Annotated in this window: 62 protein-coding genes; 35 read left to right on the forward strand and 27 right to left on the reverse strand. The window is 37.9% G+C overall.

The genetic code is table 11. The annotated features are described in order from the left end of the window. Positions 1 to 99: 99 nt before the first annotated feature. From KIM67_RS16180 to rsgA, 4 genes are all read left to right on the forward strand, one after another. Positions 100 to 480, forward strand: a complete 381-nt coding sequence (locus tag KIM67_RS16180; RefSeq protein ID WP_213832598.1) for a DUF1851 domain-containing protein — start codon at positions 100 to 102, stop codon at positions 478 to 480. 78 nt (positions 481 to 558) lie between these two features. After that, entirely contained in the window at positions 559 to 978 is a 420-nt protein-coding gene (locus KIM67_RS16185) for a hypothetical protein (protein WP_213832599.1), read from the forward strand. Positions 979 to 1146: 168 nt separating this feature from the next. Then, positions 1147 to 2067 (forward strand): NAD(P)-dependent alcohol dehydrogenase, encoded by a 921-nt coding sequence (locus KIM67_RS16190; protein WP_213832600.1) that lies wholly within the window; start codon positions 1147 to 1149, stop codon positions 2065 to 2067. A gap of 343 nt (positions 2068 to 2410) precedes the next feature. Beyond that, positions 2411 to 3466, forward strand: coding sequence for a ribosome small subunit-dependent GTPase A (gene rsgA, locus KIM67_RS16195; protein WP_213832601.1), 1056 nt, complete (start codon positions 2411 to 2413; stop codon positions 3464 to 3466). A gap of 84 nt (positions 3467 to 3550) precedes the next feature. On the opposite strand, the gene KIM67_RS16200 is transcribed toward rsgA, so the two are convergent. Next, positions 3551 to 4393, reverse strand: a complete 843-nt coding sequence (locus tag KIM67_RS16200) for a pseudouridine synthase (protein WP_213832602.1) — start codon at positions 4391 to 4393, stop codon at positions 3551 to 3553. Between the two features lie 121 nt (positions 4394 to 4514). On the opposite strand from KIM67_RS16200, the gene KIM67_RS16205 reads away from it, so the two are divergent. The 4 genes from KIM67_RS16205 to KIM67_RS16220 all read left to right on the forward strand — a co-directional run bounded on the left by KIM67_RS16205 (position 4515) and on the right by KIM67_RS16220 (position 14959). Then, entirely contained in the window at positions 4515 to 7325 is a 2811-nt protein-coding gene (locus tag KIM67_RS16205; RefSeq protein ID WP_213832603.1) for a S9 family peptidase, read from the forward strand. A gap of 262 nt (positions 7326 to 7587) precedes the next feature. Continuing rightward, positions 7588 to 10842, forward strand: a complete 3255-nt coding sequence (locus tag KIM67_RS16210; protein ID WP_250149294.1) for an AsmA-like C-terminal region-containing protein — start codon at positions 7588 to 7590, stop codon at positions 10840 to 10842. A 166-nt stretch (positions 10843 to 11008) separates the two neighbouring features. Further along, a complete protein-coding gene (locus tag KIM67_RS16215; RefSeq protein ID WP_213832604.1) occupies positions 11009 to 13729 on the forward strand; it encodes a DEAD/DEAH box helicase family protein in 2721 nt (906 codons plus the stop codon). Positions 13730 to 13987: 258 nt separating this feature from the next. Further along, positions 13988 to 14959: an acyl-CoA thioester hydrolase/BAAT C-terminal domain-containing protein gene (locus KIM67_RS16220; protein WP_250149295.1), complete on the forward strand. Its 972-nt coding sequence runs from the start codon at positions 13988 to 13990 to the stop codon at positions 14957 to 14959. Between the two features lie 173 nt (positions 14960 to 15132). Here KIM67_RS16220 and KIM67_RS16225 read toward each other — a convergent pair whose 3' ends face one another. The 4 genes from KIM67_RS16225 to KIM67_RS16240 all read right to left on the reverse strand — a co-directional run bounded on the left by KIM67_RS16225 (position 15133) and on the right by KIM67_RS16240 (position 19170). Then, a complete protein-coding gene (locus tag KIM67_RS16225) occupies positions 15133 to 16086 on the reverse strand; it encodes a carbon-nitrogen hydrolase family protein (RefSeq protein ID WP_213832605.1) in 954 nt (317 codons plus the stop codon). Beyond that, positions 16086 to 16991, reverse strand: a complete 906-nt coding sequence (locus tag KIM67_RS16230) for a geranylgeranylglycerol-phosphate geranylgeranyltransferase (protein ID WP_213832606.1) — start codon at positions 16989 to 16991, stop codon at positions 16086 to 16088. The genes KIM67_RS16225 and KIM67_RS16230 overlap by 1 nt, the downstream gene beginning before the upstream one ends. Positions 16992 to 17000: 9 nt before the next feature. Further along, positions 17001 to 17939: a mevalonate kinase gene (locus KIM67_RS16235; protein ID WP_163417633.1), complete on the reverse strand. Its 939-nt coding sequence runs from the start codon at positions 17937 to 17939 to the stop codon at positions 17001 to 17003. Positions 17940 to 18084: 145 nt separating this feature from the next. Continuing rightward, positions 18085 to 19170 (reverse strand): diphosphomevalonate/mevalonate 3,5-bisphosphate decarboxylase family protein, encoded by a 1086-nt coding sequence (locus tag KIM67_RS16240; RefSeq protein WP_213832607.1) that lies wholly within the window; start codon positions 19168 to 19170, stop codon positions 18085 to 18087. 90 nt (positions 19171 to 19260) lie between these two features. Between KIM67_RS16240 and KIM67_RS16245 the strand changes: the two genes are divergently transcribed. Then, complete coding sequence (locus tag KIM67_RS16245) at positions 19261 to 19734, forward strand: TspO/MBR family protein (RefSeq protein WP_213832608.1); 474 nt, start codon at positions 19261 to 19263, stop codon at positions 19732 to 19734. 10 nt (positions 19735 to 19744) lie between these two features. Here KIM67_RS16245 and KIM67_RS16250 read toward each other — a convergent pair whose 3' ends face one another. Continuing rightward, entirely contained in the window at positions 19745 to 20284 is a 540-nt protein-coding gene (locus KIM67_RS16250) for a DUF1697 domain-containing protein (RefSeq protein ID WP_213832609.1), read from the reverse strand. 71 nt (positions 20285 to 20355) lie between these two features. On the opposite strand from KIM67_RS16250, the gene glpK reads away from it, so the two are divergent. Beyond that, positions 20356 to 21852, forward strand: a complete 1497-nt coding sequence (gene glpK, locus KIM67_RS16255; protein ID WP_213832610.1) for a glycerol kinase GlpK — start codon at positions 20356 to 20358, stop codon at positions 21850 to 21852. Positions 21853 to 21908: 56 nt separating this feature from the next. Continuing rightward, positions 21909 to 22637, forward strand: a complete 729-nt coding sequence (locus KIM67_RS16260; RefSeq protein ID WP_213832611.1) for an MIP/aquaporin family protein — start codon at positions 21909 to 21911, stop codon at positions 22635 to 22637. On the opposite strand, the gene KIM67_RS16265 is transcribed toward KIM67_RS16260, so the two are convergent. The 5 genes from KIM67_RS16265 to KIM67_RS16285 form a co-directional block, all read right to left on the reverse strand. Continuing rightward, a complete protein-coding gene (locus KIM67_RS16265) occupies positions 22638 to 23909 on the reverse strand; it encodes an NAD(P)/FAD-dependent oxidoreductase (protein ID WP_213832612.1) in 1272 nt (423 codons plus the stop codon). After that, positions 23909 to 24604 (reverse strand): glycerophosphodiester phosphodiesterase family protein, encoded by a 696-nt coding sequence (locus KIM67_RS16270; RefSeq protein ID WP_250149296.1) that lies wholly within the window; start codon positions 24602 to 24604, stop codon positions 23909 to 23911. The genes KIM67_RS16265 and KIM67_RS16270 overlap by 1 nt, the downstream gene beginning before the upstream one ends. Before the next feature lie 229 nt (positions 24605 to 24833). Then, the gene (locus KIM67_RS16275) at positions 24834 to 26705 is read right to left on the reverse strand and encodes an alpha-amylase family glycosyl hydrolase (protein WP_213832613.1); all 1872 of its coding nucleotides are present in this window, start codon (positions 26703 to 26705) and stop codon (positions 24834 to 24836) included. Continuing rightward, positions 26702 to 29008, reverse strand: coding sequence for a glycoside hydrolase family 65 protein (locus KIM67_RS16280; RefSeq protein WP_213832614.1), 2307 nt, complete (start codon positions 29006 to 29008; stop codon positions 26702 to 26704). Before KIM67_RS16280 ends, KIM67_RS16275 begins: the two co-directional genes overlap by 4 nt. A gap of 58 nt (positions 29009 to 29066) precedes the next feature. Beyond that, positions 29067 to 30086 (reverse strand): LacI family DNA-binding transcriptional regulator, encoded by a 1020-nt coding sequence (locus tag KIM67_RS16285; RefSeq protein ID WP_213832615.1) that lies wholly within the window; start codon positions 30084 to 30086, stop codon positions 29067 to 29069. A 373-nt stretch (positions 30087 to 30459) separates the two neighbouring features. Here KIM67_RS16285 and KIM67_RS16290 point away from each other — a divergent pair, with 373 nt between their 5' ends. From KIM67_RS16290 to KIM67_RS16310, 5 genes are all read left to right on the forward strand, one after another. Further along, entirely contained in the window at positions 30460 to 33528 is a 3069-nt protein-coding gene (locus tag KIM67_RS16290) for a SusC/RagA family TonB-linked outer membrane protein (RefSeq protein ID WP_213832616.1), read from the forward strand. 15 nt (positions 33529 to 33543) lie between these two features. Beyond that, the gene (locus KIM67_RS16295) at positions 33544 to 35082 is read left to right on the forward strand and encodes a RagB/SusD family nutrient uptake outer membrane protein (protein WP_213832617.1); all 1539 of its coding nucleotides are present in this window, start codon (positions 33544 to 33546) and stop codon (positions 35080 to 35082) included. A gap of 217 nt (positions 35083 to 35299) precedes the next feature. Next, positions 35300 to 38635, forward strand: coding sequence for a VCBS repeat-containing protein (locus KIM67_RS16300; RefSeq protein WP_213832618.1), 3336 nt, complete (start codon positions 35300 to 35302; stop codon positions 38633 to 38635). A gap of 63 nt (positions 38636 to 38698) precedes the next feature. After that, complete coding sequence (locus tag KIM67_RS16305; protein ID WP_213832619.1) at positions 38699 to 39631, forward strand: YeiH family protein; 933 nt, start codon at positions 38699 to 38701, stop codon at positions 39629 to 39631. Between the two features lie 53 nt (positions 39632 to 39684). After that, positions 39685 to 40686, forward strand: a complete 1002-nt coding sequence (locus KIM67_RS16310) for a LacI family DNA-binding transcriptional regulator (RefSeq protein WP_213832620.1) — start codon at positions 39685 to 39687, stop codon at positions 40684 to 40686. A gap of 5 nt (positions 40687 to 40691) precedes the next feature. Here the strand turns inward: KIM67_RS16310 and KIM67_RS16315 are convergent, their stop codons facing one another. After that, the gene (locus KIM67_RS16315) at positions 40692 to 41234 is read right to left on the reverse strand and encodes an NADPH-dependent FMN reductase (protein WP_213832621.1); all 543 of its coding nucleotides are present in this window, start codon (positions 41232 to 41234) and stop codon (positions 40692 to 40694) included. A 124-nt stretch (positions 41235 to 41358) separates the two neighbouring features. On the opposite strand from KIM67_RS16315, the gene KIM67_RS16320 reads away from it, so the two are divergent. From KIM67_RS16320 to KIM67_RS16370, 11 genes are all read left to right on the forward strand, one after another. Next, positions 41359 to 42249: an aldo/keto reductase family oxidoreductase gene (locus KIM67_RS16320; protein WP_213832622.1), complete on the forward strand. Its 891-nt coding sequence runs from the start codon at positions 41359 to 41361 to the stop codon at positions 42247 to 42249. A gap of 21 nt (positions 42250 to 42270) precedes the next feature. Continuing rightward, positions 42271 to 43428, forward strand: a complete 1158-nt coding sequence (locus KIM67_RS16325; protein WP_213832623.1) for an LLM class flavin-dependent oxidoreductase — start codon at positions 42271 to 42273, stop codon at positions 43426 to 43428. Positions 43429 to 43578: 150 nt separating this feature from the next. Beyond that, positions 43579 to 45123: an SLC5 family protein gene (locus KIM67_RS16330; protein WP_213832624.1), complete on the forward strand. Its 1545-nt coding sequence runs from the start codon at positions 43579 to 43581 to the stop codon at positions 45121 to 45123. 6 nt (positions 45124 to 45129) lie between these two features. Beyond that, positions 45130 to 46353: a sulfite oxidase gene (locus KIM67_RS16335; protein ID WP_213832625.1), complete on the forward strand. Its 1224-nt coding sequence runs from the start codon at positions 45130 to 45132 to the stop codon at positions 46351 to 46353. Further along, complete coding sequence (locus tag KIM67_RS16340; protein ID WP_371815790.1) at positions 46354 to 46821, forward strand: monoheme cytochrome C; 468 nt, start codon at positions 46354 to 46356, stop codon at positions 46819 to 46821. It abuts the gene before it with no gap. A gap of 130 nt (positions 46822 to 46951) precedes the next feature. Beyond that, a complete protein-coding gene (locus tag KIM67_RS16345; RefSeq protein WP_213832626.1) occupies positions 46952 to 48604 on the forward strand; it encodes a sodium/sugar symporter in 1653 nt (550 codons plus the stop codon). A gap of 210 nt (positions 48605 to 48814) precedes the next feature. Beyond that, positions 48815 to 52045: a VCBS repeat-containing protein gene (locus tag KIM67_RS16350; RefSeq protein ID WP_250149298.1), complete on the forward strand. Its 3231-nt coding sequence runs from the start codon at positions 48815 to 48817 to the stop codon at positions 52043 to 52045. After that, complete coding sequence (locus tag KIM67_RS16355; RefSeq protein ID WP_213832628.1) at positions 52038 to 55286, forward strand: VCBS repeat-containing protein; 3249 nt, start codon at positions 52038 to 52040, stop codon at positions 55284 to 55286. The genes KIM67_RS16350 and KIM67_RS16355 overlap by 8 nt, the downstream gene beginning before the upstream one ends. Before the next feature lie 13 nt (positions 55287 to 55299). Then, positions 55300 to 56628, forward strand: coding sequence for a vanadium-dependent haloperoxidase (locus KIM67_RS16360; protein WP_213832656.1), 1329 nt, complete (start codon positions 55300 to 55302; stop codon positions 56626 to 56628). A 33-nt stretch (positions 56629 to 56661) separates the two neighbouring features. Next, positions 56662 to 57564 carry a GyrI-like domain-containing protein gene (locus tag KIM67_RS16365; RefSeq protein ID WP_213832629.1) on the forward strand — a complete coding sequence of 301 codons (903 nt, stop codon included), beginning with the start codon at positions 56662 to 56664 and terminating at the stop codon, positions 57562 to 57564. Next, positions 57557 to 58417 carry a hypothetical protein gene (locus KIM67_RS16370; protein WP_213832630.1) on the forward strand — a complete coding sequence of 287 codons (861 nt, stop codon included), beginning with the start codon at positions 57557 to 57559 and terminating at the stop codon, positions 58415 to 58417. Before KIM67_RS16365 ends, KIM67_RS16370 begins: the two co-directional genes overlap by 8 nt. On the opposite strand, the gene KIM67_RS16375 is transcribed toward KIM67_RS16370, so the two are convergent. Continuing rightward, on the reverse strand, positions 58414 to 62130 hold the full coding sequence (locus KIM67_RS16375; RefSeq protein ID WP_213832631.1) for a metallophosphoesterase: 3717 nt from the start codon (positions 62128 to 62130) through the stop codon (positions 58414 to 58416). The genes KIM67_RS16370 and KIM67_RS16375 overlap by 4 nt on opposite strands. Positions 62131 to 62184: 54 nt before the next feature. Here KIM67_RS16375 and KIM67_RS16380 point away from each other — a divergent pair, with 54 nt between their 5' ends. Continuing rightward, positions 62185 to 63369 (forward strand): Pycsar system effector family protein, encoded by a 1185-nt coding sequence (locus KIM67_RS16380; RefSeq protein ID WP_213832632.1) that lies wholly within the window; start codon positions 62185 to 62187, stop codon positions 63367 to 63369. 16 nt (positions 63370 to 63385) lie between these two features. Here KIM67_RS16380 and KIM67_RS16385 read toward each other — a convergent pair whose 3' ends face one another. Continuing rightward, complete coding sequence (locus KIM67_RS16385) at positions 63386 to 65758, reverse strand: GAF domain-containing protein (protein ID WP_213832633.1); 2373 nt, start codon at positions 65756 to 65758, stop codon at positions 63386 to 63388. Between the two features lie 114 nt (positions 65759 to 65872). Between KIM67_RS16385 and KIM67_RS16390 the strand changes: the two genes are divergently transcribed. Continuing rightward, positions 65873 to 66769 (forward strand): metallophosphoesterase, encoded by an 897-nt coding sequence (locus KIM67_RS16390; protein WP_213832634.1) that lies wholly within the window; start codon positions 65873 to 65875, stop codon positions 66767 to 66769. Between the two features lie 69 nt (positions 66770 to 66838). On the opposite strand, the gene KIM67_RS16395 is transcribed toward KIM67_RS16390, so the two are convergent. Continuing rightward, positions 66839 to 67507, reverse strand: coding sequence for an outer membrane protein (locus tag KIM67_RS16395; protein ID WP_213832635.1), 669 nt, complete (start codon positions 67505 to 67507; stop codon positions 66839 to 66841). 179 nt (positions 67508 to 67686) lie between these two features. On the opposite strand from KIM67_RS16395, the gene KIM67_RS16400 reads away from it, so the two are divergent. Further along, positions 67687 to 68328, forward strand: coding sequence for a hypothetical protein (locus tag KIM67_RS16400; RefSeq protein WP_213832636.1), 642 nt, complete (start codon positions 67687 to 67689; stop codon positions 68326 to 68328). 150 nt (positions 68329 to 68478) lie between these two features. On the opposite strand, the gene KIM67_RS16405 is transcribed toward KIM67_RS16400, so the two are convergent. Both KIM67_RS16405 and KIM67_RS16410 read right to left on the reverse strand, forming a co-directional pair. Then, positions 68479 to 70665 carry an acylase gene (locus tag KIM67_RS16405; protein WP_213832637.1) on the reverse strand — a complete coding sequence of 729 codons (2187 nt, stop codon included), beginning with the start codon at positions 70663 to 70665 and terminating at the stop codon, positions 68479 to 68481. A gap of 10 nt (positions 70666 to 70675) precedes the next feature. Further along, a complete protein-coding gene (locus KIM67_RS16410; RefSeq protein WP_213832638.1) occupies positions 70676 to 70885 on the reverse strand; it encodes an alkylphosphonate utilization protein in 210 nt (69 codons plus the stop codon). 137 nt (positions 70886 to 71022) lie between these two features. On the opposite strand from KIM67_RS16410, the gene KIM67_RS16415 reads away from it, so the two are divergent. Further along, the gene (locus tag KIM67_RS16415; RefSeq protein WP_213832639.1) at positions 71023 to 72762 is read left to right on the forward strand and encodes an ABC transporter ATP-binding protein; all 1740 of its coding nucleotides are present in this window, start codon (positions 71023 to 71025) and stop codon (positions 72760 to 72762) included. Between the two features lie 134 nt (positions 72763 to 72896). Here KIM67_RS16415 and KIM67_RS16420 read toward each other — a convergent pair whose 3' ends face one another. The 8 genes from KIM67_RS16420 to trmB form a co-directional block, all read right to left on the reverse strand. Then, positions 72897 to 73229 carry a 2Fe-2S iron-sulfur cluster-binding protein gene (locus KIM67_RS16420; protein WP_213832640.1) on the reverse strand — a complete coding sequence of 111 codons (333 nt, stop codon included), beginning with the start codon at positions 73227 to 73229 and terminating at the stop codon, positions 72897 to 72899. Positions 73230 to 73305: 76 nt separating this feature from the next. Next, positions 73306 to 73653, reverse strand: a complete 348-nt coding sequence (locus KIM67_RS16425; protein ID WP_213832641.1) for a four helix bundle protein — start codon at positions 73651 to 73653, stop codon at positions 73306 to 73308. Positions 73654 to 73738: 85 nt separating this feature from the next. After that, positions 73739 to 74800 carry an NAD(P)/FAD-dependent oxidoreductase gene (locus KIM67_RS16430; RefSeq protein WP_213832642.1) on the reverse strand — a complete coding sequence of 354 codons (1062 nt, stop codon included), beginning with the start codon at positions 74798 to 74800 and terminating at the stop codon, positions 73739 to 73741. A 68-nt stretch (positions 74801 to 74868) separates the two neighbouring features. Continuing rightward, the gene (locus KIM67_RS16435; RefSeq protein ID WP_213832643.1) at positions 74869 to 75108 is read right to left on the reverse strand and encodes a NifU family protein; all 240 of its coding nucleotides are present in this window, start codon (positions 75106 to 75108) and stop codon (positions 74869 to 74871) included. Further along, positions 75105 to 76250 carry an Mrp/NBP35 family ATP-binding protein gene (locus tag KIM67_RS16440; RefSeq protein ID WP_213832644.1) on the reverse strand — a complete coding sequence of 382 codons (1146 nt, stop codon included), beginning with the start codon at positions 76248 to 76250 and terminating at the stop codon, positions 75105 to 75107. The genes KIM67_RS16435 and KIM67_RS16440 overlap by 4 nt, the downstream gene beginning before the upstream one ends. Before the next feature lie 171 nt (positions 76251 to 76421). Further along, on the reverse strand, positions 76422 to 76757 hold the full coding sequence (locus KIM67_RS16445; RefSeq protein WP_213832645.1) for an MGMT family protein: 336 nt from the start codon (positions 76755 to 76757) through the stop codon (positions 76422 to 76424). Positions 76758 to 76760: 3 nt separating this feature from the next. Continuing rightward, a complete protein-coding gene (locus KIM67_RS16450) occupies positions 76761 to 77390 on the reverse strand; it encodes a LysE family transporter (RefSeq protein ID WP_213832646.1) in 630 nt (209 codons plus the stop codon). 3 nt (positions 77391 to 77393) lie between these two features. Beyond that, complete coding sequence (gene trmB, locus KIM67_RS16455; protein WP_213832647.1) at positions 77394 to 78062, reverse strand: tRNA (guanosine(46)-N7)-methyltransferase TrmB; 669 nt, start codon at positions 78060 to 78062, stop codon at positions 77394 to 77396. An 87-nt stretch (positions 78063 to 78149) separates the two neighbouring features. Between trmB and KIM67_RS16460 the strand changes: the two genes are divergently transcribed. Then, positions 78150 to 79262, forward strand: coding sequence for a glycosyltransferase (locus tag KIM67_RS16460; protein WP_213832648.1), 1113 nt, complete (start codon positions 78150 to 78152; stop codon positions 79260 to 79262). Here the strand turns inward: KIM67_RS16460 and KIM67_RS16465 are convergent. Then, on the reverse strand, positions 79187 to 80242 hold the full coding sequence (locus KIM67_RS16465; protein ID WP_213832649.1) for a cell wall metabolism sensor histidine kinase WalK: 1056 nt from the start codon (positions 80240 to 80242) through the stop codon (positions 79187 to 79189). The genes KIM67_RS16460 and KIM67_RS16465 overlap by 76 nt on opposite strands. Next, a complete protein-coding gene (locus tag KIM67_RS16470) occupies positions 80242 to 80928 on the reverse strand; it encodes a response regulator transcription factor (protein ID WP_163417587.1) in 687 nt (228 codons plus the stop codon). Before KIM67_RS16470 ends, KIM67_RS16465 begins: the two co-directional genes overlap by 1 nt. 179 nt (positions 80929 to 81107) lie before the next feature. On the opposite strand from KIM67_RS16470, the gene KIM67_RS16475 reads away from it, so the two are divergent. The 3 genes from KIM67_RS16475 to KIM67_RS16485 all read left to right on the forward strand — a co-directional run bounded on the left by KIM67_RS16475 (position 81108) and on the right by KIM67_RS16485 (position 86662). Next, positions 81108 to 83987, forward strand: a complete 2880-nt coding sequence (locus tag KIM67_RS16475; protein ID WP_250149299.1) for a TonB-dependent receptor — start codon at positions 81108 to 81110, stop codon at positions 83985 to 83987. A 14-nt stretch (positions 83988 to 84001) separates the two neighbouring features. Continuing rightward, on the forward strand, positions 84002 to 85933 hold the full coding sequence (locus KIM67_RS16480) for a hypothetical protein (protein ID WP_213832650.1): 1932 nt from the start codon (positions 84002 to 84004) through the stop codon (positions 85931 to 85933). 105 nt (positions 85934 to 86038) lie between these two features. Then, entirely contained in the window at positions 86039 to 86662 is a 624-nt protein-coding gene (locus KIM67_RS16485; protein ID WP_213832651.1) for a hypothetical protein, read from the forward strand. Positions 86663 to 87098 lie beyond the last annotated feature (436 nt).

Below are 87098 nucleotides of genomic sequence, written 5' to 3' on the forward strand. Positions count from 1 at the left end.
TTTTTTCATGTGACAGTTAAAATTTAAAGTTAGAAAATTCTAATTTTAAGCTGTCCTATTTTAAGGGAAGCTTACATTTTTAGGGAAGGCTACACTTCTTTGTGGACTTGGTTAGGACGAGAAGTGGAAAATTACGTTCCTTTCGCAATTAGTGGCTTTGGCGAATTGTTTTATTATCGAAAACTAACTGAAATAGATGAAGATATTTGTATGATAGATATTCAATATCGAAAAATAGAAACAATCGTTTGGAACCTTGAATCTTTTTTTGAAGATTTTCTAACAAATGAAGAAGACAGGGAAGAATGGTTAAAGGAATCATTATTTGAAAAGGCAATAGCAGAACTTGGTAATTTAAAAGAAAACGAAGTATTTACGTTCACACCTGTTTTGGCAATGGGTGGAAATATGGAAACGAAGTACTTAAAAAAGGGAAATGCACAAATCTATCAAGATATTGTATTTCAAATGACAATGTAAAAAGTAAACAGCCAGGTATAAACGGCATTGAAACGGTCGTTTATACCAACCGTTGTAGAACATAAAATAAATCACATCATGAAAAAAACATCATTCATATTAATATGCTGTTTTGCCTTTATCATTGTAGCAGCACAATCGAAATCAGAAAATTTTCAATCCGATCCTAAACTTGTACTTGGAGAAGTTTTTAGAGCTGCTAATAAACAAGATTATTCAAATCTTAATACGCTATGTCCCCCGAATAAAACAAATGATGGAGACACCCAAAGATATATCTGTGATATTGCTTCTTCTTCGGAACAGACGATAAATGAATTTATAAGTTATTTTAAAAATGCACGAGTTTCAGGAGAGGTTACATACTTTTTATCTTCAGACGGAACTGAAATGGCAAAAGTCCCGTTCTGGTTTAACCACCCTAGTGGTGAAAGTCGAAGCAACGAAACCATGAATATGGTTAAAGTAGAAGGCAAATGGTACTTATCAAGTTTTTAATTTAAATACGTTCTGTACTTGGATTAAAAAACTCCTTAAATCCACCTTCTGTTACAAAAGAATCATTAATTAGTCATAATTGAAATAGCCCAACAAAATCAAGAACCATTTGGAAAATCAAGGGAGACTTATGATATTGAAAACCAAATAACCAATCGACCATCATAAATGAAAGCTGTTCTCTACCAAAAATATGGTCCTCCCAGTGTTCTTAAAGTAACAGCGATTGAGAAACCTATACCAAAAGACCATGAAATTCTTGTCAAGATTCACGCTGCCACAGTTACTTCCGGGGATGTAAGGCTCCGCAGTTCAGATTTCCCTACTTTATTTTGGCTACCAGCAAGGTTGATTTTTGGACTTTTTAAACCCAAAAAGAAGATTCTTGGCCATGAATTGTCCGGAGTAGTTGAAGAAAAAGGAAAAGACGTGACCCGTTTTAACATTGGTGATGAAGTCTTCGGCACGACTACAATGCTTGGTACCGGTTCTTATGCTGAATATATTTGCTTGCCCGAGCAATGGAAACATGGCGTTGTCGATGTAAAACCTACTAACCTCAGTTTTAATAAAGCTGCTGCTTTGCCCATTGGAGGCATGACCGCGCTGTTTTTATTGGAAAAAGCAAAAATCTCCAAAGGTAAGAGCGTATTGGTCTATGGTGCTTCTGGAAGTGTAGGCAGCTATGCCGTTCAAATCGCAAAAAGCTTTAGCTCCTCCGTTACCGGAGTGTGTAGTACTTCAAACATTGATATGGTGAAATCCCTTGGAGCTGACAAAACGGTTGATTATACACAAGAAGATTATGCTTTACTTGAAGAAACGTTTGATATTGTTTTTGATGCAGTTGGAAAGACCAGCAAATCAAAAGCCAAGAAGGTTTTAAAGAACAACGGTGTCTTTGTTTCCATTAAAATGCTGACAAAGGAAAAGAGCGAAGACCTCTTAAAATTAAAGGAGTTGGCAGAGGAAGGAAAAATAAAGCCCTTTATTGACAAAAGTTATCCACTTGAGGACATTGTAAGTGCCCATACCTATGTTGACAGAGGTCGTAAAAAAGGGAATGTTGTCATTGAAATAAAAGTGTAATACAAATTACTTTGAGAAAGATGGCCCGCAATCAAAAATTTATTGAGTACTTTGTAGTTACTTAAACACTTTTAAAAGTTTATGTCCATAACAGCCGTAATTTCATATTCGGATATTGTAAAATAGATAGTCATGTTCTTCAGTGGCTATCATCTTAACTTCGGATAAGCATCCGAAGCATTACTACTTATTTACATTTTCAAATAAAACATCAAATTGATTGTGTCTACTCTATTATTTGGGTTAGATAACATCTAAGAAGTGAACTTCAAAATGTTCCGAATAAACCCTTTGCTCACAATGTAAAGGAGAATTAGACACAATTTTTTAAAACATACAGAATATGAAACTAGAAGATTTTGGATACAACAAAGAAATCGAAAAACTAAGAGTTGATACTAACCTCAAAGATTTTGAAGTTGGGAGAATTATTGTACAACATAAAGAAAAGTACATTGTTAAAACAGAACGGGGCGACTTTGATGCAGAGATTACTGGCAACTTAAGATATTCGGCCAATGGCCCTGAAGATTTTCCTGCTGTGGGGGATTGGGTCGCTTTAGTAATTTATGATGCTTACATTTCAATAATCCATAAGATAATACCTAGGGTTTCTGTCATATCCAGACAGGCTATTGGTAAGCATGGTGATATACAAGTCATTGCTGCCAATGTTGACTTCGCGTTTATCGTTCAAGCTATTGATAGGGACTTCAGCATAAATCGCATTGAACGATATTTGACGATATGCAATTCATCTGAAATCAAGCCTATTATCATTCTCAACAAAATTGATTTGATAGCTGATATTGAATTACAACAGCTAGTTACCACCGTTCAAAAACGGATAAAACACATCCCCCTGGTTTGTTTGAGCAATACCTCCAAAAAAGGATTGAAAAAATTAGAGGCGTATTTATTCAAAGGCAAGACATACTGTTTTTTAGGTTCATCGGGAGTTGGCAAATCCTCTTTGATCAATAATTTAATTGGTAACAATGTAATGGCAACCAGAGAAATAAATGAGCGTATACATAGAGGAAAACATACCACCACACATAGAGAGTTACTCGTTACCGAAAAAGGGATTTTTATTGATAATCCCGGTATGCGGGAAATAGGTATTACAAGTTCCACAGATGGAATAACCGATTCCTACAATGAAATTTTCAGCTTGGCCAAACAGTGTAAGTTTTCGAATTGTAAACATATCGATGAAATTGGATGTGCAGTTTTAAAGGCCCTTAATTCCGATAAACTTAATTTATCATCTTATCAGAATTATTTAAAAATGGAAAAAGAGAAGGAACACTTTGAATTAACCGTTTCTGAAAAACGAAAAAAAGATAAAAAATTTGGAAAAATGATTAAAAACATCAAGAAACGGAACAAGTACTAATGTACGTTATCCCACAAAGAAACAGCGGTTCAGAAATAAACTTGGACCGCTTTTTTTGAATATCATAAAACTTTTGATAAAGTATTACTTGATTATCTTCAAATTAATGACCTCCTGCTCCGTTAAATGGCGCCAATGGCCTCTTGGCAGGTCCTTTTTGGTCAACCCAGCAAAAATAACCCGGTCAAGTTTGGTAACATGGTAATCCAAATGTTCAAAAATTCGTCGAACAATACGGTTACGCCCGCTATGGATTTCAATGCCCACTTCTTTTTTTGGCGCTCCCTGTATATAACTAACATCATCGACCTGTACCTTACCATCCTCTAATTCTAAGCCCTCTTCTATTTTTCGCAAATCGGCCAAAGTAAGATTTTTGTCCAAGTGCACATGGTAGATTTTCCGAACGCCATGTGTTGGGTGCGTTAGTTTTTTGGTAAGATCACCGTCGTTGGTGAACAATAAAAGTCCGGTGGTGTTCCTGTCCAACCGCCCTACGGGCAAAAGCCTGGATTTTGAAGCACTGGAAACAAGTTCCATCACCGTACGCCTGCCCTTTTCATCATTGGTGGTGGTAATGAAGTTTTTGGGTTTGTTCAGTAGTATGTATTCTTTCTTTTCTGGGTTTAGTTTTCTACCATCAAACCGAACATCATCCGTTAACTGAACTTTATAACCCATTTCTGTAATTACTTTCCCGTTTACGGATACGTTGCCCGCTGCAATATAAGTATCCGCCTCCCTACGGGAACATATTCCCGCATTGGCTACATACCTATTCAAACGCATTTCGTTGGGATTGCTATTTTTAGGAGGGGCAGCTTTTTTTCTGGTAGGATTGTAATTTTTGGAATACTGCTTCCGCTTGTCTCCGCTCGTTGTTCTATTCGAAGACTTCCCTTTTCGGTTATAGTCTGATTTCGCCATCAGTCATTAAATTTTTGCAAAGGTACATATTGCAAATCATCGGACAACGCTTTCCTTAAAATACCTGAATCGTATTTCTCAAGTAACCATTACCTTTGATATGCGCCTATAGTTAATCAAAATGAAAAAAATCATCCCTCTGCTGTTGCTTAGTACCCTTTCGCTAGTCGAATCTTTTGCCCAAAAAAAGGTATTGGACCATTCTGATATCAATCTTTGGAATACCGTGGAAGATGAGGCCATTTCACCAGATGGCTCCTATTCACTATACGATTTGGAAAAGGGTGAAAAAGATAATTTTTTGAAGATACAGGATTCCAAAGGCGATTTTCTTTTGGAATATGACCGTGGCAAAGAGGGTCATTTTACCTATGATTCACAATATGCACTCTTTACAATAAAACCATGGAAAGACAGCGTGGTTGCCCTAAAAAAAAGAAAGGTAAAAAAAGACAGGCTGCCGAAGGATTCATTGGGAATTTTTAACCTAAAGACGAAAAACCTTGTAAAAATAGGAAACATAAAAACGTACAAGCTGCCGGAAAAATGGTCAGGGTTTCTGGCCTATCAACTCGAAGACATCAAAAAAGAGAATACGAAAAAAGAGGAGGAAAAAGATTCCGTATCACCTATCGAAAAGAAAAAAGACAAACCCAAAAAGGTGAGCAAAAAGAATGGGTATCATTTGGTGCTTAGGAACCTTTCGACCAATACACAGGATACCATAAAGTTTGTGACCGATTATACTTTTGCCAAAACCGGTAAATGGTTTGCCTACACAACAACAGGCGAAACAAAAGATGCGAATGCCGGGGTCTTTGTCATTAATATGGAAACAATGCAGACCACTATGCTCCACGAAGCAAAAAAAGGAAAATATTTTCAGCTCAACTTCAGCGAATCTGGCAAGAATCTCGGTTTTATTGCAGACACGGATACCACAAAAATCCAGCTGCGCCCAAACGAACTTTTTCTTTGGCAAGAAGGCAAGGCTACTGCCGAAAAAATTGTGGACAATACCAGCGCGCCTGCTAATTATGTAGTTTCCAAACACGGAAAAATACATTTCTCCAGAGACGATTCCAAGTTGTTTTTTGGTCTTGCAAAGCCCCCTATTAAAAAGGACACTTCCTTATTAAAAGAGGAAATTGTCAATGTTGAGGTTTGGACGTATGACGAGCCCAAATTATATACTGTTCAAGAACTACAACTTAAGAATGATACGATACAATCATTTAAAACAGCCGTACTCCTTAAGGACAAACGGCTTGTTATATTAGCAGATAGCACCTACATGGATACCCAACTGGGAGATAATGGCAATGCCCCTTATGCTTTGGTACGTAACGCTACACCTTATGAACTGCCAAGTCAATGGACGGCGAGACGTTATTACGACTACAAGGTTATAAATACCGCAACAGGAGAGACACAATCGGAAGTAAAAAAAATGCCCCGTATGCGGCTTAGCCCCAAAGCAAAGTACGGTTATGGATATAGTAGGATAGACAGTACATGGTTCACCTATAATTTACAATCGGGCAACTATAGGCCCCTCACCAAGGATGCTGTGTTCTACAATGAAGAAAACGATTACCCCAATTACCCCAATTCCTATGGCGTTGCAGGTTGGACCAAGAATGATACGGCGTTATTGATCTATGACCGCTATGATATTTGGAAAATTAATCCAGAGACTGGCAGTCGGACTAAATTGACCAAGGGTAGGAAAGCCAAAACGGTATATCGTTATCTGCATTTGGATGAGGAAGAGCCCGCCATCGATTTTGACCAAAAACTCTTACTGGGCACCTTTAATGAGGTGTCCAAAGATGGGGGTTATGCTGAATACAATCCCAAGTCGAACACTGTAAAACAACTTGTTTCCGGACCGTACAGTTACGCAACACCAACAAAAGCAGCTCTTACCGATAAGCTGATTTTCACCAGACAGTCCTTTAAAGAATTTCCCGATCTACGTTTTACCGATCTTAACTTCAAAAAAGACATCAAGCTCAGTAATGCCAACCCGCAACAGAAAGAGTACAACTGGGGCACTATAGCGTTGGTAAACTGGATTTCATTGGATGGTAAAAAACTTACAGGCTTGCTTGTGAAGCCCGAAAATTTTGACCCCAACAAGAAATATCCCCTGTTGGTGAACTTCTATGAAAAAAGCTCGGATAGACTTCATAGGCATCGTCATCCCAGGGCTGAACGGTCTTCACTTAATTATAGTTTTTACACCAGTCGGGGTTACGTCATCTTTAACCCAGATGTGCATTACCGTATTGGTTATCCGGGGGAAAGCGCTTATAATTGTGTGATTCCCGGTATTACTTCCTTAGTTGAAAAAGGTTATATTGATTCGGACAACATTGGAGTACAAGGGCATAGCTGGGGTGGTTATCAGATTGCCCATTTGGTGACAAAGACAGATATTTTCAAAGCCGCAGAGGCAGGGGCTCCCGTACCCAATATGATCAGTGCCTATGGCGGAATACGTTGGTGGACGGGTCTGAGCCGTCAATTCCAATACGAGCATACCCAAAGTAGAATTGGAGGTACGCCATGGGAGTTCCCTACCCGATATATGGAAAACTCCCCTATTTTCAACATTGATAAAATAAATACTCCTTTATTGATCATGCACAACGATGCCGATGGTCATGTACCTTGGTACCAAGGCATTGAATTATTTGTAAGCCTACGTAGATTGGGCAAGCCATCATGGTTTTTAAATTATAACGAAGAACCGCACTGGCCCTTAAAGCTTCAAAATCGTAAAGATTTCAATATTCGATTGGCGCAGTTCTTTGACCATTTTTTGAAAGGAGAATCCAAACCAGCATGGATGCATCGTGGTGTTCCCCCTATGGAGAAAGGCATCAGGCAAGGATATGAACTTTTGGATGGGACCGACGAAGATTGATCTTCAAATTGGACTGTTGATTATTATTTTCGATTCACCGTTACCTACATTGGGCATGGAATAATACCCTATGGGTATCAAATTTTTTGTTATTGTCAGTTCGAGCCTTTCGACCGTGCTCAAGATGAAGTAAGTTCGAGAACATTGGCCCTTAAATTCAGGCTTTTACTTGAATCCATCAATTGATATGGTACAATCATTAGTTTAAATCAAATTTATATGTATAAATCCCCGAAATTTATTCGTTAAATAGTGAACAATCATGAAACGATTTTTTCGTTTGATGAGAACCATAAGAACCTTTACGTACGGCATGAAGTTTCCATTTTTAAAAAAACGAAAGTTCTGGTGGCGGTTTATTGCTGTTGCCATTCTATTACCCATATTGCTTCTGGGTGTTTTATTGCTCTACATTCACTATGCCCAAAACGATATCCTCCAAGATAAAATAGCGGATCTAAATCAACAACATAAGGGTCTAATTACCATGGACGATTCCAAATTATCACTGTTTGGGAACTTCCCATATATTTCCCTGAAGCTTTACGATTTAAAAATATATGAGACAAAAGCGGATAATGCGCCCACGGCTATCAATGTACACAATCTTTATGTTGGTCTTAACCTGTGGGACATCGTTAAGGGAAACTATGAAATACAATCGCTGTTTCTAAAGGAAGGAAAAATTGATATTGTTCTTCATGAAAACGGAACCAATAATCTTCAAAATGCTCTAAAAACTACCAGTGAAACAGAAGAAGGCGAGCCAATAAATCTACATCTCAAAAATATTAAGTTACAAAATTTCAACATCCTCAAGTTGAATGAAGCTACAAATACCGACATCGAAACTGTTATTTACTCGGGCAATGGTGGATTCAAGTTGGGCAAAGATTTTATTGCCGGCCATATCGATACCGAATTCCAATTAAACATATTCCAGGATAGCGAAAAAACCTATATCCATCATAAGCATTTTGAGTTACACACCGATGTGACTTTTAATGAAAAAACAGGAGTGCTTAAGATAAAGCCATCTGGTATTATCATGGAACACGGCAACTTTGACCTCCAAGGAACCCTCGACACCAAAAACAATATGGAAATCGACCTTACTGTCAAAGGGAACAAGCCCAATTTCGATATGTTCATTGCTTTTGCTCCTGAAGGCCTTATACCTGTTTTGGAACGCTACGAAAATGAAGGGGAAATTTATTTTAACGGTATAGTTAAAGGGCCACTTAGTGACGGAAAGATGCCGTTCATTGAAGCCACATTCGGAGCAAGTGAAGCTTTTTTGGAAAACATAGAAGAACGAAAGCGTATCAACGAAATGGGATTCAAGGGATATTTCACCAATGGTGAAGATCGTAGCATGAAAACGATGGAATTTTCCCTTACAGACATGAACGCCAAGTTGGAGTCCGGTAATTTTTCAGGCACTTTAGTTGTAAAAAACTTTGAAGAACCCGAAGTGGATATGCAGGTGAACGCCGATTTCAATTTAGCGTTTATGACCAAGTTTCTGAACATTACCGATATTGAAAATGTCTCAGGAAATGTGTTTCTAAAAATGCGATTTCACGACATTATCGATCTAGATCAACCGGAAAAAGCCATCAGCGACCTCAACCAGGCCTACTTTAGCGAATTAAAGGTGACAGATCTCCAGATTTCTTCGGCAAATTTACCTGCGCCACTAAAAAAGTTGGACATGCATCTTATCATGAACGGGAAAGATGCGGTACTTGATCAATTTGATATGCAGGTCGGGAATTCAGATTTGTCCATGACAGGAAACCTATCGGACCTACCTGCTATCGTCCACCATAAAGAGACCCCTGTGGAAGTACATCTTGATATTAAATCAGATGTTCTAGATATTGCCGAATTGACAGGATTTTCAGAGATAGATAAAAAAGGTATCAATGAAAAAATAGAAGATCTAAGTGCAGGATTTTCTTTTAAAGCTTCGGCCCAAGACTTTACGGAATCCCAATTTTTGCCTAGAGGAGAATTTTTTATTGATAGTCTAAACGCACGACTCAAATACTATCCCCATACATTGCATGACTTTCATGCAGATTTTCATATAGATGATAAAGACCTTAAGGTTGTGGATTTTACGGGTTACGTAGATGATTCCGACTTCCATTTAAACGGAATGGCACATGACTATGGATTTTGGCTAAAGGAGACACTCAATGGGGATGTAAAATTGGATGTTACATTAACTTCTGACTTACTTAGACTGGAAGATATTTTTTCGTACAAAGGCGAAAACTACGTACCCAAAGAATATAGGCACGAAACATTCGAAAAATTGACATTGCACGTGAATTCCAGCATGCACTACATAGATTCCATGTTGCATTCCATTGATGTGGACCTTGATAAACTAGATACCAAAATGCAACTACATCCTATGCGATTCCACGACTTTAAAGGTCGAATCCACTATGAGAATGAGCAGCTAGTAATCGAAAAGTTCCATGGGGAAATTGGCAGAACAGTTTTTGACGTGAACTTGAACTATTATCTGGGGGAAGAACAAAACGCCAAAAAGCGAGAAAACTATCTTGCCCTAAATGCAAACTACATTGATTACGATCAACTTTTCAACTTTGACACACAACCTCCCGCTCCTCATAAAACTACCAATACAAAAACTGCTGATGTCAAAGAGCATGCGGAAGCTTTCAATATTTACGAACTCCCTTTTACAGACATGCAGTTTGACATCAATATTGATCATTTTATACGCAATCGTATTGATCTAAAGAATATAAATGCAAGTATACGCACCACACAAAATCATTTTGTCTATGTAGATACGCTTAGCATGGATGCAGCAGGAGGCAGTCTTAACCTATCTGGGTATTTTAATGGTAGTGACCCAGACCATATCTATCTGAATCCCAATCTCACCCTTAACAATGTTGATCTGGACAAAATCCTGTTCAAGTTTGAAAATTTTGGTCAGGACCATTTGGTCTCAGAGAACTTGCATGGAAAGGTTTCTTCTCAAATCAACGGAAAAATTAGGATGTATCCTGATCTTGTTCCAGATTTGGACCAATCGGAAATACAGATGGATGTTCAAGTACTCAGTGGTCGTTTAGTGAACTACAAACCCATGTCCATGCTATCGGATTATATGGGCGATAAAAACCTTAAAAATATTCGTTTTGATACCCTTCAAAACCATTTGGACGTAAACCAAGGGCGCATCAACATACCGAACATGACCATCGAATCGACCTTGGGACACCTAGAAATATCGGGAACTCAAGATTTGGAAAACAATATAGCCTATAACATTAAAATACCTTGGAAGACCGTTAAACAAGCTGCCGTCTACAAGCTGTTCGGAAATAAGAAGAAAAAAGATTCCATTGCCGCGAACGACAAAATCATAGAGGTCGACCCAAACAGGAAAGTCAAATACCTCAACCTAAAGTTACACGGAAACATAGATGACTATAAAATCTCGTTGGGTAAGGGCAACGATAAATAAGCTGTTATTTAGTACTGATGATTTTGTCAATTGATATGACGGATTCATCAATTTGAGGTCAGGTTTGTAATCCTAAAAAGCTAACTTCACTTATCTTGGGGTATGATTCATTAAAACAAATTCATGTCCCTTTTATTGGGCGTAAGTTGAAACAATACATTGCAGATTGACAGAATATCCGAAAGACACAAAATTCAAATATAGTTGGAGAAAGTACCAACAACGAGTGCTTGACGAATTGCAAGACCACCTATCTGACCAACATCTACATGTAATTGCACCACCAGGTTCAGGTAAAACAGTATTGGGGCTTGAAGTTGCAATTCGACTTAATAGACCAACTTTAATTCTTGCACCCACAATCGCAATCCGCAATCAATGGATACGAAGATTTTGTGAACTTTTTCTTCAAACCAACTTGACACCTAATTGGATTTCGAGAGATATTCGCAATCCAGAGTTTATGACAGTTGTAACATATCAAGGGCTTCATGCAGCCTGTAATAATTGGAGAGTTGAAGAAGAAGAAATTGGTGAAGAAGAAACCGAAGAAAATGGAAACGGTAAATCCACCAACTCAGAACTTGATACTATTGTAAGTGGACTAAAATCTCAAAACATCAAAACTATTGTTGTAGACGAAGCTCACCATTTAAAAAGTGAATGGTGGCAAACGCTTATAAAAGTCAAAGAAAAATTAGCACCAGTAATTGTTGGCTTAACAGCTACCCCTCCCTATGATGTAACCGCGACAGAATGGCAACGCTACGTTGATTTAAATGGACCTGTTGATACTGAAATTTCAGTTCCCGAATTAGTGATCGAGGGGGATTTATGCCCTCATCAAGATTATGTTCATTTTACCTTACCAACAGAGAAAGAAAATCAAAAAATTATTGAATTCAGACAGAACATTGAAAAGCTTTTTCAGGAAATAAAAAAAGATGAAACCATCATCAAGGCAATTGAGCAACATCCCATTTGGCAAAATCCAACGGAGCAATTAGATTGGATCTATAATAATCTCTCCTATTATTCAGCTTGCTTAATATTTCTTAATGCCAACGAAAAAGAAATTCCTGAAATACATCTTGAAGTCATTGGCGACAAGAAGTTTAAAATTCCCAAACTTGATTATAAATGGATCGAAACGCTTTTAGATTTCTATCTCTATAAAGAAAAGGAATATTTCAAAGTTTTCGAAGAACATCAAAAAACACTGGAAAACCGATTAAGAAGATATGGAGCAATTGAAAGGCGGCAAATTAATTTTTCGCACAATAATAGAATAACAGGGTTTTTGACTTCTAGTATCAGTAAACTAAACGGCATCAAAAATATCGTTGATTTTGAATACAAACAATTAAGAAAAGATCTACGATTAGTAATTCTTTCAGACTTTATTCGCAAAGAATTTTTCATCAATGCGCCTGAAAACAATCTTGAACTGAACAAAATTGGCATCATTCCGATCTTTGAAAAATTAAGGCGGGAAAACAAGGACAATATAAGAATTGCTGTCCTCACAGGTTCTATCATTATTATTCCACTTAGAGCTTATGAGGCATTTGAGACAAAAGCAGCGAAATACGGAATTACCCAAATCAATTCAAGCCCTGTTCCTTTTGATAGTAATTATATTATAATTAGCCAAACAAAGCAACTCAAACACAACATTGTTCACATAGTAACCCAAATATTTCAGCTTGGAGAAATTGAAGTATTAATTGGAACGAAATCTCTATTGGGCGAAGGTTGGGACGCACCTGCAATCAACTCATTGATCTTGGCAAGTTTTGTAGGTTCATTTGTGCTTTCCAACCAAATGCGTGGCAGAGCTATAAGAACACAAAACGGGAATGACAATAAAACAGGAAACATTTGGCATTTGGTCTGTATTGATCCAACCTCGCCAGCGGGCGGAGACGATTTTGATCTATTAAAAAGGCGATTTAGAAGTTTTGTGGGCATTTCATTCAAAGAAGAGCCCGGAATAGAAAATGGAATTGGACGCCTAAACTTGTCAGTAAACATTTATCAAAAAGAAGAAGCGGAGAAAAAGAACGTTGAAATGTTCTCCTATGCAGGCGACAGAGAAAGTTTAAAACAAAGATGGAAAAAGGCACTTGAAACAGGCGTTACACTTGTTGAAGAGATTAGAATTCCATTTCCAGAGGAAAAGGATTACAAAGCTGTTAAGTCAATGTACTTGAATAAAACAATTGGCAACCTCCTTGCGACTTTAGGTTCGGGTTTAGTTGCTTTTGGTTTAGAAAATTTACAAGGGCTTGGCAAGGTAGCAAGAAACATAAAGTCTATGCAAGATCTGTATGTATTCCTTGCCGTTTTTGGAGCAGTTGGAATGGCAATTTTTGGCAGACTTACATTTAAGACATTAAGATTGTATTTTAAATACCGGGATATTTCAAAAGACATTCAACAAATTGGTGACGCACTCTTAAACTCCTTAATTAAAGTAGGAGTCATAAAGACAGACTATTCAAAATTAAAGGTAGAAACCTCAGTGGACAAGTGGGGAGCTATTTTCTGTCATTTAGAAGGCGGAACAACTTTCGACAAATCAACTTTTATAAATGCACTAAAAGAAGTAATTGTCCCTATTGACAATCCTAGATATGTAATCATCAGAAAGAACAAGTTTATATTGTTCATAAAACAAAAAGACTATCATTCTGTTCCTGAAATACTCGGACGAAATAAGAATTTAGCGGAATATTTTAAAAACCAATGGGAACGACTTGTTGGTTCTTGCGACCTGATTTTTACACGAACAATTGAAGGTAGAAAAATACTTTTAAAGTCAAGAGTAAAATCATTGGCAGCACAGTTTGATACAGAAGTGGAACATGTAAATAAGTGGAAGTAAAAAAACCTACGCCCGACTGCGGTTATACGTATTACGGGCAAAAGCGCTGACATCCATAATCAAAGAACCTTATTGACTTGGCTGCTCGAAGTATTTCCAGTTCTGGAAACCCTCAGAAATAGATTCTATCAATTTATATGACGAATTCATTAATTTGAGGTCAGGTTTGTAATTCTAAAAAGCTAACTTCACTTATCTCAAGGTATGATTCATTAAAACAAGTTCGTATCGCTTTTAGTTAGCAACAACCTAAAGAAAATGAAAATATACAGAAAATATTTTATCGCATTTGGAGTAATTATACTGTTACTTGTTGGATATTTTATTGCCAATAATATACTTTTTAATGGAGTAAGGTCAAGAGTGGTAAATGAGAATGGTTTTCAAGCAAATTATTTCGTTAAAGATGTTACCAAAAACAAAGCGTCAGTAGTTTTAATAGGTGGTGGTCAATGGGGTGATTACTGGGCAAAAGAATTTGCAAATAAAGAAATGGTCGGATTATCATTACCCTATACAAGAAAAGAGGGTTTGCCAAAATTACCAGAAGAAATTAATTTAGAATACTTTGAAAATGCCATTAAGTGGTTGGGAAATCAGAAAGAAGTTGACTCAAATAAAATAGTAATAATGGGAGCATCAAGAAATGCAGAGTTAGCATTAATAATTGCTTCAACATTTCCAGAGATTGTAAGCGGAGTTGTTGCCTATGCCCCAAGTTCTGTTTCTTGGTCAAATACAGTGCTACCATACAATTCAAATGAATTGAAACCAAGTTGGAAATATAAAGGAATTGATATTCCGTATATACCCATGAATAAAATTTCTGGAAACAACTCAGACAAAATTAAAATGATTGAATACTGGAAAAAAGGTTTAACGAAGACAGATTTGGTAAATAAAGCATTAATTAAAGTAGAAAAAATTAATGGCCCTATTCTGCTTTTTTCTGGAAATGATGATGCGGTTTGGCCATCATCAATAATGGCCGACATGATAGAAGAAAGATTAAAAGAGAATAATTTTGAGCATTCTTTTCAAAATATAAAATATGAAAATGCCGGACATTTAATTTCAAGCAATCCGGAGGAAAATTCAAATTTTAGGACTGGAACTATTAATATTGATGGAAAGAACTATGAGTACGAATACGGTGGAACTAATGAAGGAGATTATAAAGCCAAACAAGATGCCAAAATAAAGTTAATTGAATTTTTTGAAAAAATGTAAATTTAGCAAAATGTAGTTGCTAGCAACGTATATAGCATATTACCAAAATTTGGGAAACATTAAACTCTAACCTATTAAGAAAACTCAGTTACAACTGAACAAAATAAATAAGTGCTACTAAAAAAGTACTACAACATCTTAGAATCTCAAAATAATAGTATAGGGAAAAGTAGTTACTCATCTCCAAATTCAACCGTAGATTGTCGCTCCCTGTTTACCATTAACTTGGTAACATCGGGTCGGGAATAATGGCCTACGGGGTCAAAATTCTGTCGTTCCTCATAGATCCTATTAAAATCCAAAGTTTCATAAATCAGTCCTTCTTTATCTATAACAGGCTCTACCAGCCATTCCCCATCGGGGGCGGCAATTGCAGAACCTCCGTTTGCCAAAACTTTGGGAGCTTTCTCTAAGATTTTCTCTAAATGCGGGGTTGTTTTTGGAAAATCGGATGTCGCCATCAGTGATGATACCGAGATTACAAAGCTTCTGGATTCCCGAGCTATGAATCGGGTAATGTCCTTAGTATTGTGCAAACCACCCGGCCATACCGCTACATGTAAATTTTCTCCTTGTCCATATAAAGCTGCTCGTGGAAGTGGCATCCAGTTCTCCCAACAGTTCAATCCCCCAACGGTAAACTGTTTTAAAGGATGTACTTTGAGCCCGTTACCATCCCCCTGCGCCCAGGTCAAACGCTCATCATAGGTAGGTTGTAATTTGCGATGCACCGATTGTATCTCTCCATTTTGATCGATATAGACCAACGAGCAATATAGGCTATGCCCACCCCTATCCTTGGCACGTTCCATCATTCCCAGATACACTGCAATATTTTTCTCCTTGGCGATTCTACAAATGGCATCCAACTCACCAGCTTCAATCTGGATTGAATTTCTGACGTAATGTGCATGCAGCTCTTTATTCACTTTTAAGTCCCACGCAGCGCCTTCGGTATGTGCCAACCAAAAAGGGTATCCAGGTAAAAAAGCTTCGCCAAAAATAATGAGTTCCGCTCCGTTTTTTGCAGCTTCTTCAATTGAGTTTTCTATTTTTTCAAGCGTAGCCAGTTTGTCCAACCAAACTGGGGCAATCTGGGCCATTGCCACTTTTAAAAGATTTTCCATTATAAAATTCGATTTAAGACCAAATCAACATCGATCAACAAAATACTGAAAACACCCGCCACAATAATAAATTTTAGAATATTATGCAGCCAAACGTAGTGCTTTTTACCGCTGGCTTTCCATAACAGAATGATAAAAAGACCCAAAAGAAGAATACAGGCAAAAAAGAACAGGTACATATAGCCAACATCAAAAGTATTGATCAGTAAAAGCGAAGGAATAAGCGTCATCACAATCAACGATCCAATAATTAGCTTAGAAATCCTCACTCCATATATGATTGGAATGGTTTTATAGTTTTGTGCCATATCGCCAGCCATATTTTCCAAATCTTTGATCATTTCCCGAGCCAAAATCAATAGGAAGAGAAAAAGGGCATGTACAAAAATTACGGTCTGAAAATTTGCATAGTAGACGAAAACGACAAAAAAGGGAGCTATGGCCAATGAGGCCGAAACCAAATTGCCAATAAATGGAATACGCTTTAATTTATGCGAATACAACCAGATTCCAAAAATATAGGCCGAGAAGAAAAATACCGCTCTAAATGATATATAACTGGCAGCCACAGCAGCCAAAAAATTGAGGATGAAATAGGTTGTCAATTTAAATCGTTGGCTTACCAACCTGTCCAGCATACTCTTTGTTGGCTTATTGATCAAATCTTTCTCGGCATCGTAGAAGTTATTGATGATATAACCGCCCGCTATTGCCAATGCCGATGCTGTCACGATCAAAAAAAGATTAATGTCGAAAACAACCTCTCGCAAAGGCAAATCTGGAGATAAAATATAAATGGAAGCTAAATATTGTGCCAGGGTAATCATTAGAATGTTATATCCCCGAACCACGGAAAACAAACTCAATAGCTTAAACAGCAGGAGTTTATTTTTTCTAGTAAGCATGTGATACGATTAGAAGTTGTACACCACTTCTAGGTTATGACCTTGCAATGTTTTTTTGGCTTTTTCCAAATCTTGTGTAAAGCCAAGAATGTAACCACCACCACCTGAACCGCAAAGCTTCAAATAATAATCATTGGTCTCAATACCTTTTTGCCAAAGTTGGTGGAACTTAGCTGGAATCATAGGCTTGAAATTGTCAAAAACTACGTTGGAAAGCTCTTTCAAGTTACCAAAAAGGGATTTTACATTTCCATTTAAAAAATCCTCTACACAGGCATCCGTGTGCTTTATGAATTGGTTTTTAAGCATGCTACGAAATCCTTCCTGCTTCATTTTTTCCATGAAAATCTGAACCATTGGCGCGGTTTCACCAGTAATGCCACTGTCCAATAAGAAAACTGCGCCTTTGCCCTCCTTGTTTTGGGATGGAATGCTTGCAGATTCTATATTGTCCTTAGAATTTATAAGGATTGGTAAGCTCAAGTAACTGTTCAGCGGGTCTAGACCAGAAGACTTACCGTGGAAAAAGGATTCCATTTTCCCAAAAATCGCTTTAAGTCGCAAGAGTTTTTCTCGGGTCAGGTTTTCGAGAACGGTTATTTTATCGGTTGCATATTTATCGTAAATAGCCGCAACTAACGCCCCACTACTGCCAATGCCGTAACCTTGGGGAATGGAACTGTCAAAATACATTCCATGGTCAACATCTGCCTGAAGTGTTTCCAAATCAAAAGAGACCAAGTCTTTCTCTTCTTGTTCCAATTTTCTTAGATATCCGACATACTCTTTTAAACTCTCATTTGACTTTTTTGCAGAAGCCGAAGTGTTATCATCGGTCTTTAAGGCTCCCTTAAAAAAATTGTAGGGAATAGAGAGTCCTTTGGAGTCTTTAATAATTCCGTACTCTCCAAAGAGTAAAATTTTAGAGTAAAATAACGGCCCTTTCATGTTATATTTATTCGTGAAATTCCATTTTGTTTAACATATTTCAAAATAAAGATAAACAAAATTGATGTTCAAAATTCAAAACTTTCAATTAATTACGTTTATTTGAACGCCAATACTTTCTTTTCAGTGTATTAGACGTACTAAATCAACGTAACTTTCTTGCACCATCGCCAATTCGGTCGCAAATATAATGTCCCTTCTCGCAATGCACAACTAATTCATCCTGAATAAATTGAATAACTTTTTCTTTCACCGATTCAGGATATAATAGATGTACATTGGCGCCTGCATCCAACGTAAAACATAACGGTACTTTTGTTGAAGCCCTATAACTCCATATTTTATTGATGATTTCCAAGGTATCTGGTTTCATAAGGATAAAATAAGGCATGCTTGTCATCATCATTGCATGTAGGGTCAGTGCTTCGCTTTCAACAATTCTTATGAAGTTATCCAAGTCCCCATTTTCAAAAATAGTTTTCAGTTTATCCAAATTTTCATGGGCTTGGGCAAAACGTCTTTCGGCATACGGATGGTCGTGCATTAAATTATGCCCAACAGAACTACTTACTTGTTTTTGTCCTTTGTGCACCAATAAGATGGTATCATGAAAATTCTTAAAAACAGTGGCTATTTTAAAGGGATACCGTACTCCGTACAAATCGGAACTTTCCTCGATAGCGGCATATTTGCCCCATTGAATTAAATCCCCTTCGATACTTCTGCCCGCACTTCCCGAGCCCAAACGTGCCAAAAAAGAGGCTTTCTTTTTAAAAAAATCCTCGCTCATACTACCATTCAACTTTTTTTCAATGTCCATAAGGCATAGGGACAAGGCGGCCATTCCACTTGCAGAAGAAGCTATTCCGCTACTATGGGGAAAGGAATTTGATGTTTCAATTATGAAGTGATACGATTTTAAGAAAGGAAGATACTTTTCTATGCGTTCAAAAAAAGTCTGAATCTTCGGCTTAAAATCTTCTTTGGGTTTTCCTTCAAAAATTAAATCAAACGAAAATTGCGGACTATCACCTTCCTTTTTGGTATATGAAACCGAGGTCGTCGTTGCACAGGCATCGAGCGTAAAGCTAATGGATGGATTAGCAGGGATCTGATTGGCCTTTTTTCCCCAATATTTGACCAAAGCAATATTACTGGGCGCTTTCCATGTAACTTTTCCCTCTGAAGGTAAATCGTTATAACTTTTGGACAGAAAGTCTTTTTCGGTCATTGAAAAATATTTGGGCAAATATAAGGTGCAAGCTACGATACGAGAAATAGGTACAAATAAATTCTTATTTTAGAGGGAATTGCACTTACCATGAAAAAAAAGATTATCAACATTTCAATTTCGGTTATCATTTGTCTGCTTATTGGTTTTTTATCCAGTTTTGCAACGCAAAGTTCGGTTAATGATTGGTACTTAACCTTGAGCAAACCCAGTTTCAATCCGCCTAATTGGCTATTTGCTCCTGTTTGGACCCTACTCTATATTATGATGGGGGTTTCGGCAGGAATCGTTTGGTCCAAAGGGTTCCATCATATTTGGGTAAAAACGGCCCTGTACCATTTTGGCTTTCAATTGCTCTTTAATGCCTTGTGGAGTATTGTTTTTTTTGGACTGCAAAGTCCATTTTGGGCACTCTTGGTCATTCTTACGCTTTTAACACTAATCATCTTGACCATGAAATGGTTTAGCGTGGTAAGTAAAACAGCCGCAATTCTGCTGGCCCCTTATCTGCTATGGGTTGGTTTTGCAACACTCTTAAATTATAAAATCTGGGAGTTGAATTGATTATATGTCATCAACTCTTTTCCACCATTACAATCAATTTTTGCATTGTTTTTAAATTACGGGTCGTAGCTTCAACTTTAAGTTTCCGTTCAATCAAGTTGTTGTTCAATTTTGCATTGCCATACCCTTTTTTACAACAGAGATAGACGCATGTGTCAGTAATATGAAAGTCTTCATGCACGAATTGCTCAACTTTGAATTTCTCTTTCAAAACTTGTTCGGGAGGTTGTTTAAGTAAGACAAAATATATGCTGTTCTCTACTAATTCGTTGGCAAATGGATTAGAATCCAAAATTTGCTTTAACGCTTCTCCAGTGGTTACCAAAGTTGGTACACTAAATCCAAAATCGGCCAAAATAACTTTGTGAATGGTTTTTTCAAGTTGCTTAACGCTGGTCTTTTCACTTTCAAAAACAACATTTCCGCTCTGTATATACGTTGTTACTTTATGAAGACCGTGATTTTCTAGCGATTGTTTTAAATCGGCCATTCTAATTTTCTTTTGGCCGCTTACATTAATTCCCCTAAGAAGTGCTACATAGGTTTTCATCAGCTACAATTTTTCTTGAATAAAATTACTCCGATTTATTTTAGTAAATTCAAACGCATTAAATTAACACAATGAATCAGTATATCCTTGCCTTAGATCAAGGCACCACAAGTTCCCGAGCCGTAGTTTTCGATAAAAAAGGAACTATAATATCCGTTTCCCAAAAAGAGTTCACCCAAATTTTCCCCAAGCCAGGATGGGTAGAACACGATGCAGATGAAATTTGGGCCACACAAGCAGGGATGGCAGCCGAAGCCGTAAGCAAAAAAGGATTGAAAGGAGAACAAATTGCTGCGATAGGGATTACCAATCAACGTGAAACTGTTGTGGTATGGGACAGAAATACAGGCAAACCCATATACAATGCCATAGTTTGGCAAGACAAAAGAACTGCAAATTATTGTGACGAACTTAAAAGTCAAGGGAAATCTGAAATGATACGGGAAAAGACCGGTCTGGTCATTGATTCTTACTTCTCGGGCACCAAAGTAAAGTGGATCCTTGACAATGTTCAAGGTGCTCGCGAAAAAGCTGAAGCCGGTGATTTGGTACTCGGCACCATAGATACCTGGTTAATCTGGAAGATGACCGAGGGGAAAATGCACATTACCGATGTTACCAATGCATCCAGGTCCTTGCTCTTCAACATAAATACCATGGAATGGGACAATGAACTTTTGGAACTTTTTACCATCCCCAAAAGTATGCTCCCCGAAGTAAGGCAATCCAGCGAGGTATACGGAAATACAAGTCCAAATTTTTTCGCTGCTAAAATTCCAATAGCTGGTATTGCCGGTGACCAACAAGCAGCATTGTTCGGCCAAATGTGCACCAAGCAGGGAATGGTGAAAAATACGTATGGCACAGGTTGTTTTATGCTTATGAATATTGGTGAAAAGCCCATTGTTTCTAAAAACAACCTTTTGACCACGGTAGCCTGGAAAATAAATGGAAAAACGCATTATGCACTGGAAGGAAGTATTTTTATTGCCGGAGCGGTCGTGCAATGGCTTCGTGATAGTCTAAAAATTATAAAAACCTCTTCTGATGTTGAGCAACTTGCAGGTTCTGTGGATAGCTCAGAAGGTGTTTATTTTGTGCCAGCCTTTGCTGGATTGGGTGCCCCGCATTGGAATCAACATGCCCAAGGAACCATTTTTGGACTAACCCGTGGAAGTACCGATGCACATATTGCCAGAGCCGCTTTAGAATCCATTGCCTACCAGACCATGGATATTTTGAAAGCCATGGAAGCAGATTCTGGAATTTCGATAAAAGAGCTTAGGGTCGATGGCGGTGCCACTGTAAACGATTTGTTGATGCAATTCCAGGCAGATGTTTTGAACACCGTAACTATTCGACCAAAAATAGTAGAGACTACAGTGATGGGGGCGGCTTATTTGGCCGGACTTGCTGTTGGGTATTGGGAAAGCCAGGAAGAAATTCAGGATATTTGGCAAACCGATGTCCATTTTAAACCATCCAATGAAAGAGCGTATATAGATGCTGGAATTAAAGGATGGTACAGGGCCATTGAAGCTTTGGAACACTGGACAAAAAATCAGTAAACTATTGGCAGTTGACAAACAAAACTATTTACCCATAAAACTTTAACAAACCAACCATGACTCCCTTTATTGCTGAAATTATGGGAACGTTCCTCCTCATTCTTTTGGGATGCGGTGTAAACGCAAACGTATCATTAAAAAAAACCTATGGAAGCGACTCAGGTTGGATAGTGATTACAACAGGATGGGCTTTTGCCGTATACACGGGAGTAGTCGTCGCAGGACCTTACAGCGGCGCACATCTCAATCCTGCCGTTACTATTGGTCTAGCAATAGCAGGAGAGTTCTCTATTTATGATGTTCCTAATTATATTTTGGCTCAATTTATAGGGGCTATGCTTGGCGCCTTCTTTGTGTGGCTAATGAACAAGGATCATTTTGATGCCACTGAAGATGGAAATAGTAAAAGAGGTGTTTTCTGTAATGCGCCTGCCATTCCCAATGTTTTTTTAAACATGTTGACCGAGATTCTAGGTACTTTTGTTCTGGTCTTTGCCGTACTCTATTTTACCGATGCTGTTTCCATGAAGGACAATACCATAATTGGTTTGGGTTCTCTTGGGGCATTGCCCGTTGCTATTATTGTATGGGGAATAGGTTTATGTTTGGGTGGAACGACCGGTTATGCCATTAACCCTGCCAGGGATTTAGGACCGAGAATCATTCATGCATTGGTTCCAATTAAAAACAAGGGTTCCAATGGTTGGGGTTATTCTTGGATTCCCGTAGTAGGACCAATTCTGGGAGCTGCCCTTGCCGCAGGTATCGCTATGGTTCTTCAATGATTATTCGGAAGAGATTGCTTGTGCAGCTATGTAAGCGCCCGTCCAAGCGTTCTGAAAATTGAAGCCACCCGTTATTGCATCCACATTTATTATTTCTCCAGCAAAGTAAAGGTTTGGGTGTATTTTGCTTTCAAAAGTCTTGAAATTAATTTCTTTTAAATCTACGCCTCCAGCGGTTACAAACTCCTCTTTAAAAGTACTTTTCCCTTCGACTCTAAACGAACATTGCGTAAGCTGTTGTGCTAAATTTTGGAGTTTTTCTTTTGTAACATCCGTCCATTTTAAGTCTTTTTCGATACCGGCAGCCTTTACCAAACTTGACCACAACCTTCTGGGCAAATCCACTACCTGTGTTCTCAAGATAGTTTTCTTTGTTTCTACCTTTTTTACTTCTTTAAGGAGCATCTCCATAGACTCTGTTGAATACTCGGGAGTCCAATTAACATTTATCCTAAAATTATATTTATAATCATGCAATATGTTTGCCCCCCATGCCGAAAGCTTCAAAATAGCAGGACCACTCAACCCCCAATGTGTTATCAATACGGGGCCTTCGGATTGTAGAACCGGTTCTTCTCTTGAAACACTCTTTAGTTTGACATCTACTTTGGATGAAAAAATCTTCTTTGGTAAAACTTCAGCAGTGGCAAATGCACTTACTCCTTGAATTCCCTTTATCCGTTCATCATTTATATTGAAGGTAAACAGCGAGGGAACTGGTGAAACCACCTTATGCCCTATCGACTCTAAGATAGTCCACATTTTGGGGTTGCTTCCAGTTGACAGGACCAGTTTTGTACAGTTGTAGTGCTTGTTCATGGTGGTTACCTGCCAACCGTCACCGTTTTCATTTTTCTTGAAGTGTTTAACGGCACTATTTTTTAAAACCTGTATTCTCAGACGTTTCGTTTCCGAAAGAAGGCAATCAATAATGGATTGTGAGGAATTGCTTTGTGGAAAAACCCGTCCGTCGGACTCTACTTTTAAGGGCACTCCTCTTTCCTCAAAAAATGTCATGACGTTTATGGGAGCATAGGTATGAAATGGACCCAAAAGTTCTTTTCTGCCCCTGGGATAGTTGTTTACCAATTCATGTGCAGAGAATTCACCATGGGTTACATTGCAACGACCGCCACCTGAGACCTTGACTTTTGAAAGTACATTCTTTCCTCTTTCAAAGATGGCAATTTTAAGCTTTGGTGACTGCTCTGCAATATGGATGGCCGTGTAAAATCCTGCTGCGCCACCACCAACGATTATGACATCGAACATTAATGTACCCGTTCTGGAAAATTGGTGATAATGCCATCTACTCCAAACGCTTTCATTCTTTGAATATCGTCAGGTTCATTGACCGTCCATGTGTAGATTTTAAACCCCTCATCCTTAATTTTTCCCGCATTCTCTTCGGTCAATGTTGTGTAATCAGGGTTTATAGCGACAGCATTTAATTCTTTGGCTACTGAAATTGCATCCATTGGGTCTTCTTCGGTCAATACGGCAATCTTTATGTTTGCATTGATTTTTCGCATTTCCCTCAACTCGTCCCAATTAAAGCTGGAGATAACGAAATTGTCCAAAATCCACCCTTTTCCTTCAATATAGTTTTCTATTATAAAATTTACCCTTTCAGAAGTATTGGCTCCTTTAAGTTCTATGTTCAGTGCTACTTTATTATCAATTAGTTTTAGAACATCTTGAAGCATCGGAATTTTATGGTTTCCGTCAAGGGTAAGTTTTTTTAAATCATAGATGTTGTATTCTTCGATGTTGCCACCACTGTTGGAAAGGCGTTCCACGCGTTCATCATGAAAGACCACTATTTCCCCGCTCGATATCTTGAACACATCGATTTCTATCATATCCACACCCAAATCCAAGGCTTTCTGGACCGAAGCCAACGTATTTTCGGTCTCATGTCCCATAGCGCCCCTGTGTCCGATGACCAATGGTTTTTTTTCTATCATACTACAACTATTGAGTAAAAAAGCAGCTACTAAAGCTAATGGTATGTTTTTCTTCATCATGATTATTTTACACCATTAAAAATACAACTTGAAAGTGAATTGGAACAGTAAAACAATTAATTGCAAGTCCTTATAAGGTAAGGTAATGAAAATGGCTCAGCAAAGTCTCCCTCACACCAATATTATCTAGATTCAGACCGACAAAAACCCAGATTGGAACAAGTAACTTTTATTGGGCAACACATAAAATAACCGATTCCAAAGGTTGAAGCTCAATGGCTACGACTCCGACCCCATCTTTTACATTGAGTTTTGTGTTCTTCTTTCCGTAGAGTTTTTCCACCAAACTGTGCTCACCATCCGCCAAATTCCACTTAGAAATTACGTCTTGTGGCAACCTTAAATCAAAGGCGTAGTTGTTATCAGAATCAAAATTTGAGACAACGATCAATTTTTCATTTTCGGACCACCTAACATAGGAGAGCACCCTATGGTCATAATTTTCGGTATTGTCCTTATTGAAAAAATGAATCTCCTGATAGTTCCCCATCAGTGCTTCACTGGTAATGGTAAAGTTTAAAAGGCGTTTGTAAAAATCTCGAAGGGTTTTCTCTTCTTCTGAAAGCTGCCCGCCATCAAACTTCTTATTGTTTATCCATCTTTGGTGGTGCGGAACTCCAATATAATCAAATATGGAAGTACGTGTAGGTTTGCCAAAACCTGCATCTTCTGCTCCTGGCTCTCCCACTTCTTGTCCAAAATAAATCATGGTTGGCGAGGTACTCAGGGTTGCGGAAACCACCATTGCCGGTTTTGCTATTTCTGCCCTGCCCACAAAATCTGGACTTGCAATACGTTGTTCGTCGTGGTTTTCCAGAAAGTGTAGCATATGGTGTTCAATATCGGCCATGCCCTTTTGCACAACGGGGATATGGTCGGTCCAGCCATAGCCTTTCATAATATGCTTGATGCTATCGTACAACTCTACCTTATCGTACAAATAATCCATCTTCCCTTTGTGGATGTAATCCCTGTAAAGTTGGGGATTATAGACTTCAGCCAAAAGGAAAGCATCAGGATTCTTGGTTTTGATATTGGAATTCAAATAACTCCAAAACTCTACGGGCACCATTTCGGCCATATCAAAACGAAAGCCATCCACGCCAAGGTCAAGCCAGTACAGTGTGATATCCTTGAACTTATCCCATGAATCAGGAATTGTTTTATCCTTCCAGAACTCCAAATGTGCTTTATAATTTTTGTTGCCAAAGTCCTCTGACAGCCCATCAAAATCCTTAGTGCCATCTGGTCTTACCCCATAATTTACTTTGACTGTCTCATACCAATCGTTAAAATGGGGTTGTGCCAGTCGTGATCCGTTACCAGTCCATTTAGCAGGTCGCTCCTTGAACGCTCCATCAGAAAACTTATTTTGGCTTCCTCCAAGTGGAAGGTATCCATCTTGCCATTGGGGCACGGTAAACGATGAATCGGGGATGTAATAAAAATTGTTATTGACATCATACTCCAAAGTGGTATCGTCATTGGCGCCAAAATCTGAAACTCCTTCAGGATTGGTCAGACCTTCATAGTTTCTGGCGACATGGTTGGGAACAATATCAATAAGTACTTTCAATCCTATTTTGTGTGTTCGATCCACCAATGCTTTGAACTCTTCCAATCTTTCTGAAGGGTCAATTGCCAAATCAGGGTTTACATTATAGTAGTCTTTAACAGCATAAGGAGAACCCGCACGTCCTTTTACCACATCGGGGTCGTCGTTGGAGATACCGTAATCCGTGTAATCATTTATTACAGCATGATGGGGAACGCCCGTATACCAAATATGTGTTACGCCAAGGTCTTTGATTTCCTTTAGTGCTTCTTCGGTAAAATCGGCAAACTTCCCTACTCCATTTTCTTCAATGGTACCCCAAGGATTGTTAGTGGTATTGGTATTACCAAAAAGTCGTGTAAAAACCTGATAAACTACAGCCTTTTTCTTCATTTTTTTCTCAACTGTTTTCTTTTCTGTTTTCTGTTCACACGAATGAATCGACACTAAGACCATAAGTATGGGTAAGTAGAGGTATCGCTTCATGCTTCAACTACTTTTCCCGGAATTAATGTCAATGGTGTATTGTTCACTTGAATTGCAAGTTCTTTTTCTCCGGTGATGTTAAAGCTAGTACCTTGTTTTGAAACCGATATTGTAATAATTTGATTTCTGAAATTAATCTTGAAAGCATATGAATTCCATTGCTCCGGAATTTGAGGTGTAAAATGAAGCTGGTCTTTAATTATCCGCATTCCCCCAAAGCCTTCTACAATGCTCATCCATGTACCGGCCATGGATGTAATGTGCAATCCTTCCTCTACTTCCTTATTGTAATCATCCAGGTCCAATCTTGATGTCCTTAAATAAAAGGTATAGGCCTGTTCCATTCTTCCCAAGGTTGCTGCCTGAATGCTATGTACACAGGGAGACAATGAGGATTCGTGAACAGTGTAAGGTTCATAAAAATCAAAATGTTTTTCTAACTCGTTTTTATTGAAATGGTCTTCAAAGAAATAGAAGCCTTGTAAAACATCGGCCTGTTTTATATAGGGGGAACGCAATATTCTGTCCCAACTCCACTTTTGGTTAATGGGTCTTTGTGATCTATCCAAATATTTGACCTTCACCAATTCTTTGTCCAAAAATCCGTCTTGTTGTAAAAACACCTCATGTTTCCCTGAATAAGGAAAATAAACATTGTTGGCCACTTTGCTCCAAGCTTTGGTTTCGGATGTCGTTAAACTGGTTTTGTCCCATACTCTTCCATAATCCTTTGGATATTTGGATTCAACCACCTCAAGTTGCTCCAAAGCATACTCTATGCACCATTTAGCCAAATAGTTGGTGTACCAGTTATTGTTGACATTGTTTTCGTATTCATTAGGGCCAGTAACTCCCAACATTACATACTGCTGCTTATCTTCAGAAAAATTAAAGCGTTGGTGCCAGAACCTTGCAATTCCTATTAAGACCTCCAATCCCATTTTTGGAATATAGCTATAGTCTCCTGTAAATCTATGGTAGTTGAAAATTGCAAACGATATTGCTCCATTTCTATGGATTTCTTCAAAAGTAATCTCCCATTCGTTATGACATTCTTCACCGTTCATTGTTACCATGGGATATAGTGCAGCCCCATTGGTAAAACCAAGTTTTTGTGCGTTCTCTATAGCTTTTTCCAAATGGTTGTAACGGTATTCCAATAAACTCCAAGCTACTTCTTGGTTCTTTGTGGCCATATAAAATGGAACGCAATAAGCTTCTGTATCCCAATACGTACTGCCCCCATATTTCTCGCCGGTAAATCCTTTTGGACCTATATTCAATCGCGAATCCCTTCCTAAGTAGGTCTGGTTCAATTGAAAAATGTTAAAACGTATGCCCTGTTGTGCTTTTACATCGCCTTCAATTTCAATATCGCTCATCTCCCAAATCTTTGCCCAAGCTTCTTTTTGTTTTTGAAGGAGTTCATCAAACCCGATTGTGGTCACTTTGTCCAAAACTTTGTTTGCAACATTGACAAGTTCCGATGCATCGTGATTCCGAGAAACTGTGTACCCACCGAATTTTACCAATGTAATTTTTTCTCCTTTTGAAACATTTTGCTCAAACCCAAGCCCAACAAAAGAATCTGTTTTCCTGTCTAATTTGGACTCCGATATTGTGGTGCCATTATACACTACATGCGCTTCCATAAAAGTACATGTAGAAAAATTGGTTTTCATGGTATGGGCTTCAATATAAGCCCTGTTTTCCTTATAATCGACGTTGGTCGTGTTCCAAAACTTATCGTCCCAATTGCTATCTTCATTTGTAATACCACTGTCCAAATAAGGCGTAAAAGTTACTTTAGCATCAGCATTCAGCAATTCTATTTCCATCTTTATAGCACCTACTTCATCAATATCTAAACTCAAAAAACGTGAAACGGTTATGGAAACCTCAATATCATTGGATAAGGTTGCCCTAAAATTTCGACGATACCACCCTTCTTTCATGTTCAGTTCCCTTTTAAAACCGGAAACTTCTTTACAAGTATTCAAATCCAGCGAAACATCATCAATTTGAACATTAATACCAATCCAGTTTGGTGCATTCAACACTTTTGCAAAGTACTCTGGATAGCCGTTTTTCCACCAACCCACTCTGGTTTTATCAGGATAGTAGACCCCTGCAATGTAGCTCCCCTGAAAGGTATCTCCGGAATACTGTTCTTCAAAATTGGCCCGCTGCCCCATAGCACCGTTGCCAAGGCTGAACAAACTTTCTGAAGATTTTACTTGTTCTTTGTCAAAACCTTCTTCTATTATGGACCAAGGGTCCGCTTTTATATAATCTTGATTCATTACTGTAAACTAAAATGTAGGTGGTTAAATATGTGCCTTGAAATAAGGCATCACAAAATTAATTAATTGTGGAATCCCTGACCACTAATGTTGGCTCTAAAATTTTGGTTTGAAATGTTTCTTCTTCAACTTCGCTTTCAATTTTATCGATCAACATTTGGGCAGATGTTTCTCCCATTTTTTCGCCATGCTGTGCTACGGCGGTTAAGCTGGGGTTTGCATATTTGGACAAGAGTCCATCTGTAAAACCTATAAATGAAACATCGTTAGGAATATGAAGTCCTTTTTTCTGAATTAGCTTCATACTATAAACGGTGAAAATCTCATTAACGCACAATACAGCGTCCATGCTGTTGGAATCAAAGAAATCAATAATGCTTTTTTCATCTATTTCCATTGATGAAAGTTTAAGGATCAGGGATTCGTCGACAGGAAGGTTGTTTTCCATAAGCGCTTTTCTGTAGCCTTCGGTACGGGCCTTACTTACGCTTAAGTAATCACCCGTAGTGATTAAGGCTATTTTTTTTCGCCCTTGTTCTATAAGCTTTTTAGTTGCCATGTAGGCCCCTAATTGATCATCTATGATTACTTTATCACAATCAATTTCGTTGGTAATTCGGTCAAACAATACAACGGGTATGCCTTGTTCCGTAACTTCTTTTAAATGGTTGAAATCTCCTTTTTGTTGTGTCTCGGAAGATAGGGACATGATAAAGCCATCGATACTTCCATTCGCCAACATCTCCATATTTATGACTTCTTTGTCGAAAGATTCCTCAGAAAGACAAACGATGACATTGTAACCTTTTGCATTCGCATATTTTTCAATACCTCTGATTACAGTAGTAAAAAAATGGTGGACGATGTCCGGTATCACCACCCCTATATTTTTAGTCCTTTTGTTCTTGAGGCTTATGGCAATATTATTTGGCTTGTAATTGTAGAGTTTAGCGAAAGCCTGAATTTTTTCTTTCGTATCCCTGCTTATCTCCTCACTGTTCTTTAAGGCCTTTGATACGGTAGAAATAGAAACTTCAAGCTCTTTTGCAATATCTTTTAATGTAATCTTAGTTTTCAATAGTAAAGAGATTTGTTTTTGTTAGTTACGGTTTTCAAATTACTCAATAAAGCAGCGTAACTTAATCAATTGATTTTTTTTAACAAAAACTAATGTGAATACCTACAAAAATTCCTTAAGATGTGTTAACATAATGTAAAAAATAAAAATAGTATATTAGCGTAAACGATAGGAATTTAATTATTTTATCGACTTTACATTATGATTTACATAAATTAACTCTTTTAGTTTTGTGAACCTTTCATTTTTTCAAAGTTATTAACACGAAACCGTTTTCGTAACAGGTGACACACTCCTTAAATTTAGATTAACATTTTTTTTATATATGTTTAACACTTGAATTAAAATTAACTAAACTTAAAATTAATTATTTATGAAGATTACGCTACTTAAAAGTTTTCTGTTATTGGGAGCATTTATTTGCTTTGGAATAGCGAAAGCTCAGACAGTATCAGGTACTGTTTCGGACGCAAGTGGTCCTTTGCCGGGAGCCAGTGTTGTAGTTAAAGGAACAACCAACGGTACTCAAACTGATTTTGACGGTAACTATACTTTAAATGATGTTGCTGGTGACGCGGTTATCGTTTTCAGTTATATTGGCTTTTCCTCCCAGGAGGTTTCTGTAAGTGGACAAACAACTATAAATGTTGTTTTACAAGAAGATGCAAGCGAATTGGACGAAGTTGTTGTTGTTGGTTATGGTACTCAAACAAGGAGAACAGCAGTTGGTGCTATTGAGAGTGTCAAATCTGAAGAGTTCAACAAAGGTGTAATAGTAAATCCACAGCAATTAATTCAAGGTAAATCTGCGGGTGTTCAAATTTCAGCATCAAACGGAGAACCTGGAGCAGCTGTAAATGTTCGTATTAGGGGTACTGCTTCTGTACGTTCCAATAACAACCCTTTATATGTAGTTGATGGTGTTCCGCTAAGCGGTTCTGCAACAAATGCAAGAGTTGGAGGCGGTAACGCAGATGGAACCGGAGGTGGTAACACAGACCTTGGAACTAGTTCAGCTATTGACCCATTAAGTTTTTTGAATCCTAATGATATTGCAAGTATTGATATACTTAAAGATGCTGCTGCCACTGCTATCTATGGATCAAGAGGTGCTAACGGTGTCGTTTTGATTACTACAAAAAGTGGTAAGTCCGGAAAAAGTGTTTTGGAGTTCTCTTCGACTTTATCAGTTGGATGGGTACCAAACCAATTAGAACTTTTGAATAGAGATCAGTTCTTAGATGCTCAAAACCGTTTGGCAAATATTTTGGTTCCAGGCAGTACTTTTCCTGATGCAGGTTTTAATACAAATACTCAAGATGTGATATATAAGACATCTTTTACACAAAATCATAATCTTTCTTACGGTGGAGGCAATGAAAATGGTAATTACAGAATTTCCATGGGATACCAAGATCAACAAGGTGAAGTAGAAGATAGTGAATTTGACAGATTAACCTTACGTATCAATGCTTCTCAACGTTTCTTCGACAATAAGTTAAGACTGACAACACAAGCTACAATTTCTAATATTGAAAACCAACGGGCGCCAATTTCTGATGGTCCGAATGCACGAGGAGATTTGTTATCCGCAGCTTGGAATTTTGCCCCTGACCAAGCTTTAACAGGATCAGGTAGTGGTGATTTTGTTGGTGGTTTTTATCAACCTTCTGCGGAAAGAAGAAACCCTTTGGCGCTATTAGAATTGACAAGAACAGCTTCCAGCACTCTAAGAGCGCTTATAAATGTTGGAGCCAAATATAATTTCACCGACAATTTAAGCTTTAATACTAATGTCGGTTTGGACAAGTCTGTTTCTTCATCTTATCAAGTGCAATCTCGAAATTTTGTGTCCGACCAAACACTAAATGTTGGTAGAGGCTTTTTTAACGAACAGGATTTGATTAATACCACTTGGGAATCGTACTTTAACTTCAATAAGGCTTTTGGTGATAATGTACTTGACATGACGCTAGGACATTCTTATCAAGAATTTGTTACAGAAACTATTTTTATCAGATCAGCCGGTTTTAGAACAGATAATTTATTTCAAATGGTTAATAATATAGCCTCTTCCACTGCCCAGACTGTGGATAGTACCCAAGATATAGATGAATTACAGTCTTTCTTCTTTCGTACCAATTATTCAATTAAAGGGAAATATAATTTTTCAGGTACAGTAAGAGTTGACGGGTCTTCTCGTTTTGGTGGAAATAACAAGTATGGAACGTTTGGCTCTGTAGGTGCTGCTTGGACACTTTCAGAAGAAGATTGGTTTCCAGAGTTTTTTGATACTTTTAAACTTAGAACAGCATGGGGTGTTGTAGGTAACCAAGAAGGTCTTGGTACAAACCAATTTATTAGAAGAGACCGTTTTACCATACAGAATATTAACAATGAAGGTGTTGAAGAAGCCCGTGGACTAGGTAATGTAGCTTTTAATAATGCTGACTTGAAGTGGGAAGAAAACACACAGTTTACAGTAGGTATTGACTACGGTTTCTTGGACAACAGAATTACTGGTTCATTAGAGTATTACAACTATGTGACAGATGGATTTTTGCTACAACAAGTAAGTCCTCAACCCGCTTTAAATCCTTTTTTCTTCTCAAATGTTGATGGAGAAATTAAAAACTCAGGAGTTGATTTCACAATCAATGTAATTCCAATTGAGACGGAAGATTTTACATGGGATTTCAATTTGAATTTTAACTATAACGAAAATATCTTACAGAACTATGATGGAGTTGCAATTGATGCAGGTCCTATCAATGGACCTGGTCTAACAGGCGCATTCTCCCAGAGACTTGCCAATGACCAACCTCTGTTTAGTTTTTTCGTACAGGATTGGGTAGGGCTTTCTCAAGATACCGGAGTTCCTGAGACTACAGGTATAAATCAGTTTCGTTTATCAAACGGCGAGATTTCTTCTGTAGGCGAACAAGTGTTCATTGGTGAAAGTGGTTTACCAGATGTAACTTTAGGTATTACCCAAAATTTTAAATACAAGAATTGGGATATGAGCTTATTCTTTAATGGTCTCTTTGGGCAGTCTATCTATAATAATAACAGAAATGCTTATTTAACGATAGGTAATTTGGCACAAGGTCGTAATGCTACAGTTGAAGCAGCTTCATTCATTGGAACAGAAAATCCCTTGAATATTCAAGAAGTATCCAGTAGATTTATTGAAGATGGTTCTTTCTTAAGACTACAAAATGTAAGCGTAGGCCATAATGTTCAATTGCCAGAAAACAGTATTTTTAGCAGTCTTAGACTTTTTGCAAATGCGCAAAATCTCTTTGTAATAACAGACTATAGCGGGCAAGACCCTGAAGTTTCCATACCAAGGGTATTAAATAACGTTCCTTCCGCAGGTATTGACTTGACAGCATTTCCTAGACCAACAACAATTTCTATAGGCTTTAATGCAAGTTTCTAAATAAAAAAATTGACAATGAGAAAAAAAGAAATCTTTAAGAAAAAAATCTTCCAATGCTTGGGAGTGGCTGCTACCTTAGTTTTGGCGCAGTCTTGTACGGATTTAGAACCTAATTTTGGTGACTCAACTAGAATTGAGAGTACATCTGGTGAATTTTCTGGTGTATCCGATCCAGATGGTGCTTTGACTAATTTATACACGGGTATTGAAAACTTGAATGCTCAGCAAAATGAATATGCCCTTATGGAAGTTTCAGCAGAGAATATAGCTGTTTTGACTAGAGGTGCTGACTGGGGCGATAACGGCGTGTGGCGCTTGTTACACAACCATAATTGGTCCGCAGGACATTTAGATGTTCTAAATTCATGGAATAGAAGGAATCAGGAAGTTTTTAACGCAACACAACTTATTGATCCAGCTTCTACCAAGACGCCTAGTGTTTTAGCTCAAGCTCAAGTAATTCGTGCCATGAACATGTTCATGGTAGTAAGTTTTTACGGTGTTGCTCCTTTTAGAGAAGTTAATGACGGTGCAGATGTTTTTCCAGCAGTACTTAGTGCACAAGAGGCATATGATTTCATACTAAATGATATCAATGCAGCAATAGACAGTGGTAACTTGAGTAATCGAGGACCTAGTGTGGATGATGCCGATAGATTTACTATTGGAGAAGCAGTTGCCAGATTCGTTAGGGCAAAAATAAATCTCAATGCAGAACGTATTTTGGGTACAGCTCCTAACGGTGCTTATCAGGCTGTGATTGACGATATTGACGCTATTGAAGATCTAGGCTACAGTTTAGATGAAAGCGATAATTACTATGACATTTGGAGTCCCGCAGAAAACAGTGAGGTTCTTCTTCATTTGAATACAGGAACTGGCGAGCGTGTTTGGAATCAATTACATCCAAATCAAGGTGGCTGGAACGGGTTTGTTACACTTACTGAAACATTTAGACTTTTTGGAACAGATGATGAAAGCCAAGATTCTCGATTGGGTGTTCCTGGACCTGAAGTCAATGGTGTAAGTGTAGGATATCTACGTGGACAACAAAAGGATGGTACAGGTGCTGATTTAACAGATAGACAAGATAATCCATTAGTATTTGAAGATGAATTATTGACAAGTTTGGAAATAAACAATGAACGAAATGGTATCCGTATTGTAAAATATCCACAACGTGGAGAGGATGGAAGACCTGCTCCTATCAACAATTTTGTTTTTATCCGTTTTTCTGAAGCTGTTCTTATGCGTGCAGAAGCTTCTCTAAGAAACGGTGGTGGCGGTAACCCTACTGCTGATATTAATTTAATTCGTGAAAGAGCAGGGGCCACAACTATCGGAGATGCTACATTACAGGATGTATATGATGAATACAGAAGAGAAATGAATGCAGAATCCAATATAACGGGTCAACGAGAAAGACAAATACGTTTTGGCACTTTTGCAGATACATGGGAATTAAAAGAAAATCAAGATGAATTTAGAAAGTTATTTCCAATTCCACAAAATGCTTTAGCCAATCCAAATTTAGTCCAAAACGAAGGTTACTAAAATCAATACAGTTTAAGTTTATCAATAAAAGAGGGCAACTAGTTGCCCTCTTTTTTATTACAAGGTTCAACAGCGTTAATATCAAGTCATCATTATGAAAATTGACTCAAAATAGTTAGTTTTCAGAATATAATAGATGATACCTTTTGGTAAAATCAAAAACATACTTTTAAAAATTATAATAGTTTTTATATATTCAAACTTATCTCAGCATCAGATGTCAAAAAGACTTCTTTTTTACTTCACAAGTATTTTAATTTTTCTGTTTATTTCTTGTTCAGAAAAGAAGACAGAAGAAAAAGATAAATCTTCCCAACTACTTTTCACGGCCTTAGATAGCACACAAACTGGTATATCCTTTATAAATCAAATAGAAAATGAGGAAGATTTTAATATTTTCCTGTACCGAAACTTCTATAATGGCGGTGGGGTTGCTATTGGAGACATCAATAAAGACGGATTGCCCGACATCTACCTTACCGCTAACCGCAAAAAAAACAAACTGTTTCTAAACAAAGGAAATTTCACTTTTGAAGACATTACTGAGTCTGCTGGTGTTTCCGGAACCAAAGCATGGTCAACCGGGGTAGTTTTGGTGGATATCAATGCCGATGGCCTTTTGGATATTTACGTCTGCAATGCTGGTAATATTAAAGGAGATGACCAGAAAAATGAACTCTTCATCAACAATGGAGATTTAACGTTTACCGAAAAAGCGGAACAATACAACTTAGCAGATAGTGGGTTCACTACGCATGCAGCATTCTTCGATTATGATAAAGATGGAGACCTTGATGTATACATGCTGAACAACAGCTTCATCCCAGTAGCTAGTTTAGGGTATGAAAATAAAAGAGACTTAAGAGCCGAAGACTGGAATGTCATAGATGAAATAAAAGGTGGTGGAGATAAACTGTTTCGAAATGATAATGGTGTTTTTAAAGATGTAAGCGAGGAGGCCAACATATACGGGAGCCTTGTGGGGTTTGGTCTAGGAGTCACTATAGGGGATATTAACAATGATCTTTTCCCTGATATCTATGTGTCCAATGATTTTTTTGAACATGACTATCTCTACATTAACAATCAAGATGGAACTTTTACCGAAAGTATTAAGGATTGGGCCAACCATTTAAGCTTATTTTCCATGGGAGCGGATATGGCAGATATCAATAACGATGGAAAGTCGGATATTTTTGTTACGGATATGTTGCCCGAAGGCGATGAAAGATTGAAAAACACGACTACTTTTGAGACCTACGACACACACCAACGAAAACTGCAGAATGATTATTATTATCAATACATGCAGAATACGCTGCAACTGAATCAAGGAAATTCGTTTTCAGAGATTGCCAATTATAGTGGAGTTTCCGGAACGGACTGGAGCTGGGGAGCGCTTCTCTTCGATATGGATAATGACGGTTATCGAGATATTTATGTGTGCAACGGTATTTACCATGACTTGACCAATCAAGACTTTATAGATTTTTTTGAAGATGTAGCTAGGCAACAAACTGCTATTTCTGGGAGTAAAGACCAAAAAGATGCGGTAATCAATGCTATGCCCTCCACCCCTATCTCAAATTATGCTTTTAAAAACAATGGAGATTTAACTTTTTCAAATTCATCTGAAAGTTGGGGATTAAATACCCCTAGTTTTTCCAACGGGGCAGCCTATGGGGATTTAGACAACGATGGTGACTTGGATATCATTGTAAACAACGTAAACCAAGAACTTTTTGTATACCGAAATAACTCCGAAAAGAGCTCGAACAATTATATCAATATAAATCTGGTAGGGAAGGCTCCGAATACCTTTGGGGTAGGCAGCGTTGTAGAAGTTTTTACAGGGAGCGAAATAATACGGCAAGAATTGATTCCGAGCAGAGGTTTTCAATCCTCGGTAGATTATAAAATGGTTATAGGCCTCGGAAAAAAATCAACGATTGATTCGTTACGGGTGATATGGCCCAATGATGAAACCCAAACACTCACATCCGTTACCATCAACACAACATTAATACTCAAACAAGTTGATGCTGTTGAAATTTTCAAAAAGATTGAAGAAATCAAAACACCATTTTTGACCGAAATAGAATCTTCGATACCTAGGCATATTGAGGACAGGCATGTAGATTTTGATTATGAAGGGCTTATATCAAAAATGCTTTCCAAAGAAGGACCAACAATTGCTGTAGCGGATATTGACAATGATGGCAATGAAGATATTTTTATTGGTGGTGCCAAAGGCGAAGCCGCAAAAATATATCTGCACAAAGGGAATGGCACACTAAAGCCAGCATATGTCCAAGATGTTTTTAGGGCCGATAGGCTTTTTGAAGATACTGCTTCTGCTTTTGTAGATGTAGATGGAGATGGAGATATGGATTTAGTGGTTGGATCAGGCGGAAACATTCCTGGGGATGCAAGCAATTACCAGAATCGCATCTATATTAATGATGGAAAAGGAAACTTTTCCAAAAGCCCTAATAAAATAGCAAGTCTCAATACCAATGTTTCGGTAATTGCTCCCTATGATTTTGATGCTGATGGTGACCAAGACCTTTTTATTGGAAGCAGAAGTATCCCTGGCACATATGGTGTTACACCACAGCACCTATTTCTGCAGAATGATGGGAAAGGAAACTTTTCGGACATAACTGAAAGTAAAGCATTCCACCTTAAAAAAGCAGGAATGGTCACAGACGCCAAATGGGCAGATGTAGATGGGGATTCGAAAAAAGATTTGGTGGTAATGACCGATTGGGGAAGTCCTAAGATTTTCAAGAACAACGGAAGAAGACTTAGTCCGAAAACAAGTTCATTAGACAACTTACTCGGTTGGTGGAATACGGTTTATCCTAAAGATTTGGACAATGATGGCGATATAGATCTGGTATTGGGAAACCAAGGAAGCAATGCCGCGTACAATGCCACAAAAGAAGCTCCGGCCAAAATGTTTATCAACGATTTTGATGATAATGGAACAATAGAACAAATCGTTACAAGAAGTATTGATAATAAAGATTTTCCCGTATCCCTAAAAAGAGAACTGACCTCACAACTCGTATCGTTAAAAAAACAGAATTTGAAGTTTTCGGACTACGCAACTAAAAGTATTGATCAATTGATAGATACCAGCATTTTAAAAAACACTATTGTCAAAGAGGTTAATACTACCGAGAGCGTTATTGCGATAAACGATGGAACTGGTAATTTTGACATAAAGAAGCTGCCAAGAGAGACACAATTTTCGTGCATTTGTAGTGTTAACTGCAAGGATATTAACGGAGATGGCAAACTCGATATCATTTTAGCGGGCAATAATTACAATTTTAAGCCACAGTATGGTAGACTGGACGCAAGTTATGGTAGTGTCTTAATTGCAAGTGAAAATGGCGAGTACGATTGGTTACCTCATGATGAATCTGGTTTTTATGTGAGAGGTGAAGTAAAACATCTTCAAACCTTTAAAGATAAAAATGGTGTAGCGTTTTTATTTGTTGCCATCAATAGTCAGAAACCAAAAATATTTAGATACAACAAGTAGCTATTCACAATTTATTGGATGTAAACGTTTACATTTTTATTTGTAGATTTACAGCCATTCAGAATGCTTTCAAAAACAGCGACATATATATTGGGTATAGTGGTACTTATTGGTACCCTTTTAGGATATATATCTCCTGCAATAGCCCTTGGTGCAGGAATGGTTTGCGGAATCTTCAAGATTGCCGAACAGGATTTAGTTCAAAACAGTAAGAATTTCCAAAAAACCTTGTTACAGCTTTCGGTGGTTGGACTTGGTTTCGGAATTCACATGCAACAAGCCATAGAAGTTGGCTCAAATAGCTTTTTCATTACACTCATTACTATTGTTTGCACTTTTATCATTGCTTTTGCTATTGGCAAAATTCTTAAATCAGAAAGAATTACCACAATATTGGTTGCTTCTGGAACAGCCATTTGTGGTGGCAGTGCTATTGCAGCGGTCAGTCCAAGTTTAAAAGCCGATTCATCCCAAACCTCAATTTCACTTGCCATTGTTTTTTTGCTCAACGCTGTTGCACTATTTATCTTCCCATATATTGGTCATTACTTTGAACTAAATCAAATTCAATTTGGTACTTGGAGCGCCATCGCTATTCACGACACAAGTTCTGTGGTCGGCGCAGCGGAAGTTTACGGAAATGTTGCATTAAATGTAGCTACCACTACTAAACTGGTCAGAACACTTTGGATCATTCCATTAGTACTGATCATTTCGTTCGGTTCTAACTCAAAAGAAAAATTTACATTCCCATGGTTCATTTTTGGGTTTATCGGGGCAATGTTGATCAATTCTTACGTACCATCCGCTGAGGTTTTTAGTGAACATATTGTATGGGGTGCACGAAAGGCATTGATATTCACACTTTTCTTGATCGGTTTACAAATTAACATTTCACAACTAAAAAAGCTTGGCTTCAACATTCTAATAGTTGGTATTTTTACATGGATTGTTTTGGGCGTTGTCTCTTTACTATATGTCTTAAATTACGTTTAACATTTTAGAAATTCCTTTTGTGAAATCACAAATAGGGTTTAATAAAGGCTTACATGGCGGGAATAAAGGAAATTGCTAAACGAACTGGATTATCCTTAGCTACGGTATCAAGGGTATTCAACAACAGTGCGCTAGTTTCTCCAACAACAAGGCAAAAAGTACTAAAAGCAGCAAAAGACCTAGATTACCAGCCCAATATTACAGCGGCAGCTTTGCGCAGTGGAAAAAGCAAAATCATTGGGGTAATCGTCCCAGAAGTGAACAATTATTTTTTTAGTGGTATCATAAATGGAATAGAAGGAATTGTAAGCGAATCCGATTATAATATCATCATTGCACAATCCCATGAATCGCAAAAGAAAGAAAACGAAGCCCTAAACTCGTTTCTAAAACTAAATGTGGAGGGCATATTACTGTCCATTTCCAAACAAACAACTGACTTTTCTTCAATTAAAAAAATATTGAAGAGCAAAACACCCATAGTTTTCTTCGACAGGATACCAAATTTAGATAGTGTAAACTCTGTAACGCTCAACGATTATATGGGAGCCTTTATGGCAACAGAGCATTTACTAGAGAGAAATTGCAAAAACCTTGTTCATATTGCAGGTGACCCTAATGTTTCTATCTTTAATGATCGACACAAAGGATTTTCCAACGCTATTTTAAAAAGCGAACAAATTGGTGTTACCGCTACTTCGATTGAACTTACTACAGATGTAAAGAAGGATATGAAAATCTTAAAAACCCTGTTCAAATCAAATCCAAATGTGGACGGTATTTTTGCCTACGGGGACGAAGTAGGCCTTCATGTTTTAAACCTGCTCAAAGATTTAAAAGTAAATGTTCCAGAAAAAATAAAACTTATTGGATTTGGGAATGCAAATTTCAGCAACCTCACACAGCCCAAAATAAGTACTGTTGATCAAGAATGTTCTCAAATGGGAGAATTGGCAGCCGAGTTACTGCTCCAAAACCTCAACAATAAAAATGCAAAACCCCAAACCAAAGTACTATCACCCAAGTTAATTAAAAGAGCGTCTACTCAAGTATAGAATCCCTAAAACTTCAGCAGTTGAACAATTTGGTTCTGAATGGTTTTATCGGCATCCTCATGCATGGAATTGTTTTCTGAATTCAACAACTTAAAAATAGAAGAAATCGGATTTTTATTTGGATGGACATGAATTCCCAAGTGGTTCAACACATCTGCTAAATGATCCATCCCCCTCAAATTACCTGCTCTTCCCGAAGCTATTCCAGTAATACAGGCTTTTTTATTATCAAAGCTTGGTTTAATTTCACGAACAGACATCGCATCCAAGAGTAGTTTTACAATTCCGGGATAACTCCCGTTGTATTCTGGAACGAAAAACCAAAATTTAGAAGATGGTATAAAATAGGTGTCCTGTATCTCCTGAATCATTTTAGGTTGATCGGAATCTTTATACATGTTTTCATAAATGACATTACCTGTAAGTGGTGCTAAATCCAAAAATATCACTTCTTCTTTGGTTGCCGAACAAAGCTTCTCGTATGCATGCTTAGCAAAGTGCAAAGTTTTGTTATTTTTTCTATTGGATCCTGAGATTACTGTAATCATTCAAGCTAAAAATCAAATTAAACATAATATTTGATGGCGAAAATATGGAATTTTATAATGTAAACGTTTACATTTATCAGTAATTTATTTAAATTTGACCCTTAACACGACTCATTTAGCATACATGAAACTGACAAAAGACAGTATTTCCCCATATATTATCGGTACCATGAGATTGGGTACGTGGGGGAGCAATCTTAATACCACCGAATATGAACGTTTTATCGAAGGATGCCTTGATCTAGACTTAATAGATTTTGACCATGCAGATATTTATGGACACTACACCACCGAGGACGATTTCGGAAATGTGCTCAAGTCCAGAAAGGATTTAAGAAAGAAAATGCGCATTACTACTAAATGTGGTATAAAATTAATCTCAGAAAACAGACCTGAACATAAAATCAAATCATACGATTTAAGTGCAGATCATATAATTACTTCGGTCGAAAAATCGTTGGCAAGCCTTCAAACGGATTATATAGATGTGCTCTTGCTGCACAGACCAGATTACTTGTTTGATCCTCATGAGATTGCCGCTGCTTTTTCAAAACTTAAAAAAGAAGGAAAGGTTTTAGATTTTGGGGTGTCCAATTTCTCACCTTCGCAATTCGATTTATTGCACTCCCTTACTCCTTTGGTCACAAATCAAGTTGAAATATCATTATTGCACAGAAACGCTTTTGAAGATGGCACGTTGGATCAATGTCAAAAGTTAAATGTAATTCCGACCGCATGGTCCCCGCTCGGTGGAGGACTGTTGTTCAAAGAAGGAGCGGATGAAAAAATCCAAGCTATTCAAAAAACGTTGAGCACACTTGCGGAAAAGTATAGTGCAACTAGTGACCAAATCCTTTACGCATGGTTGCGGAAACATCCGTCAGGAATCATTCCCGTTCTGGGAACCTCAAAGATTGAGCGTATTCAAATAGCAAAACAAGCCCTGGACATCACATTGACCCACGAAGAATGGTATATGCTATGGGAGGCAGCACTAGGTAGAGAGATTGATTAGATAAAATATAAAGAAACTACAATGGATAATTTAAAAATAGAAATAAGATCTCCTCATTTAGAAGGAGCTGAAGTATCATGGTTTGCTCCAATTTGTAACGGAGACGATAGGTATTTGGGTGAACGAAGCATGAATCACAAAAGTACCTTTGAGAACACTTCCCAAATAGTACTTACTGCGGATAAAAATGGGTTTCGAAATATTTTATGTCCTTCATCATATCAAGTTGGACAAGATACACTCCCTTTTGTTTCCGCAGTTGCTCCAATGACGGAACAAATCAATTTATTGGCTGCAATTCGCTGCGGAGAAATTCACCCTCCGATGTTAGCAAGAACGTTGGCCACCATAGATCATATTTTAAAAGGCAGATTCACCATTAATATCATTTCCTCTCCCCTACCTGGCGAAGAAATGTCATCGGAAGACCGGTACCAAAGATCAAGAGAGGTAATTGAAATTTTAAAACAAATTTGGACGCAAGATGATATCGATTATAAAGGCAAGTTCTATAATTTGAAGCTTTCGTCCTCTCCTGGCAAACCTTATCAAAATGGTGGTCCATTACTCTATTTTGGAGGTTATTCACCTGCTGCAGTAGATTTATGTGCCGAACACTGCGATGTATATCTTATGTGGCCCGAGACTGAAGGAAACCTTCGTAAACTTATGGAAAACATGAGCGCAAAAGCAGCAAGTTATGGACGTAAAATCGACTTTGGGCTAAGGGTACATGTAGTGGTACGAGAAACCGAAGAAGAAGCACGAGCATATGCTGATAGTATTGTTTCCAAATTGGAAGTAGAACAAGGAAAGGAAATACGGGAAAGAGCCTTGGATGCAAAATCTTATGGAGTAAGCAGACAAGCGGAAATGAGAGAAATAGCCGAAGACGATGGCTATATAGAACCGCATATGTGGACAGGAATCGGCAGGGGACGTTCAGGATGTGGAGCAGCACTCGTTGGAAATCCAGACCAAATCGTAGAGAAACTAAACAGGTATATGGACATGGGAATCAGGGCATTTATATTTTCTGGTTATCCCCATAAGGAAGAGTGCGAACGTTTTGCAAAACTGGTTTTACCACGTCTAAAAACATTCTCAATGCCGAAAGTACAAGGAAAGGTAACTTCAGAAGAACCTATGAGTCCTTTAGGAGCTGGAATACGCATTTAAAGGTCCATAAAAAACTGATTTTGCAAACAAAATGGTATATTACATAATCAAGAATAATTTCATAACCAACCACCTCAAACTAGGCCAATCATATTTGATTGTAAATTGGAATGCTGTGCTATGGAATTAACTCACTTAATTACATAGTCTATGATTGATTTACTAATTGTCAGTGCCTACTTCATTATTGTATTTGTAACTGCTATTACAGGAAGAACTTCTAAAGAAGCAACTACAGAGGAATACTTTTTAAGTGGGCGAAACCTTCGTTGGCCTTCAATAGCCTTTTCGACTATTGCAACCAATGTGCAAGGGTATCAATTTCTTGGCTTTATGGGTTCTGCATATCTCTATGGATTGGCACAAGCAAACTTTGAGATCAACGCAATCCAAGGACTGCTTTTAGCAGCATTCATATTTGTTCCCATGTATTTGCGGGAACAGATTATCACCATAACGCAATTCATAAAAACAAGATTGGGCAGTACCGTTGCATTGCTATACTCAGCCTCTAACATTTTACTATTTTCTACTATTACGCTTGGAGCAGCATTGTTCTGGGGAGCTTATTCTGTGGATTTGGTATTTGGGGATTTCCTATCATTCATACATCAAGATAGATTGATCAGGATAGCCATATTAATTGTTTTCTTAGGGCTTTTCTCAGCAACTTACACTTATTTTGGAGGACTTGCAGCAGTAGTTCGCACAGATGTTATCCAATTTGCCATCTTATTGACCGGCGGCACAGTGGTACTATTTATAGCTATTCACCATCTTGGAGGTTGGTCACAACTGTATGAGAAAACCGGAGACTTGATGCATTTGCATTTACCATCAGATCATGATACGCTCCCATGGACACATGTTTTTGGAGCATTTTTATTAAACATCAACTATTGGTGTGCCAACCAATCTGTTGTGCAACGTTCTTTGGCTGCTAAAAGCCTAAAAGATGTGCAAATAGGGCTTATGGTAGGTGGGCTTATGAAATACTTCATGGCCGCTATTATTATCTTACCAGGTATAGCTTTAGTAGGCATTCTGGGAGAAAATGGTCTTCCAGAACCTGATGCAGCTTTCCCCTATTTAGTGAATACGTACCTGCCAGTTGGCATTAAAGGACTTATTTTATGCGCTTTATTCGCTTCATTAATGAGTACTGTCGATTCCACTTTCAACTCTCTGGCAACGTTATGGTCCATAGATATTTATAAAGTTTATGTGAATAAAAAAGCAACGGACAGACAAGTTGTTCGTTCAGGAAAAAAAGCAATATTAATATCCTTTATTTCCGGGTCAATCATAGGTGTGGTTTTACTTTACCTTAAATTCCAAGATCCCGGAGCTGCATTTACACATACGCTCAACCAACTAAGATATTTCATAAATTGTGGTATTGTCGTTTTAATCTGTGCTGCGGCGTTTCTTGCTTTTCCAAAACACAAGGTTGCGCTGTTTGGGTTTGCGGCAACAATTCCATTACAATTTTTCTTTTTGGAATTTTTCCCAGAAATGAATTACTTCGTAAGGGCCATGTGGGTTATCTTAATTGGGTTTACGGTTGTTTGGATAGGTTCTAGAACAGGCTTTGTACGAGATAAATTAAGAGCGGAACCTGCTTCACCAATACTAGGAAAAGCTGGTATCGGAATGCTATTGTCATTAATTGCCCTGCATATTATTTTTCATTAAAAAAGAATGAAACGACGTAGTTTTATTACAAAAGGAACCCTAAGTGCTTTTGGTGGAATATTGGGCGCAGAAATTGTCTTTGGCCATAAAATACCTTTAGGGTACAGACCGCTTGCACTACAAGACCCAGATCCTTTTAAACTTTTTGACAAAGATGTTGGCATGACGGTCCTTAACAATAAACCCTGGAATATTGAAGCCAAGGCACATCTTTTGGACGACAAAGTAACACCCAATAAATTTATGTTCATTAGAAACAATGGACTCATTCCAGAAAACATTGATGTTAAAAATTGGTCGCTGACTTTTGACGGTGAGTCTGTTCAAAAAAGTAAAACCTATTCCCTATCAGAATTAAAATCAAAATTTAAACACTATACCTATCAACTTACTTTGGAATGCGGAGGGAATGGCAGAAGTGAGTTTAATCCGCCAGCAAAAGGCAATCAATGGACTGTTGGAGCGGTATCATGTGCTAACTGGACGGGTATACGATTAAAGGATGTATTGGAAGACATAGGCATAAAAAGTGATGCCGTCTATATTGGGTACCACGCTGCAGATAGACATCTCAGTTTGAATCCAGAAAAAGAACCAATTTCAAGAGGTGTTCCCATTGCTAAAGCATTACAGGACGAAACCTTACTGGCTTTTAAAATGAACGGTGAAGATATCCCCCTTGCCCACGGCCACCCCTTAAGATTGATCGCGGGAGGTTGGCCCGCATCTACATCTGGTAAATGGATAAATAGAATTAGCATTAGAAATAAAGTACACGATGGCGCTAAAATGAACGGTACGTCATACCGAGTTCCATGTGAATCCGTTGCGCCAGGAGAGAAAGTTGCGGATGAGGATATGTGTATCATAGAGTCTATGCCAATAAAATCTTTGATCACCTATCCTAAATCTGGAGCCATGATTAAAAAGGGAGCTCCTTTAGATATAAGAGGCCATGCATGGGCCGGGGAACTGGAAGTTTCCAAAATGGAATATTCCATAGATTTTGGAGCGACATGGGATGATTGCACCTTAGAAAAACCAACAAATCGTCTGGCTTGGCAACATTTTTCAGTAAAAATCAGCAATTTTCCAAAAAAAGGATACTATGAAGTTTGGGCAAGAGCTACGGATTCAAAAGGTGCAGGCCAACCGATGCTTTTACCGGGATGGAATCCAAAAGGGTATTTGAACAACGCATGCCATCGAATCGCAATCAAGGTTATCTAGATGATGTCTTCCAAAAACGAATTCAAAAATCAAGTTAAAGGGTTATACCGAAAGATTTTAATAGCTTTTGGTATGATTGGTATTGCCGTATTTGGTTTTCTTTATATTGCCTTAAATCCATCGGTTCTTTCGAAAAAACCTGAAGAAACCGTGGTTGACGTTCCGGAAATAACTAGCGAAATTGAAAATGGAATTCATGTTGCCACTGGTTTTGTGGATGGTGACGGACTTACAGAGGTGATTCAAAATTGCACCAACTGCCATTCCGCTAAGCTCGTGACCCAAAACCGAATGTCCAAAGAAGGGTGGATAGCCACAATACGGTGGATGCAAGAAACACAAAACCTTTGGGATTTAGGTGACCAAGAAGAAAATATCGTAAATTACCTTGCTACTAATTATGCTCCTCAGAAAAAGGGGCGCCGCGAAGCATTGACCAACATTGAGTGGTATGTTTTGAAACAATAATCAAGACTTTTCATAAACTAACATTTTTGCCCCAGAATATGTTATTTTAGGAACATTCTTGCTGCAAAATCAAGTAATCCATATTATATTCGTTTATTGTCAAACAATCTATAAATTACAAACCGGCCATATGACTACTACATTCAGCACTTGGGATTATTTAATTTTTATCTGCTACGCAGTACTTATCTTGGGAGTAGGGCTTTGGGTCTCCAGAGATAAAAAAGGACATCAAAAAAATGCCGAGGATTATTTTTTGGCCAGCAAATCTTTACCATGGTGGGCCATTGGTGCTTCCTTGATCGCTGCAAATATTTCCGCAGAACAATTTATTGGAATGTCCGGTTCTGGTTTTGCTGTTGGACTTGCCATTGCATCCTATGAATGGATGGCCGCACTAACGCTTATTATTGTTGGAAAATACTTTCTTCCAATTTTTATAGAAAAAGGACTTTATACCATTCCAGAATTTGTTGAAAAAAGATATTCCACCAATCTAAAAACAATATTGGCCGTCTTTTGGATTGCGCTTTATGTTTTCGTCAATCTAGCTTCCGTCCTTTATTTAGGAGCATTGGCCCTAGAAACAATCCTTGATGTACCTATGATCTATGGTGTAATAGGTCTTTCCCTTTTTGCAGCTGCGTATTCTTTGTACGGTGGTCTTTCAGCAGTGGCATGGACCGATGTGATTCAAGTGGTCTTTTTGATTTTAGGTGGACTGGTCACTACGTATTTGGCCTTAAATACAGTATCAGGTGGAGAAGGGATAATGGCAGGTCTAAGCAGGGTTTACGATGCCGTTCCCGAAAAATTTGCCATGATTTTAGATGAATCCAACCCTGAGTATAAAAACCTGCCCGGTATTGGAGTACTTGTCGGTGGATTATGGGTCGCAAATCTCTACTATTGGGGATTTAACCAATATATCATTCAACGTACACTTGCCGCTAAATCTTTAAAAGAATCTCAAAAGGGTATCCTTTTGGCCGCTTTCTTAAAGCTGATAATCCCATTAATTGTCGTAGTTCCAGGTATTGCTGCCTATGTCATGGTCAATGACCCTGAGATTTTAGCAAGTTTAGGAGATGCTGGACTTAAAAACCTTCCATCCTTAGATCAAGCGGACAAAGCGTATCCTTGGTTGTTGCAATTTTTACCAGTAGGTTTGAAAGGAGTCGCTTTCGCTGCCTTGGCAGCTGCCATTGTTTCTTCATTGGCTTCGATGCTTAATTCTACTTCTACCATATTTACTATGGATATTTATCGGCAGTATATAAACAAAAATGCGAGTGATAAGAAAACAGTGAACGTTGGTAGGATTTCTGCAGCCGTTGCATTGGTTATTGCAGCTATTATGGCTCCACTTTTAGGAGGTATAGATCAAGCCTTTCAATTTATTCAAGAATATACCGGAATCGTAAGCCCTGGAATACTTGCAGTCTTCATGTTAGGACTATTCTGGAAAAAGACCACGAACAGGGGAGCAATCATAGGCGCTCTAGTATCTATTCCAATAGCCATGTATTTTAAAGTAGCACCAAATGGATGGTCTACAAGCTCATTGTTCATTGACGTTCCTTTTATAGATCAAATGGGTTATACTGCGCTATTGACAGCATTGGTAATCATTATTGCAAGCCTTATGCAAAACAAAGGGGAAGACGATAAAAAAGGCATCAATTTAGGAGGCCGCATGTTTAAGACCACACCATTGTTCAATATTGGAGCATTCGCAGTATTGATAATTCTTACGGTGCTATATGCAATGTTCTGGAATTAGTAGTTTCGGTTGTTTCACCACACTGTAAAATTTACTTTTTGTTCAATGGAATCGATGCTCGTAAATAGCATGAATATTAACGCTTAAGAATTTTTCAACCTAAATGGATTGGTTATCTTGACGAATTCTTTTATTGTTCGTATGACTAGGGTTTTATTGGCTTTTTGGGTTCTAAGCATTTTCATTTCTTGTAATAAGAAAGAGGAAAAAATGTTTAGAAAGCTACCTTCTTCGCATACTGGTATAACTTTTAAAAATGAGCTCAAGGACACTCCAGAGCTAAACATTCTCACCTATCTCTACTATTACAACGGTGCAGGTGTTGCAGCGGGAGATTTCAATAACGATGGTTTAATCGACCTCTATTTTACTGGAAACCAAACTGGGGATAAGCTATATTTAAACAAGGGAGACTTTAAATTTGATGATATTACAGAAGCTGCCAATATTCAGAACAAGGATGGATGGACAACTGGAGTTACCCATGTAGACATCAATAATGACGGACTATTGGACATCTATATCTGCAAGGTTGGCCAATACAAGAGTATTAAAGGCAAAAACTTGCTCTATGTGAATCAGGGAATGAACGAACAGGGAATACCCAGCTTCAGAGAAGAAGCATCAAAATACAACCTGGATTTTTCCGGGTTTTCTACCCAAGCCGTTTTTTTCGATTACGATACCGATGGTGATCTAGATATGTTTTTACTAAATCATTCTGTAAATCCAAATCGCTCTTATGGAAAAGGAACAAAAAGAAAGCAGATTGCCCACTTATCAGGTGATGTACTGTACAGAAATGATAATGGTAACTTTACAGACGTTTCAAAAGATGCAGGAATTTTTCAAGGTGGCATTGGGTATGGTCTTGGTATAGGAATCAGTGACCTAAACAACGATGGCTATCCAGATATCTACATTGGAAATGACTTTTTTGAAAATGATTATCTCTATATCAATCAAAAAGATGGAACATTTAAAGAGATAATTTCAGAAGACGATAAAAAGGTCGGACATACTTCGCATTTCTCTATGGGCAACGATATTGCTGATGTGAACAACGATGGCCTAACCGATATTATATCGTTGGATATGTTACCTGAAAATCTGGAAACCTATAAAACCTCTGGTCTGGAATATCCTTTTCCCATATACCAGCAATATCTAAAAAACGGATTCGCGCCACAATACATGCAAAATGCATTTCTTTTAAATTTGGGAGACAACAATTTTAGCGAAATAGCAAATCTTTCCGGTATTTCTGCCACAGAGTGGTCATGGGGAGCTCTTTTTGCAGATTTTGATAATGATGGTCATAAAGACCTGTTCGTTTCTAACGGAATAAAGGGGGCAACCAATGATATGGACTTCATCAGTTTTATTGCCAATGATAAAATCCAGAAGAAAATTGAAGAAGGAATGTCCGAAAAAGAAATGGCTTTCATCAACGAACTTCCAGAAAAAAAAGTCCCTAATTATTTCTTCAGCAACAATGGTGACCTTACGTTTAAAGACGTAACCGATGCTTGGTTTAAAAAAGAAGCTTCCTTTAGCAATGGTTGTGTTTACGCAGACTTGGATAACGATGGAGATTTGGATTTAGTAATAAACAATGTCAATGATGAGGCTTCAATCTTGGAGAACACATTCAACGAAACATCGAAGCAAAATGCTTTACAGCTAGTTTTTAAAGGAAATACGAACAATACATTTGGTATTGGAGCTAAGGTTATTGCCTACACCAAGAACAGAACTATTACCCAGGAGAACTTTGTGAGCAGGGGATATCTATCCGCAGTTCCCAATACCATTCAAATGGGGATTGGCAAGGATTCTATTTTAGACTCGCTCACTGTCATCTGGCCAGGTGGAAAACACCAAACTTTAAAGGCTGTTGCAGCTGGCAACTTAAAACTGGAAGAGAAAAACGCAGCTGGCAACTTTTATCTGGAAAATGATTATGGAAGACGTTCTATACTTGTTCAAAAGGATAGTATACTCCCTTTTGTGCATAAAGAGCAGAATACATTTGAGTTCGACAGAGATCCCTTAGTACCATTTGCCAATACGAACGAGGGGCCTTCAATTTCGATTGCCGATATAAACAATGATGGGCTACAAGATATTTTTATATCAGGGGCAAAAGCACAAGCTTCCAAATTATATGTTCAACAGATTGATGGTTCTTTTAACAGCGAACAGGAAACCGTTTTTGCTGTCGATGCCTTTAACGAAGATATCTCCCATGCCTTTTTTGATGCCAATGGCGATGAGTTTCAAGATTTGATAGTAGTGAGTGCGGGCAACGAGTTCAAATCCTCCAATAGGATTGAGCCAAGGCTTTACCTCAACAATAAGGGTGTTTTTGAAAAACAGCCCGATGCATTCCCTGATATAGAGCTGAATGCTTCAAAAGTAATCGCAGTCGATTTTGATAACGACGGTGATATGGACCTCACGATTACTTCGGACCAAGTGCCACAGGAGTTTGGAATGACTTCGGCACAATATTTATTCGAAAATGATGGGAAGGGCAATTTTAAAAATGTAACCGCAACTGTTGCGAAAAGCTTTGAATCCGTAGGCAACATCAAAGATGTTGTTTGGATAGATTTGGACGGTAATGGATTCAAAGACCTTATTGCAGTAGGCAATTGGATGCCACTTTCCATTTTCATGAATGATGGAAAAAACCTAAATCCTGCCTTAAATAATGGGCTGGAAAAGACCAATGGGTTTTGGAACTGTATTCTTGCAGAAGATTTTGACAATGACGGTGATATAGACCTCATAGCTGGTAATTGGGGCCAGAACAGTAAATTTAAAGCCTCATTGGAATACCCTATTACGCTGTATAGCCATGATTTTGATTCGAATGGCTCCGTTGAACCATTGGTCACCTATTTTCACAATGAAAAAGAAACTCCTTTTGCCTCTAAAGACGAGTTGGTAAAACAAATGCCTTTTTTAAATAAAAAGTTTCTGTCCTATAAAGACTTTGCAAAGGCATCCATGAACGAGCTCTTTGGTTCAAAAAATCTGGAGAAGACTATACAGAAAAAGGTTTATGAGCTTTCCAGCTGTTATTTTGAAAATTTGGGAAATAACACGTTCAGAAAAATTGAACTCCCTAAAATGGCACAGATTTCCACTATAAACGATATGATGATAGCTGATTTTGATGAAGATGGAAAAAAGGAAATTCTTACCGTTGGGAACAACTATGAAATTAGTACACAACTCGGTAGGATGGATGCATCGCATGGCATATTTTTACGCTTTGGGGAAAAAGGATTGTATTGGGCCAAAGATTTAAAAATCAATATTCCTGGACCATCCAGAAGTATTGAAAAAATAACTATTGATACAAAGGAATTTTATCTTGTAGGCATTAATAATTCCGCTCCTTTGTTTTTAGAAAGTAATCAAAATGAATAACTATACCGCTTCGGTCATTATTTTATTGCTGGTCTTAAGTTGTGGAAAAAAAGAAGGTGAACTTTTTTCAAATCCATCCGCTGAGGATTCCGGTATTTCTTTTACAAATACCCTATCAGAATCCGATGACCTAAACATTTTGGATTATCTCTATTTTTACAATGGAGGCGGCGTAGCCATAGGCGATATCAATAACGATGGTTTGCCCGATATTTTCTTTTCCGGAAATCAGGTAAAAAATGCCCTGTACCTTAATAAGGGCAATTTAAAATTTGAAGATATTTCTGAAAAAGCAGGCATTCAAGGGAACAGCACGTGGAACACGGGCGCTATAATGGGCGACGTTAACGGGGACGGTTTTTTGGATATTTACGTATGTGCCGTAGTCGGAATCAATGGATTTGAAGGTGCCAACGAACTTTATATTAACAATGGAGATAACACCTTTATAGAGCAGGCATCAGTATATGGTTTGGATTTTGACACCTACAGTTCTTCTGCGGCTTTTTTAGATTATGACCTTGATGGGGATTTGGATCTTTATATATTGAACCACGCTGTACACACCCAAGAATCTTTTGGCAAGGTTGATTTGCGATATACCAGAAATTACGAAACCGGGGATAGATTGCTTAGAAACGATAATGGAAAATTTACCGATGTAAGTGAAGAAGCTGGAATTTACGGTGGAATAAATGGCTATGGTCTGGGAATAGCCGTTTCTGATTTTAATGTAGATGGATACCCTGATCTTTATATAGGTAATGATTTTCATGAAGATGATTATTATTATTTAAATAACGGTGATGGAACTTTTACCGAAAGTCTTCGCAAGCATTTTGGGCATACCAGTAGATTTTCTATGGGGAGCGATGTTGCTGACATTAACCACGATGGACTACCAGATTTTATTTCGTTGGATATGCTGCCAGAAGACGAAATACCCCTTAAATCCTCTGAAGGCGATGATAACATCCAAGTGCAACGTTTGCGAACGGAACGATATGGTTATCACTATCAGTTTACAAGAAACATGCTTTATGTAAATCAGCCAAGTGGCAACTATTTAGAGACCGCTCTTTTAAGCGGAGTTGCTGCTACGGATTGGAGCTGGAGCGCTCTTTTTGGCGATTATGATCAAGATGGGGAACAAGATCTATTCGTTTCCAATGGTATTCCCAAGCGACCGAACGACTTGGACTATATCCGTTTTATCTCGAACGAACAGATTCAGAAGAAACTGGACAATACAAAACTGGTAGATCAGAAAGCATTGAACTTGATGCCTTCGGGAGCAATTAATAACGTTGTTTTTAAAGGAAAATCAAATCTTCAATTCGAGAATAAATCCAATAGCTGGATCACAAAAGATACTTTGATATCTGGAGCTACGGCATACGGGGATTTGGACAATGATGGAGATTTGGATTTGGTCACCAACAACATCAACAGACCTGCCACAATTTATTTGAACAAAACCAATACCACCTCAAATTATTTGAAAATCCGACTGAAATATAAAGGGAAGAATCCATTTGCAATAGGAACGAAAGTCTATTCATATCATGAAGGGAAACTACAGTATAAAGAACTCTATACAAGTCGTGGGTTTCAATCCAGCTCAGAACCAATGGTTCATTTTGGATATGGAACCGTACGGAAGGTAGATTCGCTAAGAATTGTTTGGCCAGACAAATCCTATCAAACTTTAAAAGATATTGAAGTTAATCAAACCTTAGCGATAAAACCGAATGGCACCGAGCCATTTAACTATGAAAGCATAAAACCAAAAACAAAACCGATTTTCAAAAAAGTTAAAGATAATTCAGGATTGAATTTCACTCACAAAGAGGACAACCATATCGATTTCAATAGGGAAAAGCTCATTCCATATCGTGTATCCGACAGAGGACCGGCCACAGCAATCGGAGACTTAAATGGCGACGGAAAAGAAGATGTATTCTTTGGAGGTTCAAAATTCTTTTCTTCAAAAATTTATCTACAACGAGATACATTATTTACCGAAGAAAAATTTCCGGAACTACAAAAAGATTCTGTAAAAGAGGATGTAGTTGCGTTGATAAAAGACCTCACTGGAAATGGAAAAAACGATGTTTTTCTGGGTTCTGGTGGAGCTGATTTCTATGGAAAAACCAAAGCGTTATTAAATAGCTATTTTATTCAAAAAGATACTTTATTTACAGAGGGTACTATTTCTGACTTTTTTGAAAATACTTCTGTAATCAAGGTAAACGATTATGATAAAGATGGTGATTTAGATTTATTTGTGGGGAGTAATGTCGTAACCTCCAGATTCGGGGAAATCCCAAATTCATACTTGCTGGAAAATGATAAAGGTAGGTTTTCAGTAATGGAGAACATACCGTTTCAAAATACAGGGATGGTTACCGATGCTACTTGGTCAGATTTTGATAATGATGGATTGGACGACCTCATCTTGATAGGGGAATGGATGGCACCTAGATTCTTTAAAAATTTAGGAGATACTTTTAAAGAAGTGGATGTACTGGAAAATGAGCTAAATGGTCTATGGCAGACCATTCAACCTTTTGACATAGATGGGGATGGGGACACGGATTACCTATTGGGTAATTGGGGCACAAACTCAAAGTTCAATGCCTCTAAAAAAGCTCCTATGAGGCTTTATTTTTCAGATTTTGACAGTAATGGCAGTACCGAAACTATTGTAGCTACAGAAAAAGACGGGAAATATTATCCACTGTTAGGATTGGATGAGCTATCTGCGCAATTGGTTTCTTTGAGAAAAAAATTCAATACCTATAAGAGCTTTGCAGGAAAAACCATGGAAGAGCTTTTTGATAAAACTACGTTAGCTAAAGCTGAAGTTTTAAAAGTACATGAGCTACATTCCGGATACTTGAAAAATAATGGTGACACATACACCTTTGTGCCTTTTAAAGCAGAACTACAGGTTTCGCCAATACTAACTTTTCTGACCTATGATTTTAATGGGGATTCTAAAAATGAAGTGCTGGCCGCAGGGAACTATTTTGGTGTAACTCCATTCCATGGAAAGTTCGATTCTTTTCCAGGAGCATTGATAAGTAATGAAAATGACATAATTTTAGGTGATGAGCTTGGTTTAGAGCTTACCCAAAAATCTATCAGAAACCTTGCTGTTTTTAGCTTAAAAAACAGAACATATCTATTAGTAACGGTGAACAATGATAAGACACATGTCTACGAACTGTTGAAATAAAACAATTACAATGATGAAAAAGCGAATAGGCTTAGTATTTATATTTTCCATTTTTCTTTTTTCCTGTACAAAGAAGAACGAACCGATTACCATTGCCCCAGATGACTTTCATAATGCTGTGGACAAGGTAATCGAGGTAATGATCCACGATATTTTTTCTCCTCCTGTTGCGAGTAGGATTTTTGCTTATCCAAACATTGCTGCATATGAAATTTTAGCTTTGCAGGACAATGAATATGTATCATTGGCAAATCAAGTTAGGGACTTCACGGCCATTCCTCTCCCTAGTGAAGCTGAAACTGTAAATCATGAATTGGCTGCTTTAATTGCGCATATGGAATTGAGCAAGCGACTTATTTTTTCTGAAGATAGGATTGAAGCATATAGAGATAGCCTTTATACGATTTGGGAAGACAAAAATACCAATGAATTCAACGCATCCAAAAAATATGGTCTTACGGTTGCCGAACATGTAGCTGAATGGATGAATAAGGATAACTACAACCAGACCCGAACCATGCCCAAGTTTACGGTAGATACGGATAATCCTTCTAGATGGCAACCTACTCCTCCAGCATATATGGCCGGGATAGAACCACACTGGAATAAAATCAGACCTTTTGTAATCGATTCCGCAAGTCAATTTAAGCCAACCCCTCCTCCTGCTTTCTCCATGGAAGAGGGTTCTGATTTCTACAAGGAATTAAAAGAAGTCTATGACATTAGCAACGAAATAACCGCTTCGGGAGATGCTTCGGAAGAGGTCGAGATTGCCCAATTTTGGGATTGCAACCCTTATGTTTCAGTTACCCGCGGGCATTTAATGTTTGCAACAAAAAAGATTACGCCCGGAGCACATTGGATAGGTATCACCAAAATAGCCAGTAGAAATTCAAATGCCGATATAAACAAAACAGTTTATGCTTACACAAAAGCATCCATTGCCATGGCAGATGCCTTTATTAGTTGTTGGGACGAAAAATATAGAAGTAACCTCATACGACCAGAAACCTTGATCAATGAGCATATCGATGAAAATTGGGAACCTATTCTTCAAACCCCTCCGTTTCCTGAGTACACAAGTGGTCACAGTGTTGTTTCTGGAGCTGCTGCAGTAGCTTTGACCCACATTTTCGGGGACAATTTTGCCTTTGATGATGATACCGAGGTTCCTTACGGCCTACCCATTCGTTCGTTCACATCCTTTAAACAAGCTGCTAATGAAGCCGCTATTAGTAGGATGTACGGAGGTATTCACTATAGGGCAGCGGTTGATGTTGGCGTAGACCAAGGAAGACGTTTAGGCAAATTTGTAGTGGACAATCTTAACATGGTTCAATAAATCTTAAATTAAAAAAAGTAAAATTAACTACTGATGAAAAGGAAGACTTCTTTGGTACTTTTCGCTGTACTTTCAGCTGCCCTAGTTTGGTATCTATTCATTAAGCCAGCCGATTATTTGGTTTCCTTCACTGTAAATACTTTTCCCGGTACCGTAAATCAAACTATTAAAGATTGGGAAAAAAACATGGTCGTAGATGCTCCACTCAAAGAACTTGGCATTCGCAATATTGAACAACAATTAAAGTTTGGAGATAGCATTGTTACTTATGATTGGAACATTATTCCCCTTACAGATTCTACCTCAAAAGTCAAAGTACACATTAAGGACTTAGACCATAGTTTGATGAATAAAATCATGATTCCCTTTACATCGACCGTCATAGAAAAACGATCCAAAAAAAATTTATTGAACTTTAATCAATATTTGAACGAGCATCTTAAAAAATTTAGAGTGAAAATTGTTGGAGAGGACGAATTAAAGTCAACGTACTGCGCTTACTTATATGTAAAAGGCTTGCAGTCCGAAAAAGCATTTGGAATGATGCGCGATTTTCCTTTTTTAAGTGGTTTTGTAAAAGAAAACGGTCTTAAAGTAAATGGCAATCCGTTTGTTGAAATCACCAAATGGGATATGGCGAGCGACAGTATTGAATATAATTTTTGTTTTCCAATTCTAAAACAGGATTCTTTGCCCATGAACAAAGAAATAAAGTATAAGAACTTTGAATCGAAAAAAGCTTTAAAAGCTATTTATAATGGAAATTATATTACTTCGGACAGGGCTTGGTACAAACTTTTGGATTATGCTGAAATGAATGCTATAAACTTGGAGAAAACCCCAATAGAAGTTTTTCAAAATAATCCCAATATGGGAGGCAATGAATTGGAATGGATTGCCGAAGTATACATGCCGTTAAAACAATCCAATGAATAGAATCAAATATTTCCTCATTCTTATTTTCATTCAAGGATGCGCACAAAAACCCTATTATGGAGACCTAACATTTTTAGGGAAATTACCTTCAAAACTGAGTGAAATATCAGGAATCGTTTCTTTAGATGGTACGACTATATGGGCAATTGAGGACAATGGCAATAAAGATGATATCTATAAGGTGAATCTTGAAGGCAAGATCATCAAAAAATTCGATGTAAAAGATGCTGAAAACAAGGACTGGGAAGATTTGGCAAAAGACAACTTGGGCAACTTATATATTGGTGATTTTGGAAACAATGCCAACGACAGAAAAAATCTTTGTATTTATAAGTTACCTAGTCCAGAAAACGAAACAGGAAATAAAATTGAAGCTAAAAAAATAAAATTCCATTATCCGGAACAAGACGAATTTCCGCCTAAGAAATCAGAACTGGTATATGATTGCGAGGCATTTTTTTATAGGGATGGTTTTTTATATCTCATAACAAAAAACAGAACAAAGCCCTATAACGGGAAAGCCTTAATTTATAAAATTCCGGCTGCAAAAGGTACATATACAGCAGAATTAGTGGGTGAATTTACCGCATGTATAGATTCGCAGTTTTGTTCTATAACGGCAGCGGACATTTCGCCGAATGGTAAAAAAATTGTTCTCTTAGGTTCTGGTTTTATATGGCTTTTTACGGATTTCGCTTCTGATGATTTCACAAAAGGAGTCTTAACGACCATAGATGTAAAACACAGAACCCAACAAGAATCTATTTGTTTTCTGGATAACAACCTGTTAGTTATCGCGGACGAGCAGTCCAAGACCAAAGGACGCAATCTGTATTCCTATAAAATAGATTAAAATCCAAAACCTACCCCAAAAGCAAATCGCAATCCATCTGAGCTGTTGAACAGTCCCAAGTTAGCAGATAGAATATCGGCTCCGTTCACAAAAAACCCACCACCGTAGGAATTATGCCATTGTCCAGAAGCATCACCGGGAAACCAAACCCTTCCATAATCAAAACCTCCAAAAACACCTGGGGTCACGGGTAAAAGTCCCGTTCGTTGTCTCCTGAAACTATAGCGTAAATCCGTATTTTGGAAATATGCGGTTTTCCCAACAAACCGTTGAAAGCGGAAGCCCCTTAAACCATTATTGGCCCCTATACTAGCTCCTTGATAAAACTCAAAGTCATCTCCAATATTAAAGTGCGCCTTTACTTTGGAGGCAAGCACCAATCTTCCACTGGAAGACAATTTATGGTCAATCGATAAACTAGGTATTATAAATCCAAATGCCCTATCCGAGTCGCTCAAATTGGTCTTGTATCCGCCATGCAATGAAAAACTCATCCCAAGTGTCGGATAAGCTTCGTTATCCGTGTTGGAATAGTTGTACTCAGCATCAACACCAAAGAAATCCTGTTGTGTATCCCTTCCGGTATCCGTAAAAAATCCTTCAATAAAACGATTATCCGTTTCTTCAACATCGTAGTTTTCATAAGAAACGCCCAAGCGCACTTTTGAACCCAAATAGCCTCTCCAGACCAAAGATGGAGCAAAGGCTATGGTCCTGATCTTTACCCGGTTAAAATCCAGTTCCAATGGTTCATCATCATCATTGTTTTCAGTTTCATTACCAAATCCAAAAAAGTTGATGCTAAAGTTTGGACTGGTAAATTTTGCATTCAGTTCTAGATTTATGTTTTCAAAGATATTTGCAAACTCACCATTGTACCCTAAATCAAACCCATTCGTAGCAAAATAATAAGCCGCATTGAATGTATGTTGCTGTGTGAACGGATTTTGCTTGAATCCATTAAAAGTATACGTATCCGTAAGTCCGATTCTAAATCCATCATCTGGATTAAATCCCAGCGATGGCAATAATTGATTATTACTAGCCTTTACCTTGAGAAACGCATAGGTGTTGGTATCGTAGTCGTTGAGTTTATGAATTTTACCGCTATACGCTTCATCGTAAGTGTTCTTTTTAGCTTTAAAATCATAAATATGGACTTTCTTGCTATCATCAGATATCTTATAGATATCATTGTTATGACCCCCAACGATTCTCACCTTAATCTTTGAGGCATTTGTCTTGGCATCAAAAACATCATCATCATCCAAGCCATACAGCCAAATCTCTTTGGTAAATTCTGGGCGATATATTTTTTCAAAAAACAAATCTTGCCGTTTTCCATCTTTTATTCGATAAGCTTTCACCTGTAAGTTTCCATCCTTTAAGGAATTAATTTCAAAATAATCATCTTTGTCCGTTCCCGTGATAACACTGTATTTGTTGATAACCTTAAAATATTCCAGGGCAGTTTCCACAAGGTTCTCTTTTCTTGCCAGCAAGATTTTTTTGAAATTGGATACCGTCTCATCGTTCACCTCTTTTGGAAAAAAAGAAAAGGCCTTCTCAACCACTTCTTGATCTACATTGTTTTGGATATATTTTGCTTGCTCTACCCATAAATCAATATCGGTTTGGGAAAGAAGTGCCATATCCAAAGCAAAAGTTCTTGGAGAAGAATTAAAGCCTTTTACGTTTCTTATTTCTTCATTAAAACCTTCAAATATTCTAAGTGAAGGTACAGTACGGGAGGCAAAGGCCATCAAAGCTCCATCTCCCCAAATTGAAAAAGCTTGATCCCTATCTCTAGGTATGGGTTTAAAAACCAAATTATCACCTTCATCCTCAAATCCTGCCCAGCGCCATTGGTCAACATGACGGTCCCAGTCGCCAATCATCATATCGAACAAACGCGCTTTTACATATTCTTTCTCATCTATTCTATATTTTTCATCCTTCCTTAGTTTATCCATTAAATCATAGGTGCTCTCAACCTTTTTTGTGTATCCAAAGCTTGCTAAATCGTCATGCCCTTCAGATACATGTTCTTCAATCATATAAAGCTCACCTCCAAAATCGTCATTATACCCTCCCAAGGTTTTTTGTTTTGGAACATAGTACAGTTTTGGATTGGTATGGTAAAGACCCACGGCATCTGATAGTGGCGCAATCGTAAAAGGTGCATAAGGGTGTGCCCCTGTATAAAAATCCATTAAAAGTTTTTCAGTATACGACCCTTCAAAATCACCAATGATATACTGCTCTTGAAAGGCAATCGACTGTAAGTACCGTTCTGCACTTTTTCGCATTGCACGCATTACAAACTGCCTTCCATCCTTATGCTGCAACCTAATAGAGTTTGATTGGTTCCCCCCTCCTTTTCGCACCACCGTTAATCCACCAAATAACGTGTCCAAAAGAACGGTTGGCGCTTCTACTTTAGTTGCATAATATTTTCTGTAACGCTCTCCCCAGACCCATTTATAAAAACCTCCTCTATCAATTTCTTCTTCGGTATAGATTGATGCTTTCATAGTGGCAGGAAAGTCATCGCTATATTCTTTTTCCTGTGGTTTCTCATTTGGAGGTAAAACTTCGGTATGGTATAACAGTTCTTCATTCCCATCGTTTCCAACCCCAAAAAAATCTACATTCGACGAGCCATCTTTGTATACCTTTAGCGTTGCGTAACCCATATGCCCTGTAGAGAACTTACTGCCATTCAAAAGTTTGGTAGCACCCTTTTTTGCACCAGAACCACTAACTATTTGTGGCACTCCATTTTCAACTATATATTGCAGCGTATGCTCATGCCCAGAAGCAAAAATTACATTATCCGAATATTGCGCCAGGGTCACAATCCTATTTTTTAACTGATCATAGATTTTATTGGATTGGTCTTCTATAGTTGCTCCTGAAGTTCTACGTAAAACATTCGCTATTGAACCGAAAACAGGAAAAGGAAACTTGCCCCCACTCGGGTTCATATGCTGTTTAAAAGAATAATATCCACCGTGGGAACCATAGGTAAACATGGGATGGTGCAACGCAAGAATCACTGTTTTATCCCGATTTTTCTTTATGATCCCTTCCAATTCTTCCAAAAATCTTCCACGGTCTTTTATGTTGCAATCATCATTAATGGTAGGATGTTTGTTCCAATTTACCAGATACCATTCCGTATCGATTGCAACAACAACAATATTATCACCTATCTCAATCTTCTCAATTGGACAACCGTTTTCGGGGAAGAAGACTTCTTTACTATCCAACGCTTTTTCAATATACTTTTCTTGTCGCTTTAGACCTTTCAATCCATCATTATACCAATCATGGTTTCCTGGAATAAAAACTACTTTACCTTTATAATCGGATACAGATTTAAGCTGGGCATCAAGATGGTTTTTAGCTTCTATATATGCAATGGTCGAATCCTTTTTATCTGGCAGGCCAGCAGGGTATATATTGTCTCCTAAAAAAATTGTAGTGCTATTTTTTACCGTCTTATCCAATTTTGCCTTTAAAATTTTCAAGGCAGGGTTTAATTCGCCCATTGGAGACGTACCGGCATCCCCTATCAAATAAAATGTATGTTCTACTTCCTTATCAGTTTTAACTTTCTGACTAGTAAAGGGAGTTTCGTACTTTGTTTCATACGTAGCGCAACTATAAACAACAACAAGCAATAGAAGAACGAGGTAATGTTTTTTCATATCAATGAGGTTGATTTCAAATTTTTGTATTTTGGGGAATTCAAAACGTTATGTATGTCGGAAATAGTTGAAAAAGCTGAACAATTTGTCTCCAAAATCTTGGAAAATGAATTGAATCCAAAAATTTTATACCACAATTTACGACATACCCAACGTGTGGTTAAAAGTACTAAAGAATTACTCAATTTCTATACCCTTGGAGACAATGAGAATGAAAGGCTTCTATTGACGGCTTGGTTTCATGATACAGGCTATACAAAAACCATTGAAAACCATGAGGAGGCTAGCTGTAGCATAGCTACAGAATTTCTAAAAGAGCAGAATTATAGTCCAGAAGGTATTGAACAGGTATGCACCAACATCATGGCAACAAAAAGGTATTATGAACCTCAAAATTTGCAAGAAGAAATCATAAGAGATGCGGATGCCTCACATTTTGCAAAAAAAAGCTATTGGGAAACAGCGGAATTTTTGAAAGATGAATTGGAAAAATTGGAAATTGCCAATTATTCAAACAAAGAATGGAGGGATGAAAACATAAAGATGTTTAGAAATGAGCATGAATTTTATACCCAATATGCAAAAGAAAATTGGGAAGAAGGAAAAGAGCAGAATTTAAAAAAGCTGGTAAAGGAAAAAAAGATAGAAAAAGAAATTGCTAAAAAAGAGGCCTTAAAAGCTAAATACAAAAGTGAAAGTCCAGATAGAGGCATTCAAACCTTATTTAGAGTAACCTTAAAAAACCATTTGACCTTAAGTGATATTGCGGACACCAAGGCCAATATCTTGTTATCCGTAAATGCCATTATCATATCTGTCGCGCTTTCCAACCTTATTCCTAAATTGGATAATCCTTCCAATACCTATCTCATATACCCCACGGCCATATTTATCTCTTTCAGTGTTATTTCTATGATACTAGCAGTTTTGGCAACAAGGCCAAACGTAACCAGCGGGCAGTTTACCAAACAAGATGTTCAGGACAAAAAAGTAAACCTGCTGTTCTTTGGAAATTTTCATAAAATGAGCCTAAATGATTATGAATGGGCCATTCAGGAATTGGTTAAGGACAAAGATTACATTTATTCGTCACTTACCAAGGACCTGTACTTTTTGGGACTTGTCCTGAACAGAAAATATAACATTCTACGTTGGACCTATACTATTTTTATCATAGGTATAGTAATATCCGTGATTGCTTTTGGGGTTTCATTTCACTTTTATGGACAACCTAAATAAGATATCTAATTAAAATTTAGGGTTTTAATTCTTCCATTAGATCCTCATAGGTATACGTACGTTCAGATTTTACATCTTTGGTGTACAAAATCTCAGCTCTTATTGCTTTTAATCCGGTAACGCCCTGCAAACCTTCCAGCTCTACGATTTCAATATTGTTGGTAAAGTACCCCTTAGATTTTAAGAACTTAATGTAGCGCAGGTATTCTTTTTCATCTTTTCGCTGTGAGTAGACAATAGACAGTTTCCCTTTCTGGGTCAATCTTTCATTAGTACCTTTTATATAGGATTTATCAATACGTTTTTTGATGATTTCGTATCGTGCGTTATATGTACCGTCTACATCAAAACGTTTTTCATCCATTCTAAACCTAATGGACAATGAAGCGCTATAGACCAAAATCAACGAAGCTACATCCAGTTTTACGGGCAATTTGGATTTGAGCGTATAGTACTTGTTCTCCATATCGCACATTACCTGAAGCTGCCATAACCTTAAATTACTTAAATACAATTCATTAAAATTCCTATCATTTGCTATAGAACTACCAATGTACATGTTGTGTTCTACACCGTCTGTTTTGTAACGTTCAAAATAATGTGGGAACATTCTTTGGGCATCCAATTGTTTTCGGTCCAACAAAGCTGCCAATTGCATATTGGCTTCCATTACACTATTATCATAATTACGACGATGATCATAATAGGATTCGGTTTCAGCATCAATCTGGGCCTCATACCCCTCAACCAATTTTCCTAGCTGTTTGTCCTCCTTTTTTAAATGCACGAAAACAGGGGTTATTTCTTCTTTTACAAAATCAAAAATCGCTTGTTCGGTGTGTGTGTACAGTGCATCTCGCACTTCTTCTAAATACGTATCCACCCTATACATCAACTCCTCGTAGACGGGAAGTTGATATTTTTTAACAGCCGCCCACAAAACATCATTGATTTCTGAAAGTTGAATCATTAAATCCCGCTGGATCGAAAGATTTCGTTCTTTAGAAGAATCCTTAATGTCGACTTGGCCATAAAGCGGATAAACATCTTTGAATACAATTTCCTTAAAAATGGGTTGATTTCCCAGAAGTTCGTCTGCCATAAAACGTTTTGCCTCTTCCTGAAATTTCCAATATACCGAAGAATGAACCGTAGTACATTCATGCTGTATAATCGCATCTACCAGATTTTCTTCTTCTTCAATAGACCGAATGACTGCGGAAACAATGAAAGGCATCACATCATCCAACTTATTGGCGTTGACGCTATTTAATTCGTTTACAGTAGTTGAGACCAATTCCAGAACTCCTAATAGCACCCCATTGTCCGCTATTGGAGCAAGAATAGCACTTTTTATGCCCTGCTCATAAAGATTTTTGTACGGTTGACCTCCACCAGATTTCTCATAATATTTATCCACATTCGATATGGCGACATACGTGTTTTCATTAAACAACTTGCCATAAGAATGGTCACACAAAATAGAGTTGCATGATTCGGTTTCCATCCCTTTGAGAATATAGCTTTCTATGCCCTTTCCATATATTTTTAAAAACTTGTTGGTATTGGCATCATAACCTGCAAATCCAACATTGATTTTTTTCAAGTTAAACAGCGATCTAAAAGTGTCTTGAAAACTGTCCATAAAGTCTTCATTACCCCTTTTGTTACTACCTATAAGCGTAGATTTTATTTCGGAAATGGAATGCTCAGCACTGACATCGAACATATTGGAAATCACAAAACCCTTCGAGATAAAACTATTTGGTGGAATTTTTTCTTTCCAAAGTTCTAAATCATCAAAATTTTCCAAGAGTTCATCAACATCTTCTTGGGAAAGCTCTTTGGAGAGTTCCGTAGGAATAATTTCCATAAAATCCGCATTATAGAGTATCCTATAATGACGCATGACCCCATTTGCATCTGGAATATCATAGAACAATGGACGTTTCAAATCCATCTTAAACCCATAATAAAAATTTAGGATTATGGTACATTTCATAATGTAATTGATATCCATAGGCAGATTCCGAATCTCCAGTTCAAAACCTTGACCAGCATCCTTTAGGATTTTCTGAAAGCGTTCAGATGAATTGAACACCAAGTTTTCGAAAGGTGTCGACGCCGTCTTAATCTCATTATTGGTCAATACGGGAGCAAACGTATCCGCAAGAATAATGCTGATAACTTCTTTGTGTTTGTCCAGTAAAGTAATGTCATCAAAACCATCTCTCAACTCAGGGTACGGTGCTTGCGCATCCAAGACATATTTTGCCCTATCCGCCAAGTACTTATCCTTGCTGTTAAGTTGATTATCATAATGTTCCAATAATTTATTGAAACTTACTAATTTCAACATTGGGGTTTCTATGTTGCCATTATTCTCCATATGGGGTTAGACGAGATTTTAACCGTAAAGTTACAAAAAGAAATAATGGGACATTATCAATGAATTCAATACTCGATTAGCCACATTTTTTGGATATTTAAAAAAAATTGGCGTATGTCCTCATTCAAAAGGTTAGACCGAGCTTTCAAAAGTGCCAAAATCATCGAATTTGATGACAGTGATAAGTTCATACTTTTTAGTGATTGCCATAGGGGCGACAACAGTTTTGCAGATGATTTTGCAAACAATAGAAACATTTACTTTCACGCCTTGAACCATTACTATCGCGAAGGATTTCAATACTGTGAACTGGGAGATGGTGATGAACTTTGGGAGAACATTACTTTTGAATCAATTTTTGAGGCGCATAAAAATGTTTTTCAATTGTTACGGCAGTTTCATCTTGAAAACAGACTGTATATGGTATGGGGCAACCACGATATGGTCTATAGGGACAAATTCTATGTGAATGAGCACTTATCGAGCTATTTTGAACCTATAGATGGCTCGGACAAAGAGCTTTTTGAAGGAATAACTTACCACGAAGCTCTAATTCTAAAGCATAAGAAGACAGACCAAGAATTGTTTTGCACACACGGACACCAAGCGGATTGGTGGAACTATGTTTGTTGGCGTATTGGAAGGTTCCTTGTTCGAGTTCTTTGGAAACCACTACAAGTAGTTGGTATTGCCGACCCTACAAGTCCAGCGAAAAATTATAAAGAACTCATAAGAATAGAAAGAAGAATTAAACGTTGGATTTTAAGAAACAATCTTAAGATTACAATTTCGGGACATACGCACAGACCACGTTTTCCGGAGCCAAAACAAATTCCCTATTTTAATGCAGGTAGTTGTGTACATCCTAGAAGCATTACCGGACTGGAAATAGAAAATGGGGAAATATCCCTGATCAAGTGGCAAATCGCTACCAAACCTGATGGCACTTTGCAAATAGTACGCTTATTGTTGGAAGGCCCGGAAAAACTATCGGATTACATTGAAAAGTAGTTGCAATCAATAGCAAATAATTTAAGAATACAGAAAAGCCCGCTAAAACTTAGCGGGCTCTGTTTCACATCAGAAAAAATAGGATAGACCGAACAAGAGGTTAGATGCGTTCAAATTGAAATTAAAGCCTTGATTTTCATTTTCAGCACCTGAACTATCTTCACCTGTGACCGAAGTATATTGAAGTAACCCTACAGATGATTCAAATGCCAGATTTTTTGAGGCAAAGAATGATATTCCTGGGCGTAACCCAACAAAAAATCGGTCCGCTTCTGAAGTTCGGCGTTCTTGATCACTTCCAATATCTTCAGACCACGATTTTCCATATCCCAATTCTCCCTGTGCATAAAAAGCCAGATTTTTGGTTACGCCAAAATATCTTCTAACATATGGTGCCAGGGCCAAAGATTCACTTTTAAACTCGGATGTGCTCAACTCTGAGTTGAAATTTTCATTCTCAGTCTTATTAAAGCTATATTCCGTTACCAATCCCACTATCCAATTATCGTTAAAAGCATATCCAAATCTGGGAAATACGGAAACTGAAAATCGATCAGATTCATTTTGTAAAATCTCATTATTGAACTCTGATGTAGACTCAAAGTTATTCGTCCCAATAGACACATTTCCACCAAGGATCCATGTCCCTTTTTCGATAGTCAGCTTGTCGTTGATTTCTTCTTGTGCTTGAATGGATATTACACCAAACAATGCTGCAACTAGTACTACTCTTTTCATGTTCGTTTTAAATTAAAAGATTAAGCCTAATCGCTATCAAGTATTGTTCCCCTATGGCCCATCCAAACTGGTTTATGAAGACTTTAACGAGGCATAGCTACTTTTAGATTTAACTTCCTTTTATTACTGTAATGGCAAGGTATTTGTTAACTTTAAAACATTGTATCGACCAAGTTCCTATGAAAAAGCTTGTTTTTCTTTTTTCTCTTATCATTTTTGGCCATACTATAGTGATGGCTCAAGGTGACCTTCCTACGACACGTCCGCTTAAAATTGGAGAACGGAATACTTTGGATATAAAGCCTACGAATCAAGGAACTTCGTTGCGTATGCCTTCCGTTATCAATGAGAACTTAACTTCTGATAGCAATAACCCTGGCATTAAAATGCTTCCAGACCGAGAATTGGTCCAAGCTGGGCACAATATGGTCATTGATCCCAAAGTAGGGGAGAAAGAAAAAAAAGGCTCTAAAAAACATTTTGGTGATCAATACTTAGGAGATGTAAAAACTACGGGGAAATTTGTGGGCATCGTCTGCAGGGATCATGAATATGTTGATGGTGACCGCGTGAAAATATACGTCAATGGAGAAGTGGTAGAGCCCAATATTTTACTTACTGGTTCTTTTAAAGGAATCAACCTTGATTTGATCAAAGGATTTAATCGTCTCGATTTTGAAGCACTGAACCAAGGTTCATCGGGCCCTAACACTGCTCAAGTTGTTATTACTGATGATAAAGGCGTTGTCATTCACAACAATCGATGGAATCTTTCCACTGGATCTAAAGCTAGTCTTATCGTTGTTAAAGGAGAGGAGTAGGGTTTTTTAAATACAAATTCAAAGTTCAAACTCAAATACAAAGTTCAAGTTCAAAGCGCAAGTACAAATTCAAGTTCAAGCGCAAATTCAAAGTTCAAGAACAACATTAACTCCTAACTCCTAACTCCTAACTCCTAACTCCTAACAAAATTACTCTGCACCAGGTTGATAGGTCTTTACCGCTCTTTTTAAAACATCTTCTTTATAATACGCAGCATCTTTCCATTTTATAGCTGAATACATTTGTATTTGGTCATCGAAGTGAGGGGATTTTGGGTCGCCACTCTGACCACCTGCTAGAATAGTCTTTGCCTTTACTTTTTCACCAAATTCTACGGCAGCCACAAAACTATTGCCACGAGTACCATAAATCTTTTTGGTATCATTATCGTAGCGTGCACCATAAGCGGCCAAAGCACCCCATCGCCCACTGGCAAATCCGATCGGGATGCTGGGTTTCGAATCATCAAAAGGCTGACGGATATCCCCATCGAGTCTTTGGTATCTATTAACTTGGCCCCATGGCATCTCCCAAGTACCAAAATCTGCAACAAGTTGGTCGATTACTTCTTCAAAAATCTTTAGTTGTTCTCCATTTGGATCATCGCTCCCCCAAAAGGTAACACGCTCCATGGGCGTCATTCCCTTTGGATATTTTCCAACCTTGTAATAGTGTGTTCCGTAAAAATGTGCTAAGGTCATAGCTATAGATTCTTCAGAAGTAGTAAAATCCCATTTTTTCAATACTTCAATAGGTTCCAATAACTTAGGATTCTTATCGTCATAGCGTTCATAGTCCTTAATCAATCCAGGAATCAAAGCTTTAAAAGCAGGAAGATAAGGGTCATGCGCAAGTTGAATCAAACTATCCAAAGTGTATCCATCCCTATCTGTCAATAACTCAATGGCATGGACACCTCTAAAATTTTCTTGGTCTCTTGACATGTATTTTGGATAATCTTCTCGTTTGGGGCTATATTCCAAAGCTGCAGTATAAGGCGTGGAATTGCAATTTTGGATCCATCCATTTTTTGGATTCAAAATCAAGATATTCTCATCCACGGTATGCAGACCTTTCCAATCCGTTTTTGGATTGCTGCCATCTACAGGTTTTGTAAAGTCAAAAATAGTATCTCGCTTAGGAACAAAATTTCCATGGAAATAAGCAATGTTCCCTTCCGCATCTGCATACACGGTATTGTTTGAAGAATTTGTTCGGATATCCATCATCTCTCGAAATCCCTTATATCCTTCTTGTTTGGTTCGAACAAAAGATTGTTCTAGAGCCTTTACGGGTTCCCACATCATTGCCGAAGCCGTCCATTGCTTATCAACAGCATGAGTAATAGGTCCATGATGTGTACGATACATCGGAAAGCTTTTCTCTTTCAATCCATCATTATCTTTGTATTTTAAAATGGCTTCAGATTTTTCTACTGGCCTTAATTCTTCTCCATACTGATAAAACAAATTATCATCGTTCTTTACAACAGTTTCTTTGAACTCATCCATCACATCGGTATAGGTCGATGTGTGCATCCATCCTGTTTTTTCATTAAAACCCTGATATACAAAAAATTGCCCCCATGTAACCGCACCATACGCATTCAATCCCTCTTCGCTAACCACATGTACTTCACCCCTAAAATAAAAGGAAGTATGCGGATTGATCAACAACATTGCATTGCCAGATTTGGTCAATGCTCCTGAAATGGCTATACCATTAGATCCTTGAGGTTCCTCCATTTCCTCTGCCTTTTTCATTTTCAACGCCTCAAGCTCAGGAATCTCCATACCGCTTTCATAAAACGCCTTGATTTTTTTAATGGAAATGCGCTCTATATCCCCACCGATACTTCCTTCACTAAAATACATGGGCATCCAAGGTTCAAAACGGGTCAATAATTTAGGTTTTACCTCGGGATGGGTATGCAGATAATAATTAATTCCGTCAGCGAAGGCATCGCACAATTTCTTCAACCAATCCGGGCTCTTTTCATAGTTCGCCTTGGCTTCCTCTTCTGTCATAAAAAGTTTGGCACGAAGATCACTATACAACGCCTCTTCACCCTCTACTTCTGCCAACCTTCCAGTAGCCCAGATATAGTTTTGTTCCACACGGTTAAAGTCGTCTTCACACTGCGCATACAATAATCCAAAAACGGCATCTGCATCGGTTTTACCATATATGTGCGGAACCCCATAATCATCCCTGATTATAGTGATGTTCTCAGCTTGTGACTTCCATTTTTCAATTTCAGTTAGTGCTTTCTGGTCTTGTGGTTTGGATGAACAGCTTACCAGAAAAAATAAAGTAATCAAGGATAGTACTCTCATGGCATTATATTTAAGCTTTTTTTAAAAATTGGGTTTTCAACACAATTTGTGCCTTACCTACCCTACATTCTACTTCTTGAGGGCTTCCGGTCAAACGGATATTTTTAATGACATTTCCTCTTTTTAAGGTTTTGGACATGCCCTTAATCTTCAAATCCTTGGTCACGTGAACATTATCACCATCCTCTAAAACGTTACCATTACTATCCTTTGTATCCATAAATAGTTGTTTAGGTGTGAAATTAAGTGTCTCAAAAGATAAATACTAACATTTGAATCAAAAAACTTCAACTCAATATTACCATTGGTAATCCCAATGGTTTTTAAAGTAACTTGCGGCTTCTTTTAATACCATTTATGTCAGAAAAAAAAGTAAGCATTTTAAAGGCCTTTAAAATCATTATTTGGCCTAGAAGAAATCTTGTCTTTACCGGACTTTTACTAATTGTAATTAGTAAAGCTTCAAGTTTTGTAGCACCTATATCCCTTAGATATTTTCTAGATGATATCGTACCCAACAAGAATTATGATTTTTTGAAAATTCTTGTTGCCATTGTCATTGCCTCATTTTTGGTTCAAGCAATAATGTCCTTTCTGTTGACCAAAGTTTTGAGCATTCAAGCGCAGTTTATGATATCTGAACTTAGAGCACAAGTACAAAAACAAGTTCTCTCACTGCCCATTCGTTTCTTTGATAACACAAAATCCGGCGCTTTGGTTTCTAGGATTATGAGCGATGTTGAAGGAGTGCGTAATCTTATCGGGACCGGATTGGTTCAATTGGTAGGAGGCACCATTACTGCAGTTGTTTCACTGATTTTACTACTAAGAATAAGTCCCCGAATGACCCTTTTGACCTTTATTCCACTGATTTTATTTGCAATCATTGCTTTAAAAGCGTTCAAAATAATACGCCCTGTTTTCCGAGAACGTGGTAAAATCAATGCCGAGGTAAAGGGACGACTTACAGAAACGTTAAGTGGGATTAGAGTAATCAAAGGATTCAATGCAGAAGTACAAGAAGGGAAAGTTTTTGAAACCGGCGTAGAACGATTGTTCAAAAATGTAAAAAAAAGTTTGACGGCCACTGCGATAATGACAAGCTCATCCACGTTTCTTTTAGGATTGGCCACTACGGGAATTATGATGGGTTATGGTGGTTATAAAATGATGCAGGGCGAACTTACTACCGGGCAATATTTTGAATTTACGTTTCTGCTCGCATTAATGGTCGCACCAATCGTTCAAATGAGCAATATAGGCAGCCAACTTACAGAAGCCTTGGCAGGTTTGGATCGCACAGAGGAGCTGATGAACGAAACAGCTGAGTCCGACGAAAAAAATAGAGCCATTCAATTGGATGCTATTCACGGCGACATTAGTTTCAATACCGTTTCTTTTTCTTATGAAGAGGATGAAGAGGTTTTACACAGCATTAGTTTTAAGGTTAAATCAGGACAGGTAATCGCATTGGTGGGCAGTTCGGGTTCTGGAAAGTCTACAATTGCCGGGTTGGCCGCCAGTTTTTTAAATCCGAGCAAGGGTACAATCACCATTGACGGCCATGATTTATCAAAAGTAAACCTCAATAGTTTTAGACAGCACTTAGGGGTTGTACTCCAAGACGATTTTTTGTTTGAGGGCACAATTCGGGAAAATATTCTTTTTCCTAGACCCAACGCTTCCGAGGAAAGGTTGTTGGAAGCGGTAAAAGCTGCCTATGTAAATGAGTTTACGGATAGATTTGATGATGGCCTCGACACCTTGATCGGGGAACGCGGCGTGAAGCTTTCTGGAGGACAACGCCAACGTATCGCTATTGCTCGTGCTATTTTAGCGAATCCAAGGATACTAATTTTAGACGAAGCAACCTCTAGTCTGGATACAGAATCTGAGGCACTTATTCAAAAGAGTTTAGCAGAATTGACAAAGGGCAGAACCACTTTTGTCATTGCACACCGTCTAAGTACAATCCGAAAAGCAGACCAAATTTTAGTAATCGAAAATGGAAATATTGCCGAACAGGGCACCCATGAAGAATTGATTGCCTCTGAAGGAAGGTATTATAATCTGTTTACGTATCAGGCGAGAATTTGAGTTAGAACGCTAACGCTTATAGATATAAAACTTTAGACCGCTACGCTGCTAGATTTTATATTACATATTGTTAATCGTTCACAATGAAACGAAAAATAATTAAAAAGATCTCCGCCACGCTCAATATGACAGGGCTAAACCTCCTCAGGGGCCAATTCCACTTCCAAACCATCCAAATCATTCGTCATATGAATTTGGCATCCCAATCGGCTATTATCTTCTACGAAAAACGCTTCGGAAAGCATCGCTTCTTCTTCATCAGACTTTTCTGGAAGTGTGTGCTTGGATTTTATATAACATTGGCAAGAAGCACACATAGCCATTCCACCACAAATTCCAATAGTACCTTCTGGAGCAAGCTCGTAGGAGCGTACAACTTCCATCAGGTTCATGTTCATATCGGTAGGGGCGTCCACTTCGTGCAGCGTTCCTTCTCGGTCGGTTATTTTGATTTTGATATCGGACATTGATTTGGTTAGTTAGTGAAAAATAGTGTGTTAGTGCTATAGTTGCTAGTGAAATAGTGGTTGAGACTTATTTGCTTTATTTCATTGATTTGATAAATGAATACAACATTTTTGAAATTTCATTTGTAGCTTCAATCAATTCCCTAGAGCTCTTTGATTGCAAATAATCTAATCTTTCTGATAAATAAAGCATTGACCTTAACTCACTATTTGATGCTAGGGCAAAATAAAGAAATCTTTTAAAATCAGCATTCGATTGTCGTTCAAAACCTTCTGCAATATTATTTGATATAGAAACTGATGCTCTAGTGATTTGGTCTCTAAAACCATAATCTTTGCTTGTGGAAAAATGCTTATAAATCTGAACAGCTAAATCCTGAGATTTTTGCCACATCTTCAAATCTTCAAAACGCTGTACGGTCATTTAAATTTAAAATTGTAGCCTATAATAAAACAAACCATTGTATCGCCTTCACTAGGATACTCTTTATCACTAGCTTACTATTCAACTATTCTATCGCCTTCACTACAGCTTTTGGAGCTTCTTTTTTACTTCCATCGAAACCAGTAACACCACCTACCGTGGTATACTTCATGACATACTTTTTATCTGGGAATATACGCTGATATGCACTTTGACACATTAACGTGGCCTCATGGAAACCACAGAGAATCAGCTTTAATTTTCCAGGATACGTATTTACGTCCCCAATGGCATAAATTCCGGGAACGTTGGTCTGGTAGTCCAACGTATTATCGACTTTAATCGCATTCTTCTCGATTTCTAAACCCCAGTTGGCAATGGGGCCTAACTTTGGAGAAAGCCCGAATAGGGGAATAAAATCATCTACTTCCAACAAGACATCTTCCGAACCATTTGTTGTCTTTCTAATTAGAACGGATTCCAAGTGATCTTCTCCTTGCAAACCAACAATCTCTGCTGGAGTAATCAGATTGATTTTTCCTTGGTCCTTAAGTTGTTGTACTTTTTCAACGGAATCCAAAGCACCCCTAAATTCATTACGTCTGTGGACTAAAGTGACCTCTGCGGCAACATCTGCCAAAAAAATACTCCAATCCAATGCGGAATCTCCTCCACCAGCAATAACCACTTTCCTATTTCTGTAGACTTCTGGTTCTTTAATCATGTATGCAATACCGTTGTCCTCGTACTTGGACAAGTTTTTGAGCAAAGGTTTTCGGGGTTCAAAGCTACCCAATCCACCTGCTATGGCTATGATAGGCGCATGATGTTGCGTCCCTTTATTGGTGGTCACGATAAACGAACCATCATCCAACTTTTCTATATTTTCGGCCCGCTCTCCCAAAGTAAACCCTGGTTGAAACGGTCTTATCTGCTCCATTAAATTATTCACTAAATCTCCAGCCAATACTTCTGGAAATCCTGGAATATCGTAAATGGGTTTTTTAGGGTAAATTTCTGAACACTGCCCCCCCGCTTGTGGCAAAGCATCTATTAAATGACATTTTAGTTGTAACAAACCTGCCTCAAAAACAGCAAAAAGACCCGTAGGCCCAGCGCCAATAATCAGTATATCGGTTTTAATCATTCAGAATCGTATTTGAAAATCTGCGCAACTTAGAGTTTATGAGAAAAAGGGAATATGATTTTTATCAGCTAACCAACGTTGACAACCTCTTCAATTTGAGGGACATATTTTTTTATGGTCATTTCAACCCCACTTTTCAATGTCATTTGGTTGACACTGCATCCAATGCAATTACCCTCTAATTTAACTTTGACAGAATTGTCATTATCTATTGAAATCAATGAGATATCACCTCCATCACTTTGCAAAAATGGACGTATCTCATCTAAAGCTTTTTCTACGTTTAATTTAATCTCTTCTGACGTCATGCTCTTTTCTTTTTAACGGCAGCACAACCTGCCATTGTTGTAATTTTAATTGCTTCGGTAGGGGGGAGCGCGGTATTTCTTCTCACTAATTCCTGGACTACATTTTTTGTGAGCTCCTCAAATGCCTCTTCTGTTGGAGTAGCAGTCTGTAATGCTGCGGGTCTTCCCACATCTCCCGCTTCGCGAATGCTTTGAACTATCGGTATCTCCCCCAAAAATGGTGTTTCTAAATCGTTGGCCAAATTTTTAGCACCATCTTTTCCAAAGATATGATATTTGTTGTTAGGCAACTCCTCTGGAGTAAAATAAGCCATATTCTCTACGATTCCCAAAACCGGCACACTTATAGCTTCTTGCTGAAACATGGCCACTCCCTTCCTAGCATCTGCCAACGCAATTTCTTGCGGTGTACTTACGACTACAGCTCCGGTAACCGGTAACGATTGCATAATACTCAAATGAATATCTCCGGTTCCGGGAGGTAAATCCAATAATAGAAAATCCAGTTCGCCCCAATGGGCATCAAAAATCATTTGATTCAATGCTTTTGAGGCCATAGGCCCCCGCCAAATTACAGCTTGGTTGGGCTGGGTGAAAAACCCGATGGAAAGCAGTTTTACCCCATAATTTTCAACCGGCTTCATTTTTGCTTTTCCATCAACATTTACCGATAACGGTTTCTCCATAGCTACATCGAACATAATGGGCATGGATGGTCCATAAATATCTGTATCGAGCAGACCAACCTTAAAGCCCATCTTGGCAAGGGTAACAGCTAAATTAGCGGTCACCGTAGATTTTCCTACACCTCCTTTTCCAGAAGCTACAGCGATGATATTCTGTATACCGGGAATCGGGTTTCCCTTAATCTGATTTACTTTGGGCTTTGAAGGTGCATCGACCTTAAGATTTATCTTGATTTTTGCCTTTCCATAAACTTCTTTGTGGATAATTTTTAAAATTTCCACTTCAGTTTTTTTTCTAGCCTGAAGACTTGGGTTCTTTATGGTAACATCTACCTCAACCTCATCCCCAAACACCTGCACATTGGTCACCGCTCCACTCTCTACTATATTCTGCCCCTCTCCAGGTGCGGATATGTTTTCCAATGCCCTTATAATATCTGCTTTGTTCAGCTTCATCAATCCTATTTTATTTGCCAGTCGTTTAAACTGATTCTAAATTACAAAGATACGATTTGGGACTTAGATTAAGAAGTTTGGGTATTGAAAATGAAGATGATGCAATAGATAAATATTTTGCAAAAAATAAGCGGAATTTGGGCTTGCTTAAATCAAATTAAAATAATGAAGCTAAATGTCAAATTCAAGCTCTTTTCCTGGATCCCAAAAATGCTTTTTGAAATCGATAATTTGATTGTCTTTTACGGCTATACCTTCATTCTCCAAAAGCTGTTGCATTAGATTGGTACCGTCAAAATGATGCTTTCCAGTCAAAGCCCCAACCCTATTTACAACACGATGCGCAGGGACGTCTTTTGCCAAGGAGTTGTTCATGGCCCAACCTACCATGCGAGCACTACGGGCAGCCCCCAAATACTTGGCAATAGCCCCATAGGAAGTGACCCTCCCGTATGGAATACGTTTTGCAACTTCATAAACCTTGTCGAAAAAGTTTTTTTCCTCCATGCACTAGCTATAAAAAATTCGGATAAGTGTGATGATCAACAAAATCAACATTAACACACTCAGAATATAATTTGAGTTTTTTGAAAACCGATTTGTTTTGGTCTCCAATTTGTTGAAATAAAAAGTGTACAAATACAATACCGAGAATGTGCCTGCCCCTGCCGCAACCACAAAAGTCGTGATATCTTTTGGCTCAAACTTAATCCAACCAGCCTTGTTCCACATGGCATTTAGGCCACTATAGTAAGGAATGGTCAACAGGTTCAATGCCGCCAACAACATGCCCTTGAAAAAGCTATTTTTCTTACTGACCTTGACTTCTTTTGGCTCGCTCTTTTTGTTTCCCTTGGCTTTAAAAAAGAAATAAATCGCAAAAAAAGCAAAAACACCTAAAGCGATTTTTAGTAGCATATCTATAACCTCAGGGTTTTTATAGAGGAATTTTGAGATCATTACAGCTACATAGGCCTGTACCATAATCATGGTAGATACCCCAAAGCTGAAAATAATGCCGTTTAATTTTCCTTTTTCAACACTGGTCTTGGCCGCATTCATGTTTAACAGCCCTGGTGGTACCGTTGCCATAAATGCAGCGGAAAAAGTGACAAAGAAAAGTATGAGTAGATGCGTCATTGGTCAGTTTATCCTAAACTGGATGTAGGTTATTGGTTTTCCCTTCTCAAGATACTGATTTTCATAAAAAGTCTGAATCTCCAAAACCTCCTTTGGACTACCCTCGTTCTTATAAACATCATGGTTGGCGTATAAAATCTCATGGCCTTGGCCTTGCAATAATCCTAGTGTGTAGCCATGCATAAATTCACTATCCGTTTTTAAATTAACCGTTCCTTTGGGTTTTAAAATAGTCTGATATTTTTTGATAAATACAGGATTGGTCATACGGTGTTTGGTCCTTTTGTATTTGATTTGTGGGTCTGGAAACGTAATCCATACTTCATCAACTTCATCTTGTCCAAAGAGATGGTCCACCAATTCGATTTGCGTGCGAAGAAAAGCAACATTATGCAGCTGCATTTCCAATGCGGATTTGGCTCCTCGCCAAAAACGTGCACCTTTAATGTCAATTCCTATATAATTTTTATCTGGATTTTGTTTTGCCAGACCTACAGTATATTCTCCTTTTCCACAACCCAATTCCAATACAATGGGGTTATCGTTGTCAAAAAACGAATTCCACTTTCCTTTAAGGTCAAATCCATTTAACACCTCCTCCCTTGACGGTTGAACTACATTGGAAAATGTTTCATTCTCTTTGAATCGTTTCAGTTTATTCTTACTTCCCACTTATAAATTATCGTATTGACCAAAATTTAATGTTTTAGCAAAACTAAGGAAATCCGTAAGCAATTTTGATTTTGTTGCTTTGTAGTTATGCAAAGTTCTAAACGTATTTTGATTGCCCCACTTAACTGGGGTTTGGGCCATGCCACCCGCTGCATTCCAATTATCAACGCACTGTTGGACCATGGTCACCAACCCTATTTAGCTTCTGATGGAGTTGCACTAGCGCTACTTCGGAAAGAATTTCCCAATCTACCTTCTTTTGAATTGCCTTCTTACAAAATCAAGTATGCTGAAAAAGCGAAGAATTTTAAAATAAAGATGGTATGGGATTCTCCAAAAGTGTTGAAAGCGATGGCCAAAGAGAAAAAGGCAGTAAAACGTCTTGCAAAAGAACATCACTTGGATGGTATCATTTCGGACAATCGACTGGGTGTTTTTTATAAAAAAGTACCTTGCGTTTTCATAACGCACCAACTGAACGTACTTTCCGGAAACACTACATGGATGAGCTCAAAAGCACATCAAAAAATCATAAAAAAATTTGATGCCTGCTGGGTTCCCGACGTGAAGGAGAAACCCAACCTTACCGGCAAGCTAGGACACTTGAAAAAATCCAAGATCAATATAAAATACCTTGGGCCTTTGAGCCGATTTGAAAAAAAAGACATTGTTTTAAAGTACCAACTTATGGTTTTGCTATCGGGTCCAGAACCACAGCGAACTATTCTAGAAGAAAAACTCTTGGAAGAACTTACTGGTTATGAAGGTCATATTCTTTTTGTAAAAGGAAAAATTGAAGATACTAAGAGCCAAGAAAAAATCAGTATTAAAAAAGGAAGCATAACCATGCACAATTATATGCAATCCCAAGAATTGGAAACTGCAATTAATGAAAGTGAAAAAGTATTATGCCGATCAGGGTACACAACAGTAATGGATTTGGCCAAACTGGAAAAAAAGGCCTTTTTTATTCCCACTCCCGGGCAATATGAACAAGAATATCTTGCAAGACGCTTACAAAAACAAAAACTGGTTCCTTACTGCGACCAAGAAGATTTTGAACTAAAACATCTAAAACAAATTGATGATTTTCAAGGCCTTGTTTGTTTTGAATCTAGTTTGGATTATTCAGAATTATTCTCTGTTTTTTCGAGTGTAAATGAAAATTCGGAGCCTACATCCTCTTCACTTTCTACGTAGATTTTTTCATCATGGGCTTCAATAATGTGTTTAACGATAGATAAGCCTAAACCTGAACCGCCTTCTGTACGACTACCGCTTTGGTCCACCCTATAAAAGCGTTCAAACAGTCTGGGGATGTGCTGTTTTGGTATTCCTTCGCCATTATCGGTCACACGAACGATCACTTTGTTTTTTATCAGATTTTCAACACTTACTTCCGTGGTTCCTTTAGGATGCCCGTATTTAATCGAATTCACCAACAAGTTGGTAATGACTTGCTGAATCTTTTCCCTATCTGCGTTTACATAGATAGGTTCAGGGTAATCCATATCAAAAGTAAGGGTAATGTTTTTTTGGGACGCTTTCATTTCCAAGAGATCAAAGACACTTTGTATAAGCTCTACAATATCAAAATTCTCTTCTTCAAGTTTAAGCCCCCCTACTTCGAGCTTTGTGATTAAATCAAGGTCTTTTACGATATAAATTAATCGTTCCACACCTTTATTGGCACGTTCCAGATACTTCTCCCTGATTTTTTTATCGTTCATAGCACCATCCAGCAATGTAAGAATGTAACCCTGTACCGTAAATAATGGTGTTTTTAATTCGTGGGACACATTCCCTAAAAAGTCCTTTCTATACTCCTCCCGAATTTTCAGCGTGTCTATCTCAATTTTTTTATCCTCGGCAAATTTTTCAATCTCTTGGGTCAGGGTCTTCATATCCGTGGTCACTGGTTTTGAGGAAAACGAAGAGGATTCAAGCAACGAAACGTCATCATATATTTTTTTGACACGCCTGTAGATAAAACGTTCTACCCGAATCTGTAGGATAGTAAATGAAATAATGAAACTGATGAATGCAAACAGAACTACAAAAAGCCAGTCCAACTCATCCTTTAGAAATAGAAAAACTATAATCGATGTCGCAAGGAAAACCGTTATCAGAAAAGAAGAACGAAGGGCAAACTTATAGGATTTCCTTAGCTGAATCGCCATTACAATACAAACTTATACCCTACACCCTTTACGGTTTTAAAATGATGGTCCCCTATTTTTTCCCGTAATTTTCTAATATGTACATCAATGGTCCTGCCACCAACTACCACTTCGTTGCCCCACACTTTGTCCAGAATAACCTCTCGCTTGAAGACTTTGCTAGGTTTGGACGTTAGCAAGGACAATAATTCAAATTCTTTTCTTGGAAGCACAATTTCTTTACCATTATTAACAATTTTATACTCCTCCCTATTGATAACAATGTTCCCGACCTTTACAATATCCTCAACATCAGCTTTCTCTTCTTTGAGTCTTCGCAGTAAGGCTTTTACCTTGCTTACCAAAACCTTTGGCTTTATGGGTTTAGTAATATAATCATCTGCACCAGCATCAAAACCTGCCACTTGTGAATAATCTTCGCCACGTGCGGTAAGAAATGTGATGATAGTATTCTCAAGGCCAGGGGTACTGCGTATCACCTCACAAGCCTCAATGCCATCCATCTCCGGCATCATAACATCCAGAATGATCAAATGCGGATTTTTCTTCTTTGCTTTTGCTACAGCTTCTACACCATTAACAGCGGTATAAACTTCGTATCCTTCCGAAGATAGGTTATAGCTGACAATTTCTAGAATATCGGGTTCATCATCAACCAGTAGAATCTTAATGTCCTTTGTTTTCATGGGGTGGTATTTTTTACGTTGATCGCCCAAATGTAAATATAATACTATAACGGCATTAATGCTTAACATTCATTTAATGTCGTAACATTATTGTAACAGTTTTCAAATAAACTCTTAACATACGCCTAACATCGCTTTTACAGCATGGTGCGTTCTTTGCGCCAAATACTTACCAGATAATGAGATTATTTTTATTGATACTTACTCTAGTTTTTACAACAGAGATGATTGCACAGGGAACCACGGGAAGCATCGTAGGAAAGCTGACAGACAAAGAGTTAAACAATGAGCCTTTGGCATTTGCCAATGTATTGATTAAGGGAACCACTACTGGGACGACATCGGACTTTGATGGGCTTTATGAAATTGCAGGAGTTGAACCAGGAACTTATACCGTAGTGTATAGCTATTTAGGTTACGAGACCATTGAAATTCCAAATGTTGAAGTAATTGCGGACAAGGTTACAAATATAGATGTTCCCATGAGTGCTTCTGCTGGGTTTGAACTGGACGAGGTTGTTGTGACTACGGTTTCTAGGAAAGATTCCGAGGTGGCACTTCTATTAGACCAGAAGAAGGCAGTCACTGTGGTAGAAAGCATTGGTGCAGAACAGTTGGGCCGATTGGGTGTTTCAAACGCTTCGGCTGCTACTACCAAGATTTCTGGGGTATCCAAATCAGAAGGGTCCGGTCAAATATATGTAAGAGGTCTAGGTGATAGGTATTTGACCACAACCTTGAATGGTTTGCCCGTTCCATCTGATAATATCGACAAAAAGAACATAGATCTTTCTTTACTTCCATCGAGGTTTATTCAAAATGTATCCATAAGTAAAACATTTGCTCCAAACAATTCAGCAGATCAAGCTTCTGGTAACATTAACATAGTCTCCAAGGACATAACTTCCAGAAGTGATTTTGGCGTCAGTTTTGGAGGTGGAATAAATACCAATGTAGAATCTGTTTCCGATGACTTTAAAGTAACAGCTGTAAATAGCGATATCAGTTTAGGAGTTTTTTCAAGACCATTTCAAAATGATAATTTACAAAATGCTTTAACAGATCAGAGTTGGAATACTCAAACCGTTGATGCGCCCGTGAATTATTCTTTTGGCTTTAATGCTGGTGGTTTTTTAGATGAGGAAGGGAAATTTCGCCTGTATTTCGCTGGAGGACAATCTGCAGACCATGAATATCGTGAAGGTTTGTTTCTTGAATTCGACAGGGGACAACGAAATGATTCCGTTCCGGACGGCGACAACAGATTTTGGAGACGAACCGTCAACACCAACGGTATTTTAGCAGCACAATACAGAATCAATGATGCCAATAGGATAAGTTTTAATGCTTTTGCGATTAATAAAGTATTTGAGGAAACCTATGAGGCCGGTAGAAACGGAGGTGCCGTTGTTTTTGAAGAATTATCTCCAGAAGAACGAGGTTTTCAGTTTGTTAGGGACCAAAATATCAAAAATACCTTTTTAGCTATAGGTCAACTTCTAGGAACACATAACATATCCGAAAATAACACCTTGGATTGGGCTGCGGGATATAACAGATTGGCAGCCGACGAACCAAATCGTATTAGAAACGAGGTTAACATAATGAATGAGGATCCTAACCTAGGTATTCCGCAAGGTCAAATACAGTTAGGAAATGTTGGGGCTTTACAACAACGCAAGACCTCACAGGAGATTTTGGACGAAGAATTTAATGGCCGCATTAGCGACGCCATCACCTTAAAGAAGAATGAGGATGGTGATGCTATTTACAAAGTAAGCTTTGGTGGTGATGGAAGATTCAAACAAAGAGAGTTCAATTCTGTCTTCGAAGGTTTTGACGATAGTTCAAGAGGCACGTTGAATCCTACATCAATAGATAATTTAACAGAAGTATTTACCCAACAAAATATTGATGATGGATTGTTATCGTTCACATCCCAATTTGACACGTATGATGCCGAGTTGACATCTTATGCTGGTTTTTTAGACTTTGTTGGGATTTTTGGCAAGCTTACAGCAGAGGTGGGTCTACGTTTTCAAAGTGATGAGATTAATATAGATTTTGATGTTACCAATTTTATAGACCCTGTAACTTTTCAGCCAAGAGTAGGAACTTCAAATCAATCTTATGAACGATTGTATCCAGCCCTTAATTTGAAATATGATTTAAATGACAGGATGGCGCTTAGACTTGCCGGAAGTTTAAGTCAAACCTTACCAGAATTTAAAGAAATTGCTCCTTTTGAATATATCTCGGCTATAGGTTTGATTGAACGTGGTAATGTTTTTTTAGAAGCATCTACTAGTGCTAATGTGGATTTGAAATTCGAGTTTTTTCCAAGTGCGAGTCAACTTTTGTCCTTGACCACTTATTACAAAAATATTAAAGACCCGATAAACAAGTCCTTGATTTTTGGAGGGGGAGCAAACCGCTTTTCTTATTTCAACACAAGTGAAAATGCCAGAGTTCTCGGTGTTGAACTAGAGACCAGGTTGGATTTGATAAAGGAAAGAGACTCTTTACCAAGTTTAAGACTATCCGGGAATATATCTTATATCGATCATAAACAAGATTTGAGAGATGATGGCCTAAATGTGAACAATAGTCGAAGAACATTTAGATATAGGGGTTTAGATGAAATTGGTCTCGAAGGTGCTTCGGATTGGACCACCAATCTCGCTTTAACCTTAAATACCGGAAATAAATTTCCTTATGAGTTTACCCTTGCTGGAAATTATGCATCAGATAGGATTTTTGCTTTGGGCGCTCCAAGAGCCCAAAGTCCTCTTGATACTAATGGAGTCCTTTTAGAAGATACCAATTTTAACGGCGAAATCATTGAAAATGGTGTCGTGGTGTTGGATTTTATATTCACAAAGGATATCAATGAGCATTTAAGTATAGGTGCTTCTGCAAAAAATCTATTAAATCCTGTTGTACGTCGTACCCAGTTAGTTTCGGACGAACCTGATGTCTCTACCAATACTAGGGAAGAAGAAGTACTAACATATACCAGAGGAGTAAACGCTAGTTTAAGCATTAATTATAAATTTTAAATTAAATAAATAAGATGATGAGAACTTTTATTAAATTTTTTGGTCTAGCTTTTTTTGTAGGGGCCTTATTCACAGCTTGTAGCAGCGATGATAACGGCGGAAACGGCGGCGGAGACGACGATGCACCACCAAGTGGGGAAGAAACAACACTTTCGGGAACTATTGAAGAAGATAGAACGTTAGTTGCAACAGAACAATATACTATCGATGGAGAGGTTTTGGTAGCTTCTGGTGTAACGTTGACCATTCCTGCAGGTACGGAGATTGTATCAAATGTTGGTACTGATAATTTTTTGGCTGTGCTTCAGGGCGGTAGTATCGATGTTCAAGGTACGGCCGCTAATCCAGTTGTAATGCGATCCAACGGTACGGCAGGATCTTGGGGAGGATTATTACTTTGTGGCAATGCTACTACTACGGCAGGTGAAAATGTGACTGCAGAAGTAGGTGGACTTGTTTATGGAGGCACTGACGACGCGGATTCTTCCGGTAACATTGATTACTTAATCATCCGGGATGCAGGTGCGGTAATCTCAGGCGACTCACAATACAATGGCCTATCCCTATATGCTGTTGGTTCTGGAACTACTATCGATAATGTAGCCATAATAAATGGTACAGATGATGGGATTGAGTTTTTTGGAGGTACGGTATCTGCGACCAATCTCTATTTGGAAAATAATGAAGATGATGCCATTGACTGGACAGAAGGATGGAATGGGACGATAAATACCGCCTATGTAACCAATACCATTGCAAATTTCTCTACTATTGTTGAAGCGGATGGTGTCAATAACAACCCTACCATCAACGATTTGACCGGTATTTCTTCTACTGGTGGTTTGGCCATTCAAATGAAAAATGCTTCTGGTGCCACCATCAATGGTTTCTCAGCTACTGGTTTCACCGATCTATTTGATTTTCCTGGCACTTCGGGCCCTGCTGAATTACAAATTGATGATGCTGATGCCGATACTGCAGACGATGCCGTGTACGCCTCTTCTCCAACCAATGCTAGTTTATTTGCATGGGCTACCACCAATGCGGTTTCCGAGGCACAATTGCCAGCAAACATCACCAGTGACTTAACGCTTGATGCCAGTGTAGAATACACTATAAGTGGGCCTGTTTTAGTAAACAGTGGTGCTACCTTAACCATTCCTGCGGGTACCCAGATTGTGTCTGCTTCTGGTACCGCTAACTATTTAGCAGTATTACAAGGTGGAAGTATTGATATTCAAGGAACTTCTACCGATCCTGTTGAAATGCGTTCTGATGATGGTGATGCTTGGGGGGGTCTATTGATATGTGGTAATGCTACTACTACGGCAGGTGAAAATGTAACTGCAGAGGTAGGTGGACTTGTATACGGAGGTAGTGACGACACTGAATCTTCTGGTACTATCGAATATTTAATCCTTAAAGATACCGGAGCTCAAATCAATGCGGATTCTCAATTTAATGGATTAACACTTTATGCTGTTGGTTCAGGTACTACAATAGAAAACGTGGCCTGTATTGGAGGTGCTGACGATGGTATTGAATTCTTTGGAGGAACGGTAAGTGTAACTAATTTCTATGCTGAAGATTTAGAAGATGATTCCGTAGACTGGACAGAAGGTTGGAATGGTACTTTGGCCAATACCTTTGTAAAGCATACGGTCGCAGGGTTCTCAACCGCAATTGAAGCTGATGGGGTTAATAACAATCCGACGTTAACTAATTTCACTGCCGTCTCTGCCGCTGGTGGTGTAGGTATCCAAATGAAGAATGCTTCTGGTGCTACTATCAATGGTTTAACATTAACAGATTATGCCACACAATTTGACTTCCCAGGTACTTCTGGACCTGCGGAACTACAGATTGATGGTGCCAACGCCAATGAAGGTACTGCTTACTCCTCTTCAACAACCGTTGAAGCCGACTTTGATTGGATTAACGATTAGTATACTATCAAGAATTAGAATAGAAAAGCCCCGCAATTGCGGGGCTTTTTTTCTTTACACTTTATCGAGAACACAAATAGCACTAAATGATAATCATAGAGCACCATGCGAATAATCAAATTTTTTCTTATAGGTCTTTTTTTTGGGCAAAGCTGCAATGTTAAAAGTCAATTTCAAAACAATTCCCTAGCGATCGAATGTTTTATAGAGGACAAAATCAATCAAAGAGAATTTGATATTAGAATATATGATCCGCCGCCACCGCCAGAACTTCGAGATAGTATTAAACATAATGGGCAGATAAAACCAGATTCTATTATCGAAAGGCTAGCCCCTCTTCATATTTATATAAATGAATCAATAACTTATGACAATGTCTTTAAGCCAAAGGTTGTACCAGATAAAGACTTTGATTTTATTGATTCAAAAAAGAAAAAGAAAGGTGGAGAATTTCTTGAAGTTAAAAGTATCACGAAAAAAAAGGGAATCATTTTAAATAGTTTTTCATCAAATGATTTTCTTCAATTATATGAATTAGTAAATCTTCAAAAAGGTTACGGCGGCTTTGTAACTTTTAAGAACCTCTATTACTCGGAAGATGGGAGAAAAGCTTACTTTGAATTTATCTTATATCGAAGAAGGTTAAATTCGAGTACAGCTATCATCTATGCAGAAAAACGTAATGATGGGTCTTGGAAATTTAAAATGAAAGCTGTTTCCATATCTTAAATAACACACTGATAACCAGCAGTGTATTTTGTTATTCAAAAAATAGCACATTTTACCCCTCACTCCGAACTCTTCTCAGAGTCCCATTTCTGTAATCACTGTTCAAAATAGTTAGATGGGATGTTGAAGCAAGTTCAACATGACGATAAATCGAAAATTTAGTTTTCAAAATACACAATGGGTACTGATAATTTCTATTTATTAATAATAGGCTATCATTTTGGATTAGGATATTAAAAAAGAAATAAATGAATCAAAAGGAATTAATAGAAATAGGATATAGAATAATTAGATGTGAAGGCACCGAAGAAGAAATTGATTCTTTTATTGAAACTTTCAATAAAAATGTACCTCACCCATGTAGCCTTCCCTAAAAATAGGACAGCTTAAAATTAGAATTTTCTAACTTTAAATTTTAACTGTCACATGAAAAAAA

Origin of the sequence: Flagellimonas sp. 389, assembly GCF_018449435.1 — a bacterium.
Classification (GTDB): Bacteria; Bacteroidota; Bacteroidia; order Flavobacteriales; family Flavobacteriaceae; genus Flagellimonas.

Excerpts from the sequence above, each read along its gene's own strand:
- KIM67_RS16185 (WP_213832599.1), top strand. The coding sequence starts at position 559 with ATGAAAAAAACATCATTCATATTAATATGCTGTTTTGCCTTTATCATT.
- KIM67_RS16190 (WP_213832600.1), top strand. The coding sequence starts at position 1,147 with ATGAAAGCTGTTCTCTACCAAAAATATGGTCCTCCCAGTGTTCTTAAA.
- rsgA (WP_213832601.1), top strand. The coding sequence starts at position 2,411 with ATGAAACTAGAAGATTTTGGATACAACAAAGAAATCGAAAAACTAAGA.
- KIM67_RS16200 (WP_213832602.1), bottom strand. The coding sequence starts at position 4,393 with ATGGCGAAATCAGACTATAACCGAAAAGGGAAGTCTTCGAATAGAACA.
- KIM67_RS16205 (WP_213832603.1), top strand. The coding sequence starts at position 4,515 with ATGAAAAAAATCATCCCTCTGCTGTTGCTTAGTACCCTTTCGCTAGTC.
- KIM67_RS16210 (WP_250149294.1), top strand. The coding sequence starts at position 7,588 with ATGAAACGATTTTTTCGTTTGATGAGAACCATAAGAACCTTTACGTAC.
- KIM67_RS16220 (WP_250149295.1), top strand. The coding sequence starts at position 13,988 with ATGAAAATATACAGAAAATATTTTATCGCATTTGGAGTAATTATACTG.
- KIM67_RS16225 (WP_213832605.1), bottom strand. The coding sequence starts at position 16,086 with ATGGAAAATCTTTTAAAAGTGGCAATGGCCCAGATTGCCCCAGTTTGG.
- KIM67_RS16230 (WP_213832606.1), bottom strand. The coding sequence starts at position 16,991 with ATGCTTACTAGAAAAAATAAACTCCTGCTGTTTAAGCTATTGAGTTTG.
- KIM67_RS16235 (WP_163417633.1), bottom strand. The coding sequence starts at position 17,939 with ATGAAAGGGCCGTTATTTTACTCTAAAATTTTACTCTTTGGAGAGTAC.
- KIM67_RS16240 (WP_213832607.1), bottom strand. The coding sequence starts at position 19,170 with ATGACCGAAAAAGACTTTCTGTCCAAAAGTTATAACGATTTACCTTCA.
- KIM67_RS16245 (WP_213832608.1), top strand. The coding sequence starts at position 19,261 with ATGAAAAAAAAGATTATCAACATTTCAATTTCGGTTATCATTTGTCTG.
- KIM67_RS16250 (WP_213832609.1), bottom strand. The coding sequence starts at position 20,284 with ATGAAAACCTATGTAGCACTTCTTAGGGGAATTAATGTAAGCGGCCAA.
- glpK (WP_213832610.1), top strand. The coding sequence starts at position 20,356 with ATGAATCAGTATATCCTTGCCTTAGATCAAGGCACCACAAGTTCCCGA.
- KIM67_RS16260 (WP_213832611.1), top strand. The coding sequence starts at position 21,909 with ATGACTCCCTTTATTGCTGAAATTATGGGAACGTTCCTCCTCATTCTT.
- KIM67_RS16265 (WP_213832612.1), bottom strand. The coding sequence starts at position 23,909 with ATGTTCGATGTCATAATCGTTGGTGGTGGCGCAGCAGGATTTTACACG.
- KIM67_RS16270 (WP_250149296.1), bottom strand. The coding sequence starts at position 24,604 with ATGATAGAAAAAAAACCATTGGTCATCGGACACAGGGGCGCTATGGGA.
- KIM67_RS16275 (WP_213832613.1), bottom strand. The coding sequence starts at position 26,705 with ATGAAGCGATACCTCTACTTACCCATACTTATGGTCTTAGTGTCGATT.
- KIM67_RS16280 (WP_213832614.1), bottom strand. The coding sequence starts at position 29,008 with ATGAATCAAGATTATATAAAAGCGGACCCTTGGTCCATAATAGAAGAA.
- KIM67_RS16290 (WP_213832616.1), top strand. The coding sequence starts at position 30,460 with ATGAAGATTACGCTACTTAAAAGTTTTCTGTTATTGGGAGCATTTATT.
- KIM67_RS16295 (WP_213832617.1), top strand. The coding sequence starts at position 33,544 with ATGAGAAAAAAAGAAATCTTTAAGAAAAAAATCTTCCAATGCTTGGGA.
- KIM67_RS16300 (WP_213832618.1), top strand. The coding sequence starts at position 35,300 with ATGTCAAAAAGACTTCTTTTTTACTTCACAAGTATTTTAATTTTTCTG.
- KIM67_RS16305 (WP_213832619.1), top strand. The coding sequence starts at position 38,699 with ATGCTTTCAAAAACAGCGACATATATATTGGGTATAGTGGTACTTATT.
- KIM67_RS16310 (WP_213832620.1), top strand. The coding sequence starts at position 39,685 with ATGGCGGGAATAAAGGAAATTGCTAAACGAACTGGATTATCCTTAGCT.
- KIM67_RS16315 (WP_213832621.1), bottom strand. The coding sequence starts at position 41,234 with ATGATTACAGTAATCTCAGGATCCAATAGAAAAAATAACAAAACTTTG.
- KIM67_RS16320 (WP_213832622.1), top strand. The coding sequence starts at position 41,359 with ATGAAACTGACAAAAGACAGTATTTCCCCATATATTATCGGTACCATG.
- KIM67_RS16325 (WP_213832623.1), top strand. The coding sequence starts at position 42,271 with ATGGATAATTTAAAAATAGAAATAAGATCTCCTCATTTAGAAGGAGCT.
- KIM67_RS16330 (WP_213832624.1), top strand. The coding sequence starts at position 43,579 with ATGATTGATTTACTAATTGTCAGTGCCTACTTCATTATTGTATTTGTA.
- KIM67_RS16335 (WP_213832625.1), top strand. The coding sequence starts at position 45,130 with ATGAAACGACGTAGTTTTATTACAAAAGGAACCCTAAGTGCTTTTGGT.
- KIM67_RS16340 (WP_371815790.1), top strand. The coding sequence starts at position 46,354 with ATGATGTCTTCCAAAAACGAATTCAAAAATCAAGTTAAAGGGTTATAC.
- KIM67_RS16345 (WP_213832626.1), top strand. The coding sequence starts at position 46,952 with ATGACTACTACATTCAGCACTTGGGATTATTTAATTTTTATCTGCTAC.
- KIM67_RS16350 (WP_250149298.1), top strand. The coding sequence starts at position 48,815 with ATGTTTAGAAAGCTACCTTCTTCGCATACTGGTATAACTTTTAAAAAT.
- KIM67_RS16355 (WP_213832628.1), top strand. The coding sequence starts at position 52,038 with ATGAATAACTATACCGCTTCGGTCATTATTTTATTGCTGGTCTTAAGT.
- KIM67_RS16360 (WP_213832656.1), top strand. The coding sequence starts at position 55,300 with ATGAAAAAGCGAATAGGCTTAGTATTTATATTTTCCATTTTTCTTTTT.
- KIM67_RS16365 (WP_213832629.1), top strand. The coding sequence starts at position 56,662 with ATGAAAAGGAAGACTTCTTTGGTACTTTTCGCTGTACTTTCAGCTGCC.
- KIM67_RS16370 (WP_213832630.1), top strand. The coding sequence starts at position 57,557 with ATGAATAGAATCAAATATTTCCTCATTCTTATTTTCATTCAAGGATGC.
- KIM67_RS16375 (WP_213832631.1), bottom strand. The coding sequence starts at position 62,130 with ATGAAAAAACATTACCTCGTTCTTCTATTGCTTGTTGTTGTTTATAGT.
- KIM67_RS16380 (WP_213832632.1), top strand. The coding sequence starts at position 62,185 with ATGTCGGAAATAGTTGAAAAAGCTGAACAATTTGTCTCCAAAATCTTG.
- KIM67_RS16385 (WP_213832633.1), bottom strand. The coding sequence starts at position 65,758 with ATGGAGAATAATGGCAACATAGAAACCCCAATGTTGAAATTAGTAAGT.
- KIM67_RS16390 (WP_213832634.1), top strand. The coding sequence starts at position 65,873 with ATGTCCTCATTCAAAAGGTTAGACCGAGCTTTCAAAAGTGCCAAAATC.
- KIM67_RS16395 (WP_213832635.1), bottom strand. The coding sequence starts at position 67,507 with ATGAAAAGAGTAGTACTAGTTGCAGCATTGTTTGGTGTAATATCCATT.
- KIM67_RS16400 (WP_213832636.1), top strand. The coding sequence starts at position 67,687 with ATGAAAAAGCTTGTTTTTCTTTTTTCTCTTATCATTTTTGGCCATACT.
- KIM67_RS16405 (WP_213832637.1), bottom strand. The coding sequence starts at position 70,665 with ATGAGAGTACTATCCTTGATTACTTTATTTTTTCTGGTAAGCTGTTCA.
- KIM67_RS16410 (WP_213832638.1), bottom strand. The coding sequence starts at position 70,885 with ATGGATACAAAGGATAGTAATGGTAACGTTTTAGAGGATGGTGATAAT.
- KIM67_RS16415 (WP_213832639.1), top strand. The coding sequence starts at position 71,023 with ATGTCAGAAAAAAAAGTAAGCATTTTAAAGGCCTTTAAAATCATTATT.
- KIM67_RS16420 (WP_213832640.1), bottom strand. The coding sequence starts at position 73,229 with ATGTCCGATATCAAAATCAAAATAACCGACCGAGAAGGAACGCTGCAC.
- KIM67_RS16425 (WP_213832641.1), bottom strand. The coding sequence starts at position 73,653 with ATGACCGTACAGCGTTTTGAAGATTTGAAGATGTGGCAAAAATCTCAG.
- KIM67_RS16430 (WP_213832642.1), bottom strand. The coding sequence starts at position 74,800 with ATGATTAAAACCGATATACTGATTATTGGCGCTGGGCCTACGGGTCTT.
- KIM67_RS16435 (WP_213832643.1), bottom strand. The coding sequence starts at position 75,108 with ATGACGTCAGAAGAGATTAAATTAAACGTAGAAAAAGCTTTAGATGAG.
- KIM67_RS16440 (WP_213832644.1), bottom strand. The coding sequence starts at position 76,250 with ATGAAGCTGAACAAAGCAGATATTATAAGGGCATTGGAAAACATATCC.
- KIM67_RS16445 (WP_213832645.1), bottom strand. The coding sequence starts at position 76,757 with ATGGAGGAAAAAAACTTTTTCGACAAGGTTTATGAAGTTGCAAAACGT.
- KIM67_RS16450 (WP_213832646.1), bottom strand. The coding sequence starts at position 77,390 with ATGACGCATCTACTCATACTTTTCTTTGTCACTTTTTCCGCTGCATTT.
- KIM67_RS16460 (WP_213832648.1), top strand. The coding sequence starts at position 78,150 with ATGCAAAGTTCTAAACGTATTTTGATTGCCCCACTTAACTGGGGTTTG.
- KIM67_RS16465 (WP_213832649.1), bottom strand. The coding sequence starts at position 80,242 with ATGGCGATTCAGCTAAGGAAATCCTATAAGTTTGCCCTTCGTTCTTCT.
- KIM67_RS16470 (WP_163417587.1), bottom strand. The coding sequence starts at position 80,928 with ATGAAAACAAAGGACATTAAGATTCTACTGGTTGATGATGAACCCGAT.
- KIM67_RS16475 (WP_250149299.1), top strand. The coding sequence starts at position 81,108 with ATGAGATTATTTTTATTGATACTTACTCTAGTTTTTACAACAGAGATG.
- KIM67_RS16480 (WP_213832650.1), top strand. The coding sequence starts at position 84,002 with ATGATGAGAACTTTTATTAAATTTTTTGGTCTAGCTTTTTTTGTAGGG.
- KIM67_RS16485 (WP_213832651.1), top strand. The coding sequence starts at position 86,039 with ATGCGAATAATCAAATTTTTTCTTATAGGTCTTTTTTTTGGGCAAAGC.